100 protein-coding genes, 1 tRNA gene and 1 pseudogene are annotated in these 113030 nt (G+C 69.7%); 49 read left to right on the top strand and 53 right to left on the bottom strand.

Going from position 1 to position 113030, the window contains the following annotated elements; genetic code table 11:
• Both ACE3T5_RS02940 and ACE3T5_RS02935 read right to left on the bottom strand, forming a co-directional pair.
• Window positions 1–887: heterodisulfide reductase-related iron-sulfur binding cluster (locus ACE3T5_RS02940; protein ID WP_374664260.1), on the bottom strand; the 887-nt coding region annotated here is incomplete at its 3' end.
• Window positions 888–1023: 136 nt separating this feature from the next.
• On the bottom strand, window positions 1024–1446 hold the full coding sequence (locus ACE3T5_RS02935; protein ID WP_374664258.1) for a rubrerythrin family protein: 423 nt from the start codon (window positions 1444–1446) through the stop codon (window positions 1024–1026).
• Window positions 1447–1701: 255 nt separating this feature from the next.
• Between ACE3T5_RS02935 and ACE3T5_RS02930 the strand changes: the two genes are divergently transcribed.
• From ACE3T5_RS02930 to ACE3T5_RS02915, 4 genes are read left to right on the top strand one after another with little or no spacing between them, the layout of a single operon-like run.
• Complete coding sequence (locus tag ACE3T5_RS02930) at window positions 1702–2331, top strand: VOC family protein (RefSeq protein WP_374664256.1); 630 nt, start codon at window positions 1702–1704, stop codon at window positions 2329–2331.
• Between the two features lie 3 nt (window positions 2332–2334).
• The gene (locus tag ACE3T5_RS02925; RefSeq protein WP_374664254.1) at window positions 2335–4050 is read left to right on the top strand and encodes an FAD-dependent oxidoreductase; all 1716 of its coding nucleotides are present in this window, start codon (window positions 2335–2337) and stop codon (window positions 4048–4050) included.
• Window positions 4047–4241, top strand: coding sequence for a DUF2783 domain-containing protein (locus ACE3T5_RS02920; RefSeq protein WP_374664252.1), 195 nt, complete (start codon window positions 4047–4049; stop codon window positions 4239–4241). The genes ACE3T5_RS02925 and ACE3T5_RS02920 overlap by 4 nt, the downstream gene beginning before the upstream one ends.
• A 30-nt stretch (window positions 4242–4271) precedes the next feature.
• A complete protein-coding gene (locus ACE3T5_RS02915) occupies window positions 4272–7088 on the top strand; it encodes a valine--tRNA ligase (RefSeq protein ID WP_374664250.1) in 2817 nt (938 codons plus the stop codon).
• A gap of 40 nt (window positions 7089–7128) precedes the next feature.
• On the opposite strand, the gene ACE3T5_RS02910 is transcribed toward ACE3T5_RS02915, so the two are convergent.
• Window positions 7129–8109 (bottom strand): NAD(P)-dependent oxidoreductase, encoded by a 981-nt coding sequence (locus tag ACE3T5_RS02910; protein WP_374664247.1) that lies wholly within the window; start codon window positions 8107–8109, stop codon window positions 7129–7131.
• 112 nt (window positions 8110–8221) lie between these two features.
• Here ACE3T5_RS02910 and galU point away from each other — a divergent pair, with 112 nt between their 5' ends.
• Window positions 8222–9109 (top strand): UTP--glucose-1-phosphate uridylyltransferase GalU, encoded by an 888-nt coding sequence (galU, locus tag ACE3T5_RS02905; protein WP_374664245.1) that lies wholly within the window; start codon window positions 8222–8224, stop codon window positions 9107–9109.
• Window positions 9110–9127: 18 nt separating this feature from the next.
• On the opposite strand, the gene ACE3T5_RS02900 is transcribed toward galU, so the two are convergent.
• The 3 genes from ACE3T5_RS02900 to cysM are packed head-to-tail and all read right to left on the bottom strand — an operon-like array spanning window position 9128 to window position 10815.
• Window positions 9128–9355 carry a sulfurtransferase TusA family protein gene (locus ACE3T5_RS02900; protein ID WP_374664243.1) on the bottom strand — a complete coding sequence of 76 codons (228 nt, stop codon included), beginning with the start codon at window positions 9353–9355 and terminating at the stop codon, window positions 9128–9130.
• Between the two features lie 18 nt (window positions 9356–9373).
• Entirely contained in the window at window positions 9374–9904 is a 531-nt protein-coding gene (locus tag ACE3T5_RS02895) for an NUDIX domain-containing protein (RefSeq protein ID WP_374664241.1), read from the bottom strand.
• Window positions 9901–10815, bottom strand: coding sequence for a cysteine synthase CysM (gene cysM / locus ACE3T5_RS02890; protein ID WP_374664239.1), 915 nt, complete (start codon window positions 10813–10815; stop codon window positions 9901–9903). Before cysM ends, ACE3T5_RS02895 begins: the two co-directional genes overlap by 4 nt.
• A gap of 43 nt (window positions 10816–10858) precedes the next feature.
• Between cysM and ACE3T5_RS02885 the strand changes: the two genes are divergently transcribed.
• The 8 genes from ACE3T5_RS02885 (at window position 10859) to ACE3T5_RS02850 (ending at window position 19965) form a co-directional block, all read left to right on the top strand.
• A tRNA-Leu gene (locus ACE3T5_RS02885) sits at window positions 10859–10945 on the top strand.
• A gap of 113 nt (window positions 10946–11058) precedes the next feature.
• On the top strand, window positions 11059–11298 hold the full coding sequence (locus ACE3T5_RS02880) for a hypothetical protein (RefSeq protein ID WP_374664237.1): 240 nt from the start codon (window positions 11059–11061) through the stop codon (window positions 11296–11298).
• Between the two features lie 121 nt (window positions 11299–11419).
• On the top strand, window positions 11420–13633 hold the full coding sequence (locus ACE3T5_RS02875; RefSeq protein ID WP_374664235.1) for a YjbH domain-containing protein: 2214 nt from the start codon (window positions 11420–11422) through the stop codon (window positions 13631–13633).
• Between the two features lie 191 nt (window positions 13634–13824).
• A complete protein-coding gene (locus ACE3T5_RS02870) occupies window positions 13825–14907 on the top strand; it encodes a polysaccharide biosynthesis/export family protein (RefSeq protein WP_374664233.1) in 1083 nt (360 codons plus the stop codon).
• Window positions 14904–15350: a low molecular weight protein-tyrosine-phosphatase gene (locus ACE3T5_RS02865; RefSeq protein WP_374664231.1), complete on the top strand. Its 447-nt coding sequence runs from the start codon at window positions 14904–14906 to the stop codon at window positions 15348–15350. The genes ACE3T5_RS02870 and ACE3T5_RS02865 overlap by 4 nt, the downstream gene beginning before the upstream one ends.
• The gene (locus ACE3T5_RS02860; RefSeq protein WP_374664229.1) at window positions 15347–17617 is read left to right on the top strand and encodes a polysaccharide biosynthesis tyrosine autokinase; all 2271 of its coding nucleotides are present in this window, start codon (window positions 15347–15349) and stop codon (window positions 17615–17617) included. Before ACE3T5_RS02865 ends, ACE3T5_RS02860 begins: the two co-directional genes overlap by 4 nt.
• A gap of 153 nt (window positions 17618–17770) precedes the next feature.
• Window positions 17771–18862 (top strand): glycosyltransferase, encoded by a 1092-nt coding sequence (locus tag ACE3T5_RS02855; RefSeq protein ID WP_374664227.1) that lies wholly within the window; start codon window positions 17771–17773, stop codon window positions 18860–18862.
• A gap of 74 nt (window positions 18863–18936) precedes the next feature.
• Window positions 18937–19965, top strand: a complete 1029-nt coding sequence (locus tag ACE3T5_RS02850; RefSeq protein ID WP_374664225.1) for a S1C family serine protease — start codon at window positions 18937–18939, stop codon at window positions 19963–19965.
• Window positions 19966–19987: 22 nt separating this feature from the next.
• Here ACE3T5_RS02850 and ACE3T5_RS02845 read toward each other — a convergent pair whose 3' ends face one another.
• A complete protein-coding gene (locus tag ACE3T5_RS02845; protein ID WP_374664271.1) occupies window positions 19988–20926 on the bottom strand; it encodes an SDR family oxidoreductase in 939 nt (312 codons plus the stop codon).
• 37 nt (window positions 20927–20963) lie between these two features.
• On the opposite strand from ACE3T5_RS02845, the gene ACE3T5_RS02840 reads away from it, so the two are divergent.
• Both ACE3T5_RS02840 and ACE3T5_RS02835 read left to right on the top strand, forming a co-directional pair.
• A complete protein-coding gene (locus ACE3T5_RS02840; protein ID WP_374664223.1) occupies window positions 20964–22007 on the top strand; it encodes a CDP-6-deoxy-delta-3,4-glucoseen reductase in 1044 nt (347 codons plus the stop codon).
• Window positions 22008–22105: 98 nt separating this feature from the next.
• Window positions 22106–23077 (top strand): Bug family tripartite tricarboxylate transporter substrate binding protein, encoded by a 972-nt coding sequence (locus ACE3T5_RS02835; protein WP_374664221.1) that lies wholly within the window; start codon window positions 22106–22108, stop codon window positions 23075–23077.
• A gap of 193 nt (window positions 23078–23270) precedes the next feature.
• Here ACE3T5_RS02835 and ACE3T5_RS02830 read toward each other — a convergent pair whose 3' ends face one another.
• From ACE3T5_RS02830 to ACE3T5_RS02805, 6 genes are all read right to left on the bottom strand, one after another.
• A complete protein-coding gene (locus ACE3T5_RS02830; RefSeq protein WP_374664219.1) occupies window positions 23271–23810 on the bottom strand; it encodes a hypothetical protein in 540 nt (179 codons plus the stop codon).
• Window positions 23811–23998: 188 nt separating this feature from the next.
• Window positions 23999–24715 (bottom strand): ABC transporter ATP-binding protein, encoded by a 717-nt coding sequence (locus ACE3T5_RS02825; protein WP_374664216.1) that lies wholly within the window; start codon window positions 24713–24715, stop codon window positions 23999–24001.
• The gene (locus ACE3T5_RS02820) at window positions 24712–25533 is read right to left on the bottom strand and encodes an ABC transporter ATP-binding protein (RefSeq protein WP_374664214.1); all 822 of its coding nucleotides are present in this window, start codon (window positions 25531–25533) and stop codon (window positions 24712–24714) included. The genes ACE3T5_RS02825 and ACE3T5_RS02820 overlap by 4 nt, the downstream gene beginning before the upstream one ends.
• A gap of 16 nt (window positions 25534–25549) precedes the next feature.
• Window positions 25550–26638 (bottom strand): branched-chain amino acid ABC transporter permease, encoded by a 1089-nt coding sequence (locus ACE3T5_RS02815; RefSeq protein WP_374664269.1) that lies wholly within the window; start codon window positions 26636–26638, stop codon window positions 25550–25552.
• A gap of 19 nt (window positions 26639–26657) precedes the next feature.
• A complete protein-coding gene (locus ACE3T5_RS02810) occupies window positions 26658–27587 on the bottom strand; it encodes a branched-chain amino acid ABC transporter permease (RefSeq protein ID WP_374664212.1) in 930 nt (309 codons plus the stop codon).
• A 248-nt stretch (window positions 27588–27835) separates the two neighbouring features.
• The gene (locus ACE3T5_RS02805; RefSeq protein ID WP_374664210.1) at window positions 27836–29125 is read right to left on the bottom strand and encodes a replication-associated recombination protein A; all 1290 of its coding nucleotides are present in this window, start codon (window positions 29123–29125) and stop codon (window positions 27836–27838) included.
• 27 nt (window positions 29126–29152) lie between these two features.
• Between ACE3T5_RS02805 and ACE3T5_RS02800 the strand changes: the two genes are divergently transcribed.
• Complete coding sequence (locus tag ACE3T5_RS02800; protein ID WP_374664208.1) at window positions 29153–29524, top strand: hypothetical protein; 372 nt, start codon at window positions 29153–29155, stop codon at window positions 29522–29524.
• A gap of 22 nt (window positions 29525–29546) precedes the next feature.
• On the opposite strand, the gene lolA is transcribed toward ACE3T5_RS02800, so the two are convergent.
• From lolA to ACE3T5_RS02785, 3 genes are all read right to left on the bottom strand, one after another.
• A complete protein-coding gene (lolA, locus tag ACE3T5_RS02795) occupies window positions 29547–30200 on the bottom strand; it encodes an outer membrane lipoprotein chaperone LolA (RefSeq protein WP_374664206.1) in 654 nt (217 codons plus the stop codon).
• Window positions 30201–30279: 79 nt separating this feature from the next.
• Window positions 30280–32616 (bottom strand): DNA translocase FtsK, encoded by a 2337-nt coding sequence (locus ACE3T5_RS02790; protein ID WP_374664204.1) that lies wholly within the window; start codon window positions 32614–32616, stop codon window positions 30280–30282.
• Window positions 32617–32653: 37 nt separating this feature from the next.
• Entirely contained in the window at window positions 32654–33328 is a 675-nt protein-coding gene (locus tag ACE3T5_RS02785; protein ID WP_374664202.1) for a Crp/Fnr family transcriptional regulator, read from the bottom strand.
• A 157-nt stretch (window positions 33329–33485) separates the two neighbouring features.
• Here ACE3T5_RS02785 and trxB point away from each other — a divergent pair, with 157 nt between their 5' ends.
• From trxB to rpmG, 3 genes are all read left to right on the top strand, one after another.
• Entirely contained in the window at window positions 33486–34439 is a 954-nt protein-coding gene (gene trxB / locus ACE3T5_RS02780; RefSeq protein ID WP_374664200.1) for a thioredoxin-disulfide reductase, read from the top strand.
• A gap of 179 nt (window positions 34440–34618) precedes the next feature.
• Window positions 34619–34852: a 50S ribosomal protein L28 gene (gene rpmB, locus ACE3T5_RS02775; protein WP_043118471.1), complete on the top strand. Its 234-nt coding sequence runs from the start codon at window positions 34619–34621 to the stop codon at window positions 34850–34852.
• Between the two features lie 18 nt (window positions 34853–34870).
• Window positions 34871–35041, top strand: coding sequence for a 50S ribosomal protein L33 (gene rpmG, locus ACE3T5_RS02770; RefSeq protein ID WP_193778797.1), 171 nt, complete (start codon window positions 34871–34873; stop codon window positions 35039–35041).
• A gap of 94 nt (window positions 35042–35135) precedes the next feature.
• Here the strand turns inward: rpmG and ACE3T5_RS02765 are convergent, their stop codons facing one another.
• The 3 genes from ACE3T5_RS02765 to purN form a co-directional block, all read right to left on the bottom strand.
• Window positions 35136–36347 carry a fatty acid desaturase gene (locus ACE3T5_RS02765; protein WP_374664197.1) on the bottom strand — a complete coding sequence of 404 codons (1212 nt, stop codon included), beginning with the start codon at window positions 36345–36347 and terminating at the stop codon, window positions 35136–35138.
• A 137-nt stretch (window positions 36348–36484) separates the two neighbouring features.
• Window positions 36485–37756 (bottom strand): RsmB/NOP family class I SAM-dependent RNA methyltransferase, encoded by a 1272-nt coding sequence (locus ACE3T5_RS02760; protein WP_374664195.1) that lies wholly within the window; start codon window positions 37754–37756, stop codon window positions 36485–36487.
• Window positions 37756–38337 carry a phosphoribosylglycinamide formyltransferase gene (gene purN / locus ACE3T5_RS02755; RefSeq protein ID WP_374664193.1) on the bottom strand — a complete coding sequence of 194 codons (582 nt, stop codon included), beginning with the start codon at window positions 38335–38337 and terminating at the stop codon, window positions 37756–37758. Before purN ends, ACE3T5_RS02760 begins: the two co-directional genes overlap by 1 nt.
• Window positions 38338–38361: 24 nt before the next feature.
• Here purN and ACE3T5_RS02750 point away from each other — a divergent pair, with 24 nt between their 5' ends.
• The 4 genes from ACE3T5_RS02750 to ACE3T5_RS02735 all read left to right on the top strand — a co-directional run bounded on the left by ACE3T5_RS02750 (window position 38362) and on the right by ACE3T5_RS02735 (window position 42917).
• On the top strand, window positions 38362–39042 hold the full coding sequence (locus ACE3T5_RS02750; protein ID WP_374664191.1) for a YceH family protein: 681 nt from the start codon (window positions 38362–38364) through the stop codon (window positions 39040–39042).
• Window positions 39043–39068: 26 nt separating this feature from the next.
• The gene (locus tag ACE3T5_RS02745; protein ID WP_374664189.1) at window positions 39069–40247 is read left to right on the top strand and encodes an acyl-CoA dehydrogenase family protein; all 1179 of its coding nucleotides are present in this window, start codon (window positions 39069–39071) and stop codon (window positions 40245–40247) included.
• A 13-nt stretch (window positions 40248–40260) separates the two neighbouring features.
• A complete protein-coding gene (locus tag ACE3T5_RS02740) occupies window positions 40261–41376 on the top strand; it encodes an acyl-CoA dehydrogenase family protein (RefSeq protein WP_374664186.1) in 1116 nt (371 codons plus the stop codon).
• Window positions 41377–41543: 167 nt separating this feature from the next.
• Window positions 41544–42917: an alpha/beta fold hydrolase gene (locus tag ACE3T5_RS02735; RefSeq protein WP_374664184.1), complete on the top strand. Its 1374-nt coding sequence runs from the start codon at window positions 41544–41546 to the stop codon at window positions 42915–42917.
• A gap of 151 nt (window positions 42918–43068) precedes the next feature.
• Here ACE3T5_RS02735 and ACE3T5_RS02730 read toward each other — a convergent pair whose 3' ends face one another.
• Window positions 43069–43629 (bottom strand): HNH endonuclease, encoded by a 561-nt coding sequence (locus ACE3T5_RS02730; RefSeq protein ID WP_374664181.1) that lies wholly within the window; start codon window positions 43627–43629, stop codon window positions 43069–43071.
• Between the two features lie 162 nt (window positions 43630–43791).
• On the opposite strand from ACE3T5_RS02730, the gene ACE3T5_RS02725 reads away from it, so the two are divergent.
• From ACE3T5_RS02725 to lspA, 3 genes are all read left to right on the top strand, one after another.
• On the top strand, window positions 43792–44802 hold the full coding sequence (locus ACE3T5_RS02725; protein WP_374664179.1) for a bifunctional riboflavin kinase/FAD synthetase: 1011 nt from the start codon (window positions 43792–43794) through the stop codon (window positions 44800–44802).
• A 100-nt stretch (window positions 44803–44902) separates the two neighbouring features.
• Complete coding sequence (gene ileS / locus ACE3T5_RS02720) at window positions 44903–47743, top strand: isoleucine--tRNA ligase (protein ID WP_374664177.1); 2841 nt, start codon at window positions 44903–44905, stop codon at window positions 47741–47743.
• Window positions 47743–48231: a signal peptidase II gene (gene lspA / locus ACE3T5_RS02715; RefSeq protein WP_374664175.1), complete on the top strand. Its 489-nt coding sequence runs from the start codon at window positions 47743–47745 to the stop codon at window positions 48229–48231. The genes ileS and lspA overlap by 1 nt, the downstream gene beginning before the upstream one ends.
• On the opposite strand, the gene ACE3T5_RS02710 is transcribed toward lspA, so the two are convergent.
• Window positions 48170–49117, bottom strand: a complete 948-nt coding sequence (locus tag ACE3T5_RS02710; RefSeq protein WP_374664173.1) for a LysR substrate-binding domain-containing protein — start codon at window positions 49115–49117, stop codon at window positions 48170–48172. The genes lspA and ACE3T5_RS02710 overlap by 62 nt on opposite strands.
• Window positions 49118–49191: 74 nt before the next feature.
• Here ACE3T5_RS02710 and phnA point away from each other — a divergent pair, with 74 nt between their 5' ends.
• Genes phnA through ACE3T5_RS02695 form a run of 3 tightly spaced genes read left to right on the top strand, consistent with a single transcriptional unit; the run spans window position 49192 to window position 53118 of the window.
• Complete coding sequence (gene phnA, locus ACE3T5_RS02705) at window positions 49192–50418, top strand: phosphonoacetate hydrolase (protein WP_374664171.1); 1227 nt, start codon at window positions 49192–49194, stop codon at window positions 50416–50418.
• 17 nt (window positions 50419–50435) lie between these two features.
• Complete coding sequence (locus ACE3T5_RS02700; RefSeq protein WP_374664169.1) at window positions 50436–51434, top strand: Bug family tripartite tricarboxylate transporter substrate binding protein; 999 nt, start codon at window positions 50436–50438, stop codon at window positions 51432–51434.
• Window positions 51435–51441: 7 nt separating this feature from the next.
• Entirely contained in the window at window positions 51442–53118 is a 1677-nt protein-coding gene (locus ACE3T5_RS02695; RefSeq protein ID WP_374664167.1) for a Na/Pi cotransporter family protein, read from the top strand.
• An 18-nt stretch (window positions 53119–53136) separates the two neighbouring features.
• Here the strand turns inward: ACE3T5_RS02695 and ACE3T5_RS02690 are convergent, their stop codons facing one another.
• From ACE3T5_RS02690 to ACE3T5_RS02675, 4 genes are all read right to left on the bottom strand, one after another.
• Window positions 53137–53877 (bottom strand): NUDIX domain-containing protein, encoded by a 741-nt coding sequence (locus ACE3T5_RS02690; protein WP_374664165.1) that lies wholly within the window; start codon window positions 53875–53877, stop codon window positions 53137–53139.
• A gap of 100 nt (window positions 53878–53977) precedes the next feature.
• On the bottom strand, window positions 53978–54355 hold the full coding sequence (locus tag ACE3T5_RS02685; RefSeq protein WP_374664163.1) for a cupin domain-containing protein: 378 nt from the start codon (window positions 54353–54355) through the stop codon (window positions 53978–53980).
• Between the two features lie 44 nt (window positions 54356–54399).
• Window positions 54400–55062 (bottom strand): hypothetical protein, encoded by a 663-nt coding sequence (locus ACE3T5_RS02680; protein ID WP_374664161.1) that lies wholly within the window; start codon window positions 55060–55062, stop codon window positions 54400–54402.
• Between the two features lie 52 nt (window positions 55063–55114).
• Complete coding sequence (locus tag ACE3T5_RS02675; protein WP_374664159.1) at window positions 55115–56098, bottom strand: quinone oxidoreductase; 984 nt, start codon at window positions 56096–56098, stop codon at window positions 55115–55117.
• 94 nt (window positions 56099–56192) lie between these two features.
• On the opposite strand from ACE3T5_RS02675, the gene ACE3T5_RS02670 reads away from it, so the two are divergent.
• On the top strand, window positions 56193–57092 hold the full coding sequence (locus ACE3T5_RS02670; protein ID WP_374664157.1) for a DMT family transporter: 900 nt from the start codon (window positions 56193–56195) through the stop codon (window positions 57090–57092).
• Between the two features lie 93 nt (window positions 57093–57185).
• Here the strand turns inward: ACE3T5_RS02670 and ACE3T5_RS02665 are convergent, their stop codons facing one another.
• Window positions 57186–57983: an SDR family oxidoreductase gene (locus ACE3T5_RS02665; RefSeq protein ID WP_374664155.1), complete on the bottom strand. Its 798-nt coding sequence runs from the start codon at window positions 57981–57983 to the stop codon at window positions 57186–57188.
• Between the two features lie 34 nt (window positions 57984–58017).
• On the opposite strand from ACE3T5_RS02665, the gene ACE3T5_RS02660 reads away from it, so the two are divergent.
• Both ACE3T5_RS02660 and ACE3T5_RS02655 read left to right on the top strand, forming a co-directional pair.
• Entirely contained in the window at window positions 58018–58626 is a 609-nt protein-coding gene (locus ACE3T5_RS02660; RefSeq protein ID WP_374664153.1) for an SH3 domain-containing protein, read from the top strand.
• A gap of 20 nt (window positions 58627–58646) precedes the next feature.
• The gene (locus tag ACE3T5_RS02655; protein ID WP_374664151.1) at window positions 58647–59540 is read left to right on the top strand and encodes a M48 family metalloprotease; all 894 of its coding nucleotides are present in this window, start codon (window positions 58647–58649) and stop codon (window positions 59538–59540) included.
• Window positions 59541–59555: 15 nt separating this feature from the next.
• Here the strand turns inward: ACE3T5_RS02655 and ACE3T5_RS02650 are convergent, their stop codons facing one another.
• The 10 genes from ACE3T5_RS02650 to ACE3T5_RS02605 form a co-directional block, all read right to left on the bottom strand.
• Window positions 59556–60440, bottom strand: a complete 885-nt coding sequence (locus tag ACE3T5_RS02650; protein WP_374664267.1) for a DMT family transporter — start codon at window positions 60438–60440, stop codon at window positions 59556–59558.
• A gap of 37 nt (window positions 60441–60477) precedes the next feature.
• Window positions 60478–61761 carry a DUF3422 family protein gene (locus ACE3T5_RS02645; protein WP_374664148.1) on the bottom strand — a complete coding sequence of 428 codons (1284 nt, stop codon included), beginning with the start codon at window positions 61759–61761 and terminating at the stop codon, window positions 60478–60480.
• 208 nt (window positions 61762–61969) lie between these two features.
• Window positions 61970–63484: a tripartite tricarboxylate transporter permease gene (locus ACE3T5_RS02640; protein WP_374664146.1), complete on the bottom strand. Its 1515-nt coding sequence runs from the start codon at window positions 63482–63484 to the stop codon at window positions 61970–61972.
• A 16-nt stretch (window positions 63485–63500) separates the two neighbouring features.
• Complete coding sequence (locus tag ACE3T5_RS02635) at window positions 63501–64022, bottom strand: tripartite tricarboxylate transporter TctB family protein (RefSeq protein WP_374664144.1); 522 nt, start codon at window positions 64020–64022, stop codon at window positions 63501–63503.
• A 140-nt stretch (window positions 64023–64162) separates the two neighbouring features.
• On the bottom strand, window positions 64163–65950 hold the full coding sequence (locus ACE3T5_RS02630; RefSeq protein ID WP_374664142.1) for a GspE/PulE family protein: 1788 nt from the start codon (window positions 65948–65950) through the stop codon (window positions 64163–64165).
• Window positions 65951–66025: 75 nt separating this feature from the next.
• Complete coding sequence (locus ACE3T5_RS02625; protein ID WP_374664140.1) at window positions 66026–67213, bottom strand: CaiB/BaiF CoA transferase family protein; 1188 nt, start codon at window positions 67211–67213, stop codon at window positions 66026–66028.
• A gap of 45 nt (window positions 67214–67258) precedes the next feature.
• Window positions 67259–68416, bottom strand: a complete 1158-nt coding sequence (locus ACE3T5_RS02620) for an acyl-CoA dehydrogenase family protein (RefSeq protein ID WP_374664138.1) — start codon at window positions 68414–68416, stop codon at window positions 67259–67261.
• Window positions 68413–69411: a Bug family tripartite tricarboxylate transporter substrate binding protein gene (locus tag ACE3T5_RS02615; protein ID WP_374664136.1), complete on the bottom strand. Its 999-nt coding sequence runs from the start codon at window positions 69409–69411 to the stop codon at window positions 68413–68415. Before ACE3T5_RS02615 ends, ACE3T5_RS02620 begins: the two co-directional genes overlap by 4 nt.
• Before the next feature lie 207 nt (window positions 69412–69618).
• Entirely contained in the window at window positions 69619–70374 is a 756-nt protein-coding gene (locus ACE3T5_RS02610; RefSeq protein WP_374664134.1) for a spermidine synthase, read from the bottom strand.
• Between the two features lie 8 nt (window positions 70375–70382).
• Window positions 70383–71231: a TatD family hydrolase gene (locus ACE3T5_RS02605; protein ID WP_374664132.1), complete on the bottom strand. Its 849-nt coding sequence runs from the start codon at window positions 71229–71231 to the stop codon at window positions 70383–70385.
• Between the two features lie 107 nt (window positions 71232–71338).
• Here ACE3T5_RS02605 and ACE3T5_RS02600 point away from each other — a divergent pair, with 107 nt between their 5' ends.
• Genes ACE3T5_RS02600 through ACE3T5_RS02580 form a run of 5 tightly spaced genes read left to right on the top strand, consistent with a single transcriptional unit; the run spans window position 71339 to window position 77554 of the window.
• Window positions 71339–72355 carry a S1C family serine protease gene (locus ACE3T5_RS02600; RefSeq protein WP_374664130.1) on the top strand — a complete coding sequence of 339 codons (1017 nt, stop codon included), beginning with the start codon at window positions 71339–71341 and terminating at the stop codon, window positions 72353–72355.
• A 49-nt stretch (window positions 72356–72404) separates the two neighbouring features.
• Window positions 72405–73412 carry an AAA family ATPase gene (locus ACE3T5_RS02595; protein WP_374664128.1) on the top strand — a complete coding sequence of 336 codons (1008 nt, stop codon included), beginning with the start codon at window positions 72405–72407 and terminating at the stop codon, window positions 73410–73412.
• Window positions 73393–74439, top strand: a complete 1047-nt coding sequence (locus tag ACE3T5_RS02590) for a DUF58 domain-containing protein (protein ID WP_374664126.1) — start codon at window positions 73393–73395, stop codon at window positions 74437–74439. The genes ACE3T5_RS02595 and ACE3T5_RS02590 overlap by 20 nt, the downstream gene beginning before the upstream one ends.
• 11 nt (window positions 74440–74450) lie before the next feature.
• Window positions 74451–75491: a VWA domain-containing protein gene (locus ACE3T5_RS02585; RefSeq protein WP_374664123.1), complete on the top strand. Its 1041-nt coding sequence runs from the start codon at window positions 74451–74453 to the stop codon at window positions 75489–75491.
• On the top strand, window positions 75488–77554 hold the full coding sequence (locus ACE3T5_RS02580; RefSeq protein WP_374664121.1) for a tetratricopeptide repeat protein: 2067 nt from the start codon (window positions 75488–75490) through the stop codon (window positions 77552–77554). Before ACE3T5_RS02585 ends, ACE3T5_RS02580 begins: the two co-directional genes overlap by 4 nt.
• Window positions 77555–77572: 18 nt before the next feature.
• On the opposite strand, the gene ACE3T5_RS02575 is transcribed toward ACE3T5_RS02580, so the two are convergent.
• Window positions 77573–78700 (bottom strand): DUF6709 family protein, encoded by a 1128-nt coding sequence (locus tag ACE3T5_RS02575; protein WP_374664119.1) that lies wholly within the window; start codon window positions 78698–78700, stop codon window positions 77573–77575.
• A 222-nt stretch (window positions 78701–78922) separates the two neighbouring features.
• Here ACE3T5_RS02575 and ACE3T5_RS02570 point away from each other — a divergent pair, with 222 nt between their 5' ends.
• A complete protein-coding gene (locus ACE3T5_RS02570) occupies window positions 78923–82342 on the top strand; it encodes an SNF2-related protein (protein WP_374664117.1) in 3420 nt (1139 codons plus the stop codon).
• 114 nt (window positions 82343–82456) lie between these two features.
• Here the strand turns inward: ACE3T5_RS02570 and lolD are convergent, their stop codons facing one another.
• Window positions 82457–83137 (bottom strand): lipoprotein-releasing ABC transporter ATP-binding protein LolD, encoded by a 681-nt coding sequence (lolD, locus tag ACE3T5_RS02565; protein WP_374664115.1) that lies wholly within the window; start codon window positions 83135–83137, stop codon window positions 82457–82459.
• Window positions 83130–84383, bottom strand: coding sequence for a lipoprotein-releasing ABC transporter permease subunit (locus ACE3T5_RS02560; RefSeq protein ID WP_374664113.1), 1254 nt, complete (start codon window positions 84381–84383; stop codon window positions 83130–83132). The genes lolD and ACE3T5_RS02560 overlap by 8 nt, the downstream gene beginning before the upstream one ends.
• Window positions 84384–84490: 107 nt before the next feature.
• Between ACE3T5_RS02560 and ACE3T5_RS02555 the strand changes: the two genes are divergently transcribed.
• Both ACE3T5_RS02555 and recJ read left to right on the top strand, forming a co-directional pair.
• Complete coding sequence (locus ACE3T5_RS02555) at window positions 84491–85366, top strand: phosphoglycerate mutase (protein WP_374664111.1); 876 nt, start codon at window positions 84491–84493, stop codon at window positions 85364–85366.
• Window positions 85366–87075 carry a single-stranded-DNA-specific exonuclease RecJ gene (recJ, locus tag ACE3T5_RS02550; protein WP_374664109.1) on the top strand — a complete coding sequence of 570 codons (1710 nt, stop codon included), beginning with the start codon at window positions 85366–85368 and terminating at the stop codon, window positions 87073–87075. Before ACE3T5_RS02555 ends, recJ begins: the two co-directional genes overlap by 1 nt.
• Window positions 87076–87081: 6 nt before the next feature.
• On the opposite strand, the gene ACE3T5_RS02545 is transcribed toward recJ, so the two are convergent.
• Window positions 87082–87627, bottom strand: a complete 546-nt coding sequence (locus ACE3T5_RS02545; protein ID WP_374664107.1) for a DUF2799 domain-containing protein — start codon at window positions 87625–87627, stop codon at window positions 87082–87084.
• A gap of 125 nt (window positions 87628–87752) precedes the next feature.
• Between ACE3T5_RS02545 and ACE3T5_RS02540 the strand changes: the two genes are divergently transcribed.
• Window positions 87753–88667 (top strand): delta(1)-pyrroline-2-carboxylate reductase family protein, encoded by a 915-nt coding sequence (locus tag ACE3T5_RS02540; RefSeq protein WP_374664105.1) that lies wholly within the window; start codon window positions 87753–87755, stop codon window positions 88665–88667.
• 144 nt (window positions 88668–88811) lie between these two features.
• Here the strand turns inward: ACE3T5_RS02540 and ACE3T5_RS02535 are convergent, their stop codons facing one another.
• Window positions 88812–90296 (bottom strand): LAGLIDADG family homing endonuclease, encoded by a 1485-nt coding sequence (locus ACE3T5_RS02535; RefSeq protein WP_374664265.1) that lies wholly within the window; start codon window positions 90294–90296, stop codon window positions 88812–88814.
• Window positions 90285–90614: pseudogene (gene dcd, locus ACE3T5_RS02530) on the bottom strand (dCTP deaminase); the annotation flags it as partial. The gene ACE3T5_RS02535 and the pseudogene dcd, both read right to left, overlap by 12 nt.
• Window positions 90615–90716: 102 nt before the next feature.
• On the opposite strand from dcd, the gene ACE3T5_RS02525 reads away from it, so the two are divergent.
• Window positions 90717–91004: a hypothetical protein gene (locus ACE3T5_RS02525; protein ID WP_374664103.1), complete on the top strand. Its 288-nt coding sequence runs from the start codon at window positions 90717–90719 to the stop codon at window positions 91002–91004.
• A 94-nt stretch (window positions 91005–91098) separates the two neighbouring features.
• Here ACE3T5_RS02525 and guaD read toward each other — a convergent pair whose 3' ends face one another.
• A complete protein-coding gene (gene guaD / locus ACE3T5_RS02520) occupies window positions 91099–92388 on the bottom strand; it encodes a guanine deaminase (protein ID WP_374664101.1) in 1290 nt (429 codons plus the stop codon).
• Window positions 92389–92394: 6 nt separating this feature from the next.
• Window positions 92395–93477 carry a BMP family ABC transporter substrate-binding protein gene (locus ACE3T5_RS02515; protein WP_374664099.1) on the bottom strand — a complete coding sequence of 361 codons (1083 nt, stop codon included), beginning with the start codon at window positions 93475–93477 and terminating at the stop codon, window positions 92395–92397.
• Between the two features lie 145 nt (window positions 93478–93622).
• On the opposite strand from ACE3T5_RS02515, the gene ACE3T5_RS02510 reads away from it, so the two are divergent.
• Window positions 93623–94108, top strand: a complete 486-nt coding sequence (locus tag ACE3T5_RS02510; RefSeq protein ID WP_374664097.1) for a CreA family protein — start codon at window positions 93623–93625, stop codon at window positions 94106–94108.
• A 60-nt stretch (window positions 94109–94168) separates the two neighbouring features.
• Here ACE3T5_RS02510 and ACE3T5_RS02505 read toward each other — a convergent pair whose 3' ends face one another.
• The 8 genes from ACE3T5_RS02505 to ACE3T5_RS02470 all read right to left on the bottom strand — a co-directional run bounded on the left by ACE3T5_RS02505 (window position 94169) and on the right by ACE3T5_RS02470 (window position 102415).
• The gene (locus tag ACE3T5_RS02505) at window positions 94169–95209 is read right to left on the bottom strand and encodes an adenosine deaminase (protein ID WP_374664095.1); all 1041 of its coding nucleotides are present in this window, start codon (window positions 95207–95209) and stop codon (window positions 94169–94171) included.
• 20 nt (window positions 95210–95229) lie between these two features.
• On the bottom strand, window positions 95230–95838 hold the full coding sequence (locus tag ACE3T5_RS02500) for a PH domain-containing protein (protein ID WP_374664093.1): 609 nt from the start codon (window positions 95836–95838) through the stop codon (window positions 95230–95232).
• Window positions 95839–95919: 81 nt separating this feature from the next.
• Window positions 95920–96477, bottom strand: coding sequence for a hemerythrin domain-containing protein (locus tag ACE3T5_RS02495; RefSeq protein ID WP_374664091.1), 558 nt, complete (start codon window positions 96475–96477; stop codon window positions 95920–95922).
• A gap of 229 nt (window positions 96478–96706) precedes the next feature.
• The gene (locus ACE3T5_RS02490) at window positions 96707–97864 is read right to left on the bottom strand and encodes a BMP family ABC transporter substrate-binding protein (protein ID WP_374664089.1); all 1158 of its coding nucleotides are present in this window, start codon (window positions 97862–97864) and stop codon (window positions 96707–96709) included.
• A gap of 47 nt (window positions 97865–97911) precedes the next feature.
• Window positions 97912–98832 (bottom strand): ABC transporter permease, encoded by a 921-nt coding sequence (locus ACE3T5_RS02485; protein WP_374664087.1) that lies wholly within the window; start codon window positions 98830–98832, stop codon window positions 97912–97914.
• A 9-nt stretch (window positions 98833–98841) separates the two neighbouring features.
• Window positions 98842–99912: an ABC transporter permease gene (locus ACE3T5_RS02480; RefSeq protein ID WP_374664085.1), complete on the bottom strand. Its 1071-nt coding sequence runs from the start codon at window positions 99910–99912 to the stop codon at window positions 98842–98844.
• A complete protein-coding gene (locus ACE3T5_RS02475) occupies window positions 99899–101446 on the bottom strand; it encodes an ABC transporter ATP-binding protein (RefSeq protein ID WP_374664083.1) in 1548 nt (515 codons plus the stop codon). The genes ACE3T5_RS02480 and ACE3T5_RS02475 overlap by 14 nt, the downstream gene beginning before the upstream one ends.
• A gap of 36 nt (window positions 101447–101482) precedes the next feature.
• Complete coding sequence (locus tag ACE3T5_RS02470) at window positions 101483–102415, bottom strand: LysR family transcriptional regulator (protein WP_374664081.1); 933 nt, start codon at window positions 102413–102415, stop codon at window positions 101483–101485.
• Between the two features lie 107 nt (window positions 102416–102522).
• Here ACE3T5_RS02470 and xdhA point away from each other — a divergent pair, with 107 nt between their 5' ends.
• The 4 genes from xdhA (at window position 102523) to ACE3T5_RS02450 (ending at window position 108474) form a co-directional block, all read left to right on the top strand.
• Complete coding sequence (xdhA, locus tag ACE3T5_RS02465) at window positions 102523–103992, top strand: xanthine dehydrogenase small subunit (RefSeq protein ID WP_374664079.1); 1470 nt, start codon at window positions 102523–102525, stop codon at window positions 103990–103992.
• A complete protein-coding gene (xdhB, locus tag ACE3T5_RS02460; protein ID WP_374664077.1) occupies window positions 103989–106304 on the top strand; it encodes a xanthine dehydrogenase molybdopterin binding subunit in 2316 nt (771 codons plus the stop codon). Before xdhA ends, xdhB begins: the two co-directional genes overlap by 4 nt.
• A 117-nt stretch (window positions 106305–106421) precedes the next feature.
• Entirely contained in the window at window positions 106422–107819 is a 1398-nt protein-coding gene (locus ACE3T5_RS02455; RefSeq protein ID WP_374664075.1) for a DUF3999 family protein, read from the top strand.
• Between the two features lie 223 nt (window positions 107820–108042).
• Window positions 108043–108474 carry a helix-turn-helix domain-containing protein gene (locus ACE3T5_RS02450; RefSeq protein WP_374664262.1) on the top strand — a complete coding sequence of 144 codons (432 nt, stop codon included), beginning with the start codon at window positions 108043–108045 and terminating at the stop codon, window positions 108472–108474.
• 12 nt (window positions 108475–108486) lie between these two features.
• On the opposite strand, the gene ACE3T5_RS02445 is transcribed toward ACE3T5_RS02450, so the two are convergent.
• On the bottom strand, window positions 108487–109380 hold the full coding sequence (locus tag ACE3T5_RS02445; RefSeq protein WP_374664073.1) for a LysR family transcriptional regulator: 894 nt from the start codon (window positions 109378–109380) through the stop codon (window positions 108487–108489).
• A gap of 85 nt (window positions 109381–109465) precedes the next feature.
• Here ACE3T5_RS02445 and ACE3T5_RS02440 point away from each other — a divergent pair, with 85 nt between their 5' ends.
• Both ACE3T5_RS02440 and ACE3T5_RS02435 read left to right on the top strand, forming a co-directional pair.
• On the top strand, window positions 109466–111619 hold the full coding sequence (locus ACE3T5_RS02440; protein ID WP_374664071.1) for a thiamine pyrophosphate-dependent enzyme: 2154 nt from the start codon (window positions 109466–109468) through the stop codon (window positions 111617–111619).
• Window positions 111619–113030, top strand: a 1412-nt coding sequence (locus ACE3T5_RS02435) for an indolepyruvate oxidoreductase subunit beta family protein (protein WP_374664069.1), incomplete at its 3' end; no start/stop codon positions are given. The genes ACE3T5_RS02440 and ACE3T5_RS02435, both read left to right, overlap by 1 nt.

Here is a 113030-nt window from a genome sequence, read left to right as displayed (position 1 = left end):
TACATGAGCGGGATCTCCTGCTTGAACATCAGCGTGCAGCTGGGCACCGCCGAGAGGATGGCGAAGCCGTCCTGGGCGTACTTCGCGAGCACCGGGATGTTGGCCTGCTTGCTGGCGTCCACCGACTCCAGGTCGCCCAGCTCCAGCTTGGGCATGCCGCAGCACTTCTCCTTCTCGACCAGCACGTACGGGATGTCGTTGTGCTGCAGGATCTTCAGCAGATCCATGCCGATGCCGGGCTCGTTGTAGTTGACGTAGCAGGTGGAGAAGATGGCCACCTTGCCGGGCGTGCGCTGGCCGTCCTTCACCGGCAGCTCGGCCGACTTCGGCGCCTGGCTGCGGAACTTGCGCGTGGCCAGCGAGGGCAGCCAGGCATTGCGGTCCACGCCGAGCGCGCTTTCCATCAGCGCCCGCGCCGGCTTGGTGGCGTTGACCGCGTTGGCCACCTGCACCACGATCGGGATGCCGGCGAAGGAGCCATGCACGTCGGTGGAGGCGAGGAATTTCTCGCCCCCGGTGACCTCGCCCTTGCGGAACTTGATGGCCTTGGCGCGCAGCATGGTGTGCGGGAAATCCAGGTTCCACTCGTGCGGCGGCACGTAGGGGCACTTGGTCATGTAGCACAGGTCGCACAGGTAGCACTGGTCGACCACCTTCCAGTAGTCCTGATGCGCCACGCCATCCATCTCGCCCGTCTTGCCGTTGTCCACCAGGTCAAACAGCGTGGGGAACGAGCCGCACAGGCTGACGCAGCGGCGGCAGCCGTGACAGATGTCGAAGATGCGCTCCATCTCCTTGAAGGTCGCGGCCTCGTCGTAGAACTCGGGCGTCTTCCAGGCGATCGGGTGTCGGGTGGGGGCTTCGAGGCTGCCTTCTCTGGGGGGCATGTTCAGGGTCTCCGTGGACGTACTTCACGAGGCTGCCCCGCGCCGGCACGGCAGGCCGGACGGGGCGGCGGAGCACTCAGGGATGGGCGTCCGGTCACCCGGAACGCCCAACGCTCAACGCTCGGGGGGAGCGTGATCAGTCAGCCAGCTCGGCCAGGGCCTTGCTGTAGCGGTTGGCGTGGGAGCGCTCGGCCTTGGCCAGCGTCTCGAACCAGTCGGCGATCTCGTCGAAGCCCTCGTCGCGCGCCGTCTTGGCCATGCCCGGGTACATGTCGGTGTACTCGTGCGTCTCGCCGGCCACGGCGGCCTTCAGGTTGTCGCGGGTGCTGCCGATGGGCAGGCCGGTGGCGGGGTCGCCGCACTGCTCCAGCCATTCCAGGTGGCCGTGCGCATGGCCCGTCTCGCCTTCCGCGGTGGAGCGGAACAGCGCCGCCACGTCGTTCTGGCCTTCCACGTCGGCCTTGTTTGCGAAATACAGGTAGCGGCGGTTGGCCTGGGACTCGCCGGCAAAGGCGGCCTTCAGGTTCTCTTCCGTCTTGGAGCCTTTGAGAGCTGCCATGGAATTCTCCTTCGTGGTTGATGAAGCAAAGCGTTTGGCCTCGGCAAGCTGCCGAAGACGCCGCAAGGGTAGCCCCGATGGAGAGCCTCGTCTAATAGCCTCGATCAATGCGCAGCATGGAGAATGGCTATGACCAGCATCCCATTGATCATGATTGTCAATATCCTGGTGCAGCCTGTTTGGCCTGGATCAAGGATTACGTTATAGTGAATGCGTTACGCATTAGTAAACGATCCAACCGTTCACGACACGTCCATGGCCGCCGTCCTCCACGCTCCGGGCCCGCTGCCCGCGCCCGCCCCCATCCAGCAGCTGCACCACTACGCCTACCGGGCGCGCGACGCGGAAGAGACGCGCCACTTCTACGAGGACATCCTGGGGCTGCCGCTCTACCACATCATCCAGAGCGACTACGTGCCGAGCACGGGCGAGTACTGCCCCTACACGCACTTCTTCTTCCGCCTGCAGGACGGCTCGTTCATCGCCTTCTTCGACCTGGGCGATGACGAAGCCGCGCTGCCCTCGCCCAACACGCCGAAGTGGGTGAACCACATCTCGTTCCGGGTCGACTCCATCGCCGCGCTGGAGGCAATGAAGGCCCGGCTGGAGGCACATGGCATCGAGGTGCTGGGCATCACCGACCACCACATCTTCCACAGCATCTACTTCTTCGACCCGAACGGCATCCGGCTGGAGCTGACCGCGCAGCTGGCCGACGAGTTCCAGATGCTGCAAGAAAGCCGCACCGCGCATGCACGCCTGGCCGAGTGGACCGCGCGCAAGGAACAGTGGCGCCGCGAACGCGCCGCCGGCGCCGCCACCGCACCGCTGAAGCCGCAGCGCAATGACCGGCCGGAGTTCGTGAAGCCCGCGCAGGAAGGCTGAGCCATGACGCAGGCCTACGCGGACACGGCCCACACCAACGGCTACGAGTTCACCCAGGGCAGCGGCTACCAGTTGCCCGAGTACCCCTTCCAGCCGCCGCCCGAGCTCATCTCGGGCCAGCCGGGCCACTACCCGGTGGTGATCGTCGGCGCCGGCATCACCGGCCTCACCCTGGCCTGCGCGCTGGCGCAGTACGGCGTGGCGGCGGTGGTGCTGGACGAGGACAACACGGTGGGCGTGAAGGGCGCCTCCTCGCGCGGCATCTGCTACACGCAGAAGTCACTGGAGATCTTCCAGCGCCTGGGCATCTACGACCGCATCGCCGCCAAGGGCGTGCAGTGGAGCGTGGGGCGCACCTTTGCCGGCGCCGACGAGGTGTACGCGTTCGACCTGCGCCAGCAGAGCGCCTACAACCTCTCCAGCCAGCCGCCCTTCATCAACATCCAGCAGTTCTACATCGAGGGCTACCTCGTGGAGCGCATCCAGGCGCTGGGCCACGTGGACCTGCGCTGGCGCAGCCGCGTGACCGGCTTCCGCCAGGACGCAGATGGCGCAACGCTCGCCGTGACCACGCCCGCCGGCGACTACGAGCTGCGCGCCGACCACGTGATCGACGCCACCGGCTCGCACAGCCCCTTTCGCGCCTGGGTGGGCGCTTCCGTCACGGCGAAGAAGGGCGACGACCGCTGGTGCATCGCCGACGTGCGTTTCACGAAGCGACCGCCAGTGGAGCGGCACACCTGGATCGAGGCGCCGTTCAACGAGAACCGCGCCGTGTGGCAGCACCTGATGGGCGACGAGGTCTGGCGCATCGACTACCAGATGGCCCCCGATTCCGACCCCGCGCAAGTCAGCCGGGAGGACGTGGTGCGCGAGCGGCTCGCGCGGCAGTTCGGCGCCGACACGGAGGTGGAGATCGTCTGGGTCGGCCCCTACGCCTATCGCAGCGAGTGCATTGACCGCATGCGTCATGGGCGCGTGTTCTTCATGGGCGATTCCGCCAAGGTCGTCAGCCCCTTCGGCGCCCGTGGCGGCAACACCGGCATCGCCGACGCCGACAACCTGGCCTGGAAACTGGCGGCGGTGCTGGGCGGCCGGGCGCCGGCCTACCTGCTGGAGTCGTACCACGAGGAACGCCATGAGGCCGCACGCCAGAACGTGCTGGTGACCAATCGCACGGCGCGCTTCCTGCGGCCCGGCTCGCCAATGGAGAAGCGCTTCCGCGACGCCGCCATCAGTCTGGCACGCCAGCACCTGTTCGCGCGGCAGTTCGTCAACACCGGCCGCATGGCGGTGGCCAACAGCTACACCCAGTCGCGGGTGTGCGCCGGCACCGGTGGCCTGTCTGTGCAGAACGTGGCCCTCCGCTGGGCCGACGGCAGCACGGGCCAGGTGAACGACCTGCTGCGGTGGGCCGACGGCCGGCTGCTCGTGCTGTTGTTCGGCACTGCGTCGCACGCCGCCCTGCAGCGTCTGCGCGCGCTGTCCGCCTCCGGCGCGGTGCGCTGCGTGCAGGTGCTGGGCCCCGCGGATCCGGCCGGCGCCACCGAGCACGTGCGCGACCCGCAGGGCCACCTGCAGGGCGCCTGCCACGTGTTCGGCCACGCGTGGGCGCTGGTGCGACCGGACAGTTACGTCGCCGCGACGGGCGAAAGCGTCGATGGCGCACTGGTGCAGGCGATCAGCCAGGCCCTGGGCCTGCAGGAGGAACGCGCATGAAAACCACCCTGAACCTGCAGGATGCGGACGGCTTCTACGAACAGCTGCTCGATGCCCACCAAGGCCTGGACGCCGTGCAGTCGGAGCTGCTGAATGCGCGCCTGATCCTGCTGCTGGCCAATCAGGTCGGCGACGCGAAGGTGCTGCAGGCCTGCGTGCAGGCGGCGCGCGAGGGCGTCGCGCCGGCCTAGGCCTGGCGCCCCGCCCCTTAAAATTCGCGGGTGAGCACGAACCAACCCGGGCTGGACAGCCTTTCCAAGTCATTCGAACCCGCCGCCATCGAGGCGAAGTGGGGCCCGCAGTGGGAGCAGCGCGGCTACGCGCGCGCGGGGCATCGCGGCACCGGCGTACCGGTCGACGGCGCGCCCTCGTTCGCCATCCAGCTGCCGCCGCCCAACGTGACGGGCACGCTGCACATGGGCCATGCGTTCAACCAGACGATCATGGACAGCCTCACCCGCTACCACCGGATGCGCGGGTTCAACACGCTGTGGGTGCCGGGCACCGACCACGCCGGCATCGCCACCCAGATCGTGGTGGAGCGGCAGCTGCAGGAGCAGGGCACGAGCCGGCACGACCTGGGGCGCCCCGCCTTCGTGAAGAAGGTGTGGGAGTGGAAGGAGAAGTCGGGCAACACCATCACCACCCAGATGCGCCGCATGGGCGACAGCGTGGATTGGTCGCACGAGTACTTCACCATGGACGAGCGGCTCTCGACCATCGTGACCGAGACCTTCGTGCAGCTCTATCGACAGGGCCTCATCTACCGCGGCAAGCGGCTGGTGAACTGGGACCCCGAGCTGAAGACCGCGGTGAGCGACCTGGAGGTGGAAAGCGAGGAGGAGGACGGCTTCCTCTGGCACATCCGCTATCCGCTGGCCGACGGCAGCGGCCAACTGACCGTAGCGACCACCCGGCCCGAGACGATGCTGGGTGACGTCGCGGTGATGGTGCACCCGGAAGACGAGCGCTACCGCCACCTGGTGGGCAAGCGGGTCAAGCTGCCCCTGTGCGACCGCGAGATCCCGGTGATCGCCGACGAGTACGTGGACCGCGCCTTCGGCACGGGCGTGGTCAAGGTCACGCCGGCGCATGACGCCAATGACTACGCCGTGGGCCAGCGCCATGGCCTGCCCATGATCGGCGTGCTGAACCTCGATGCCACGATCAACGACCAGGCCCCGTCGGCCTACCGCGGTCTCGACCGCTTCGTGGCCCGCAAGAAGGTGGTCGCAGACCTTGAGTCCCTGGGCCTGCTGGAGGAGACGAAGAAGCACCGCCTGATGGTGCCGCGCTGCGCCCGCACCGGCCAGGTGGTGGAGCCCATGCTCACCGACCAGTGGTTCGTGGCCATGACGAAGGTGAGCGAGCAGGACGCCACCGGCAAGTCCATCGCACAGAAAGCCATCGACGCGGTGCAGTCGGGCGCGGTGCGCTTCGTGCCCGAGAACTGGGTCAACACCTACAACCAGTGGATGAACAACATCCAGGACTGGTGCATCTCGCGCCAGCTCTGGTGGGGCCACCAGATCCCGGCCTGGTACGACACCGAGGGCAACGTCTACGTGGCCGCCAGCGAGGCGGAGGCACAGGCCCAGGCGCCAGGCAAGACGCTCACGCGCGACCCCGACGTGCTGGACACCTGGTACTCCTCCGCGCTGGTGCCCTTCTCCACGCTCGGCTGGCCGGCGAAGACGAAGGACCTGGACCTGTACCTGCCCTCCACCGTGCTGGTGACCGGCTACGACATCATCTTCTTCTGGGTCGCCCGGATGATCATGATGACGACCCACTTCACCGGGCAGGTGCCCTTCCGCCATGTCTACATCCACGGCCTGGTGCGCGACGCGCAGGGCCACAAGATGAGCAAGTCCGAGGGCAACGTGCTGGACCCGGTGGACCTGATCGACGGCATCGAGCTCGCCCCGCTGCTGGAGAAGCGCACCACCGGCCTGCGCAAGCCCGAGACAGCGCCCCAGGTGCGCAAGAACACGCAGAAGGAGTTCCCCGAGGGCATCCCCGCCTACGGCGCCGACGCCCTGCGCTTCACCTTTGCCGCGCTCGCATCGCTCGGCCGCTCGATCAACTTCGACAGCAAGCGCTGCGAGGGCTACCGCAACTTCTGCAACAAGCTCTGGAACGCCTCGCGCTTCGTGCTGATGAACTGCGAGGGCCATGACCTGGCCGAGGAAGGCGCCACGCTCACGCCGGCCGACCGCTGGATCATCTCGCTGCTGCAGAAGGCCGAGGCCGATGTCGCCCGCGGCTTCGCCGACTACCGGCTGGACCACGTGGCCACCGCGATCTACCAGTTCGTGTGGGACGAATACTGCGACTGGTACGTGGAGATCGCCAAGGTGCAGATCCAGACCGGCGACGCCGCGCAGCAGCGTGGCACGCGCCGCACGCTGATCCGCGTGCTGGAGGCCATCCTGCGCCTGGCCCACCCGGTCATCCCCTTCATCACCGAGGAACTGTGGCAGAAGGTGGCGCCCGTGGCCGGCAAGACCGGCGAGACGATCAGCGTGGCGCCCTACCCCGAGTCCAACCCCGCCAACGTGAATGCGGAAGCCGAAGCCTGGATGGCGCGCCTCAAGGCGGTGGTGGACGCCTGCCGCAACCTGCGCGGCGAGATGAACGTGTCACCCGCGACGCGCCTGCCGGCCTACGTGGTGGGCGACGCGGCCTTCATCCGCTCCGCCGCGCCGGTGCTGCAGGCGCTCGCGCGGTTGAGCGAGGTGAAGGTGTTCGACGACGAGGCGGCCTGGGCCGCCGCCGCCAAGGCCGCGCCAGTGGCCGTGGCGGGTGATGCACGCCTGTGCCTCTACATGGAGATCGATGTCGCCGCGGAGCGTGCGCGCATCGGCAAGGAGGTGACCCGGGTTCAAGGCGAGCTGGCCAAGGCGCAGGGCAAGCTGGCCAACGAAGCCTTCGTCGCCAAGGCGCCGCCGGCCGTGATCGAGCAGGAGCGCAAGCGCATCGCGGACTTCACCGCCACGCTGGAGAAATTGCAGGCGCAGCTGGCGCGGCTGGGTTGAACCACCGTGCCCGGCCCCCGACGGACTGGGCGCATGCGCCTCACCGGATGATGAACGCCGGCTCGGCCTCCAGGTGCATCATGCCGCTGGCCGGCCGGTCCACCGTCGTGCCCTCCGGCGCGGACAAGGCCTCGTGCAGCCGGTGCGCCACATACCAGCTCGAACGCAGCCTCGCCTCACGTGTGTGGGAACCCAGGCGCGGTGTCAGATGCAGGTTGTCACACTCGTGCAGCGGGCTGCCGCGCGAGGCGAAGCCGGATTCCGCCCCATCCAGCAGGCAGGATTCGATGCGGCCGTCCTTCAGCGCACGGGCCAGGGCCTCCGGATCGAACAAGTCCGACCGGCTGGTGCCCACCCAGATCTGGCCCTTGCGGCAATGCGCCAGCACCTTGTCATTGACGAAGGCCTTGTAGCGCGACGCATACATCACCTGCACGGAGACCGCATCGGCCTGCGCCATCAGGTCCGCCAGGCCGACCGGCTGCACCTGCAACCGGGCCCAGATGGGCGCGGTATGGTGGACCGCGGGGTCGTAGCCGATCAGCCGGGCGCCCAGCGGCTGCAGGATGAGAGCCAGTGCATGCGCCGTGGGGCCGAGGCCCAGCAGGCCGATCACGCTGCCATTGAGTTCGCGCCCCAGGCGGATGTCGGCATGGCGCTCGCCGAGCAGCGAGGCCCCGATGCCGCGGCGGAACTGCATCAGCAAGGCCGTCAGCAGGTACTCGGCGTTCGAGCGCACATTGGCCGTGGTGGCCTGGATGACACGCACCCGGCGATCACGACAGGCCTCGAGATCGGTGTTGTCGGTGCCCACGTGCATGCGCGCCACCGCCTTGAGCAGCGGCGCGAAATCGAGCATCTCGCGCGTGACGGCCACCTTGCGCGGCAGCACCACGCCGTGCGCCTTGTACAGGGCCTTGCGCAGGGCACTGGGGTCGGCCGCGAGCTCGGGCCGGCACGCCACGGCATGCCGGCCTTCCAGCCAGGCCTGGGCCTCGGGCACCAGGCGTTCAAGCAGCAAAATGTCCAGGGGATGTCCTTGGAATGCGACAAACACAGGCTCGACTGAGGGATGTCAGCGAAGCCTCCGCCAGAATCGGGCAGACTCTACGCGAGCTGTTCGTTTCAGACCCATGAAAAAAGTCACAAAAGTTAACAAAGCCGTCTTTCCCGTGGCAGGCCTCGGCACGCGCTTCCTGCCGGCGACCAAGGCCCAGCCCAAGGAGATGCTGCCCATCGTCGACAAGCCGCTGATCCAGTACGCGGTGGAAGAGGCCTACGAGGCCGGCATCCGCCACATGGTGTTCGTCACGGGGCGCAGCAAGCGCGCCATCGAGGACCACTTCGACACCGCGTACGAACTGGAGTCCGAGCTGCAGGCCGCCGGCAAGATGGATCTGCTGGCGCTGGTGCGCTCCCTCGCGCCGGACGACATGGCGTTCTCCTACGTGCGCCAGCCGCGCTCGCTGGGCCTGGGACACGCCGTGCTGTGTGCGGCACCGATCGTGGGCGATGAACCGTTTGCCGTGCTGCTGGCCGACGACCTGATGCGCGGGCCCGCTGGCGGCAAGGGCATCCTGTCGCAGATGGTGGACGTGTTCCAGGAGACGCCGACGTCGCTGCTGGCCGTGCAGGAGGTGCCGCTCGCGCACGTGCGACGGTACGGCATCGTGGCCGGGGAGCCGGCAGGCGATCGGCTGGTGAAGGTGCAGCAGATGGTGGAGAAGCCCGCGCCGGAGCAAGCCCCTTCGCGGCTGGGCGTGTCTGGCCGCTACATCCTCACGCCGGCGGTCTTCGACTGCATCCGCAACCAGCCACGCGGCAGCGGCGGCGAGATCCAGCTCACCGATGGCATCGCCCAGCTGATCCCTTCGGAAGGCGTGCATGCCTACCTCTACGAGGGCAAGCGCTACGACTGCGGCAGCAAGCAGGGCTTCCTGGAGGCAACGGTGGAATACGCCTTGCACCACCCCGAGGTAGGCCAGACGTTCCGGGATTACCTGAAGGGCCTGCGCGACTGACCCGATGGCACGGCGCGGCTAGCGCCGGCGCAGCACGTGGATGAACTCGCCATTGGCCGAGTTCTGCTCCACCAGCTCGTTGCCGGTCTGCTTGGCGAAAGCCTGGAAGTCGCGCAGGGACCCCCCGTCCGTGGAGACCACTTTCAGCAACTGGCCGCTTTCCATGTCCGTCAGCGCCTTCTTGGCCTTGAGGATGGGCAAGGGGCAGTTCAGGCCTCGGGTGTCGATTTCCTTGTCGATCTGCATGCTGTCTCCTGCTCGCGGCTAGCTGCGCCGCGGCCACTCCACGAACTGCGGCTCATGCCCCTGGCTGCGCAACCAGTCCGCCAGAGCATAGCCGGTGCCAGCCGGCCAGCACCGCACCTCGTCGTAGCCATAGAGCCTGTAGTCCACCAGTTCCGCCGAGAGCCGCACCTCGCCGCGGCAGACGGCATGGTACGCAATGATCACCTGGTTCATGCGCTGGAAGTCGTAGACGCCGATCAGCTGAAGGGCGTCGGTCTCCAGGTTCGTCTCTTCCGCGATCTCGCGCCGGATGCCGTCCTGCGGCGTCTCGCCCGCCTCCATGAAGCCGGTGATGAGCGCGTACATCTTGCCCGGCCAGGCCGCATTGCGCGCCAGCAGGATCTTGTCCTGGTACTGGATCACCGCCGCCAGCACGGGCGTGGGGTTGTTCCAGTGCGTCCAGCTGCACGCGGCGCAGCGCAGGCGGCTCTTCTCGCCACCATCCTCCTGCTGCGCCAGCATTTGAAGCGGCGTGGCGCACTGCGGGCAGAAGCGGTACCCAACGGTCATGCCGGAAACACCCCGGTCGACAGGTAGCGGTCGCCGCGGTCGCAGACCACGAACACGATGGTGGCGTTCTCGGCCTGCGCAGCCACCTGCTGGGCCACCCAGCACGCGCCGGCCGCCGAGATGCCACCGAAGATGCCCTCTTCTCTGGCGAGCCGGCGGCACATCTCCTCGGCGTCGTCCTGGCTCACGTAGACCAGATCGTCGACCGTGCTCGGGTCATAGATGCGGGGGAGGTACTCCTGCGGCCACTTGCGGATGCCGGGGATCCGCGAGCCCTCGCTCGGCTGGGCGCCGATGATGCGGATGGCGGGGTTCTTCTCCTTCAGGTACCGCGACACACCGGTGATCGTGCCCGTGGTGCCCATCGCGCTCACGAAGTGCGTGATGCGGCCGCCCGTCTGCTCCCACAGTTCGGGGCCGGTGGTCTCGTAGTGGATGCGCGGGTTGTCGGCATTGGCGAACTGGTCCAGCACCCGGCCCTTGCCCTCGCGCTGCATGTTCTCGGCCAGGTCGCGCGCGTACTCCATCCCGCCACTCTTGGGGGTGAGCACCAGCTCCGCGCCGAAGGCCTTCATGGTCTGGGCGCGCTCGATCGACAGGTCCTCCGGCATGATCAGCACCATGCGGTAGCCCTTGATGGCGGCCGCCATCGCCAGCGCGATGCCGGTGTTGCCGGAGGTGGCCTCGATCAGCGTGTCGCCCGGCTTGATGTCCCCGCGCTCCTCGGCGCGCTTGATCATGGACAGCGCCGGCCTGTCCTTCACCGACCCGGCCGGGTTGTTGCCCTCCAGCTTGCCCAGCACCACCGTGCCACGGCGCGCATGGTCGGCCGCGCCAATGCGCTGCAGGGCGACCAAGGGTGTGCGGCCAATGGCATCTTCGATGGTCGGATAAGGCGGAAGCGGGCTCATGCGCCGCACTGTGCCATAATTTTTTGCTGCCCACATTCACGCCGCCGGAGTGGCGAAATCGGTAGACGCAGCAGACTCAAAATCTGCCGATGGCAACATCGTGCCGGTTCGATTCCGGCCTCCGGCACCAGCGCCTTTCCTATCCCTCAGGCGTTCACAACTTGACCCTCGTCAGGACGGGTCGACCCTTCTCGACCGTGCGCATTGCGCCTACAGTGCGGGCTGGCGAACAGGTGGGCGGGCTTGATCATGAAGATCTTCTGGCGACAGCCGTGCGGCGAATGCGGCTTCGATGGACTCGAGCGGATTCCGCGCGCGTTCTGGATGCGCGCGCTCCTGCCGCTGCGGCACTATCACTGCAACCGTTGCAGCAGCCGCGTGCTGGCGCCGAAGCAGGCTGTGGAGGAGCGCCAGTGGATGATGACCACCGCACGCAACTTCCGCGTCCCCGTCTCCCAGGACAGCGCCGAGGGCAAGAGCTGAGCGCGTCCTGCGCCGCGGGTGCAGGCACCATACAACACCTGCAGGGCCGGCCGCGGGGGTATACGGGGCCGGCCGAAGGGTCCCCAGGTAAGATGCGCGAATCTTTGTCCGCTCCATTCCCGTGCGTCGCGCCCTCCCCCTCTACGCCACGATCGTCCTGGCCACCCCGACTGCCTGGGCGCTCGACACCACGCTCACGCAGGCCGGCTTCACGGGGCTCGGTATCACGCCTTCCGCTCATCTGCTGCACTGGGGCACGATGGAGGCGACCTATGACAACCAGATGCCCGGCATCCGGTCCAACCCCGCCGGCCACAACTACGTGCTGGGCTTCGGCCTGCTGCCGAACATGGAGGTGGTGGGTCGCATCGCGACGGCCGAACTGAACACCAACTGCTTCACAGGCCCTTGCCGCGGTCCGCGTGACCTCTCGGTTTCTGTCAAAGCAGGCATCGGACTCGACACAGCGGGCCGCTTCCGCATCGCCGCCGGCGTGACCGACTTCGGTGGCGCTGCCACCAACTTCCGCAGCTACTACGGCGTCGCCACCTTCAACGAGGGCCCCTACGAGCTGAGCGCGGGCCTCGCGCGACGCGCCGCCGTGAGTTCGCCCCTCAGGCAATCGCCCCTTCACGGCCCCTTCCTCGCTGCCGCCTGGCAGCCCCTGCCTTGGGTCCGCGGGCATCTGGAGTACACGGACAGCAACGCCTGGGCCGGCGTGCGGCTGCTCGCGCCGGCGACCTGGCTGCCGGAGGGCTGGAAGGCCTACGTCGGCCTGAACCAGCGGCTGACCAGCAGCAACCTGACCGAGCGCAACTGGTTCACCGCGGGTGTCTCCATCCCGCTGTACAAGGTGCCACCGTTGCGGGGCAGCGCGGAGCGAGCCCCCGCACCGGGCCTGGCGGTGCAGCAGTTGCCCCTGCCGGCCTACGAGGCGCGTGTCCCCTCAGCGCAGGCGACCACGGGTGTACCGCCCGCCGCGGCGCCTGCGGCGCCGCCACCGGCCACCATGGCCCCTGCCCCTGCAGTCACGGCCGCCGCCCCCACCGACGCAGATCTGCAGCGGCTGGCCGATGCCTTGCGCGGCCGCGGCCTGGAGGACATCTGGGTCGGCCGCATGCCGGACGGCTCGGTCGTGGCCCGCGCCAACAACGCCACCTACAACTGGAACAGCCTCGATGCCCTGGGTGCTGCGCTCGGCGCGGTCGGCCGGACGCTCGGCAACGGCAAGACTGCCTACCGGTTCATCCTGACCCAGCGCCAGATCGGCCTGGTGGCCGTGACCGGCCAGACGGATTGCCTGCTGCAGTGGATCGAGAAGGACACGCCCACCTGTCCGGCGGGTGAACTGTCCACGCCGGGCACGGGCGCGCTCGACCCCTTCCAGGAAGGGGCGGCCTGGATCGTGCGCAACGCGCAGCCCAGCAACCGCACCTTGCGCGTGGGCCTGTCCCCGGTGCTTCGGACCAACGTCGCCACGGAAGTCGGCACCTTCGACTACTCGGCTGGCGTCAACCTCGGCTTCCGCCTGCCGCTCTGGGCCGGCGCCGACGCCGAATGGCGCGTCGACCAGGAGCTGACCCGCTCCGACAACTACCAGGCTGGCCAGGTCTTCGGCACCCGCCGCATCCGCAACGGCACCGAGCGGCTGACCTTCACCCAGACCCTGCGCCTGCCGGCCGAAGCCTGGTTCGCCCCCAACGACCCGATCCGCGCCCGCCGCCTGGGCCTGGGGGCGGTCTACGCGCAGGCCACGGTCGGGCGCATCGGCCACCACTTCGACGGCGCGCTGGGCAGTGTGCGCTGGGAACCAGGCGAGGGCCTGCACCGCCTGACCGGACAGGTGGGCTACTTCCGCAATGCCGACTTCGGCCTGGTCCCCGGCGAGCCGCGCACGGCCCGGCCGGTGCTGGCCCAGTACCGCTACAGTGTCGCCGCCACACGCACCTACCTGGAGGCGACCGCCGGGCAGTTCATGAACAATGATGTCGGCGCGCAGCTCGCCATGCGCCAGTGGTTCACCGATCTCTCGGTCGGTGTCTTCTACCGGCGCACCAAGTTCGACAACTCGGCGGCGCGCAGCTTCGTGGGACTGGAAGTGTCGGTTCCGATCGGCCCCCGCCGCGACATGGACCCCGGCCTGGTGCAGTTGACCGGCACGCCGAGATTCACCCACGGCATCAACACGGTGGTCGGCAACACCACGAACAACGTGGTCAGCGGCTATGGCGTCTTCCCGCCTGCCCCCTCGCTGGATGCGGTCTTCAACGCCGACCGTTCCGGGTTGCACTATTTCGAAGACAACATCCGCCGCATCCGGGACGCCGCTCGCTAGGGCCCGTATGCGGCAAGTTCGCACACTTCCGGCCTCTTCATGGTGGCCGCCGGCATGCGTTGGGCAAACACTAAGTTACAGTTTCGACTCCGTTCGCGCGAGATAAGGGGAATATGCACAAGGCCACTTCCAGCTGGTTGGCGACTACCGGTGCTTGCCTGTTCGTCCTGATGGCACAAGGCTGCGCCGTCGTGACGGCACCCGGATTCGACTTCACGGATCCCAAGCTGCGCACCAGCGTGACGCTGGGCCAGTACGTGCCCTCGGATGTGAACCAGCCGCCGCAGGGCGTGATCACGCCGATCACGCCGGCGCTGGTCAAGGCCCAGGCCGATGCCCGGCCGGAGGGCATTCCCCTGCCGGTCCAGCGGTTGTTCGCCGAACCCAAGCCCTACACGATCGGTCCGAGCGACATCATCAGCATCATCGTGTATGACCATCCGGAACTGCTGCCGACCGCGGGCCAGGTGATCGGCGGCACCACCGACCCCACCGGCATCAGCAGCGCGCCCGGCTTCATCGTCGACAGCGCCGGGCAGGTGTTCTTTCCGCATGCCGGCCGCGTGAAGGTCGCCGGCCTGACCGAGGCCGAGGCGGCCGAGCTGATCGCCCAGCGCATCGGCAAGGTCATCAAGAACCCGCAGGTGACGGTGCGGATCACGTCCTTCCGCAGCCGGCGCGCCTACGTGGAGGGCGAAGTCCGCAATCCGGGCACGCAGATCTTCACGGACGTGCCCATGACGCTGACCGAGGCCATCAATCGCGCCGGTGGCGTCACGCCCGCGGGCGACCGGTCCTTCGTCACCCTCTCCCGCAAGGACGTCACGACGGTCATCGACCTGTTGCGCCTGCAGGAACTGGGGGTGCACCCGAACCGCATCCTGCTGGAACCCGGCGACCTGGTCACGGTGCGCAACCGTGAGGAGCGCAAGGTGTTCGTGATGGGCGAGATCATGCGCCCGTCGGCCATGCCCATGCGCAATGGCCGGCTCACCCTCAACGAAGCCCTCGGCGAGGCCGGCGGCCCCAACCTCAATACGGCCAACACCAGCCAGATCTACGTGATCCGGCATGTCGGCGACGGCCTGCCGGCGATCTTCCACCTGAACGCCGGCAGCCCGAGCGCACTCGCCCTGGCGGAAGCCTTTCCGCTGCGGCCGCGCGACGTGGTCTACATCGACCCGGTTCCGCTGGTCCAGTGGAACCGGATCGTCAGCCTGATCCTGCCGAGCGCGCAGACGGTCAACATCGGGCGCCAGATCGTGAACCCATGAACAGCATCCTGGTCGTGTGCGAGGGCAACATCTGCCGCAGTCCCATGGGCCAGGGACTGCTGCAGCGTGCCCTGCCGCGCGCCAGGGTGGCATCGAGCGGGCTGGGCGCCCTCGTCGGCAGTCCGGCGGACGAGACCGCTGTCCGCCTGATGGCCGAACGGGGCATCGACATCTCCGGGCATCGCGCCCTGCAGGTCAGCCGCGACATGTGCCTGCGCGCCGATCTGGTGCTCACCATGGACAATGACCAGCGCCGGCGGCTGGAGGAAAGCTACCCGCAAGCCTGCGGGCGCATCTTCCGGGTCGGAGAATTCATCAAGCAGGACGTGCCGGATCCCTACCGGCAGTCCGAAAGTGTCTTCCGGATTTCGCTCGCCCTCCTCGAGGCAGGGGTGCGCGAATGGCTGAAGCGCATCGAACAACTCGCCCGGGCATCCGCATGAACGCACCCCATCCCCTGCACCAGCAGACTGCAACGGGGCCCTCTCCGGCCGTTGCGCCGCAACCGGTGGAAGACGACGAGATCAACCTGGTCGAGTACTGGGACATCCTCGTCGACAGCCGCTGGCTGATCGCCATCGTGACCGCGCTCGCGCTGGCGGTCGGCGGCGCCTATGCCCTGCTGGCGCGACCGATCTACAAGGCCAACCTGCTCATCCAGGTCGAGGACTCCGCCGGTGGCTCGGCCAAGAGCGTCCTGGGCGAGGCCGCCAGCCTCTTCGACGTCAAGACCGCCGCCACCGCGGAGATGGAGATCCTGCGATCCCGCATGGTGATCGGGCAGGCCGTGGACAGCAGCCTCATGTACATCGATGCCCGGCCGCGCTACGTGCCGATCATCGGTCGCTGGATGGCCAGCCGGACCGAGGCGCTGTCGGAGCCCGGCTTCCTGGGCGTGGACGGCTATGTCTCCGGCGCCGAGAAGATCGAGGTCACCGCCTTTGACGTGCCGGTCGATCTCGACGGATCGACATTCCGGCTGACGGCCGGCTCCGGTGGCAGCTACACCCTGACGCACCCGCTGCTCGATGCGCCGCTGCAGGGCCAGGCGGGCGTGCCCCTCAAGGCCTCCACGCCCAAGGGATCCCTCACCCTGGTCGTCTCCGAACTGGCTGGCCGGCCGGGCGCCCAGTTCAACGTGACCCGCCAGTCCCGGCTGGCGGCCATCCAGTCGCTGCAGAACCAGCTGCGCCTCGCCGAGAAGGGGCGCCAGTCGGGCGTCATCGAAGCCACCCTGGAAAGCGCGGATCCGCGCCGGCTCACGCTGGTGCTCAACGAGATCGGTCGCCAGTACGTGCGGCAGAACATCGAGCGCAAGGCGGCCGAAGCCCAGAAGACGCTGCAGTTCCTGGAGGTGCAGCTGCCCCAGTTCAAGAAGCAGCTCGACCAGGCCGAAGAGGCCTACAACAAGTACCGCAACCAGCAGGGCACGGTGGCCCTGGACGAAGAGGCCAAGCTGGTGCTGAACCGCTCGGTCGACATGCAGGGCCGCCTGCTGGAGGCTCAGCAGAAGCGCCGCGACCTGGTTTCGCGGTTCACGCCCGACCACCCGCTGGTGCGCACCCTCGATGACCAGATCAAGGCCTGGGAACGCGAGATCGCCAACCTGAACGAGCGCATCCGAGGCCTGCCCTCCGTGCAGCAGGACGCCGTGCGGCTCGAACGCGATGTCAAGGTCAACAACGAGCTGTACCAGAGCCTGCGCAACAGCGCCCTGCAACTGCAGCTGGTCCGCGAAGGCAAGATCGGCAATGTCCGCCTGATCGACGAAGCCGTTCTGCCCGAAGACCCCGTCAAGCCGCAGCGCTCGCTCGTCCTGGCCATTGCCATGGCGCTGGGCCTGCTGGGCGGCATCATGCTGGCCCTGGCGCGCAATGCGTTCTTCCGTGGCGTGCGCGACCCGCAGGAAATCGAGGCGCATACGGGCCTCAACGTGTACAGCACGGTGCCCTTGAGCCCGGGCCAGGATCTGCTGGCGCGCAAGGTGGAGGCTCGCGAACCGGGCATGCACGTGCTCGCGCACGCCATGCCGCAGGACCCCGCGGTGGAAAGCCTGCGCAGCCTGCGCACGGCGCTGCAGTTCGCGATGCTCGACGCGCCGAACAACCGTGTGCTGATCACCGGCGCCACGCCGGGCGTCGGCAAGAGCTTCATTTCCGCCAACTTTTCCGCGGTGCTCGCCAGCGCCGGCAAGCGCGTGCTGCTGATCGACGCCGATCTGCGCAAGGGCTACCTCAATCACTACTTCGGCCTGCCGCGCGCCAATGGCCTGACCGAGCTGATGACCGGCGCCATCAAGCCGGTGGATGCGGTGCACCAGCAGGTGCTGCCCAACCTCGACGTCCTGTCCACTGGCGTGCTGCCCCCCAACCCTTCCGAGATGATGATGAAGGGCTCCCTGGTCAAGCTGCTGGAATGGTTCTCGAACCACTACGACCTGGTGGTGATCGACACTGCTCCGGTGCTCGTGGCGGCTGACACGCTTTCTGTGGCGGCGCAAGCCGGGACGGTGCTGCTGGTGGCTCGCGCCGACGTCACCCAGATGGGCGAGCTGAACGAAAGTGCCAAGCGCCTTGCCCAGTCAGGCAAGACGGTGAGCGGCGTCCTCTTCAATGCCATGGATCTGTCGCGCCGGCACTATGGCAGCTATGGCTATCGGTACGGTGGCTACCGCTACCGGCAGTACAAGTACACGCCTCACGGTCAGTGAAATGACTTCAGTCGCGCAGTGCCGTGAATTTGTAGCGATTCCTCGAAGCGGACAGGGGCGACGCGTTGCGATTGGTCACGCATTGAAATAGATTGCTTCAAAAGGGGAGGCCACCGATCCGTTGTCGGTTGCGCCCGCGAAGGAAGCATCACCGTGTCGTCAGTCAATCTGCTCTGGGCCATCGCGGCCGCCGTGGGTGGCGCCTATGTCATGGGTGTCGCGCTGGTCCATGTGGCCCACCGCTGGGGCCACTTCATGATGGATCATCCCGGCACGGTGCAGAAGTTCCACGTGCAGCCGGTTCCCCGCGTGGGTGGCCTGGCCTTGCTGGTCGCATGCACCGCGGCCTGGTCGCTGGTACCGGAGGGCGACGCGCGGCGCATTCTGGGCACGGTACTGGTGGCAGGCCTGCTGGCATTGGGCATCGGCCTGGCGGAAGACCTCACCAAGCGCGTCGGCGTGCTGCCCCGCCTGCTGATCACCATCAGCAGCGGCATCGTCGCCAGCCTGTGGACCGGGCTCGCCCTCAACCGCACCGGCGTGCCGATGGCGGACACCCTGCTCGCGTTCTGGCCCCTGGCCGTGCTGTTCACGGGCTTTGCGGCAGGGGGCATCGCCAACGCGATCAACATCATCGACGGCTTCAACGGGCTGGCCAGCGGCACCGTGACCTGGTCATTGCTGGCCTTGAGCGCCATTGCCTTCCACGCCGGGGATCAGGCCTTGTCGATCGCGGCGTTGCTGGTGGCCGCCGCCATGGTGGGCTTCATGGTCGTGAATTTTCCCTGGGGACGCCTGTTCCTGGGGGATGGCGGCGCCTACTTCGCGGGCTTCGCGCTGGCCTGGCTCTGCGTGGAACTGCTGGCTCGCAACCCGCGGGTCTCGCCGTGGGCCGCCGTTCTGCTGTGTGCCTATCCGTCCATCGAGGTGCTCTACAGCATCCTTCGCCGGCGCCGGCAGCGCCTGTCGCCCGGTGCGCCGGATCGCGCCCACCTGCACAGCCTGGTGGCCACACGACTCGTGCAGCCGCGGCTGGCCCGTCTGCACCCCAGTCTCTGCAATTCGGCGGTGTCCATCGTGATGTGGGGCGGTGCCCTGCTGCCGCTCGTGCCGGCGGTTGCGTTCTACCGTCAGCCCTCCGTGCTGCTGCCTTGCCTGATCGGCTTCGTGCTCCTCTACCACTTTGCCTACCGGCGGCTGTGGCTGGCACCCGAGGCAGCTGAGCTGAAGACGCATCCGGCCTGAGGGCCATTGCGCCGGCGTCTTGCCGCGCTGCCGCGAATGGCGCATGCTTTTGCGCAGTGAAGGAGGTGCTGGCCATGCTGACGCGTCGCATCCTGCTGCGGATCGGAACGACTTTCACCCTTGCGCTGGCCGCCGCCGGCGGGCTGCAAGCGGCCCCGCAGACGCCCGCCTATCAGGCGATGATGGACGCCCTCACCCGCGCCCATGCGGCGGTCGTGGGGGTACAGGTCGTCGCGGCCGAGGGGGCCCGCTCGGCCGAGTCGCTGGGCCGTGAGCGCGCAGGCTCAGGCGTGGTGATCGGGCCCGACGGCTTGATCCTGACGATCGGCTACCTGCTGCTCGAAGCCGAGACGATCCAGATCGTCACCCAGGACGACAAGGCCCTGCCGGCCCGCGCAGTGGCTTATGACCTCGCCACCGGCTTCGGGCTGCTGCGCCCCCTGGTTCCCCTACGGGGCGTGGCACCCGTGCCCCTGGGGTCGGCCGTGCAGGCCCGCGCGGGCGACTCGGTCATGGTGTCCGTGGGTGGCGAGGAAGCCGACGTCACCATGGCCCGGCTCGTGAGCAAGCGCCCGTTCTCCGGCTACTGGGAGTACCACATCGAGTCGGCGCTGTTCACCAGCCCACCCGTACGCAACCACAGCGGGGCGCCGCTGTTCAATGAGCGCGGCGAACTCCTGGGCATCGGCAGCCTGTTCATCGGCGACGTCCTGGGCGACAGCCGCCGCGTGCCTGGCAACCTGTTCGTGCCGGTCGACCTGCTCAGGCCGATCCTGCCGGAACTGGAGCGCACCGGCTCTTCGGCCGCCAGCAGGCGCCCTTGGCTGGGCGTCACCTCCACCGAGCAGGGGGGCCGGGTGCAGATCGTCCGCGTGAACGCCGACAGTCCGGCCCAGTCGGCGGGACTGGCCACCGGCGACCTGGTGCTGGCCGTCGATGGCGAAAAGGTGAGCACGCTCGAGGCCTTCTACAAGCGCATCTGGGCGCACCCCAACCCCGACGACGAGATCCGCCTCACCGTGCTGCAGGGTGCGGAGGTCCGGCAGATCACGATCAAGGCCATGGACCGCATGAAGACGCTGCGCAGGCCCGCCGGCATCTGACCTGACGATCCGGGGCGGCTCCTCAACCCTGGTCGCTGCCGGCAAGTCCCGTCGCCACTGTCGGGTGGCGCAAGCGGACGCGCAACTCCTCCTTCAGCCGTCGGTTCAGGAGGCGCCTGGACTCGCTCATGAAGCTGAGCAACATCGGCGACAGGCGCTCCCGCGCCTCGTCGCGGCTGATGCGCGGCGGTCGCGGCAGGCCGTAGAGATCTGCGGCGAAATCGAAGTAGTCACCCATGCGCAGGTCGCTGTCGTCACTGGCATGCACCACACGCTGCGCACGCCCGCGCCAGCAGGCGGCGATCAGGGCGCGCGCCAGGTCGTCGGCATGGATGTGATTGGTGTACACGTCGTCGGGCTGCCGCAGGGCAGGCGTGCCGCGAAGCAGCCTTTCACGCGGTGTTCCAGCGGGCCGGTCGGGTGCATAGATGCCGGGGATGCGCAGGATCGTCGTGCGTGTACCAGACAGGCGACCGAAGGCGCGCACCTGCTGCTCCGCGTGCACGCGGCGCCGCGCCCGATCAGTCCCAGGTGCGGTACGCCGGGATTCGTCCACCCACTGGCTGCCGCAATCGCCGTAGACACCGGTGGTGGAGCCGTAGACGATCACGCGCGGGGCTGCGCGCAGCCGCAGCGCACGCAGCAGGGCCACGGTGCGGGGATCCGTGTGTGAAGCCGTCTCCTGGCCGGACGGCGGCGGCGCGAGATGAATCACGCGGCCGGCCAGCCCCGCCAGTCGTCGCAACGTGCCAGGGTCATCCAGGTCCCCGACGACGGGCGTCACACCCTGGGCGCGCAAGGCGGCGTTGCGGCCCGGGGAAGAAGTCAACGCCAGCACGCGCACGCTGTCCGGCAACTCGCGCACGACACGCATGCCGACATCGCCACAGCCGACGATCAGGACGCGCGCGCGCCGGAAGCGGGCCGGCAGCGCGCCGAGGGGGGTCTGGTTTGAGGGCACAATCCGGGCTCTTGCAATGTCGACAGGATAGCGAAGCATGAGCGCCGCCCCCTTCCAGATCACCGTGCAGCCCAGCGGCCGCCAGTTCCAGGTGGATGCGGGGGAGGCCATCCTGGCCGCCGCCATCCGCCAGGGCGTGGGCATGCCCTATGGCTGCAAGGACGGCGCCTGCGGCTCGTGCAAGTGCAAGAAGCTCGATGGCACGGTCATCCACGGGCCGCACCAGAGCAAGGCCTTGTCCGCCGACGAAGAAGCTGCCGGCTACGTGCTGGCCTGCTGCGCCGTGCCGCAGACGGATGTGACGCTGGAGTCACGCCAGGTCACCGACGAAAGCGCCTTCCCGATCAAGAAGATGCCCTCGCGCGTGACGGCGCTGCACAAGGCCTCGCACGACGTGATGATCATCACGCTGCAGTTGCCGGCCAACGACGTGTTCCGCTACCACGCCGGGCAGTACGTCGAGTTCATTCTGCGCGATGGCGCGCGACGCTCGTATTCCATGGCGAACGCGCCGCACAACGGCCCGCATGTGGAGCTGCACATCCGCCACATGCCGGGCGGCAAGTTCACGGATCACGTGTTCGGCGCCATGAAGGAGAAGGAGATCCTGCGCGTGGAGGGGCCCTACGGCAGCTTCTACCTGCGGGAGGAATCCGACAAACCCATGATCCTGCTGGCTTCGGGCACCGGCTTCGCGCCGATCAAGGCGCTCATCGAGCACCTGCAGTCCAAGGGCAACCAGCGGCCGGCCACGCTGTACTGGGGCGGCCGCCGCCCGGCAGACCTGTACATGGATGCCTGGGTGCGTGAGCGGCAGGCGGAGTTGCCGTGGCTGCGCTATGTGCCAGTGGTGTCCGATGCCCTGCCGGAGGATGCATGGGCGGTTCGCACGGGCTTCGTGCACAAGGCGGTGATGGCCGATTGGCCGGATCTGTCGGGCCACCAGGTCTATGCCTGCGGCGCACCGATCGTGGTGGATTCGGCGCGGGCGGAGTTTTCGGCGCAGTGCGGCCTGCCGGCCGATGAGTTCTACGCGGATTCGTTCACGACCGAGGCCGACAAGCACAGGGATCCGGCCTAGGTTGGTGGCTGGTCCTGCGTAGGCTGGGGTGGAGTGCAGCGCAACCCCAGCGTTCCCACCCATTCAAAACACCATGCCGGATTGGCCACAATGGGGCCATGAAACGCAGAACCCTCCTCTCAGCCGCCGCGGCGGCCCCCATCGCCTTGGCTGTGCCTGCCGTGCACGCCCAGGCTCGCCCCATCCGCCTGATCGTGCCCTACGCGCCCGGCGGGCCCATCGACGTGACGGCCCGGCTGCTGGCCGAGCGGGTGAAGGACACCCTGGGCACGGTGGTCATTGAAAACCGGCCGGGTGGCGGTGGCAACATTGGCGCCGACGCGGTGGCCAAGGCGGCGCCAGACGGCCTGACCATCGGCATCGCGGCGGTGGCCACGCATGCCATCAACCCCTGGCTGTTCTCGAAGATGCCGTACGACGCGGCGAAGGACTTCACGCCCATCACCCAGATGCTGCGCGTGCCCAACGTGCTGGTGATGAACGCCGACACCGCGGTTCGCCTGAAGATCAACTCCCTGGGGGACCTGATCGCGTACGCCAAGGCCAACCCGGCGAAGCTGAATTACGGCAGCGGCGGCAACGGCAGCGCGGGCCACCTGGCCGGTGAGATGTTCAAGCGCGATGCGGGCATCTTCGCCGTGCACATTCCCTACAACGGCGGCAACCCGGCGCAACTGGCGCTGCTGTCAGGGCAGGTGGACTTCAACTTCGACAACCTGGCCACGGCCGCGGCCAACATCCGCGCCGGCAAGCTCAAGGCACTGGCGGTGACCACCCTGCAACGCTCGCCCAACCTGCCTGAGGTGCCGCCGGTGGCCGACACGCTGAAGGGCTTCGCCATCGACACCTGGTGGGGCCTGGTGGGCCCGGCGGGCTTGCCACGCGAGGTGACGCAGAAGCTGAACCAGGCCTTCGTGGCGGGCCTTCAGACCCCTGAGGCCAAGACGCGCTTTGCCGCGCTGATGGCCGAACCCGTGGCGAACACGCCGGAGGAGTTCGGCGCGTTCATGCGGGCGGAACTGGCCAAGTATGAAAAGGTGGTGAAGGCGTCGGGCGCGAAGGTGGACTGAACGTCGTCTGGCTGGCGAAACGCTGGGGTTGCACCCCAGCCTACGAACAACCCATCAGCGGTTTCGCCGTCGTAGGCTGGCGGTGGAGCGTCAGCGAAACCCCAGCGTTCAGCGATGATCGCCTCGCAATAAAAAAGGCCCTGCCGGTTGGCAGGGCCTTTTCGTTGTTGGGGCACCTCAGGTGCCAGGGGCATCAACCCCCGCCGGTCACCTGCTGGATGGTGATGGTGCCCGCGTTCACCTGGAAGCCAGGTGGCAGCACGGCGGCAATGCTGGGCGGCAGGCTCAGGATGACGGCGCCATTGGGCTGCAGCGTGACCGGCACGGTGACCGGCTGCGAACTGGTGTTGCCCAGTTGCAGCGAAGCGTCAAACGCGTTGGTAGAGCCGTTGGCCGGCGCGCCCGAGGTGTCGATGTCCGTCTCGCAGGGGTTGACCGTGAGGGTCTTGCCCAGGGCCAGCGGGTGATCGGCCGGGAAGGTGGAGGCGCGGATGATGAAGATGCACGAGCCGAAGCTCATTTCACCGGAGGCCGTGTTGCCGGCCGAGGTGAGCGTGAAGGTCGGCGTGCCGATGGTGGCGCTGGCACCGGTGCCCACGACCGGGGTTTCGATCTTCAGCGTGGTGGTGCCGGTGGTGCCCAGCGCCGGCACCGCCGGGAAGTTGAGCGTGGCGCCAGAGATGGCCGCCACGGTCGTCTTGCTCGCGGGCACGGCCACGTCCGTTGCCGCCACGGCGACTGGAGCGTCGCCGCCCCCGCCACCGCAGGCCGCTACCACCACAGCCGCAGCCAGCGCTGCAGCCCAACCAAACTTCGCCATGTTCATGAGAAACCCCTCTTCGCAGTGTTACGTTCTCGCACAGTTTACCCGGCAATGCCAGCAGTGCAAGGCCGCCATGCGAACAAGCCGGGCTTTCCGTGTCATTCGCCCAGGTAGGCAGCCCGCACCTTCGGGTCCGTCAGCATCTGCTTCGCGTCCCCCGACATGGTGATCAGCCCGGAATCCATCACGTAGCCGCGGTCGGCGATTTCCAGCGCGCGGCTGGCGTTCTGCTCGACCAGCAGGATGGCGACACCCTGGCCATGCACATCCCGTACCACCTCGAAGATCTTGTCGACCATGATGGGCGAGAGGCCCATGGAGGGCTCGTCGAGCAGCAGCACCTTGGGCCGACTCATCAGGGCGCGGCCCATGGCCAGCATCTGCTGCTCCCCGCCCGACATGGTGCCGGCGAGCTGGTCTTTCCGCTCCTTCAGGCGCGGGAAGATGCCGAAGACCTTGTCGATGTCGGCCGCGATGTCCGCCTTGTCGTTGCGGATGTGGGCGCCCATCTGCAGGTTCTCGGTGATGGTCATGCGGGTGAAGACGCCCCGGCCCTCGGGCACCATGGCAAGGCCTTCCTTCACCAGATCCCAGGCGCCGCGGCCCCGGATGCTCTTGCCCAGGTACTCGATGTTGCCGTCGTTGATTGGCAACAGACCTGTGATGGCTTTCATGGTGGTGGTCTTGCCGGCGCCGTTGGAGCCGATCAGTGTGACCAGTTCACCCTGGCGCACCTCGAAATCCACACCCTTCACCGCCTGGATGCCGCCATAGGCGACCTTCAGGCCGTTCACCTTCAGAAGCGTTTCGCTCATTCTTCTTCCCCGCTGGCCACCGGTTCGGCGGCGGGCGCCGTCGTGGTCGGCTTGTGGCTGTGGCCCAGGTAGGCCTCGATCACCTTCTCGTTGCGCTGCACGTCCGCGGGCGTGCCTTCGGCGATCTGCTTGCCGTAGTCGAGAACCGTCACGCGGTCGCACAGGCCCATGACCAGCTTCACGTCGTGCTCGATCAGCAGGATGGTGCGGTTGTCGTTGCGGATGCGGTCGATCAGCTCGCGCAGCACCACCTTCTCGGTCGAGTTCATGCCAGCGGCCGGCTCGTCCAGGGCGATGAGCTGCGGGTCCGTGGCCAGGGCGCGGGCGATCTCCAGCCGGCGCTGATCGCCGTAGGAGAGCGTGCGGGCCTTGTACTCGGCAAACTTGCCGATGCCCACGTAATCCAGCAGTTCCTGCGCGCGCTTGGCGATGGCGGCCTCTTCGTCCTTGAACGACTGGGTGCGCAGGATGGCGCCCAGCAACCCCGACTGGGTGCGGATGTGCCGGCCGACCATCACGTTCTCCAGTGCGGTCATGTCCGCGAAGAGCCGGATGTTCTGGAAGGTGCGCGCAATGCCGGCCTTGGCGACCTCATGCACGGCGGTGGGCTTGTAGGGCTTGCCCGCCAGCTCGAAGGTGCCGCTGTCGGGCGTGTACAGGCCGGTGATCACGTTGAAGAACGTGGTCTTGCCGGCGCCGTTGGGGCCAATCAGCCCGTAGACCTGGCCCCGCTCGATGGTGAGGCCCACGTCCGACAGGGCCTGCAGCCCGCCGAAGCGCTTGGAGATGCCCGCGACGCGGAGAACGACTTCTGCCATGGTGTGCGCCCTCCCCTCAGCGGCCCGCCGGCTGCAGCGCCTTGCCGTGCTCCGGCGTCGGCCACAGGCCGCGCGGACGCAGCAGCATCACGATGATCATGGCCAGCGCGATCAGCAGCTGGCGCAGGATGGAGGCATCCAGCCGGCCGCCAGTGAGCGCCTGCAGGTCCATCAGGCCCGAGACCCAGCGCAGCACCTCGGGCAGGGCCGAGAGCAGCACCGCGCCGAGGATCACGCCCGGCAGGTGGCCGATGCCGCCCAGCACCACCATGGCGACGATCATCACCGACTCCATCAGGCTGAAGGATTCCGGCGAGACGAAGCCCTGGAAGGCCGCGAACATGGTGCCCGAGACGCCGCCGAAGGTGGCGCCCATGCCGAAGGCCAGCAGCTTCATGTTGCGGGTGTTGATGCCCATGGCCTTGGCCGCGATCTCGTCCTCACGAATGGCCATCCAGGCGCGGCCGATGCGCGAGACCTCCAGCCGGTGGCAGATGATCACGCTGATGACCACCAGCGCCAGGAAGAGGTAGTAGTAGAGCGTGACCGAGGCGAGCTCGTAGCCGAAGATCTCCAGCCGCTTGCCGAAGTTCAGCCCCAGGATGCTGATGGAATCGATCTGGCCCAGGCCCTTGGGGCCGTTGGTGATGTTCACCGGGTGGTCCAGGTTGTTCATGAACACGCGGATGATTTCACCGAAGCCCAGCGTGACGATGGCCAGGTAGTCCCCGCGCAGCTTGAGCGTGGGCGCTCCCAGCAGCACGCCCAGGATGCCCGCCAGCGCCGCCCCAAGTGGAATCACGAGCCAGATGGAGGTATGCAGCCCGTTCGGGAACATCTGCGCGAACCACTGGAACGATTCCGAGAGGTGCGGCGAGGCCATCAGGCCGTACATGTAGGCGCCGATGGCGAAGAAGGCGACGAAGCCCAGGTCCAGCAGGCCGGCGTAGCCCACCACGATGTTCAGGCCCAGGGCCAGCAGCACGTAGAGCAGCGCGAAATCGGCGATGCGCACCCAGAAGTTGCCGGCCGCCTGCAGCACCAGCGGCAGCACCAGCAGGCCGATGGCGGTGGCCACCCAGACCCAGGTCTTGTTCTGCTTGATCAGCATGATGCGTTCCCCCTTACGCGCGGTCCGCCACGCGCTCACCCAGCAGGCCCGAGGGCCGCAGCGTGAGCATGATGATCAGCACGATGAAGGCGAAGATGTCCACGTAGTGGCTGCCCAACACGCCCCCGGTGAGCACGCCCAGGTAGCCGGAGCCGATGGATTCGATCAGCCCCAGCAGAACGCCACCCACCACCGCACCGGCCAGGTTGCCGATGCCGCCGAACACCGCCGCGGTGAAGGCCTTCAGCCCGGGCAGGAAGCCCATGGTGTGCTGCACCGTGCCGTAGTTGGAGGCGTACATCACGCCGGCGATGGTGGCCAGCACCGCGCCGATGATGAAGGTGGCCGAGATCACCATGTCGGGCTTCACGCCCATCAGCGCGGCCACGCGCGGGTTCTCGGCCGTGGCGCGCATGGCGCGGCCCAGTTTCGTGTAGTTCACCAGGTACATCAGCACGGCCAGCGAGACGGCCGTCATGCCCAGGATCATGATCTGCGTGGCCGTGATCACCGCGCCACCCACCTGGATGGGCGCGGCCGGCAGCAGCGTGGGATAGGGCTTGTAGTTCGGCTTGAAGATGATCATCGCCAGCGTCTGCAGCAGGATCGACATGCCGATGGCGGTGATGAGCGGTGCCAGCTTGGGGCTGTTGCGCAGCGGCCGGTAGGCCACCTTCTCGATGGTGAAGTTCAGCGCGGCGGCCACGATGCACGAGATGACCAGCGCCACGATCAGCAGCAGCCACCCGGGCAGGCCGGGCATGGCGGCCTGCGCCTGCGTGATGATGAACCAGCTTGTCAGCGCCCCCACCATCAGCACCTCACCGTGGGCGAAGTTGATGAGGTTGATGATGCCGTACACCATGGTGTAGCCCAGGGCCACCAAGGCATACATGCTGCCGAGGACCAGACCGTTGATGATCTGCTGCAGCAGAATGTCCATAGAGATGCTCTCCGTTTCTTCGCCGGGCCAGGCCGGCTGGCACGACCCCTGGATCACGCCGGGGTCGTTCACTTTCTTGCAGACCGCGCCCTTGTGGGGCGTCTCTCCATCTAGCAAAAAACCCGCCAAGCGGATCCGTGGGCGGGTTGTGCGGCGGGATTGTAGCGGGGGCACCTGACGCGCCAGCCCCTCTGGCGGCGGGGGTTTTCCCTGGGCAACAGGGCCTGCGCAGGTGCTTTGCGGGTTGATTAGCGCGGCTGATCATTGCGCCGTCGAAGCTCGCGCAGCTTCTCGGCGATGCGGATCTCCAGGCCGCGCTCCACCGGGCGATACAGCGGCTCAGGCCGCAGGCCATCCGGGAAGTAGCTCTCGCCCGCCGCGAAGCCATCGGCCTCGTCGTGGGCATAGCGGTAGTCGCGGCCGTAGCCCAGATCCTTCATCAGGCGCGTGGGCGCATTGCGCAGGTGCAGGGGCACCGGCCGGGTGCCATCCTTCTTCACCAGCGCGCGCACCTCGTTGTAGGCCTTGTAGACCGCGTTCGACTTGGGCGCCATGGCCAGGAAGACCACCGCCTCGGCCAGCGCCAGCTCGCCCTCGGGCGAGCCCAGACGCTCATACACGTCGGCCGCATCCAGCGCGAGCCGAAGCGCGCGCGGATCGGCCAGGCCGATGTCTTCCGTCGCCATGCGGATCAGCCGGCGGGCGATGTAGCGCGGATCGGCCCCGCCATCGAGCATGCGCGCGAACCAGTAGAGCGAGGCATCGGGGTCGGAGCCGCGCACCGACTTGTGCAGCGCGCTGATGGTGTCGTAGAACTGCTCGCCGCCCTTGTCGTAGCGGCGCATGCGCTCGCCCAGCACCTTGAGCAGCCAGGCGTCGTCGATGGTCTCGCGCCGCTCGCTCGAGGCTGCCACGGCCAGGGTCTCCAGCGTGTTGAGCAGGCGGCGCGCGTCGCCATCCGCATAGGCCAGCAGCCTGTCCAGCGCCGCGGTCTCGATGGCGGGCACGGCGCCGATGGCCTGCGCGCGTTCCACGATGCGACGCAGGTCCTCCTCTGCCAGCGGCTGCAGCACGTACACCGCAGCGCGCGACAGCAGGGCCGAGTTGACCTCGAACGACGGGTTCTCCGTGGTGGCACCGACGAAGGTGAACAGGCCCGATTCGACGTGCGGCAGGAAGGCATCCTGCTGGCTCTTGTTGAAACGGTGCACCTCGTCGACGAAGACGATGGTGCGCCGGCCGTGGGCCTGCGCCACCAGGGCCTGTTCCACCGCCTCGCGGATGTCCTTCACGCCGCCCAGCACCGCGCTGATGGCGAGGAACTGCGCCTCGAAGGCGTCCGCCATCAGCCGCGCGATGGTGGTCTTGCCGGTGCCGGGCGGGCCCCACAGGATGCAGCTGTGCGGGCGCCCGGATTCAAAGGCGATGCGAAGCGGCATGCCCTCGCCCAGCAGGTGCGCCTGGCCGATCACCTCGCCCAGCGAGCGCGGGCGCAGGCGCTCCGCCAGGGGAGCATGGGAGGGGTCTTGCGGCGCCATGGCGTCAGTTTATAGTCCGACCCCACCATGGAAGCCGCGCTCTGGTCTGCCTTGTCCGCCCTGTGCGGGGCGCTGGTGGGCGGCGGCATCTCGTACCTGCTGAATCGCCAGCAGCATGCCCACCAGCTGCGCATGCTGCGTGAGCAGCACAAGGTGGAGTACATGGCGGAGGAAACGGCGCGCCACTTCCTCAGCCACAAGGGCTTCACCGACCGCAGCTTCGAGGCCCTGCGCAACCACCTGGGCGGCTTTGCCGACGACGAGTTGCGCAAGATCCTGGTGCGTGCGGGCGCCATCCGCGTCTATCGGGAGGACGGGTCCGAGTGGTGGCGCCTGCTCTCGCGCATGGACGAATTCATCGAGCGCAAGGCGCTGGACCAGATCGCGCGGGAGATTTGATCGGGCAACCCCAGCGATCCCCTCAGGGCTGCCGGATCACATCCGCCCCCTTTGGCGGCGTGAAGCGGAACGTGTCCGCGGCCAGTGCCGGATTCAGCTGGAAGCCGGTGAACGTCAGCACCGAGCGCTGGCCGAAGCTGTCCAGGATGTCCAGCGCCGCCAGCGCGTCACCGCGCAACCCCACCTTGATGCTGGCCACCTGCCCCTCACGGTTGCGGGGCGTCGCCTGCACCCACTGCAGACCCCCCTGGTCGGGCAGGGCCAGCAGCTCGAAATCCCGCCGGATGGCCTGCAGATCCGGCGCGGCGGCGATCAGCGCGGCCGGCGTGCTGGCCAGCACACCCGCCTGCTTGCGGGCGGTGACCTGGTTCAGGTCCACGTCGTGCAGCCACAGCGTCTGGCCATCCGCCACCAGCGTCTGCGCGAAGGGCTCGCGGTAGACGAAGCGGAAGCGGTCCGGCCGCTGGAACTCGAAGGTGCCGCTGGATCGCCGCGTGCGCGGCGCCTGGCCGTCGCGCCCCGGCGCCGTGACGACCTGGGTGAACTCGGCGCGCCCGCTGCGGGCACTGCGCACGAACTCTTCCAGGCTTTCCAGCGGGCCTGCATGGGCCGTGACGGCCGTGCCAGCGAGCAGGACGAGCGCCAGACGGCGGGTGCAGGGCAACAGGGAACGCATGGACGATTCGCTCGTGGCAGACGGAGGTTGGGTCGCTTTGCGGGCGGGAAGTTCAGGCGCGCCAGGGCTGCGCAGTCGCCTATTCGGATCGGCCCGGCACCAGGATCTCACGCTGGCCGCGCGCGTTCATCGGGCTCACCAGGCCCGCCTTCTCCATCGCCTCCAGCAGGTTCGCGGCCTTGTTGTAGCCGATGGACAGGTGGCGTTGCACGAGCGAGATGCTGGCCTTCTGGTTCTTCAGCACCACCTCCACCGCACGGTCGTACAGCGGATCGGCCTCGCCGCTGCCCTCACCGGCCGCGCCCGGCGCGCCGTCTTCGCCATCGACCGTGCCGCCTTCGAGCACGCCCTCGATGTAGTTCGGTTCGCCGCCCTGCTGCTTGAGATAGGCCACCACGCGATGGACCTCGTCGTCGCTCACGAACGCGCCGTGCACGCGCACCGGCAAGCCCGTGCCGCTGGCCATGTAGAGCATGTCACCCATGCCCAGCAGCGCCTCGGCACCCATCTGGTCGAGGATGGTCCGGCTGTCGATCTTGCTGGAGACCTGGAAGGCGATGCGCGTGGGGATGTTGGCCTTGATGAGACCCGTGATCACGTCCACGCTGGGCCGCTGTGTGGCCAGGATCAGGTGGATGCCGGCCGCGCGCGCCTTCTGCGCCAGGCGGGCGATCAGCTCCTCGATCTTCTTGCCGACCACCATCATCAGGTCGGCCAGCTCGTCGATCACCACCACGATGTAGGGCAGGCGCTCCAGCGGCTCGGGGCTTTCCGGCGTGAGCGAGAACGGGTTGTAGATGAACTCGCCGCGCGCCTTGGCTTCGTCGATCTTGGCGTTGTAGCCGGCCAGGTTGCGCACGCCGAGCTTGGACATCAGCTTGTAGCGGCGCTCCATCTCGGCCACGCACCAGGTCAGGCCGTTGGCGGCCTGCTTCATGTCGGTCACCACGGGCGCCAGCAGGTGCGGGATGCCCTCGTAGACCGACATCTCCAGCATCTTGGGGTCGATCATCAGCAAGCGCACGTCGCGCGCCTCGGCCTTGTACAGCAGGCTGAGGATCATGGCGTTGATGCCCACCGACTTGCCCGATCCGGTGGTGCCGGCCACCAGCACGTGCGGCATCTTCGCCAGGTCCGCCACGACGGGGTGACCCACGATGTCCTTGCCGAGGCCCATGGTCAGCATGGAGCGGGCCTCGTTGTAGGCAGCAGAACCCAGGATCTCCGACAGGCGGATCGACTGCCGCTTGGCGTTGGGCAGCTCCAGCGCCATGAAGTTCTTGCCCGGGATGGTCTCGATCACGCGGATCGACACGAGCGACAGCGAGCGCGCCAGATCCTTGGCGAGGTTGACGATCTGCGAGCCCTTCACGCCGGTGGCGGGCTCGATCTCGTAGCGCGTGATCACCGGCCCGGGCGCCGCCGCGACCACGCGTACCTCGACGCCGAAGTCCTTGAGCTTCTTCTCGATCAGCCGCGAGGTCATCTCCAGCGTTTCGGCGGGCACCGTCTCCTGGCGGCCGGAGGCGGCGTCCAGCAGGTCCACCTGCGGCAGCCGGCTGTCCGGCAGTTCGGAGAACAGCGGCTTCTGCCGCTCCTTGGCCACGCGCTCGCTGCGCGGCACGTCCACCACGACCGGCTCGATGTGCACCGGCTTGGCCTGGTGGTGCTCCTCGATCACCACGCGCTCGACCTGCACCACCTCCTCGCGCTCGCGCGCGGCCTGCTGGCCGTAGGCCAGGTCTTCGGCCATCTCGCGGCGCTCGCGGCGCTGCTCGAAGTAGCCGTCGATGGTGGCGCCGATGCGCTCGGCGACGGCGCTCCAGGAGAAGCGGAACACCAGCGCGGCCCCCGCCACCAGCAGGGCAACGAAGATCAGGCCGGAACCCGCAAAGCCGAGCCACTGCATGCCGGCTGGGCCCACCAGCCAGCCCAGGGCACCACCCGCGTGGTCGGGCAGGCGGCTTTCCAGCCGGTACAGGCGCGTCCATTCCAGGCCGGTGCTGGCCAGCAGCAGCAGGCCCAGGCCCAGCCAGAAACCGAGGCGTGCGCGCAGCACGCCGCCGGCAGCGGGCGCGGCATCCGCGGCGTCGGCGCCGCCGCGCAACCAGCGGGCGAGCGAGGCCACCCAGGCGCGCGCGCCGGCGGCCAGGCACCACCAGACCGAGAAGCCCAGCAGGAAGTAGCTGCCATCGGCCAGCCAGGCGCCGAGGCGTCCACCCCAGTTGCGGGTGGCACCGCCGGCGCCCGAGGTGGAGAAGGCCGCGTCCAGCGGCGAGTAGCTGAGCAGGGCCAGGGCCCAGAAGAGCAGGCCGCAGGCGGTGGCCACCAGCGCGGCCTCATGCGTGAAGCGGGCCAGCCCGGCGCGCGGCGGGGGCGGCGCGGTGTTCTGGAGCGTGTGCAGCGAATACGTCATCGGGCGCGATTGTCGCGCGGCCCGGCGCGCGCGGGCCTCAACCCAGCGTGGTCAGCCGTTCCTTGACGACCATGGAGCCGTCCTCGCGGGTCTCGATGAAGCCGCGGTCCTCCAGGTCTTTCATGACGCGGCTGACCATTTCGCGCGAGGCGCCGACCATTTTGGCAATGTCCTGACGAGAAATGCGCTCCCGGATGGTCATGACGCCCTCGCGGTCGGGCTGGGCGAACTCCAGCAGGGCGCGGGCCACGCGGCCATACACGTCCATCAGCGCCAGCGACTCGATCTTGCGGTCCGCGTGGCGCAGGCGTTGCACCAGGCCCTTCATGATGGCGTAGGCCATCGAGCTGTTCTCGGGCAGGCAGCGGGCGAACTCCGCCCGGCCCAGGGTGAGCATGTCGGTCTGCACCTCGGCGCGGCAGGTGGCCGAGTGGGGCTCGTTGTCGATGAGGCTCATCTCGCCGATGTAGTCACCCGGGTTGAGCGTGGCGAGAATGACCTCGCGGCCGCGCTTGTCGGAGGTGATCACGCGCACGCGGCCGGTGAGGATGATGAACAGCGTGTTCGACTTCTCGCCCTGCTCGACGATGACCTCGCCGCGCTTGAAACGCCGCTTGACGATCGCGTCGGCCACGGCCTCCGCCTGAACCGAGGTGAGCAGCGCGAAGAGCGGCACCCGCCGGATCAGTTCCAGGTTGGAAAGCATCGACATGTTTCAAGTCCCTTCTGCCGCGGGCGACCGCCATGGGTTCTTACAATCGCCCGGATTGATATCGGAAAGCACTTGCCGTGCCTGCCAGGGTTGATACTCGGCGACCCGGCCCGAAATGTACACCGACCTGTATGGTTTCCCATACAGGACATGCACCATGACCACCCAGCACGCCCAAGTCCTGATCCTCGGCTCCGGCCCCGCCGGCTACACCGCCGCCGTCTATGCCGCCCGCGCCAACCTCAACCCGGTGCTCATCACCGGCATCGCCCAGGGCGGCCAGCTCATGACCACGACCGAGGTCGACAACTGGCCGGCCGATGTGCACGGCGTGCAGGGGCCCGAGCTGATGCAGCGCTTCCAGGAGCACGCCGAGCGCTTCAAGACGCAGATCGTCTTCGACCACGTCCATACGGTCGATTTCTCGCGCCGCCCGTTCACGCTCAAGGGCGACAGCGGCGAGTACACCTGCGACGCGCTGATCATCGCCACCGGCGCCTCGGCCCGCTACCTGGGCCTGCCCTCGGAGACCGCGTTCATGGGCAAGGGCGTGAGCGCCTGCGCCACCTGTGATGGCTTCTTCTACCGTGGCCAGACCACCTGCGTCATCGGCGGCGGCAACACCGCGGTGGAGGAGGCGCTGTACCTCTCGAACATCGCTTCCAAGGTCTATCTCGTGCATCGGCGTGACAAGTTCCGCGCCGAGCCGATCCTGATCGACAAGGTCATGGCCAAGGTGGCCGAAGGCAAGATCGAGCTCAAGCTGTTCCAGACGCTCGATGAAGTGCTGGGCGACGCCACCGGCGTCACCGGCGTGCGGCTGAAGAACGTGAACACCGGCGCCACGGAAGATCTCGCCCTGCAGGGCTGCTTCATCGCCATCGGCCACTCGCCCAACACCGAGATCTTCAAGGGCCAGCTGGAGATGAAGGACGGCTACATCGTCACGCGCTCGGGCCTGAACGGCTTTGCCACCATGACCAGCGTGCCGGGCGTCTTCGCCGCCGGTGACGTGCAGGATCACATCTACCGCCAGGCCATCACCAGTGCGGGCACGGGCTGCATGGCCGCGCTGGACGCCCAGCGCTTCCTGGAGCAGCAGGCGGGCTGAAACGCCCCGCCCTGCGCTCATGGCGGGGATCTGGCTATAATCGCGGGCTTGGCCTGAAGGGCGCACCGGGCAACGGGGGCGCGAAGAACGGCCTTCATGGGTTACCGCCACCCTTTCTGGCGAGGTGAGGCGCCCACCGCCACAGGTGGCCGCCGTGACGAAGAAATCGGAGAGTGCTGATGGCACGCGTCTGCGAAGTGACGGGCAAGGGCCCGATGGTGGGGAACAATGTCTCCCACGCCAACAACAAGACCAAGCGCCGGTTCATGCCGAACCTGCAATACCGCCGTTTCTGGGTCGAGAGCGAGAACCGCTGGGTGCGCCTGCGCGTTTCCAGCGCCGCGCTGCGCCTGATCGACAAGAATGGCATCGACGCCGTGCTCGCAGACATGCGCGCCCGCGGCCAGGCTTAATCCCGAAGGAGAACGACCATGGCAAGCAAAGGCGGCCGCGAGAAGATCAAGCTGGAGTCCACCGCGGGCACCGGCCACTTCTACACCACGAGCAAGAACAAGAAGACGATGCCCGAGAAGATGTCGATCATGAAGTTCGACCCCAAGGCTCGCAAGCACGTCGAGTACAAGGAAATGAAGCTGAAGTGATTCGGCTCGTTGACTGAAAAAAGCCCCGCATCGCGGGGCTTTTTTTTGTGCTCGTCATCCCCGCGTATGCGGGAATGACGGGGCGCGCTTCCGCTCAATGCACGGCGCGCAAGCGCAGCGAGAACTGGCGCAGGGCTTCCACGCCACTCTCTTCGGCCCGGCGGCACCAGGCCTGCAGGTCGGCAGCGAGTTGCTCGCGCGACTGGTTCGTGTTCAGCCACATCTGGCGCAGTTCCTCGCGCATGGTGACCATCTTGTCCAGCGCGGGGTAGGCAGCACGGGCCTGGGCCAGTTGCGGCAGGGCCGAGGCGGGCACCTTGTCCTCGTCGCGGGGCAGCCAGCGCTTGGCGGACTTCAGCAGCGAGAAATCCTGGCCCTTGGCCTTGAGGGCCTCGATCTCGGTCTTGCAGGCGGCGCGCATCTCACGCGCATAGCCGGCCATGACCTCGTAGCGGTTGGCGATCAGCGCCTCCAGCGTCTTCTCGTCGGCGACCGGCTTCACCTCGCCCAGGCGCAGCCGCGGCGGCACCTTCTTGACGGTGGCCCAGCCGATCTTGCGCATCAGGCTGATGTAGACCCAGCCGATGTCGAACTCGTACTTCTTGACCGAGAAGCGCGCCGCGGTCGGGTACGTGTGGTGGTTGTTGTGCAGTTCCTCACCGCCGATGAGGATGCCCCAGGGCGAGATGTTCGTGCTGGCGTCGGGCGCCTCGAAGTTGCGGTAGCCCCAGTAGTGGCCGATGCCGTTGATGATGCCGGCCGCGGTGACCGGGATCCAGATCATCTGCACCGCCCACACGGCCGCGCCGGCCGCGCCGAACAGCGCCAGGTTGATGATCATCATGAGCGAGACGCCGATCACGCTGTGCGCCGTGTAGACGTTGCGCTCCATCCAGTCATCGGGCGTGCCGTGGCCGTACTTGACCAGGGTCTCCTGGTTCTTGGCCTCCGCGCGATACAGCTCCGAGCCCTGCCAGAACACCGTCTCGATGCCGCGCGTCTGCGGGCTGTGCGGGTCTTCGGGCGTTTCGCACTTGGCGTGGTGCTTGCGGTGGATGGCCACCCACTCCTTGGTGACCATGCCGGTGCTCAGCCAGAGCCAGAAACGGAAGAAGTGCGAGGGAATCGCGTGCAGATCCAGCGCGCGGTGGGCCTGCGCCCGGTGCAGGAAGATGGTGACGCTGGCGATGGTGATGTGCGTGGTGACCAGCGTGTACAGCACGATCTGCCACCAGGTCAGATCCAGCAGGCCGTGCGCGAGCCAGTCGATCGCCGCGTTCAGGAAGGCCCAGTCGGGTAACAACATGGAGGGGGGGTTCTTTCGAAGAGGGGTCTTGCAGGGTCGACTGCTGCCGGAGGGGCGCAGTCGTGGACCCGATTTTACGGGTGGGGCGGATTGGCGGCACTGTTCTTTTATCCAATGCGCGCCACGGTTGAGCTGTGTCAGCCGCCCGGCTTTTCCCAGGCGGCGGCAAAGAACCCGTCCGTCCCATGAAGATGGGGCCACAAGCGCAGATGCAAACCCCCGGCGCTGCAGAGCGATGCGGCCTGCGCCACTCGCGCCTGCTCCAGCAGGCCCTGCACGGGCAGGGGCTTGAGGCCCGGATGAGCGGCGCTGAAGGCCTCGGCCACCTGCTCGTTCTCGTCCGGCAGGATGCTGCAGGTGGCGTAGATCAGGCGCCCGCCCGGCTTGAGCAGGCGCGCGGCACTGGCCAGGATGGCCTGCTGACGCACCTGCAGCTCCGCCACGTCCGCGGGCTTCTGCCGCCACTTCAGGTCGGGGTTGCGGCGCAGCGTGCCCAGGCCCGAACACGGCGCATCCACCAGCACCCGGTCCACCTTGCCGGCCAGGCGCTTGACGCGGTCGTCGCGCTCATGCGCGATGGCCACCGGATGCACGTTCGAGAGCTTGCTGCGGGCCAGTCGCGGCTTGAGCTGGTCCAGGCGATGCGCCGACACATCCAGCGCGTACAGCCGGCCGGTGCTGCGCATCGCGGCACCCAGGGCCAGGGTCTTGCCGCCGGCGCCGGCGCAGAAGTCCACCACCATCTGGCCGCGCCGCGCGTCGGTGATCAGGGCCAGCAGCTGCGAGCCTTCGTCCTGCACCTCGATCGCGCCACGGGCGAAGGCGTCCAGCCGCGTGAGCGCGGGCTTGTCCTGGACCCGCAGGCCCCAGGGTGAATAGGGCGTCAGCTCGCTCGGGATGCCGGCGAGCGACAGCTCCTTGCGCACGTCCTCGCGCTTGTCCGTCAAGGCATTCACCCGCAGATCCAGCGGGGCGCCCTGCAGCAGGCTGCCCGCCAGCGCCCAGAAACCCTCTTCGCCCAGCTGCGCCTTCAGCGGCGGCACCACCCAGTCGGGCAGGTTGTGCCGGTGACGCTCGGACAGCTCGGCCTCGGGCACCTGCTGGCAGGCATCGAGCCAGGTCTTCTCCGCCGGCGACAGCGCGCTGCGCAGGAAGTCGCCATCGCCCGAGAAGCCCAGGATGGCCAGCCGCCGCTCGCGCGGGCCGCTGCCCGAGCCGGCGAAGTGCTCGAAGCGCAGCTTGTAGCGCAGCACGGCGTACACCGTCTCGGCGAGCGTGGCGCGCTCGCGCTGGCCCAGTTCACGGTGTTCACGGAAGTGGCGCGACACCACCGCGTCAGCCGGGTGTTCCAGCTTCAGGACCTGGCCCACGAGCACGGCGCAGGCGTCCAGCAAGGCCTTGGGATGCATCAGAGCGTGGGCAGCAGTTGCGCGATGGCGCGCGGGTAGATGAGATGCTCCTGCGTCAGCACGCGGGCAGCGAGTGTGTCGGCCGTGTCGTCCGGCAGGATCGGCACCGCCGCCTGCGCGAGGATGGGGCCGTGGTCCAGTTCCGCGGTGACCTGGTGCACCGTGGCACCGCCGAAGCGGCAGCCGGCCTCGATGGCACGCTGGTGCGTGTGCAGGCCCGGAAAGGCCGGCAGCAGGGAGGGATGGATGTTGAGCAGCCGCCCGGCGTAGCGCTGCACGAAGGCTGGCGTGAGGATGCGCATGAAGCCCGCCAGCACCACCAGGGCCGGCTGCCGGGCGTCGATGGCGGTCGCCAGGGCTTCGTCGAAGGCCTCGCGGCTGGCGAAGGCCTTGTGGTCCACCACGTCGGTGGCAATGCCCTGCTCCCGAGCGAAGCGCAGCCCGCCGGCTTCCGGCCGGTTGCTCATGACGGCGGCGATCTGCGCCCCGTGCACGCGCCGCCAATCCTCGCGCTGCGCGGCGCGCACAATGGCAGCCATGTTCGACCCACCGCCCGAGATCAGGATCACGATGTTCTTCATCTGGGGCGCGATTATCCCTGCCACATGAACCCGCTCCCCCTATCCGCCGCGGAGGCCCGCGTGCTGGGCACGCTGATGGAGAAGGCACGCACCGTGCCCGACACCTACCCGATGTCGCTCAACGCCCTGGTGGGCGGCTGCAACCAGAAGTCCAGCCGCGACCCGCTGACCAACCTGTCCGAGGCCGAGGTGCAGCAGGCGCTGGACGATCTGAAGCGCCGCTCGCTGGTGTTCGAGTCCTCCGGCACCCGCGTCACGCGCTGGGAGCACAACTTCCAGCGCGGCATCGGCGTGCCCGAGCAGTCGGCCGTACTGCTGGGCCTGCTGATGCTGCGCGGGCCGCAGACGGCGGGCGAGCTGCGCATCCACGCCGAGCGCTGGTACCGCTTTGCCGACATCTCCTCGGTGGAGGCCTTCCTGGACGAACTGCAGTCGCGCGCCGAGGAAAAGGGCGGCCCCCTGGTGGCGATGCTGCCGCGTACTTCGGGCGCGCGCGAGCCGCGCTGGGCGCACCTGCTGTGCGGCCCGGTGGCCGCCGCCGAGCCCGAGACGGTGGCGGCCACCTTCACCGCGCCACGTGACCTGCAGGCCCGCGTGGCGGCGCTGGAGGCCGAGGTCGCCCAGCTTCGTTCCACTGTGCAAAACATCGTCGCTGAGCTGGGTTTGTCGCCACCCGGACACGGCGAATCGAACGACCGTGCTTAAACTCGGCCCGCATCGGAGACACCCCCATGGACCTGGCATTCACCCCTGAAGAACAGCAGTTCCGGCAAGAGATCCGCGCCTGGGTGCGCGAGAACCTGCCGGCCGACCTGGCGCACAAGGTGCACAACGCCCTGCACCTCACGCGCGACGACATGCAGCGCTGGGCACGCATCCTCGGCCGCAAGGGCTGGCTCGGCTACGGCTGGCCGGCGCAGTTCGGCGGCCCCGGCTGGACCGCGGTGCAGAAGCACCTGTTCGAGGAAGAGTGCGCCCTGGCCGGCGCGCCGCGCATCGTGCCCTTCGGGCCGGTGATGGTGGCCCCGGTCATCATGGCGTTCGGCTCGCCCGAGCAGCAGAAGCGCTTCCTGCCCGGCATCGCCAGTGGCGAAGTCTGGTGGAGCCAGGGCTACAGCGAGCCGGGCTCCGGCTCGGACCTCGCTTCGCTGAAGACCCGCGCCGAGCGCAAGGGCGACAAGTACATCGTGAACGGCCAGAAGACCTGGACCACGCTGGGCCAGTACGGCGAGTGGATCTTCTGCCTGGTGCGCACCAGCACCGAGGGCAAGCCGCAGACCGGCATCTCGTTCCTGCTGATCGACATGAAGTCGCCCGGCATCACCGTGCGGCCCATCATCATGCTGGACGGCGGCCATGAGGTGAACGAGGTGTTCTTCGACAACGTCGAGGTGCCGGCCGAGAACCTGATCGGCGAGGAGAACAAGGGCTGGACGTACGCCAAGCACCTGCTCTCGCACGAGCGCACGAACATCGCCGACGTGAACCGCGCCAAGCGCGAACTGGAGCGCCTGAAGCGCATCGCCAAGGCCGAGGGCGTGTACGAGGACACCCGCTTCCGCGACGAGATCGCGAAGCTGGAGGTCGACATCGTGGCGCTGGAGATGCTGGTGCTGCGCGTGCTGTCGGCCGAGAAGTCCGGCAAGAACCCGCTGGACATCGCCGGCCTGCTGAAGATCAAGGGCAGCGAGATCCAGCAGCGCTACAGCGAGCTGATGATGCTGGCCGCCGGCCCCTTCGCCGTGCCGTTCATCCGCGAGGCGATGGAGGCCGGCTGGCAAGGCGACTACGTGGGCGCGGCCCATTGCGCGCCGCTGGCCGCCACCTACTTCAACATGCGCAAGACGACGATCTACGGCGGCTCCAACGAGGTGCAGCGCAACATCGTCTCCCAGGTCGTGCTGGGCTGAACAGGAGCAAGACATGGATTTCGATTTCTCCGACGACCAGGAACAGCTGCGCGACGCCGTGCGCAAGTGGGTGGACCGCAGCTACGGCTTCGAGCGCCGGCGCGCCATCGTCAAGGCGGGCGGCTTCGACCGCGGCGCCTATGGTGAGCTGGCCGAGCTGGGCCTGGCCGGCCTGTACGTGAACGAGGACCACGGCGGCATGGGCATGGGCCCGGTGGAAGCCATGGTGGTGATGGAAGAACTGGGCCGCGGCATCGTGCTGGAGCCGATGGGCCAGACGCTGGTGAGCTCGGGCACGCTGGGCGCCTATGCGCCCCAGGCCCTGAAGGAGGCCTGGCTGCCGCGCATCGCGGGCGGCGAGGCGCTGGTCGTGCTGGCCCACCAGGAGCGCAAGGCGCGCCACCGCCTCGACGTGTGCGAGGCCACCGCCACCCAGACGGGCGGCGGCTGGACGCTCACCGGCGCCAAGAGCGTGGTGCCGGCGGGCGATCAGGCGGATGCCTTCCTGGTGCCGGGCCGCGTGGGCGGCAAGACGGCGCTGTTCCTGCTGGAGCGCGGCGCCCAGGGCGTGCAGACGCGCGGCTACGTCACGCAGGACGGCTCGCGTGCGGCGGAGCTGAGCTTCCAGGGCGCGGCGGCGGATCTCGTCACGCTCGACGGCCAGATCGCGCTCGAGCATGCCGTGGACATCGGCATCGCGGCGCTGTGCGCTGAGGCCGTGGGCGTGATGGACAAGACCATGGCCCTGACCGCCGAGTACATGAACACGCGCAAGCAGTTTGGCGTGGTGCTGTCCACCTTCCAGGCCCTGCGGCATCGCATCGCCGACATGAAGATGCAGCTGGAACTGGCGCGCTCGATGAGCTACTACGCCTCGCTCAAGCTGAACGCCCCCACGGAAGAGCGCCGCCGCGCGCTGGCCCGCGCGAAGTACCAGATGGGCGTGTCCATGCGCTTCATCGGCCAGAACTCGGTGCAGCTGCACGGCGGCATCGGCGTGACCGACGAATACATCGGCAGCCACTACTTCAAGAAGCTTACCCAGCTGGAGCTGACTTACGGGGATACCCTGCACCATCTGGGCGAGGTGTCGGAAAGAATGCAGGACACGGCTGGCGTGTTCGCGTAGTCACTGTCAAATCGCTGCGCGTTTCGCCAGTGGCTGGCTGATCGGATGAAGAAGGCCGGAGTGAATCCGGCCTTCTTCATGATGAGGCCGCCCTGCACGTTGTTCCGTTCGGCCTGGTGCCCCTGCGGGGGTCGACCAGCCCACCTGTTGTCCCCGGAGATTCGCCCATGCTGTCCCGCCGATCCGTCCTTGCCTTGTCCGCCGTCTCGCTCGCGAGCTGCGCCACCGGCCCCTCCATGAACGAGTACCCGCCCATCGTCTTCGTTCATGGCAACGGCGACAACGCCTCGATCTGGCAGACCACGATCTGGCGCTTTGAATCCAACGGCTGGCCACGCGACCGCCTGCACGCGATCAACCTGCCCTACCCGCTGGCGCGGGATGACGACACCAAGGCCCAACCGGGCCGCACGTCCACCGCCGAGCACATGGCCTTCCTGAAGGCGGAGGTGGAGAAGGTGCTGGCCGCCACCGGCGCGCAGAAGGTGGTGCTGATGGGCAACTCGCGCGGTGGCAATGCCATCCGCAACTACATCCGCAACGGCGGCGGCGACCGCACGGTGAGTCACGCCATCCTCGGCGGGGTGCCCAATCACGGCATCTGGGCCGTGCCGCTGCCACCGCTGTCGGACAACAGCGAGTTCGCCGGCCACGGCGCTTTCCTGCGCGGCCTCAACCAGCCGGTGAACGCGGCGGGTGACGAGGTGGCCGGCCCGGTGAAGTGGCAGACGGTGCGCTCCGACGGCAACGACAAGTACGCCCAGCCCGACGGCCTGTGGATCGGCCAGCGCGGCAAGGACACCGGCGTCACGGTCGCCAGCCCGGAACTCAAGGGCGCGATGAACGTGGTGCTGCCGCGCCTGGACCACCGCGAGACATCGTTCTCGCCGGCGGCGTTCGGTGCCGCCTTCCGCTTCATCACCGGCCGCGACCCGGCCACGCGTGACGTGGTCCCGCACGGCCGGCCGGTGCTGTCGGGCCGCGTCACCGGCCTCGGCCTGTCGTCCACCGATCCGGCCAGCGGCAGCTACGCGAACAACCTGCCGCTGCCCGGGGCGAAGCTGGAGATCTTCGCCATCGACGCGAACACGGGCGAGCGGCAAGGCGGCCCGGCGCACAGCCAGACCATCGGCGCGGATGGCCAGTGGGGCCCCTTCGCGGCCGCGCCGGACACCCGCTACGAGTTCGTGCTCAGCGCGCCCGGCTATGCCACCACGCACATCTACCGCAGCCCGTTCCCGCGCTCCAGCAGCGTGGTGAACATGCGGCCAGAGCGCGTACCGGCGGCTGACCGCAACGCACCCTCGCTCGCCATCATGAACCGGCCCCGCGGCTACTTCGACCCGCTGCGCGACCGCATGGCCTTCGACGGCCTGAGCCCGCCACCCGGCGCGGTGAATGGCGCTGGCGTTTCGGCCTCACGCATCAAGCCGACGGGTCTGCCCCGCGTGCTGGTGGCGGAGTTCAATGGCGAGAAGGTCGTGGGCCGCAGCTGGCCGCTGGCGGACGGCCATGTGACGGTGCTGGAGCTGACGTACTGAGAGGACTGGAACGCTGGGGTTGCGCTATCGCTCCACCCCAGCCTACGAGAAACACAGGCCCTGCATTCGTGGCAACCACCCCACGAGCGTCACAACCCGGTATCCGTAGGCTGGCGGTGACCGCAGGGAACCCCAGCTTCACCCGCCGCCATCACGCGTCATGCAGGCGCGAATGCCGTGGTAGATGCGCCATCAGGAACTCCATCTGATCCGCCAGGATGCGGCGGTTGCGCAGGATGAAGTCTTCCCACAGGCTGGGCACGTAGGGGGCGTAGAGCAGGCTCATGCCCGCCTGCTCGGGCGTGCGGTTGGCCTTGCGGTGGTTGCAGGCGCGGCAGGCGGTGACCACGTTCATCCAGTGGTCCTTGCCATTCTGGGCGAACGGGATCACGTGCTCCCGCGTGAGTTCTTCCTCATGGAAGTGCCCGCCGCAATAGGCGCACACGTTGCGGTCCCGCGCGAACAGCTTGCCGTTGGTGAGGCCGGGCTTGAGGTCGAAGGGGTTGATGTTCGGCACGCCCTTGGTGCCGATGATGCTGTTGACGGTGATGATGGACTGCTGCCCCGTCATGGCGTTGTGGCCGCCCCGGAACACGGCGACCTCGGCGCCGGCCTCCCAGCGCACCTGGTCGGCCGCGTAGTGCAGCACGGCCTGCTCCAGCGAGATCCAGGACTGCGGCAGGCCCTGGGCGGACAACTTCAACACCTTCAAAACGCGCCTCCTTCAACACAAGGGACACAGCATGCAGGGGTGGGGCGGCGCGCGGCCGCCCTGTCTTGCACAATATACCTTGTTTTGGAGACCCGGCCGTGACAGGCCGAGCGTCGTGCTCGCCTTGCCAGGCGCTCACGCGCTGCTATCAAAAAGATATCAATGCAGATCCTCCGCGGCTTTCATCACCCCGGCCTGGCGCGGGCCTGCGCGCTGACGATCGGCAATTTCGACGGCGTGCATCGCGGCCACCAGGCCATGCTGGCCCTGCTGAACAACGAGGCACGGCACCGCGGTGTGCCGAGCTGCGTGATGACCTTCGAGCCGCATCCGCGCGACTACTTCGCCGCCCTGCACCGCAAGCCCGAGCTGGCGCCGGCGCGCATCGCCACCCTGCGCGACAAGCTGACCGAGCTGGCGCGCTGCGGGGTGGACCAGTGCGTGGTGCTGAAGTTCGACCAGCGCTTCTCCAGCCAGGACCCCGAGGCCTTCATCGGCGACGTGCTGGTGCGCGGCCTGGGCGCACGCTACGTGCTGGTGGGCGACGACTTCCGCTTCGGCGCCAAGCGTGCCGGCGACTACGCCATGCTCGATTCCGCCGGCGCCCGCCAGGGCTTCGACGTGGCGCGCATGAACAGCTACGAGGTGCACGGCCTGCGCGTCTCCAGCTCCGCGGTGCGCGAGGCCCTGGCGCGCGGCGACATGGCGGGCGCCGCCGCCCTGCTGGGGCGGCCCTACAGCATCAGCGGGCACGTGGTGCATGGCCGCAAGCTGGGCCGCGACCTGGGCTTCAAGACCCTCAACCTGCGCTTCGCCCACTGGAAGCCGGCCGCCAGCGGCATCTTCGCGGTGCGTGTGCATGGCCTGGGGGATGCGCCGCTGGAGGGCGTGGCCAACCTCGGCGTGCGACCGTCCCTGGACCCGGCGGACGTGAACGGCGGCCGGGTGCTGCTGGAGACGCATTGCCTGGACTGGCCCGCCGCTCTGGGGCCGGAAGGGGCCTACGGTAAAATCATCCGCGTGGAACTGCTGCACAAACTGCACGACGAGCTGCGCTACGACGGTCTCGATGCCCTGAAGGCGGGCATCGCGCGCGACTGCGAGCACGCGCGCGCGTTCTTCGCTTCCACCCACGCGGAAACCCGGCGCCAGACCACGCGCGACCGAATTTAGCGGTCTGTCCCTGCCGCGGCCCCGCTGGCCGCGGCCCCATCGTCCCCCTTTCTTCGTGGACGCCGGGCGTGCCCGGCCCGACAGACCCAAAGGCTTTGCCATGAGCGACAAGACCGACTACCGCGCCACCCTGAACCTGCCCGACACGCCGTTCCCGATGCGCGGCGACCTGCCCAAGCGCGAACCGGGCTGGGTGCAGGCCTGGGAGGACCAGGGCCTCTACAAGCGCCTGCGCGATGCGCGGCGCGGCCGCCCCAAGTTCATCCTGCACGACGGCCCACCCTATGCCAACGGGCAGATCCACATGGGCCACGCCGTCAACAAGATCCTGAAGGACATGATCGTCAAGGCGCGCCAGCTCAAGGGCTTGGACGCGCAGTACATCCCGGGCTGGGACTGCCATGGCCTGCCGATCGAGAACGCCATCGAGAAGAAGCACGGCCGCAACCTGCCGCGCGACGAGATGCAGGCCAAGAGCCGCGCCTACGCCACCGAGCAGATCGCGCTACAGATGGCCGACTTCAAGCGCCTGGGCGTGCTGGGCGACTGGGAGCACCCCTATCGCACGATGGACTTCAGCAACGAGGCCGACGAGATCCGCGCGTTCAAGCGCGTCATCGAGCGCGGCTTCGTCTATCGCGGCCTGAAGCCGGTGTACTGGTGCTTCGACTGCGGCTCGTCGCTGGCCGAGTTCGAGATCGAGTACGCCGACAAGAAGAGCCAGACGCTGGATGTGGGCTTTCTGGCGAACGATCCCGCACAGGTCAGCGCCGCGTTCGGTGTGCCCCATGACGGGCGCGACCTGTTCGCCGTGATCTGGACCACCACCGCCTGGACCATCCCCGCCAACCAGGCGCTGAACCTCAACCCCGAACTCGTCTACGCCCTGGTGGACACGCCACGTGGCCGGCTGATCGTGGCCGAGACACTGGTGGAGAAGGTGCTGGCCCGGTACCAGCTCGAAGGGTCCATCGTCGCCACCACGGCCGGCAAGGCGCTGGGCGGCCTGGAATTCCGCCATCCGCTGTACGACGTGGACCCGGGCTATCGCCGGCTGGCCCCGGTGTACCTGGCGGACTACGCCACGGCCGACGACGGCACCGGCATCGTCCACTCCTCGCCCGCCTACGGTCTGGAAGACTTCAACTCGTGCGTCTCGCACGGCATGAAGTACGACGACATCCTGAACCCGGTGCAGGGCAACGGGGCCTACGCAGCCGACTTCCCGCTCTTCGGCGGCCAGAACATCTGGAAGGCGGTGCCGGTCATCATCGACGCGCTGCGCGTGGCCGGCCGCCTGTTCGCCACCGAAGGCATCACCCACAGCTATCCGCACTGCTGGCGCCACAAGTCGCCGGTGATCTACCGCGCCGCGGCCCAGTGGTTCGTGCGCATGGACGAAGGCGAGGGCGTCTTCACCAAGGACAAGGCGCCCGCCACGCTGCGCCAGATGGCGCTGGCCGCGATCGAGGACACGAGCTTCTACCCCGAGAACGGCAAGGTGCGCCTGCGCGACATGATCGCCGGCCGGCCCGACTGGTGCATCAGCCGCCAGCGCAGCTGGGGCGTGCCGCTGCCCTTCTTCCTGCACAAGGACACGGGCGACCTGCACCCGAAGACGATGGAGATCCTCGACCTCGCCGCCGACATGGTGCAGGCCGGCGGCATCGAGGCCTGGAGCAAGGCGGGCACCGAGGAGATCCTTGCGCGCGTGGGCGCCGCCGCCGATGCGCCGCACTACACCAAGAGCCAGGACATCCTGGAGGTGTGGTTCGACTCCGGCACCACGCACACGACGGTGCTCAAGGGCTCGCACCCGGGCAGCGGCCACGACACCGGCCCCGAGGCCGACCTGTACCTGGAAGGCCATGACCAGCACCGCGGCTGGTTCCACAGCTCGCTGCTCACCGCCGCGGCCATGTACGGCCGCGCGCCCTATCGCGGCCTGCTCACCCACGGCTTCACCGTGGACAGCCAGGGCCGCAAGATGAGCAAGTCCCTCGGCAACGGCATTGAGCCGCAGGAGGTGAACAAGAAGCTGGGCGCCGAGATCGTGCGCCTGTGGGTCGCCGCCAGCGACTACTCCGGCGATATCGCCGGCGACGACAAGATCCTCGCGCGCGTGGTGGATGCCTATCGCCGCATCCGCAACACGCTGCGCTTCCTGCTGGCGAACGTGAGCGACTTCGACCCCGCGAAGGACGCCGTCTCGCAAGCGGAGATGCTGGCGATCGATCGCTATGCGCTTTCACGTGCAGCGGCGTTCCAGGCCGAGGTGCTGGCCCACTACGAGGTCTACGAGTTCCACCCGGTCGTGGCCAAGCTGCAGGTGTACTGCTCGGAGGACCTGGGTGCCTTCTACCTCGACATCCTGAAGGACCGCCTGTACACCACCGCGCCGAAGTCGCTGGCCCGCCGCAGCGCGCAGACGGCCCTGTGGCACATCACGCACGCCATGCTGCGCTGGATGGCGCCGTTCCTGAGCTTCACGGCCGAAGAGGCCTGGAAGGTGTTCGGCAACTCCGAGTCCATCTTCCTGGAGGAGTACGCGGAGATCGGTGGCCCCGATACCGAACTGCTCGCGCGGTGGGACCGCATCCGCGCGATCCGTGATCTCGCCAACAAGGAGATCGAGGCGCTGCGGGCGGCTGGCCAGGTGGGCTCTTCCCTGCAGGCGAACCTGGTGATCACCGCCGGCGCGGATGACCACGCGCTGCTGGCCAGCCTGGGCGAGGACCTGAAGTTCATCTTCATCGCCTCGGTGGTGAGCCTGCAGCCGGGTGATACGCTGAGCATCCAGGCGCGCCCCAGCGCCGACACGAAGTGCGAGCGCTGCTGGCACTGGCGCGCCGACGTCGGCATGGACGAGGCCCATCCCACGCTGTGCGGCCGTTGCGTGAGCAACCTGTACGGCGCGGGTGAAGCGCGGGTGCACGCCTGATGGCCCGCGGCTCGTCGGCCAGCATGCTGCCCTGGCTGGGGCTGGCGCTCATCATCCTGCTGGCCGACCAGTTCACGAAGGTGCTGATCCTCGGCTACTACAAGCTGGGCGACTCCACCTACGTCACCTCGTTCTTCAACATCGTGCGGGCGCACAACACCGGCGCGGCCTTCTCGTTCCTGGCCGGGGCCTCCGGGTGGCAGCGCTGGTTCTTCACCGGCATCGGCCTCGTCGCCACGCTGTTCATCCTGTGGATGCTGCGCTCGCACGCGCAACAGAAGCTGTTTGCCTTCGCGCTCGCATGCATCCTGGGCGGCGCGGTGGGCAACGTGGTGGACCGCCTGCTGCACGGCTACGTGGTGGACTTCCTGCAGTTCCACTGGGGCGGCTGGTACTTCCCCGCCTTCAACGTGGCCGACAGCGCCATCACCGTCGGCGCGATCGGGCTGATCCTGGACGAGATCCTGCGGGTGCGGCGGGCGCGCTGACGCCGCCGGCCGCCTCGGCCACCAGCCAGTCCAGGAACAGCCGCAGGTGCCGCGGCTTGTCGGCGTCCAGCGGCACCAGCGCGTGATACGTCTCACCGTCCAGCCGCACATCCGGAAAGGGCGCCACGATGCGCCCGAGCTGCCACTCGGACGACAGCGTGGGAAACGGTCCGATGCCGTAGCCCATGCCGTCGATCACCGCCTGCAGCGTGACGAAGTAGTGGTCGAAGCGCAGCTCCTGCACCGGCCGCAGATCGGGGCAGCCGGCGCGCTGCAGCCAGGCCTCCCATTCGCCGGGGCGCGTCTCGGTGGACAGCATGATCGCGCGTGACAGGCTGGCCGGCCGCGCGAGGGGCGCCGCCTGCCACAGCGCCGGGCTCACGATCACGGTGCCCGTCTCGCGGTAGAGCGGCAGCGACTCGAACTGGCCCTGGCCCGCCACGCTGCGGCGGATAGCGACGTCGAAGCTGCCGCGGAAGGCCGGCTCGTTGCTGAACGCGGTGGACACCCGCACCTCCACACCCGGCGCGGCCTGGCGGAAAGCGCCCAGGCGCGGAATCAGCCAGCGCATGGCCATGGTGGCGGGCGCATTCACGCGGATCACCTTCTCCGTGGCCCGCTTGCCGTAGCGCCGCGCGGCGTCGCCGATGTGGTCGAAGGCCTGGCTGATCTCGCGGGCGAAGGCCCGTGCGTGCACGGTGGCCACCATGCGCTGGCCATCGCGGCGGAACAGCGGCTGGCCCAGCGCGGCCTCCAGCAGGTGGATCTGCCGGCTGACCGCGCCGTGGGTGAGGTTCAGCTCGCGCGCGGCCTCGGTGTAGCTGCCCGCCCGCGCCGCCACTTCGAAGACCCGCAGGGCATGCAAGGGGGGCAGCTGGTGCGGCATGTGTGAGTTTCAGTCACGTTTCAGCCACATTTTATCGATAGTGTCCGGGAATGGCTCACACTAAGCTGCGCTTCATGAAACCGATCCAAGTCAACGGGCGCAGCTACCAGGCGCCAGCCCAGCCCACCGTCATCGTGTGCATCGACGGCTGCGAGCAGGAGTACGTCAACCTCGCGGTGCAGGCCGGTGCGGCGCCCTTCTTCGCCTCGCTGCTGGCGCGCGGCACCGTGCTGACCGCTGACTGCGTCATGCCGTCGTTCACCAATCCGAACAACCTGTCCATCGTCACCGGCGCGCCGCCCAGCGTGCATGGCATCTGCGGCAACTACTTCCTCGACACCGAGCGGGGCGAGGAGGTGCTGATGAACGATGCGCGCTACCTGCGCGCGCCCACGGTGCTGGCGGCGCTGGCCGACACGGGCGCGAAGGTGGCCGTGGTCACCGCCAAGGACAAGCTGCGCGCCTTGCTGGGGCACGGGCTGCGCGGCATCTGCTTCTCCGCCGAGCACGCCGACCAGGCCAGCCTGCAAACGCACGGCATTGCCGACGTGCTGGCGCGTGTGGGGTTGCCCAAGCCCTCGGTCTACAGCGCCGACCTGTCCGAGTTCGTGTTCGCCGCTGGCGTGATGCTGATGCGCACCGAGCGGCCTGACCTGATGTACCTCTCCACCACCGACTACGTGCAGCACAAGCACGCGCCGGGCACGCCGCAGGCCAATGCGTTCTACGCCCTGATGGACCGCTACCTCGGCGAGCTGGACGCGTTGGGCGCGGTGATCGGCATCACCGCCGACCACGGCATGAACGCCAAGACCGACGCCATGGGCCGGCCGCAGGTGAGCTTCCTGCAGGACCTGCTGGACGACCGCCTGGGCGATGGCCGCACGCGGGTGCTGCTGCCCATCACCGACCCGTACGTGGTGCACCACGGCGCGCTCGGCTCGTATGCCACGGTCTACGTGCGGCCGGGCACGCCGGTGCATGCCGTGGCCGAGGTGCTGCGCGGCCTGCCCCACGTGGAGCGCGTGCTGGACCGCGAGACGGCCGCGGCCCGGTTCGAGCTGCCGCCGGACCGCATCGGCGATCTCGTCGTGCTCGCCCACCGCCTGGCCGTGCTGGGCACCTCCGCGCGGCGGCACGATCTGTCGGGCCTGACCGTTCCGCTGCGATCGCACGGCGGCCTGTCCGAGCAGGCGGTGCCGCTGCTGTTCAACCGCCCGCTGGCGGACGTGCCCACCCGGCGGCTGCGCAACTTCGACGTGCTGTCGCTGGCGCTGAATCACCTTTCCCCACGAACCTGAAACCAGAAGGAGACACCATGTTGCATCGGCTGATGAATGCCTGGGCCAGCCCGCTGGGCCGGAGCCTGATCGCAGGCCTGTGCCTGGCCGCCGCCGGCGGCGGCGCGCACGCGCAGGCCTACCCGAACAAGCCCGTGAAGATCGTCGTGGGCTTCGCCGCCGGCGGATCCACCGACAAGCTGGCCCGCGTGCTGTCGCAGCGGCTCGGCGAGGTACTGGGCCAGTCGGTGGTGGTGGAGAACCGCCCGGGCGCGGCCGGCAACCTGGCCGCCGAGCTGGTGGCCGGCGCCCAGCCCGATGGCTACACACTGTTCATGGCCACGCTCAGCAGCCAGGCGATCAACCCGCACCTGTACCCGAAGCTGAAGTTCGACCCGGTGCGCAGCTTCGAGCCGGTGGCCCTGGTCGCGAAGTACCCGCTGCTGCTGGTGGTGCCACCGCAGCTGGGCGTGAACTCGGTGCCCGAGCTCGTGGCCTACGCCAAGGCGAACCCTGGCAAGACGTTCTTCGCCTCCTCGGGCAGCGGCTCGCCCGCGCACCTGGCCGGCGAGATGTTCCGCCTGGCGACCGGCACGGCCATCCAGCACGTGCCCTACAAGGGCGGCGGCCCCGCCATGCTGGCCCTGATGGCCAACGAGTCGCAGTTCGGCTTCGAGACCATTCCCAGCGCCATCGGCCATGCGCGCAGCGGCAAGCTCAAGGGCCTGGCCGTCACCTCCGAGAAGCGCTCGGTCGCGGCGCCGGACCTGCCCACCATGGTGGAGGCGGGCCTGAAGAACTTCGCGGTCACCTCCTGGGCCGGGCTGCTGGTGCCCGCCGGCACACCACGCGACATCGTGGCGAAGCTGAACCAGGCCACGCTGGCGGCGATCCAGGCCCCCGCGGTCAACACCGCGCTCACCGGCGACGGCGCCGAGCCTGGCGGCGGCAGCCCCGCGGACTTCGCGAAGTTCATGGCCGACGAGCACAAGGCCTGGGGCGAGGTGGTGCGCTCCGCGAACGTCAAGGTAGACTAAGGGGACAGTGAAACATCTGCTGAACCTGCTGGCGGCCGTGTCGCTGCTGGTCTGGGGCACCTACCTCGTCCGCACAGGCATCCTTCGCGTCTTCGGCGCCAACCTGCGCAACGTGCTGGCCAAGAACATCGGCACCCGGCCAGCGGCGGCGCTGGCCGGCGTGGGTGTCACTGCGCTGGTGCAGTCCAGCACGGCCACCGGACTGATCGTCTCCTCCTTCGCCGGTCAGGGCCTGGTCACGCTCTCGCTCGCCCTGGCCGTGATGCTGGGGGCGGATGTGGGCACCAGCCTGATGGCCGTGGTGTTCTCGTTCGACCTGTCCTGGCTGTCGCCGCTGCTGATCTTCACCGGCGTGGTGCTGTTCATCTCGCGCCAGGCCACGCCGGTCGGCCGCTTCGGCCGCGTGCTGATCGGCCTCGGGCTGATGCTGCTGGCGCTGCGGCTGGTGGGCGAATCCACCGCCATCATCGTGCAGGCACCGGCCGTCAAGGCGCTGCTGGCCTCGCTGGCCAGCGACGTGCTGCTGGAGATCACCGTAGGCGCCGCGCTGACGGTGGTGGCGTACTCCAGCCTGGCCATCGTCCTGCTCACTGCCACCCTCGCCAGCTCCGGCGCCATCCCGATGGACGTGGCCCTGGGCCTGACCCTGGGTGCCAACCTGGGCAGCGGCGTCCTGGCCGTGCTCGCCACCGCCAAGTCACCCGTGGTCGTGCGGCAGGTGCCGATCGGCAACCTGGTGTTCAAGGTGGTCGGCGTGCTGGCTGCGGCGCCGCTGGTGGGCCTGTGGCTGCGCCACGTGCGCCCGCTGCTCGGCGATCCGGCCGCTGCGGTGGTGATGTTCCACCTGGGCTTCAACGTGGCGGTGGCACTGATCTTCATCGGCCTCACGCCCATGGTGGCGCGGCTGGTGGAGGGCTGGCTGCCCAAGCAGGACCAGGCCCTGGTGGCCGGCCGCCCGCACCACCTGGACCCCTCGGCGCTGGCCACGCCCTCGCTCGCCATCTCCTGCGCCGCGCGCGAGGCGCTGCACCAGGCGGACGTGGTGGAGACGATGCTGGTGGGCATGCTCAAGGTCATCAAGGACAACGACCTGCGCCTGGCCGGGGAGCTGCGCAAGCTCGACGACACGGTGGACCAGCTCTACTCCGCCATCAAGTACTACCTGACCAAGATCTCGCGCGAGGCCCTGGGCGAGGAGGAGTCGCGCCGCTGGACCGACATCATCAGCTTCACCATCAACATGGAGCAGATCGGCGACATCATCGAGCGGGTGCTGATCGACATCGAGGACAAGAAGATCAACAAGGGCCGCAACTTCTCCGACGCCGGCATGGCGGAGATCTGCGAGCTGCACGCGCGCCTGATCGACAACCTGCGCCTGGGCATGAGCGTGTTCCTCAACGGCTCCATCCGCGACGCGCAGCGCCTGCTGGAGGAGAAGGCGCGCTTCCGCGACCTGGAGCGCACCTATGCCGGCACGCACATCATCCGCCTGACCGACAACACGGTGCAGAGCATCGAGACGAGCTCGCTGCACCTGGACCTGATCAGCGACCTGAAGCGCATCAACTCGCACATCTGCTCGATCGCCTATCCCATCCTCGATTCCGCCGGCGCGCTGGCGCCCAGCCGCCTCAAGACGCCGATCGTGCAGGAGACCTCGGGCGACGCGGCGCTGCGCTGACGGTACGGGACCGTGGCATCACGGGCAAGCCGCAGCGAGGATCAGCCCCGCATCGAGCGTGAACGCACCCGCGTGCAGCAGCCGCGCGACCTCTTCCCCCGCCATGCACCGGAACTGCGCCACCTCGCCATCCTGATTCACCGGCCCCACGCCATCGGGCACGACCGCCGTGTACCAGTGCAGGCGCTCCACCACGTGGCCATGCGCGAGTTCGTTCGCCGGGCGCTCGGTGGTGATGCAGCCGCCGTAGGTCAGCTCCTGCAGGTCCGCCAGCACCAGTCCCGCCTCTTCCCAGGTCTCGCGCGCGAGTGCCGTCTCCAGCGGTTCACCCGCGGGCACCATGCCACCCACCAGCGTGTCCCACAGGCCGGGGTCAGTCGGCTTGTCGAAGGCCCGCTGCTGCACCCAGAAGCGGCCGTCTGGATGCCAGCCCGCCAGATGCACGGCCTCGGTCGCGATGCCCAGCAGGCGCACCGCGCCGCGCTCCACGGTGCCGAGCAGCATGCCCTGCTCGTCATGCACGGCCAGCTGCTCGTTCCGCCAGGCCTTCATGAGACCGGCGTCGCGCAGCGCCACGGCCACCGGCGCCAGCGCCTGGCTCAGATCGTCGGCGTCCGCGACGACGAGGGCCGCTGACTCCACGCGCCACAGCCCGCGCAAGGCCGAATGATCGCCCAGCGCCACGGCCACCGAGCCGACGCGCTGGCCCCGCCAGAGCAGCGGCAGGCGCGGCTCCGCGGGCGGCTGATGGCCTTGCATCTGCAGATGCTTGCGCCAGTCGTCATCCGCCGGGCTCCGGGGGAGCGAGCGCCGCGAAACCCTTGGCGATGCCAGCGTCACGACAGACCCCCACACCCCTTCAGGAAGGCTGCCATGGCCCCTCGACGAACACGGCTTCATCGGCCCCAGGCCAGGGCGGCATGGTGACCCCCACCGCCCGGAACGGCTCCGGGCCGAGCGAGCGGAACTGGAAACGGGTGCCAACCGGAATCGACAGGCTGGTGCCGGCGCCGAGACGCGTCACCTCCTCGTGCTGTGCATCGCTGCGCCACATCTCGGCCACGCCGCCAATGACGAACCACAACTCCTCGACGCTGCGATGCACGATGGCGGCGCTGGTGCGGCCCGCGGCCAGCTCGAAGTGCGCCATGCTGCCGCGCCCGCCGCCCGCCAGGACACGCACATCGGAGCCATCCGGCGCCGTGACCGTGGGGTCCGCCGGCAAGGGGATCGTCACGAAGGAGGGTGTCGGCGCCACAGGGTTCATGCCCGTTCGGGCCCTCAGCGCCCCACGGGCCGGATCGTCTCCAGCCCCAGCCGCTGGTCGCGCGGATCAGCATACGGCCCGCTCAGCACGCCGTCGCTGCCGATCGTGTAGACGCTCACGCCGCAGCGGTTGCCGCCGTAGGCCACGCCCAGCGACTGCCCCTGGCGGACGGCTACGCCGGTCTGCGTGCCGTCGCTGTCCTTGTAGGTCACGCGGAACACCTGGCCACGCGTCTCCAGGGTCGTGATGCCATCGTAGGCCTGGCCATCGGGTGTGCGCCCGACCGATGCATAGGTGCCGTCCACCTGCCCCGGTGCGCCGGCCTGCTTGCGCAGCGCCTCGGTGCCGAGCGCCGCATGGCCCAGGTCGGCCCAGGGGCCTTCCATCGAGCCGTCGGACTTGATCTCGAGCGCGCTCACGGTGCACTTGTCGTTCGGGCCCCAGGCGGTGAAGAGCTGGTTGCCGCGCTGGATGCCCATGCCGCGCATGGTGCGGTTGTCGGTGTAGGTGAGGCGGAACACCGGCCCCGCCGCCACGATGCGCAGCTGCCCCGTGTAGGCCTTGCCGTCGAAATCACGCCCCTCCACCTGGTAGTTGCCCGGCAGGGTCTGGGCCTGGGCCTGCAGGGCCGCCATCAACAAGCCGATGGCGCCCACCTGGGCAAGGATGCGATGCATGAACGGTCTCCTGTGGATGAGCTGAAGACCGCATCATGCGGCGGCGTTCGCCTCAGGGCAACAGGATGGTGGAGCCGGTCGTGCGGCGCGCCTCCAGCGCGATGTGCGCCTGCTGCACGTCCGCCAAGGAATACCGCTGGTCGATGCGGATCTGCACCTGGCCACTCGCCACCACCGCGAACAGGTCGTCCGCCATGGCCTGCGTGGCCTCGCGCGTGGCGATGTGGGTGAAGAGCGTCTGCCGCGTCACGTAGATGGAACCCTTGGGACCGAGGATGCCCGGTGCGAACGGCGGCACCGGCCCCGAGGCATTGCCGAAGCTGGCCATCAGGCCGAAGGGCTGCAGGCAGTCAAGCGACTTGTCCCAGGTGTCCTTGCCCACGGAGTCGTAGACCACCTTCACGCCCTTGCCGCCGGTGATCTCCTTCACGCGGGCGGCGAAGTCTTCCTTGTTGTAGTTGATCACGTGGGCGGCGCCCAGCGACTTGGCGAGTGCGCACTTCTCGTCGCTGCCCGCCGTGCCGATCAGCTGCAGCCCCAGCGCCTTCGCCCACTGGCAGGCGATCAGGCCCACGCCGCCGGCGGCCGCGTGGAACAGCACGTGGTCGCCCGCCTGCAGCCCCCCCTGCGGCAGCGTGCGCTTGAGCAGGTACTGCGCGGTCAGGCCCTTGAGCATCATGGCCGCGCCCGTCTCGAAGCTGATGGCGTCCGGCAGCCGGCACACGCACTTGGCCGGCATCACGCGCACCTCGCCATAGGAGCCGGGCGGCTGGCTGGCATAGGCCGCGCGATCGCCGGGCTTGAGATGCGTGACGCCTTCCCCCACCGCCTCGACGATGCCCGCGCCCTCCATGCCGATGGCCGCCGGCATGGCCAGCGGATACAGGCCGGTGCGGTGGTACACGTCGATGAAGTTCAGGCCGATGGCGTGATGGCGGATGCGCACTTCGCCCGGGCCGGGCTGGCCGACCTCGACGTCGACGACTTCCAGCACCTCGGGACCGCCATGCTGGCGGATACGGACAGCTTTGCTCATGGGGTGTCTCCTGCTCGAAGGTTGGCATGCTGCCACGATTTCGTCAGGCGCGTCTCAGTCCGGGATTCGCTGCGCCGGCTACAGTGCACCCGGCATGACCCAGCGCCTCACGCCCGCCACTGCCGCCCTGCTGACGCTGCCGCCCCTGCTGTGGGCGGGCAACGCCGTGGTCGGCCGCCTCGTGAGCGGGCTGGTGCCGCCCATCACGCTGAACTTCCTGCGCTGGGCGCTCGCCTTCGCGCTGCTGCTGCCGCTGGCCGCCTGGGTCCTGCGGGGTGGCAGCCCGCTGTGGCCGCGCATGCGTCGCTATGCGCTGCTGGGTCTGCTGGGGGTGGGCTGCTACAACGCGCTGCAGTACCTGGCGCTGAAGACCTCCACCCCGATCAACGTGACGCTGGTCGCCTCCAGCATGCCGGCCTTCATGCTGGGGCTGGGCGCGCTGGCCTTCGGGCAGCGCATCACCCGGCGGCAGGTGGCAGGTGCCGCGCTCTCGATCGCGGGCGTGCTCACGGTGCTGTGCCGGGGCGAGCTGGCGCAACTGGCACAGGTGCGGTTCGTGCCCGGCGACCTGTACATCCTGCTGGCCACCGCCGCCTGGGCCTGGTACAGCTGGCTGCTGGCGCGGCCGGACGATCCGCCCGAGATCCGCTCGGACTGGGCCGCCTTCCTGATGGCCCAGCTCGTGCCCGGTCTGGCGTGGTCGGCCCTGTTCGCGGGCATGGAGTGGGGCCTTGCGCCGCAATCCATCACCTGGGGCTGGCCCCTCGCGGCGGCGCTGCTCTATGTCGCCGTGGGGCCCGCGATCCTGGCCTACCGATGCTGGGGCCTCGGCGTGCAGCGGGCCGGGCCCAACGTGGCCGGCTTCTTCTCGAATCTCACGCCGCTGTTCGCCGCGGTGCTGTCGGCCGCCTTCCTGGGCGAGGCGCCCCACCTGTACCACGGCGTGGCCTTCGCGCTGATCGTGGGCGGCATCGTGGTGTCGTCGCAGCGCTGACGACCTGTCATTCCCGCGCAGGCGGGAATCCAGGAGCAGGTGGCCAGCCGAAACCTCCTGGGCCTCCGCCTGCGCGGGGGCGACGGGGCGCGGTCAGTACGTCCCCGGGTACGCCCCGCCGTCGATCAGCACGTTCTGCCCGGTGATGTAGCTGGCCTGCCGGCTGCAAAGGAAGGCGCAGGTCGAGCCGAACTCCCCCGGCTCGCCGAAACGCTGCGCGGGGATGGCCTTGCGGCGCGCCTCGGCAATGGCCTCGATGGGCTTGCCGGTCTTCTTCGAGGCGCCCTCCATCGTGCCGCGCAGGCGATCGGTGTCGAAGGCACCGGGCAGCAGGTTGTTCACCGTCACGTTGGCTGCCGCCAGCTTGGGGTTGCGCGCCACGCCCGCGATGAAGCCCGTGAGGCCGCTGCGCGCGCCATTGGAGAGGCCCAGGATGTCGATCGGCGCCTTCACCGCGCTGGAGGTGATGTTCACGATGCGGCCGAATCCTCGCGCGACCATGCCATCCACCGTGGCCTTGATCAGCTCGATGGGCGTGAGCATGTTGGCGTCCACCGCCTTGATCCATGTCTCACGGCCCCAGTCGCGGAAGTCACCGGGCGGCGGACCACCGGCGTTCGTGATGACGATGTCGTAGTCGGCGCGCTGGGCGAACACGCGCGCCCGGCCCTCGACGCTGGTGATGTCAGCGGCCACCGTCAGCACCTGCGTGCCGGCCGGTAAGGCGGCATCGGCCCGCAGCGCAGCGGCCGCGGCCTCCAGGGCCTCGGCGCCACGCGCCACCATCACCACGTGCGCACCCTCGCGCGCCAGGGCCACGGCGCAGCCCAGTCCCAGCCCCTTGCTCGCGCCGCAGACGAGCGCCCATTTGCCCGCGATACCCAAGTCCATACAATGCCTGATGCGGTTTGACGAAGATCCAACCATGATACGCATTGCCACACGCGGGCTGCGCCAGGGGGGCTGGCGCGCGGTCCTGCTGCTGGGCCTGGCGGCCGCACTGCCGGCTGCCGCCCAGGACGGCGCCGCGACCAAGCGCGACACCGAGCTGCGCGAGGCCCCCGGCGAGGCCGCCGCGCGCATCAAGCCGCTGCCGGCCCAGACCGTGGTCACCCGACTGCCGGATCGCAGCGGCCCCTGGGTGCAGGTGCGCCTGGCCGATGGCGCCACCGGCTGGCTGCACATGTTCGATCTCGGCCCCACCACCGGCGGGGCCAGCACCGCGGCACCGACTGAATCGTCCGGCTCCGGCCTGCTGCGTGGCATGACCAACCTGCTCGGGCGCGGCACGGGCGCATCGAACACCACGTCGACTTCGGCCTCCGGCATCCGCGGGCTGGACAAGGCGGACATCCAGCGTGCCCAACCCAACCTGGCCGCCGTGACCGAGGTGGAAGGCCAGCGGCTGAACGAGGCGCAGGCGCGCGAGTTCGCGGCCCGCGCGAACCTGCAGCCGGTGCAGGTCGAGCCGCTGCCCGCGCCGCTGCGCCCCACGACCACTCCACAGGGCGATCCGTCGCAGCCCCAGCAATGAAGCGCCCCACTCGCCTCCCTGTGACCCGCGCCGTCCTCTGCGGCGCGCTGCTGGCCGCTGCCCCCACGCTCTTCGCGCAGGACCCAGGCCGCGCGCTGGGCGGCCTGCTGCGCGGCCTGGGCGGCAACCTGCAGATCGGCAACCTCGCGCCCGCGGGCAACCAGGGCGCGCAGCCGACGGACCTGCTGAAGATGCTGTCGGAGTCGATGGAAAGCATCGACGAGCCGAAGGAGATCGAGATCGGCCGTCAGCTCGCCGCCGTGTTGCTGGGCAGCAAGCCGCTGTCACGTGACATGGCGCTGCAGCGCTACGTGAACCAGCTCGGGCGCTGGATCAGCCTGCAGTCGAGCCGGCCCCACCTGCCCTGGACCTTCGGCGTCATCAACGACCCCGGCTTCAATGCCTTCGCCGCGCCGGGCGGCTACGTCTTCGTGACCAAGGGCCTGATCGACCGCGTGGACGAGTCCGAGCTGGCCGGCATCCTGGCGCACGAGATCACCCACGTGGAGGCGAAGCATCACCTCAAGGCACTGCGCAGCAAGGCGCGCGCGGGGCTGTTCGCCGCGCTGGTGGGCTCGCAGGTGCGCGGCTCGGCGGCGGCGCAGGCGATCTCGGCGCAGATGCTGGCCCTGGGCAAGGATCTGTATGGCAGCGGCCTGGATCAGGCGGACGAGTTCGAGTCCGACCGTCAAGGCGTGGCCCTGGCCGCCCGCGCCGGTTTCGACCCCTATGGCCTGCCGGCCGTGCTGCAGCAGCTGCGCACCGCCACACCGGAGAACCCGCTGTTCAGCCTGACGCTCAGCACGCACCCGCCCGCGCAGCAGCGGCTGGATCAGCTGGAGCAGGCCATGGGCCAGCGTCTCGACAGCCTGGCCGGCAAGCCCGTCGTGCGCATCGCCGACCGCCTGCGCTGAGGCCGGGCGCCGCCCTCACCCTGGCCTGCGCGCCGCCGCGCGCGTGAACAGGAACACGCCAGCCACCACGAGGCCGGTACCCACCGCCGTCCAGGCCGTGAACGGCTCGTCGAGCCAGGCCACGCCCATGAAGATGGTCGACAGCGGCCCGACCATGCCCACCTGGGCGGTCAGGGCCGCGCCCACGCGCTCGATGGCCATCATCACCAGCAGCACCGGCACCACGGTCGCGAGCGTGGCATTGAGGATCGACAGCCCGATCACCTGCGGCGCCACCACCAGCACGCTGGACGCCGGGTGCAGCACCAGATACTGCGCGATGCAGCACAGGCAGGCCACGCTGGTGGCCCAGCCCACCAGCCGCAGCGATCCCATGCGGCGCACCCAGCGCGCGCTGGCGACGAGGTAGATGGCATAGGTGATGCAGCTCACGAACACCAGCAGGGCGCCCAGCGGGACATGCCGGCCCTCCAGGCGGGCCTCCAGGCCGAACACGAGTGCCACCCCGGCATAGCTGACCACCATGCCGGCCGTCTGCCCGGCCCCCGGCCGGTGGCCGTGCAGCAGCCAGCCGAGCAGCATCACCAGCGTGGGCGTGATGTAGATGATCAGCCGCTCCAGCGAGGCGGTGATGTACTGCAGCCCGGCGAAGTCGAGCGTGCTGGAGAGGTAGTAGCCGATGAAGCCCAGTCCGCACACCGCCAGCCACTCGTCACGCGCGAGCGGCGGCTTGCCGCGCCCGGCCCACCACGCCATGGCCAGGAAGAACGGCAGCGCGAACAGCATGCGCAGCATGATCAGCGTGTAGGGGTCCACGCCGTGCCGGTAGGCCAGCTTGACGATGATGGCCTTGATGCTGAAGGTGAGCGTGCCCGCCAGCGCCAGCAGCACGCCGGGCATCACCGCCCGCGTGGCGGCCTGCGGGCCCGGCGTCACCTCAGTGGTCCAGCAGGCGGGCGTGCAGGCGGCGCAGCAGCAACCAGACCGTGCCGGCCACCACCGGGATCGCGCCGGCCGCCGTGGCCTCCGCGCTGAACGGCCAGCCCAGGGCCTGCGCCCCCTTGGCGAGGTAGCTCACCAGGCCGACGATGTAGTAGGTGATGGCCGCCACCGACAGGCCCTCCACCGTGGCCTGCAGCTTGAGCTGCAGGTCCTGCCGCCGGTTCATCGCGCCCAGCAGGGCCTGGCTGCTCTGCTGCTGCTCGATCTCCACCCGCGTGCGCAGCAGGTTGCTGATGCGCGAGACCCGCTGCGACAGCGCGTCCTGCCGGCGCACGGACCATTCGCAGGTGGCGCGCGCCGGCGACAGGCGACGGTGGATGAACTCACCGAGCGTCTGCAGCCCCCCCAGGCGGGATTCGCCGATGTCGGCCAGGCGCCGGTCCACCAGCTCGAAGTAGGCGGCGCTCGCCGAGAAGCGCGAGTGCGTCGCGGCGTAGTGGCTTTCCACCTGGCCGGCCAGGCGCGTGAGGCGGTCCAGCAGCTGCGGCTCCTCGTCACGGCCGGCCACGCGGATCGACTCGGCCAGCGCGGCCAGCTCGCGCTCGGCGTGGGCCAGCACGCTGCCGGCTTCGCGCGCGGCGGGCAGGCCCAGCAGCGCCGCCATGCGGTAGGTATCCACCTCCAGCAGCTGCTGCACCAGCCGGCCCAGCCGGCGCGGCGTGACGCTGTCGGCCAGCAGCACCATGCGCGCGAAGCCGTCCGCGTGCAGGGTGAAATCGGTGTACACCTCGCCCAGGCCGTCGGCCACGGTGGAGCCGACCAGGGTTTCCTCGCGCAGCACGTGGCGCACGAGCGATCCCTCCTGGTGCGCGCGGGTGGACAGCACCCACAGGTGCAGGCCGCACAGCATCTGCCCGGGCAGCTCGGCCAGCCACGCCTGCGGCACGGCGGCACTGGCCGTGGCGGGCTCGCGGTCATCGAACTGGCTGGCGTCGAACGGGCGCGAGAAGGTCCAGGAGACGAACTCGGTATGCATCTCCCAGCGCACGCGCCAGCCCCCCAGCTCCGCCCTCAGGTGCGTGGTCTGCGCGTCCGGCGAGGCCTGGTGGTGGTCCTTCAGCAACGCCGCCAGGTGCGCCCGGCTGGCGTCCCGCCCCTGCGCATCGGCCAGCATGACCACGTGGGTGATGGCCAGCGGCACGCCCATCGCCTCCGGCGGGCGGGCATGGATCTCGTTGTGCAGCGCCACCCGCTGCGGGTGGGCCTGGGGCATGGGCATGGTGAATGTCCGGAGCCAAAGAGGAGGATTCTGACGCATGCGGAGGCGGGCCCGCGCCACGCGACGGGCCTTCACTCCCCGCAGGGGCACCAGGCCGCGCGGAGCAACGCGCAGCGCGACCTCCCCATGCAAAAGGCCGGATTCACTCCGGCCTTTTGCATCACTTCAGACCACCCGCAAAACGCGCAGCGTTTTGCGGGTGAACGCCTCAATCCTCTTCCTGGAACGCCTGCTCCCGCTTGCTCTTCACCGCCGGCAGCAGCACGATGATGAGCAGCAGCAGCGCCAGGCCCAGCAGCGTGGCCGACAGCGGGCGCGTGACCAGCACGCTCCAGTCGCCGCGCGACAGCAGCAGGGCGCGCCGCAGGTTCTCCTCCATCATCGGGCCCAGGATCAGGCCCAGCAGCAGCGGGGCCGGCTCGCAGCCGAGCTTGATGAACACGTAGCCGATGAAGCCGAAGATGGCCACCATCCAGATGTCCCAGGTGTTGTTGTTCGTGGAGTACACGCCGATGGCGCAGAACAGCACGATGGCCGGGAACAGCCAGCGGTAGGGAATGGTCAGCAGCTTGATCCAGATGCCGATCAGCGGCAGGTTCAGGATGATCAGCATGGCGTTGCCGATCCACATGGAGGCGATCAGGCCCCAGAACAGGCCGGGGTTGCTGGTCATCACCTGCGGGCCCGGCTGGATGTTGTGGATGGTCATGGCACCGACCATCAGCGCCATCACGGCGTTGGGCGGAATGCCCAGCGTGAGCAACGGGATGAAGGAGGTCTGCGAACCGGCGTTGTTCGCCGATTCCGGTGCCGCCACGCCACGGATGTTGCCCTTGCCGAAGGGCACCTCGCCCGGCTGCAGCTTGGTCTTCTTCTCAATGGTGTAGGCCGCGAAGGCCGACAGCAGCGCGCCGCCGCCCGGCAGGATGCCCAGCGCCGAGCCCAGCGCCGTGCCGCGCAGGACCGCAGGCGCCATGCGCTTGAAGTCTTCCTTCGTGGGCATGAGGCCATGCACTTCGGCGGTGAAGACCTGTCGCTCGCTCTCGTGCTTGCCCAGGTTGCTGATGATCTCGCCGTAGCCGAACACGCCCATGGCGATGACGATGAAGCCGATGCCATCCGTCAGCTCGGGGATGTCGAAGGAATAGCGCGCCACGCCGGAGTTGACGTCCGTGCCGACCAGGCCCAGCAGCAGGCCCAGCAGGATCATCCCGATGGCCTTGATCAGGGAGCCGGAGGCCAGCACCACGGCGCCGATCAGGCCCAGGATCATGAGCGAGAAGTACTCGGCCGGGCCGAACTTGAAGGCGACCTCGGTCAGCGGCTTGGCGAAGGCCGCCAGGATCAGCGTGCCCACGGTGCCGGCGAAGAAGGAGCCCAGGCCGGCCGCCGCCAGCGCGGGGCCCGCACGGCCCTGGCGCGCCATCTGGTAGCCGTCGATCACGGTCACGACCGAGGCCGATTCACCCGGCAGGTTCACCAGGATGGCGGTGGTGGAGCCGCCGTACTGCGAGCCGTAGTAGATGCCGGCCAGCATGATCAGCGCGGCCACCGGCGGCAGCGCGTAGGTGGCCGGCAGCAGCATCGCGATGGTGGCCACCGGGCCGATGCCGGGCAGCACGCCGATCAGCGTGCCGAGCACGACGCCGATGAAGCAGTAAAGCAGGTTCTGCAGCGTGAACGCCACGCCGAAACCGAGCTGGAGGTTGTTCAGCAGTTCCATTTGGGTCGCTCGTTCTTCAACGGGTCAGGAAGGAGGGCCACACCGGGAACTGCAGCTTCAGCCCCCAGATGAACGCCACGTAGCTCAGCACCGCCAGGATGGTCGCGAGGATGGCGACTTCCTTCGTGTTGAACTCCTCGCCGGCCTTGGCTGCCACGAAGGTGAGCGCGTAGATGCCGACGATGAGGCCCATGGAAGGCAGGCCGATGTTGATGGCGATCTGGGTGCCGGGGATCGCGATGCGCGGAATGCCGCCGATGCAGATGCCGAAGATCACGTTGGCACCGATGATGAAGCCCAGGGGCTTCCAGGCGAAGGCGCCGATCTTGCCGCCATCCTCGGTCTCGACGACCAGAGACTGGAACATCACCGCCACACCGACGATGGACAGCAGGATGCCGACCATGAGCGGGAAGTAGCCGGGGCCCATGCGGGCCCCGTCGCCGATGGTGTAGCTCGTCGCGCCCCAGGCAAACCCGCCGCCCACGATCATGAACATGAGCCCGGCGAAGAAATCCTTCTGGCTCTTGATTTTCATTGGTTGTCTCCTCAAAGGGATTTCCGGACGGGCAATTCTTGCGGGGAAACCCCCCCGCTCCCGTTGGGGATTCCACCTACGGTGCGACCCGGGCGCAGGGCACGCCCCGTGACACGTAGGTGACACGATGCCGGCGTCGGCTACTCCAGCGGCGGCGTGGCCGAGAGCACCTCGTCCATCGTGGTCAGCCCTTCGGCCACGCGCAGCGCGCCGGCCAGGCGCAGGGGCCGCATGCCATCGGCCACCGCCTGCGCGCGCAGGCGGGCCATGGCGGGATCCTGCATCACGCGCTCCTTGAAGCCCTCGGTCACGGTGAGCAGTTCATACAGCCCCATGCGGCCGAGGAAGCCGGTCATGCGGCAATCCACGCAGCCCACCGGCCGATAGGGCTTCCAGTCGCCCTGGATCTTCCAGGGGTGGACGGCGGCCTCCAGTGCATCGCGCGCGGCGGCCTCATCGGGCAGGCGGCACTGCCGGCACAGCGTGCGCACCAGGCGCTGCGCGAGCACGCCGATGACGGTGGCGCTGATCAGGTAGGAGGGCACGCCCAGGTCCATCAGGCGGGTCACCGCGGAGGGCGCGTCATTCGTGTGCAGGGTGGAGAACACCAGGTGCCCGGTCAGCGCGGCCTGCACCGCCATCTCCGCCGTGGCGAGATCCCGGATCTCGCCGATCATGATGATGTCCGGGTCCTGGCGCATCAGCGCGCGCAGGCCCTCGGCGAAGCCGAAGTCGATCTGCGTCTGCACCTGCGTCTGGTTGAAGGAGGGCTCGATCATCTCGATCGGGTCCTCCACCGTGCTCACGTTCACCTCCTCGGTGGCGAGGCGCTTGAGCGTGGAATACAACGTGGTCGTCTTGCCCGAGCCGGTGGGGCCGGTCACGAGCACGATGCCGTGCGGCCGGCGCACCAATGCCTCCCAGCGCTGCGCGTCGTGCGGCGAGAAGCCCAGCGCGTCCAGATCCTTCACCGCGGTGTCGGGGTCGAAGATGCGCATCACCATCTTCTCGCCGAAGGCCGTGGGCAGCGTGGACAGGCGCATCTCCACCTCGTCGCCGCGCGGGTTGCGCGTCTTGATGCGGCCGTCCTGCGGGCGACGCTTTTCCACCACGTCCATGCGGCCCAGCAGCTTGATGCGCGCCGTCATCGCATTCAGCACGGTGATGGGCATCTGGTAGACCGGATGCAGCACGCCGTCGATGCGGAAGCGGATCACGCCCTGCTCGCGCCGCGGCTCCAGGTGGATGTCGCTCGCGCGCTGGTCGAAGGCGTATTGCCACAGCCAGTCCACCACCTGCACCACGCCCTGGTCATTGGCATCCAGCTGCTTGTTGCTGCGCCCCAGCTCCACCAGCTGCTCGAAGCTGCGCGCGGTGTTGCCGCCGGACTTCTGCGCCGCGCGCACCGACTTGGCCAGCGCGAAGAATTCCGCCGTGTAACGGTGGATGTCCTGCGGATTGGCGATCACCCGGCGCACGCCGCGCCGCGCCTGGCGCTCGACCTCGTCGATCCAGTCGGTGATGAAGGGCTCCGCTGTCGCGACCACCACCTCGCTGGCGCTGGCCTGCACCGGCAGCACCTTGTGGCTCTCGGCATAGGCGGCGCTCATGGTCTCGGCCACCTTGGCCACGTCCACCTTCAGCGGGTCGATGCGCAGGTAGTCCAGCCCGCAGCGGCCGGCCAGGTACTGGGTGAGCGTCTCGATGTCGAGCGACTTGCCGTCGGAGGCGCGCCCCATGGCCACCGCGGCCAGCCGCACCAGCGGATGCTGCGCGCTCTCGGCCTGCGAGCAGCGCGCGATGGTGCGGCGGGCCTCATCCACCGAGATGACCCCATCCTCGCTGAGCCAGTCGACCAGCGTCCGCCAATGCAGCGGGCCGTTGGGCGCTGGGTGGCGAAGCGGCGGGTTCTTGGCGGCAGCAGTCATGCGGCAATGGTAGCGCCGGGGCCCGTGCACCCGGTACCGCCGCCCCCCGCGCGCGGGGCACCGGCTTGCCGCGACTCAGCCCACCGCGCCGCTGGCGAACAGCGAATCGGCTTCCGTGCCCACCCGCCCCAGCTCCGCCAGGATCGCGCGCGAGTGCTCGCCCAGGTGCGGCGCCCGTTGCCCGGCGAGGGCTGCTTCATCCTCCCCCGCGAAGCGCGCCGCGGCCCGGGGCGCGCGGATGCGGCCCACGTCGGGATACGGCGTGTCCACCAGGCTGCCGTTGTGGCGCACCTGCGCGTCACCGGCCAGCGCCGGCTTGGTGTTGACGTGGCCCACCGGCACGCCCTCGGCCGCGAGCCGCGTGACGAAGGGCGCCAGTTCCTGCTGCGCGGCGATCGGGTCCAGCTCGGCCCGCAGCGCATCGGCGTTGTCGCGGCGGGTCAGCAGGTTGGCGAAGCGCGGATCGGCGATCAGCTCCGGCCGGCCGAACACGCGGCACATGGCGGCGAACTCGTCGTCCTGCGGGGTGATGAGGGCGAACCAGCCATCGCGGCAGCGCCACAGGCGCTGGCGGGCGCCGAACTCCATGGTGGGCGCGGGCGGGTCGTCCAGGAACGCATGGTTGTACAGCGCCTCGGGCCACAGGAAGGCCAGGGCAGCATCCAGCATCGACAGCTCGATGCGCCGTCCGGTGGCGGTGGTCTGCCGCTCCAGCAGCGCGGCGGTGATCGCCTGGGCCGCCGTGAGCGCGGTGATCTTGTCGCACATCAGGGTCTGCAGCAGGCGCGGCTCCTGTGTCTGCGGATCGGGGTGCGCGTCGGCGAAGCCCGCCACGGCCTGGATCACCGGGTCGTACACGCGCCAGTTCGCGCAGGGCCCGGTCTGGCCGAAGCCGCTGATGGACACATAGATCAGCCGAGGGCTCAAGGCCTGCGCGGCCTCCCAGCCGAAGCCCAGCCGCTGCATCGCGCCGGGGCGGAAGTTCTCCACCAGCACGTCGGCGGACCGCACCAGGTCACGCAGCACCTCGCGCGCGGGGCCCTGCTTGAGATCGAGCACGATGGAGCGCTTGCCGCGGTTGATGGCATGGAACAGGCCGGTCAGGTCGCCCTTGATGAGGCCGATGCGGCGCGTCAGGTCGCCGCCGCGCGACTCCACCTTGATCACGTCCGCGCCCTGGTCGGCCAGGATGCCGGCGGCCATGGGGCCGGAGACGACGGCGGAGAGGTCGACGATGCGCACGCCGGAGAGGGGGCCTTGCATGGGTGTCCTTTTCGAAGGCGAGGGTCGTTGCCGCCGCGGCCCGTGCTACAGGCCGCGCGCGATGATCTCGCGCATGATCTCGTTGCTGCCGCCGTAGATGCGCGCCACGCGCGCATCGACCCACGCGCTGCCGATGCCGCCGTCGGCCATGAAGCCCTGGCCGCCGTGCAGCTGCAGGCATTCGTCGAGCAGCCGGTTCTGCATCTCCGAGCCGACCAGCTTGGCCATGGCCGCGCGCTCGGCATCCAGCTCGCCGCGCAGGTGGCGCGCCAGGCAGTCATCCACGAACGCACGCAGCATCACCGCCTGGGCCTTGGCCTCCGCCAGGCGGAAGCGCGTGTTCTGGTAGTCCAGCACCCGCTGGCCGAAGGCCTTGCGCTCGCGCGTCCACGCGATGGTGCGCGCCAGGAATGCCTCCACGCTGGCGGCGGCACGCACCGCGATCACCAGCCGCTCCTGCGCGAGCTGGTGCATCAGGTAGCCGAAGCCCTGCCCTTCCTCGCCCAGCCGGTGAGCGATGGGCACGCGCACCTCGTCGAAGAACAGTTCCGCCGTGTCCTGCGCCCGCAGGCCGATCTTGCGCAGGGCCGGGCCGCGGCGGAAGCCGGCTATGCCGTTCTCCACCACCAGCAGCGAGAGGCCGCGGGCGCCAGCGGCCGGGTCGGTCTTGGCGACCACGATCACCAGGCCGGCATTCAAGCCGTTGGAGATGTAGGTCTTCTGGCCGGAGAGCACGTAGGCATCGCCATCGCGTCGGGCCGTCGTGCGGATCGCCTTCAGGTCGCTGCCGGCGTCGGGCTCGGTCATGGCGATGGCGCCGATGCAGGTACCCGCGGCCATGGCAGGCAGCCAGCGCCCGTGCTGCGCGGGCGTGCCGTAGGCATGCAGGTAGGGCGCCACCACTTCCGAGTGCAGGCTGAAGCCGACGCCGGTGGCGTTCACGCGCGCCAGCTCCTCGATGATCACCGCGGCATGGCCGAAATCGCCGCCCGCGCCCCAGGGCTCGGGCAGCGTCGTGCACAGCAGGCCGGCTGCGCCGGCGGCGCGCCACAGGCTCGCGGGCACGCGGCCCTCGTCTTCCCAGCGGGTGTGATGCGGCGCGATCTCGCGGTCCACGAACCGGCGCACCTGGGTGCGGAAGGCCTCATGGTCTTCGCGCAGCACCGGGCGCGCACTCGTGCCAGCGGCGACGCGTGCCGTCACTGCTCGACCCGGATCTTCGCCGCCTTGATGGTGCGGTCCATGGTGTCGGCCAGCACCTTCATCTGCGCGCCCAGTTCCTCCGCCGTGCTGCCCACCGGCTCCTGGCCGAGGTCGCGCAGGCGCTGGCTGAGATCGGGCGAGCGGATCGCGACGCCAATGCCCTCGGACAGCTTCGCCACGATCTCCTTCGGCGTGCCCGCCGGTGCCAGCACGAGGAAGAAGCCGACCGGCTCGAACCCCTTCAGGCCCAGTTCGGTGAAGGTGGGCACGCCGTGGAGCGAGGCATTGCGTTGCAGGCCGGTGATGGCCAGCGTGCGGACCTTGCCGGCCTGCTGCATCGGCGCGAGCGAGGCGGTGTCCAGCCACGCCGCGCTGATCTGGCCGCCCAGCAGGTCCTGCGTGAGCGGCGCGGCGCCCTTGTAGGCGGCATGCGCCAGGTCCACCTTGGCCGCCAGGTTGAGCGACTCGCCGAAGATGTGCGCCGTGGTGCCCTGGCCGAACGAGCCGTAGCTCAGCTTGCCCGGGTTCCGGCGTGCATGGGCGATGAACTCCTCCAGCGTGGCCGCCGGGAAGTTCGCCGGCACCGCCAGACCGATGGCCGAGCGTGACAGCATGGAGATGGGCGCGAACTCGGTGTCGATGTCGAACGGCAGCTTGCTGTACAGCGACTTGGCGTAGATCGCGTTGGAGATCGTCAGCACGATGGTGTAGCCATCCGGCGTCGACTTGCCGCCCTGCGACAGGCCCAGCCAGCCCGCGGCGCCAGGCCGGTTGTCCACGATCACCGGCTGACCCCAGGCATCGGTCAGCTTCTGCCCGATGGCGCGGGCCATCACGTCGGTGGTGCCGCCCGGCGTGTAGGGCACGATGATGCGGATGGGCCGGCTGGGAAACGCCTGGGACCAGGCGGCGCCCGTGGCCGCAAGGCCCGTGGCAGCGATCAGGGCGAGCCCGGCCCAGCGGGCCAGGACGCGGCGGCGGAAGCCTTGCAGCATGGGGTGTCTCCGTTCGGGCCGCCGGCCTGCGCGGCCCCCAAGGGCCTGCGCCTGCGCCCCGCCGGCGAGTCCCTTGTCAGGTTGCGGTGCGTGGCCGGCATCGTCGGCCGCACCGCCCGCCCCCGGCAATGGCAGTTCGGATCAAGGCCGTTGACGGAAACGATCAGGCCGCGGCCCGGCGCTTCGGCGGTCAGGCTGGCAGCGGCCTCAGCCCTTCACGCGCCCGAACACCCGCAGCCACTTGCGCGCCGGCAGGCCCCAGCGCGCCTCGATCGCCTCCGCGCGTGCCAGCAGCTCCGCACGCGCGGGCTGCTGCGGCTCGCGCAGCGCCAGCACGATGGTGTTGCCCTCGCGCGTGGGCTTGAAGGCCCACACCGCATCGGCACCGACGGCGGCCTGGATGCGCGACAGGCTGCGCTCGTAGCTGGAGGCGCGGCCGAACAGGTTGACGGTCATGCAGCCGTCCTCCGTCAGCAGCGCGCGGCAGTCGCGGTAGAAGGCCTCGCTGTCCAGCACCGGCGCTGCCGCCTCCTGGTCATACAGGTCCACCTGCAGCGCGTCCACCTGGCCGCGCCAGTGCGCGTGGGCCACCACCTCGGCGGCGTCACCCAGGATCACCGACAGCCGCGTGTCGTCCGCCGGCAGCTTGAACCAGAGCCGGCAGGCGGCCACCACCTGGGGGTTGATCTCGATGGCGGTGGTCTTCATGCCCAGCCGCTTGCGGCAGAACTTGGTGAGCGCCGCCGCGCCCAGGCCGAGCTGCATGGCGTGCCGCTTGCGCACGGAATCCGGCGGTACGAACAGCAGCCAGGCCATCATGCGCTGCACGTACTCCAGGTCGATGTCGAACGGCGCATCCAGGCGCATGGAGCCCTGGATCCATTCGCTTTCCAGGTGCAGGTAGCGGATGTCGCCGTAGTCGGAGAAGTGCGCCTCGGGCAGCGCGGTCGGTCGGGCTTTCACGCCGGGGATTATGGGCGGGCGGCCGGCGCGCCCTGTTGCGCCAGCAAGGCGCCCAGCCGCGGCAGCGCCGCGCAGGCATTGCGCGTGGTCGCCTCGGCCAGCGCCTCCACCGGCAGCCCGCGCAGGCCCGCCAGCACGGCGCCGATGCGCGGCAGCTCCGCCGGCTCGTTGCGGCCCTGCGGCGCGCCCGCCGCGCGCGCCTGCGCGTCGCGGTACAGCCACTGCGGCGGGATGTCGGGCGCGTCGGTCTCCAGCACCAGCGCGTCCAGCGGCAGCGCCTGCGCCAGCCGGCGCAGCTGCAGCGCCCGCTCGAAGGTCAGCGCACCGCCGAAGCCGAGACGGAAGCCGAGGTCGACGAAGGCCTTCGCCTGCTGCAGGCTGCCGTTGAAGGCATGGGCGATGCCGCCCACCGGCCGGCGGCGCAGCTGCCGCAGCAGCGCATCGGCGGAGCGGCGCACGTGCAGGATCACCGGCAGCCCGTGCCGCTGCGCCAGCGCGAGCTGCTCGGCATAGAAGCGCTCCTGCCGGGGGCCGTCGAGGCCGGGCACGAAATAGTCCAGGCCGATCTCGCCCACGGCCACCAGGCGCGGGTCGTCGGGGCCCGCAGCCAGGGCCGCGTCGAGCGTGGCCAGGTCCTCATCCGTGGCCATGCCTGTGAAGAGCGGGTGGATGCCCAGCGCGTAGCTGTCGCCGCCTTGCCACGCCTGCTCCCGCACTGCCGGAAAGTGCGCCGCGGCCACCGCCGGCAGCACGCAATGCACCACGCCGGCGCGTGCCGCGCGCTCGCGCACGGCGGCCGCGTCGGCAGCGAACTCGGGCGCGTCCAGGTGGCAATGCGTGTCGACCCAAGCCGTCATCCGGCGATGATGCCCGAGTGGCGCGCAGGGTGGTGCAAGGCCGCGCAAACCGTGCTACCGTGCACCCACGATTGTTCTTCTGCCGGCTGTTCAGCGAAGGATCACGGATGCGCAGGCCCGCCCTCTACAGCACCAGCCGCCCGGCGCGGGCAGGCACGCCAGCGGGCGCGCCTGCCGGGTCGGATCCGGCGAACACCGAGACCCCTTCCGTTGCAGCAGCCGCGGCGGCCGGCGCCGCGCCCAGCCGCTGGTCCCGCTGGCGGCCGGACCCATCCCGCCCGGTGTGGCTGTGGGCCGCCATCCTCCTGCTGGCCGCCGCGCTGGTGGCCACCCTGGTCAGCCGCCCGCAGCAGCGGCGCCTGACACAGGACGACATCACCGCCGCCGTGCTGAAGACGCTGTCGACCGAGACGCTGCCTTCGGAGTACAGCCGCGCCTACGATCGCATCCGCCCCTCCGTCGTGCGCGTGGTCAGCTACGTGAAGCGCAGCCGGCTCAAGGGCGATGACGCCAAGGCCGCCGCGCATGGCGCCAGGCCCAAGCCCCTGGGCCCGGCCGGCGGCGAAGGCGCCGAGGGCGACGAGGTGGAAAGCGGCGTGGGCACCGGCGTGGTCATCATCGACAAGGGTGTGATCCTCACCAACCTGCATGTCGTGGCCGGCTCCGACCGCATCAAGGTCACCTTCCACGACGGCCTGGAGGCCACCGCCACCATCACCGGCGTGCAGGCCGAAAACGACCTGGCCGTGCTGCAGGCCGCCAAGATCCCGGACGACATGATCGCCGCCACCATGCGCTCCACGGCGGATCTGGCGCCAGGCGACAAGGTGCTGGCAGTCGGCTTCCCGTTCGGCATCGGGCCCTCGGCCTCCGGCGGCATCGTCTCCGGCCTGGGCCGCGCCTTCAAGTCGCCCGAGGGCAAGCAGGAGATGAAGAACCTGATCCAGTTCGACGCGGCGGCCAACCCCGGCAATTCCGGCGGACCGCTGGTCACCATGGACGGCGAGGTGGTGGGCATCGTCACCGCCATCCTCAACCCCACGCCCGCACGCACCTTCCTCGGCATCGGCTTTGCCGTGCCGATCGAGAACGCGGCCTCGGCCGCCGGGCTGCCGCCGTTCTGAGCGGCGCGCCCGCGCTTGCTTTCCCTTCCTTCACACCGACACCGCACCGATGGACAACACCAGCCGCACCGATGCCGCCACCGCGCAGTTGATGGAACAGATCCTCTACGAGGTCAAGCGCGTGGTGGTCGGTCAAGACCGCTTCCTCGAACGCGTGATGGTGGCCATGCTGGCCCAGGGCCACCTGCTGGTGGAAGGCGTGCCGGGCCTCGCCAAGACGCTCACCGTGAAGACGCTCGCCAACACCATGCGCGGGCAGTTCAAGCGCATCCAGTTCACGCCCGACCTGGTGCCGGCCGACCTGGTGGGCACGCGCATCTACAACCAGAAGACGGGCGACTTCTCCACCGCGCTCGGACCGGTGTTCGCCAACCTGCTGCTGGCCGACGAGATCAACCGCGCGCCGGCCAAGGTGCAGAGCGCCCTGCTGGAGGTGATGCAGGAACGCCAGGTCACCATCGCCGGCGAGACGCACAAGGTGCCGAACCCCTTCCTGGTGATGGCCACGCAGAACCCCATCGAGACCGAAGGCACCTACCCCCTGCCCGAGGCGCAGGTGGACCGCTTCATGATGAAGGTGCTGGTGGACTACCCGACCGACGAGGAGGAATTCGTCATCGTGCAGCGCGTCACCGGACCGTCCGTCGACGTGACGCCGGTGGCCACCACCGAGCAGCTCGCCGCGCTGCAGAAGGAGTGCCGGCAGGTTTACGTGGACCCGTCCATCGTGCAGTACGCGGTGAAGCTCGTCTCCGCCACGCGCACGCCCGATCGCCACGGCCTGAAGGAGCTCACGCGCTTCATCACCTACGGCGCCAGTCCGCGCGCCACCATCAACCTGACCGAGGGCGCGCGGGCGCTGGCCATGCTGCGCGGACGCAGCTACGTGCTGCCCGAGGACATGGTGGACCTGGTGCCCGACGTGCTGCGCCATCGCGTGGTGCTCTCTTACGAGGCGCTGTCCGAGGGCATGACAGCCGACGGGATCGTCGGCAAGATCATGGCCAAGATCCCCGCACCGGCCAAGCCGCTGGAACATGAGAAGCTGGTGGCGTAAGAAGGCCGCCCCTGCGGGCGAGGAGGCTGCGGCTGCGGCACCTGCGGCTGCGGCCTCCCCCGCCACGGGCGGGACGGGCGCCGCCGCCGAATCCGTGCTGCGCCGCCTGGAATGGAAGGTCATCCGCCGGCTCGACGGTGTGCTGCAGGGCGACTACCGCACGCTGCTGCGCGGCACCGGCCTGGACCTGGCGGACCTGCGCGAGTACCAGGTGCATGACGACGTACGCCACATCGACTGGAACGTCACCGCGCGCATGCAGCAGCCGCACGTGCGCGTGTTCACCGAAGACCGCGAGATGGCGGCCTGGTTCCTGCTGGACCTGAGCCCCTCGGTGGACTTCGGCTCGGGCGAGCTGCGCAAGCGCAACGTCTCCGCCGAGTTCGTGACCGTGCTGGCGCGCGTGCTCACCCGCCACGGCAACCGCGTGGGCGCCATGCTGTATGGCTCGGGCGTGGACACGGTCATCCCCACCCGCACCGGCCGGCGCCATGTGCTGCACCTGCTGCACAGCATGCTGGAGCGCCCGGCCACGCCGGAAGGCGGCGGCACGCGCCTGCAGGAGCTGCTGGGCTCGGCCGCCAACCTGATCAAGCGGCGCTCCACGATCTTCGTGGTGTCGGACTTCATCAGCGAGCCCGGCTGGGAGCGTCCGCTCGCCCAGCTGGCCCAGCGGCATGAGGTGGTGGCCGTGCGCGTGCTCGACCCGCTGGAGCTGGACCTGCCCGATCTTGGCCTGCTCACCCTGCGCGACGCCGAGACCGGCGAGCAGGTAGTGGTGGACACCCACGATGCCGGCTTCCGCAAGCGCTTCGCGCGCATCGCCGCCCAGCGCGAGGCCGAGCTGCGCGAAGCCCTCACCCGCGCCGGCGTGGACGCGCTGGAGCTGTCCACCGACGCCGACCTGGCGGACGCCGTGGTGCGCTTCGTCGACATGCGCAAGCGCCGCGCCCAGCTGGGCGCGGGCGGCCTGCCGGCCCACCTGCGCGGCAGCGGCGCGCCCGCCACGCAACGCCACGCCGCCTAAGGAGAACCGCCATGCACTTCCTCTGGCCCGAGTTCCTGTGGTTGCTCCTCGCCCTGCCGCTGCTGGTGGGGGTCTATGTGCTGCTGCTGCGCCGCAAGCGCAAGCTGGCGGTGCGCTACGCCTCGCTCACCATGGTGAAGGAGGCCATGGGCGCGGGGCAGCAGATGCGCCGCCACGTGCCGCCCCTGCTGTTCCTGCTGGCCATGGCCGCGCTGCTGGTGGCCGCCGCGCGGCCGGTGGCGGTGGTCACGCTGCCGTCGAACCAGCAGACCATCATCCTGGCGATGGATGTCTCCGGCAGCATGCGCGCCACCGACGTGCAGCCGAACCGCCTGGTGGCCGCGCAGAACGCGGCCAAGGCCTTCATCCAGGAACTGCCGCGCCATGTGAAGGTGGGCATCGTGGCCTTCGCCGGCTCGGCGCAGGTGGCGCAGCTGCCCACGGTGAACCGCGAGGACCTGGTCACCGCCATCGACCGCTTCCAGCTGCAGCGCGCCACCGCCACCGGCAACGCCATCGTCATCTCGCTGGCCACGCTGTTCCCGGATGCCGGCATCGACCTGCAGTCGCTGCAGGGCGGGCGGGACCGCCAGCGCGGCTTCGCCATCGACCAGGAGAAGAAGGAAAAGAAGGAGTTCACGCCGGTGGCGCCCGGCTCGTTCAACTCCGCCGCCATCATCATGCTCACCGACGGCCAGCGCACCACGGGCGTCGACCCGCTGGAAGCCGCCAAGATGGCGGCCGACCGCGGCGTGCGCGTGTACACGGTGGGCATCGGCACGGTGGATGGTGAGACGATCGGTTTCGAGGGCTGGTCCATGCGCGTGCGCCTCGACGAGGAGACGCTCAAGCAGGTGGCCGGCAAGACGCAGGCCGAGTACTTCTACGCCGGCACCGCGCAGGACCTGAAGAAGGTCTACGAGACGCTGAGCTCACGGCTCACGGTGGAGAAGAAGGAGACCGAGGTCGCCGCCCTGTTCGCACTGGCGGCGGCTGCCCTGTCCCTGCTGTCGGCCGGCCTGTCGCTGCTCTGGTTCAACCGCATCCTGTGACGGCGCCGGCCGTTGCGCCAACGCCCGGGCCATCGATCACCGAGCTGTTCGCGGCCGGGCGCCACGCCGAGCTGGAGCAGGTCGCGCGCCGCCTGATTGCAAGGGCGCCCGAAGCGGCCGGCGGCTGGACGGTGCTGGGTGCAGCGCTCGCAGGTCAGGGCCGCCATGAAGAGGCCCTGGCCGCCAAGCAGCAGGCGCTGCGGCTCGCGCCAGACGCCCAGGCCTACAGCAACTTTGCCACCACCCTGCTGGCCTTGCAGCGCCATGAGGAAGCGGCGCGGCACGCGGCGCAGGCGGTGACGCTGGATGCCTCGCTCGCCACCGCCCATGGCAACCTGGGCTTCGCGCTGGAGGCACTCGGCCGCCCCGCCGAGGCGATCCGCTGCTGGACACGAGCCCTGGCCCTGGACGCCCATCTGCATCGCGTGCGGCTGCGCCTCGCCCAGCGGCTGCAGGCGCAGCGGGAACTGGCCCGCGCCGAGACGCTGCTGGCCGAAGGCGTGCGCCTGCGTGAGGACGACGCCGCCGCGTGGCAGGCCTTCGCCTCGGTGCTGCGCGAGCGGCAGCGCATGGTGCCGGCCGCGGCCGCGTTCCGTCGGGCGCTGGCGCTGCAGCCGGACAACGTGGCCGCGTGGAACGACCACGGCAACACCCTGCACGACCTGGGCCGCCTGGTGGAGGCCCAGTCGGCCTTCGAACGGGCCATCGCCCTCGATGGCAGCGTGGGCGCCATTCACAGCAACCGGGGCAACGTGCTGCGCGAGCAGGGCCTGCTGGACGAGGCCCTGGCCTGCTTCCGCCGCGCGATGACCCTCAGCCCGGGCTTCCTGGGCGCGCACGACAACCTGCTGCTGGCGCTGAACTACGCCGACGCACCGACACCCGCCGAGCGCCTGGCCGAGGCGCGGCGCTATGGCGCCACCGTCACCCGGCTGGCCCGGCCCCTGCCCCCCGCGCCCGCGCGCCAGGCGGGGCCGCTGCGCCTGGGCCTGGTGAGCGGTGACCTGCGCAATCATCCGGTGGGCTACTTCCTGGAGAGCCTGCTCACGGCGCTGGACCCGGCGCGCGTGCAGGTGTGGGCCTATGCCCACCAGGCCGAGGCCGACGACCTCACGGCCCGCCTGCGCCAACGCGTGCACTGGTGCCGCATCGACACCCTGTCCGATGCCGAAGCGGCCGCGCGCATCCGCGCGGACCGCATCGACGTGCTGATGGATCTCTCCGGCCACACGGCACGCAACCGCCTGCCGCTCTTCGGCTGGCGGGCGGCACCGGTGCAGGCCACCTGGCTCGGCTACTTCGCCACCACCGGCGTGGCGGAGATCGACTACCTGCTGGCTGACGAGGCCACGGTGCCCACCGGGGCCAGCGAGCAGTTCTCGGAGACGGTGTGGCGCCTGCCGCGCACCCGGCTGTGCTTCACGCCGCCCGTGGATGCACCCGACGTGGCGCCCCTGCCGGCCGCGAAGCGTGGGTCCATCACCTTCGGCAGCTTCCAGGCCCTGGCGAAGGTGAGTGATGCCGTGCTGGCCCTCTGGGGCCGCGTGCTGGCCGCCGTGCCCGGCGCCCGCCTGCGCCTGCAGAGCCCGCAGCTCGGTGACGAGCCCACGCGCGAGGCGCTGCGCCGTCGCATGCGCGCGCAGGGCCTGCCGCCCGAGCGGGTGGATCTGCACGGCCGCAGTTCACGCTCGGCCTACCTGCAGGCCCACGCCGAGGTGGATCTGCTGCTGGACACCTTCCCCTTCCCCGGCGGCACCACCACCTGCGAGGCGCTCTGGATGGGCGTGCCCACGCTCACCCTGCGCGGTGACCGGCTCATCGCGCGGCAGGGCAGCGGCCTGCTGCGGACCGCCGGGCTGGACGACTGGATCGCGGATGACGCGGCGGGCTACGTGGCTCAGGCCGTGCGGCGCGCGACCGACCTGGACGCGCTGGCCGCGCTGCGCGCCTCGCTGCGGGGCCGCGTGGCGGCTTCGGCACTATGTGATGCGCGCCAGTTCGCGGCGGACTTCAGCGACGCGCTGGAAGCCATGTGCCGCACGCCGCCGCCCGTGGGGCGATAGGCCCCCGCTGGGGACGCGTCAGATCGGCTGCGGCTGCGTCGGCTCGAAGCCGGTAGCCACAGGCACGGGCGTCGGCGCCGCAGCGGCGGGTGCGGGCGACGGCACGGGCGCGGGCGCCTGGCTCTGCTGCCACTGCTGGCGCGCCTTGGCCACCTCCGCGGCGAAGCGTCCGCGCTGCCGGTCGTAGAAGGTCTCGGCGTCCTTGCTCCAGCCGACCATGATCCAGGGCTGGCCCGCGACAACCTGCTCGAGCGCACCGAGCATGACTGCCTCCTTGCAGTCGATGCGCACCGTGCGGTCGCGCCAGCGCAGCACCAGTGCCTGTGTCTGGCCAGCCGGGATCACGTAGTACAGCTTCTTCTTCGTGACCTCGCCGTAGGCCCACAGCAGCTCGTCGAGCCTGTGCAATTCCAGCCCGAGCAGGCTGGACCGCACCAGGAAGCGGCGGCCCAGCCCCCAGCCGGCCAGATTGAGCGCGCCCAGACGATCCTCCGCCACGGCGGCATCGAGCGCGCGCAGATCGCCCCAGGCTGACGCACGCCTCAGGGCCGGATGCGTGTGCGGCGCCGCCAGCCAGCGGCGCGAGGTGAGCACCAGCCACGCCGCTACCGCCAGCGTGGCGATCACGCCCAGCAGGATCCAGTGGCCGCTGGCGCGGTAGTCGGTCGCCTCGAGTTGCATGGGCATGAACATGGGCCGCATCGCAGCCCCGGCGCCATCCTTGAACAGCGCCTCGGCCAGCTTGCCCTCCAGCGGCCGCAGCTCGCCCGTGAGCAGCGTGCCGGGGGACCCTTCCGCGGCGTGCTTCACCACCAGGATGCGGCTGCCCAGCAGGGCGGCGTGGTAGCTGGCCGTGACACTGCGCCCGCGCTCCACGCCGCGCTTGGTGCGCACCGTGATTTCCGTGACGCCGGTGTCCTCCACCGCCACCGCCTCGACCCGGATCCACCGGCGGTCCAGCGCGTCCAGCGAGCCGGCCCGCTCGAGTTCGCCGGCGGACAGGTAGGCCGGCCCCTGGAAGTACTCCTTCAGGTAGGCGCGGTTGCCGATGAGGACGGCCAGCGCCCCCAGCACCAGCAATGCCGCCAGGATGATGCGATTGCGTGCCGTGCGGCGGACCTGCGCCAGCAACCAGTTCGCCGACATGGGGCGTCCTTTCAGGAGATGTGATGGGTAAGCACTTAAAGTTTACATCGGATGGATTAAGAAAAAGAGGTGATGAATGTCACACGGGTGAAGTGTGCCGTCCGCCCAGGCGCCTCGCTCACCTCTGGGCGGGGCCTGCGGAATCGCACCACGGGGCACCGCTATCATCCCTCGCACGCGATTCCGCGACGGCTGGGGCCTCGGCCACCCCGCATCCACCCCATGAGCGCCCCTACCTTCCTGCTGTCCCCCCAGTCCCTGGCCCGCCACGTGCCCGCCGCCACCTATCAGCGGGGCCTGGAGGTGTACCGCAACCAGCAGGTGCTGGACTATCAGCTGGCGGCGGCCAGCCGGTCCGAGTGGCGCATCACGGGCGAGGTCCAGGGCACCGATCCGGCCCCGTACGCCGCGACCGTGCTGCTGGAGACCGATGCCAGCGGCGAGGTGACCCTCTTCGAGGGGGACTGCAGCTGCCCCGTGGGCCGCAACTGCAAGCATGCCGTGGCGCTGGCGATCAAGGCCGCCTACAAGTCGCGGCGGGCACCGGCCCAGGATGCCTCGCTGCCCCCGGCGCCACCGCCCGCGGCCACCAGCAGCCCGTCGCGTCATGATCAGGCGGTCTCGCAATGGCTGAACCAGTTCAGCCTGCTGCCGCCCGACGAGGCGCCGCAGCCGGAAGGCAAGGCGGATCAGGTGGTCTTCCTGCTGGTGCCGCCGCCAACTGCCGCCACCCGGTCACCCGCCCGCCCGGCGGACCGAAGGCCGCCGCCGCAACTGACCTGGGGCCTGGCGCACCCGCTCAAGCGCGCGGGCGGCTGGACCAAGCCGCGCAGGTCTTACTGGTACGGCGCCAGCCCCACGCCCACCGCCACCGCGGAAGACCTGGAATGCATCCAGCTGATCGTGGCCCTGGGCAAGACCCGGCTCTATGCCCCCAATGACAACAGCGGGCCAGTCTCCGGGCAGGCCGGTCTGCTGGCGCTGCGCATGGCGGCCCGCAGCGGCCGGCTGTTCCTGGCGGACCTCCGCTACGCCATCGAGGCCGGCCCGCTGGCGTGGAGCGAGGACCAGCCCATCCAGTGGCACTGGCAGGACGTCACGCAGCAGGGCGATGCCGAGCCGGTGTGGTCGCTGACGGCACGGCTCGCCGACGATCAGGCCGAGATCTTCCCCGGCCCGCCGGCGCTGTACCTGGACCGGGGCCGCCTGAAGATCGGCCTGGCTGTGGACGAAGGAGTGCCTGAGACCCACCTGAGCCTGCTGCTGGCCGCACCGCCGATGCCGCAGTCCGCCTTCGAGAAGCAGGCGACGCTGATGTCGCATCTGGCCGGCATCCCGCCACCGCCCACCGTGAAGGGCACGCTGACCGTGCGCGGCGTCCAGCCGCGGCCGGTGCTGCGCATCGCGCCCGTGCCCGCCGCCGAGCGTGCGCGGCTGGGGCTGTTGCAGGCGGCGCTGCGCTTCGACTACGGCACGGTGCGCGGCTGGTGGCCGCACTACCAGCCGCACGTGGTGGAGCATGTGGACACCCAGCGGGTGCTGCTGCAGCGGCACCTGGCCACCGAGATCGCCGCCGGCCAGCGCCTGCGGGACCTGGGCCTGGCGGCCGACACGCTGGGCCGCTACCACCTGCCCCCCACAGATGTGCTGGGCGCGCCGATGCGGGCGCAGGCCTGGCTCGACTGGCTGGAGCAGGACTTCGCGCCGCTGCGCGCGGCGGGCTTCGAGGTGGAGCTGTCGCCCGCCATGGCAGGCTTCGTGCAGCAGGCGCAGTCGGTCGATGTCCGGCTCACCGACCCGGCCGGTGCGGCGAGCGATGCGACGGCGCAGGACGAAGCCGGCGGCTGGTTCGACCTGTCGCTGGGCATCGAGATCGAGGGCGTGCGGCAGAACGTGCTGCCGTGGCTGCCCGAACTGCTGGCGCAGGTGCGGGCCACCCCGAGCGGCGTGCAGTGGCCCGAATGGCTGTGGCGCGCGCGGCCCGACGGCGGCTACGTGCGCATCCCCACCGCGCCGCTGCGGCCCTGGCTGCAGGCCCTGCTGGATCTGGTGGCCGACCGGCGCGACCTGACCGGCGAGACGCTGCGCCTGTCGCGGCTGGAGGCCCTGCGCGTGGGCAGCGCGCTGGGGGATGGCGTGGACTGGCAGGGGGCGCAGCGCCTGCGCGATCTCGTCCGGCGGCTGCAGGGCAGCGAGCAGCTGCCGGCGGCCCCCGTGCCGCGCGGCCTGCAGGCGCAGCTGCGGCCCTATCAGCAGCACGGCCTGGACTGGCTGCAGTTCCTGCGCGCGCACGGGCTGGCCGGCATCCTGGCTGACGACATGGGCCTGGGCAAGACGCTGCAGACCCTGGCCCATGTGCTGGCCGAGCAGGAGGCCGGACGGCTGGATCGCCCGGCGCTGGTGGTCGCACCGGTCAGCCTGCTGGGCACCTGGCAACGCGAGGCCGCGCGCTTCACACCGTCACTCACCACGCTGGTGTGGCATGGCGGCGCACGCCATGGGCTGGCGGAGCGCATCCGCGAGAGCCACCTGGTGATCACGTCCTACGCGCTGCTGCATCGGGACCGCGCCCTGTGGACGCAGCAGCCCTGGCATGTGGTGGTGCTGGACGAGGCGCAGAACATCAAGAACGCCAGCACCCAGGCGGCCCAGGCAGCCGGCGAGTTGCAGGCGCGCCAACGCCTGTGTCTTTCGGGCACGCCGCTGGAGAACCACCTCGGCGAGCTGTGGAGCCAGTTCCACTTTCTCATGCCGGGCTTCCTGGGCAGCCAGGCGCGCTTTCGCGAGCTGTTCCGCACGCCCATCGAGAAGGGCGGCGATACCGAGCGCCTCGCGCAGCTGCGGCGGCGCATCACGCCCTTCCTGCTGCGGCGGACCAAGGGCGCCGTGGCGGCGGAGCTGCCCCCGCTGGTGGAGACGGTGTCACCCGTCACGCTGGAAGGGGCGCAGGCCGACCTGTACGAGACCATCCGCCTCGCCACCGAACGCGCCGTGCGCGAGGCGCTGGCGGACAAGGGCCTGGCGCGGTCGCAGCTGCAGATCCTCGACGCGCTGCTGAAGCTGCGCCAGGTCTGCTGCGATCCGCGGTTGCTGCCCTCGGAGAAGACGCGCGGCAAGACTGCCCCCTCGGCCAAGCTGGACTTGCTGATGGAGTTGCTGCCCGAGATGCTGGCCGAGGGCCGCCGCGTGCTGCTGTTCTCGCAGTTCACCTCGATGCTGACGCTGATCGAGGAGGCGCTGGCCGGCCGGGACCTGGCCTGGACGAAGCTGACCGGCCAGACGAAGGACCGCGACGCGGCCATCGCGCGCTTCACCGAAGGCCAGGTGCCCCTGATGCTGATCAGCCTCAAGGCCGGCGGCGTGGGGCTGAACCTGCCGCAGGCCGACACGGTGATCCACTACGACCCGTGGTGGAACCCGGCGGTGGAGCAACAGGCCACGGCCCGCGCGCACCGCATCGGGCAGACCAGCAGCGTGAACGTCTACAAGCTCGTCGCCGCCGGCACCATCGAGGAACGCATCCTCGCGCTGCAGGCGCGCAAGTCGGAACTGGCCGACGCGCTGTACCGCGGCGCCGCCGCCCGCGCCGCGCCGTTGTTCACGGAGGATGATGTGGCGGAGCTGCTGCAGCCCTTGGGGTGAAGGGGGGGCGGTCGGTCCGCCACCGGAAGCGCTGGGGTTGCACCCCAGCCTACCGATACCGTGCTACGGCTGTTTGCGTAGGCTGGCGGTGGAGCGACAGCGAAACCCCAGCGATCAGCCCCCCGCCAACACCCCCTGCACCAGCCGCACCTGCCGGTCGCAGCGCGCGGCCAGCGCCTCGTCGTGCGTCACCATCACGAAGGCCGTGCCGGCCTCGCGGGCGAGCTGCAGCATGAGCTGGAAGACGACGTCCGCCGTGCCGCGATCGAGGTTGCCCGTGGGCTCGTCGGCCAGCACGCAGGCCGGCCGCGTGACGAGCGCACGCGCAATCGCCACGCGCTGGCGTTCACCGCCTGAGAGTTCCGCCGGGCGATGCTGCAGGCGATCCCGCAGGCCTACCGCGGCCAGCATCGCCGCCGCGGTCTGCTCGATCTCCGCGGCGGGCAGGCGGCGGATGCGCAGCGGCATGCCCACGTTGTCCAGCGCGCTGAACTCCGGCAGCAGGTGATGGAACTGGTAGACGAAGCCCAGGTGCGCATTGCGCAGCCGGCCCTGCGCGGCGGCGTCGAGCCGCGAGAGCACCTGGCCCTTCAGGTGCACGGTGCCCGCAGTCGGCGCGTCCAGCCCGCCCAGCACGTGCAGCAGCGTGCTCTTGCCAGAGCCGGAGGCCCCCACGATGGCCAGCGTCTCGCCGGCGTGCACGTCGAGGTCGATGCCGCGCAGCACCTCCACGTCGAGCCCGCCTTCGGTGAAGCGCCGCGCCACGCCGCGCGCGCTGAGCACGGCCTCACTCATAGCGCAGCGCCTCCGCCGGATTGACGCGGCTGGCGCGCCAGCTCGGGTACAGCGTGGCCACGAAGGCCAGCACCAGCGAGATCACGGCCACCGGCACGATGTCCGCCGGCTGCGGATCGCTGGGCATGCGGCTGATCAGGTAGATGTCGCGCGGCAGGAAGCTCGCGCCCAGCGCGCGCTCCAGCGTGGGCACGATCACGTCGATGTTCAGCGCCACGCCCAGGCCCAGCAGCAGGCCCGCGAGCGTGCCGATCACCCCCACCGCCGCGCCCTGCACGACGAAGATGCCCATGATGCTGCCCGGGCTGGCGCCCAGCGTGCGCAGGATGGCGATGTCGGCGCGCTTGTCGGTCACGGTCATCACCAGCGTGCTCACCAGGTTGAACGCCGCCACGGCGACGATCAGCGTGAGGATGATGAACATCATCCGCTTCTCCAGCTGCACGGCGGCGAACCAGGTGCGGTTCTGGCGCGTCCAGTCGCGCACCACCAGCGGGCCGGTGAGTCGCTCTTCCAGCTCCGCGCCCACGCGGCGCGCCTGATGCAGGTCCTTCAGCTTCAGGCGCACGCCGGTCGGGCCCTCCAGCCGGAACATGCGCTGCGCGTCCGCCACATGCAGCAGCGCCAGGCCGCTGTCGTACTCGTAGTGGCCCGAGTCGAAGGTGCCCACCACCGTCATCTGCTTCAGGCGCGGCACCACGCCGGCCGGCGTGACCTGCCCGCCCGGCATGATGAGCGTGACCGGGTCGTCCACGCGTACGCCCAGGTTGCGCGCCAGCTCGGCGCCCAGCACGATGCCGAAGCGGCCGGGCTGCAGCTCGCGCAACACCGACTGCGAGGCCGCCGCCAGATCGGTCACCTGCGGCTCCTGCGCGGGGTCGATGCCGCGCACGATGGCGCCACGCATGTCTTCACCGCGCGCCAGCAGCGACTGCGCCGCCACGAAGGGCGCCGCGCCCACCACCTGCGGGTGCGCGCGCACTTCGGCCAGCGTGCGCGCCGGGTCCGGCAGCGGCCCGCCGCCGGGGCCGTACACCTCGATATGCGAGACGACGCTGAGCATGCGGTCCCGCACCTCCTTCTGGAAGCCGTTCATGACCGACAGCACGATGATGAGCGCGGCCACGCCCAGCGCAATGCCGAGCATCGACACGCCGGAGATGAACGAGATGAAGCCGTTGCGTCGGCTGGCGCGGCCCGCGCGCGTGTAGCGCCAGCCCAGGGCCAGCTCGTAAGGAAGCGCCATGGGCGGCGATTGTGGCATCCCCGACAATACCCGGCGTGCCTGCTGAAGTTCACCTGATCGTTCCGTTTGCCGCGTGGCCTGCCGAGCCGGGCGCCCCGCTCCCCCCCATGCCCCAGGCCCCGCGACTGACCGCGCTGCTCGCGCGCCTGGGCGCCCCGCAGGATGAGCCGGGCGACGTGCGCTCGCTGTCGATGCCGCATGAGCGCGCCTGGGCCAGTGCCCTGGGCCTGGCCGCGGCGGATGGCACGGTGCCACTCGCCGCCTGGGAGGCCCTTCAGCGCGGCCTGCCGGGGCACGAAGCTGGCTGGGCCTGGATCACCCTCACCCACTGGCGCATGGGCACCGACCACGCCCGCATGGCGCTGCCGCAGGAGCTGCCGCTGGACGAAGCCGAGTCGCGCGCGCTGCTGGCCGCGATGACGCCGTACTTCCAGGAAGACGGCCTGGCGCTGCACTACGTGGCACCGCAGCGCTGGCTGGCCCAGGGCCCGCTGTTCCGCGACCTCGCCACCGCTTCGCTGGACCGCGCGGCCGGCCGTGTGCTGACCACCTGGATGCCGGAGGGCGATGCCGCCCGCCCCTTGCGCCGCCTGCAGCAGGAGATGCAGATGCTGCTGTACACCCTGCCGCTGAACGAGGCGCGTCAGCAGCGCGGCCAGTTGCCCGTCAACTCGTTCTGGGCCAGCGGCACCGGCACGCTGCCGGCGGACGCCGGTGCGAAGACCTCACCGCGGATGGTGGACACGTTGCGTGAGCCCGCACTGGCAGGCGACGCGCAGGCGTGGGCCGCCGCGTGGCCCGCTGTCGAGCGCGACACGCTGCCCGCGCTGGAGCAGGCGCTGGCCGAAGGCGCCGCCGTGCGCGTGACGCTCTGCGGCGAGCGCGGCGCGCGCACCTGGGATTCGCGCCAGGCCGGCGGCCTGCGCCGCCTGCGCGCGCTGTTCGGCGCGCCGCCACTCGCGAAGCTGGTGGAGGGCCTGTGATGCGCATCATCCCCCGCGATGTGCCGCCGCGCGCTGCCTGGGCACTGGAACAGGCTGGCATCCACCCGCTGCTGGCCCGCCTGTACGCCGCGCGCGGCATCGCGAGCCGCGAGGAGCTGGACACCGGTCTGGGCCGCATGCTGCCGCCCGCCAGCCTCAAGGGCGCACCCGAGGCCGCGCGGCTGCTCGCCGACGCCATCGCGGCGCAGCGCCGCATCTGCATCGTGGCCGACTACGACTGTGACGGCGCCACCGCGTGCGCCGTGGGCGTGCGGGGCCTGCGCCTGCTGGGCGCGCGCGAGGTCAGCTACCTGGTGCCTGATCGCGTGGCGGATGGCTACGGCCTCACCCCACCCATCGCCGAGCGGGTGCGCGCGCAGGGCGCCGACCTGTTGGTGACCGTGGACAACGGCATCGCTAGCGTGGCCGGCGTGGCCCGCGCGCGCGAACTGGGCCTGGCGGTGCTGGTGACCGACCACCACCTGCCCGGCGCCGAGCTGCCGCGCGACGCGCTGATCGTGAACCCCAACCAGCCGGGCTGCGGCTTCGAGAGCAAGGCCATCGCCGGCGTGGGCGTGATGTTCTACGTGCTGCTGGCGCTGCGGGCCGAGCTGCGGGCGCGCGGCGTCTTCGACGAGCAGACGCAGCCGCGTCTGGACGCCCTGCTGCCGCTGGTGGCGCTGGGCACCGTGGCCGATGTGGTGAAGCTCGACGCCAACAACCGCCGTCTGGTGGCGCAGGGCCTGAAGCGCGTGCGCGCCGGCGCCATGCCGCCGGGCCTGGCCGCGCTGTTCACCGCCGCCGGGCGCGATGCGCGCGTGGCGACGACCTTCGACTTCGGCTTCGCGCTCGGCCCGCGCATCAACGCCGCCGGCCGCCTGGCCGACATGACGCTGGGCATCGAGTGCCTGCTCACGGATGACGCGGCGCGGGCGGCGGAACTGGCCCGCACGCTGGACGGCATCAACCGCGAGCGGCGCGAGATCGAAGGTGACATGCGGGAGCAGGCGCTGCAGCTCGTCGACGCGATGTTCGAGGAAGGCGAAGACCCGCCGCCCGCCATCACCGTCTTCGACCCCGACTTTCACGAGGGGGTGGTCGGCATCGTCGCCTCCCGCATCAAGGACCGCCTGCATCGCCCCACCTTCGTGTTCGCGGCCAGCCAGGCGCCGGGGCGCGAGCATGAGCTGAAGGGCTCCGGCCGATCCATCCCGGGCTTCCATCTGCGTGACGCACTGGACCTGGTGGCCAAGCGCCACCCCGGCGTGCTGCTGCGCTTCGGCGGGCATGCCATGGCGGCCGGCTGCACCATCGGCGAGGAGCACCTCGATGTCTTCGAGGAGGCGCTGGCGCAGGTGGCACAGGAATGGCTGGACGCCGACACGCTGCAGCGCCGCCTGCACACCGACGGCCCGCTCGCGCCCGAGTACCGCCGCGCCGACCTGGTGGCCACGCTGCACCAGGAGGTGTGGGGACAGGGCTTTGCGCCGCCGGTCTTCAGCGAGGAGGTGGAGGTGCTGTCACAGCGCCTGGTGGCCGAGAAGCACCTGGCGCTGAAACTCAAGCATCAGGGCCAGCCGGTGGACGCCATGTGGTTCAGCCACACCGAGCCGCTGCCGCGCCGCGTGAAGATGGCCTTCCGCCTGGATGCGGATGAGTGGCAGGGGGTGCGGCGGGTGCGGTTCCTGGTGGAGGGCGTGGAGGGGTAGCGGCCCTTACCGCAGCCGGTCCAGGTTCCATTCCGCCGTGCGCACGCGCTCGCGGGCACGAGACAGCTCCCAATCCAGATCACGGATCTGCCGGCGGAGCTTCTGGCGCTCGTCATCGTTCTTGGCCTTCGACAGCTCGTTCTCCAGCCCGCGCTGGCGACTCACCAGGTTGTTGAGCGCGGTGCGCGACTGGTTCACCTCCCAGCCCAGCGCATGGCGGTGGCGGAACTCGCTGTCGATGCCGGGCGAGCAGACACCGTGGTACGGCTTGCCCTCCAGACCGTAGCGGGCCGCCCGGTCGAGCCGGCAGTACTCGCCCAGCCCCTGATTGCGACCCTCGAAGTACTGTTGCGTATTGACGCTGATCTTGTGCTCGGCGCAGGCCTGCACGCGGTTGTCGAGCATCCCGAGCGGCTCGCCCTTCTGCCCGTCGCGCAGGCCGATGAAGCGCCAGTCCGCCTGGCGGCATTCGTCGGCGTTCATGGTGGCGCAGCCGGCCAGCAGCAGCGGTGCGGCCAGCATGGGGAGGAGGAGGAGACGTCGGATCGGCATGGGGCGGATTATTCCGGCAAACGGGCTGCGATTCACAGGCCGGGGCCTGCCTGGCGCCGGGTCCGTGCAGGCCATCACGCCGGCGTGCCGTGACGCGACGCGCCCTCCGCCACAATCGACCTTCCATGCCCACCCCCGCCCTGCTCGATGCCGCGGCCACCGCCGCCCTGCTGCCCTACGACCGCCTGGCCGACGCCATCGAGGCGCTGCTGGCCGACGCATCGGTGCAGGTCCCCGCACGCCTGGTCCAGCCGCTGCCCGGCGGCGGCAGCCTGTTCGTGATGCCGGCGCTGGATGCCTGCGTGGCGATCACCAAGCTCATCACCTACACGCCGGCGAACGTCGGCGGCCCGCGCCCCACGATCCAGGGCGACGTGGTGGTGTTCGACGTCGCCAACGGCGAGCGCCGCCTGGTGCTGGATGGCCCCACCGTGACGGCGCGACGCACGGCGGCCGTGTCCCTGGTGGCGGCTCGGCATCTGGCGCCTGCGGGCGTTCAAGGGCCGTTGTTGATCGTCGGCGCGGGGGCACAGGGCCGCTCGCACCTGGAGGCCTTTGCACACGGCCTGGGCGTGCGCGATGTGCGCGTGGCGTCTCGCAGTGCCGCGAGCGTGGAAGCGCTGGTGGCCCATGCCCGCCACCTCGGGCTGCGGGCCGAGGCCGTGCGCGATGCCGACGCCGCGATGGCCGAATGCCCGCTGGTCGTGACCTGCACGCCCGCTGCGGGCGTGGTGCTGCGCGCCACGCCCCGGCCCGATCAGTTCATCGCCGCCGTGGGGGCCTTCACGCCGAAGATGGTGGAGCTGTCGCCGGATCTCTGCCGGCACATCGCCAACCATGGCCGCGTGATCGTGGACACGCGCGACGCGGAGCATGAGGCAGGGGATCTGCTGCAGGCGGGTCTTGAAGTGGTTGGGTTTGCCGACCTGCGGCAGGTGCTGCGTGATGGCGGTGCCACGCGCCGCGGGCCGGTGCTCTTCAAGAGCTGCGGCTGGGCGGGATGGGACTTGGCTGCGGCGCGGTGTGCGATGCGGGGGTGAGGGCAGGCGCACAGTGGGAACGCTGGGGTTGCGCTGACGCTCCACCCCAGCCTACGAGAGAACAGCACCCATGCCCTCGAGGCGAACCCTCCGAAAGCGCCCGCCCTCGTAGGCTGGTGGTGACCGAAGGGAACCCCAGCGATCTCAAGCCTTGGGCAGAGTCACCCCCCGCTGCCCCTGGTACTTGCCCCCGCGATCCTTGTAGCTCGTCTCGCAGACTTCGTCGCTCTCGAAGAACAGCACCTGCGCGCAGCCCTCGCCGGCATAGATGCGCGCCGGCAGCGGCGTGGTGTTGCTGAACTCCAGCGTGACGTAGCCCTCCCACTCGGGCTCGAAGGGCGTTACGTTCACGATGATGCCGCACCTGGCATACGTCGAATTGTGCACAATCAAATCGTTCGCCATAAAGTTGTGTACGCCAGGAACCGTGATGTCGTAGACCTCTTCCTCGCCCGCGGGCTCGATCGACTCCACCACATCCCAGACCGGCCCGTCCACCAGCGGCGCCAGGTCGGCATCGCCGGTCATGTGTGCGAGCTGCGCCGCCGTGGCGAACGGCAGGGATTGAGAGGGCTGCGTCCTGCGCACGCCCAGGCTGGACAGGCTCACCTGGTGCCGCGCCGCCGCCACGTTCAACAGCCCCCATGCCTCCGCGGGCAGGGTGTCGTAGTTGCTGCGTACACGACCGGTGCGCACGGCCATGGCGGGCAGCACCTCCTGCTGCAGGCGCAGTTGCTTGACGGACCGCGGACTGAAGCCGATCTGCTCGGCGAACCGGCCGATCTGCTCGCGATCCGTGATCTGGATCCAGTGCGTCGTGGTGCCGTACGCCGTCTGCTTCTGCCGCATCTGTGCGAACACGCCGAAGCGCAGCAGCAGGTGATGGACATCCTCGATGAGGCGCCGCGACATCGAGTAGTACTCCAGGAAGAAGGCGCCGCCAGAGTGATAGATGCCGCCATCCCCCGAGAACAGGGCCTGCAGGAAGAGGCGCGTGCTTTCCTTGTCGGCGCGGAACACCGCTTGCGGGACGAACTTGCCCGCAGCCTTCACGGCCAGGCCATGCGATTCCAGCCAGGCGGTGAAGCGGTTGCGCTCAGGCACGCCACCACGCCCCTTGTGATTGACGAGCCGCCAGCCCAGCTGACCGTTGAAGCTGACCTCACCCAGGCCACTCGCGCGCACGCAGTCCTGCAGCAGATCCGCAAGCACCGGGTCCCCCGTGGTGAAGGTCGGACTGTGACCCGGCGTGTGGCACTGGCCCTCGGCGATCATCAGGCCCAGCAGCGTCGCCTCCCAGGCGGGTAGCGGCGTCTTGCCGAACACCGGAATCTCCCGCGCCACCGCGATGCGGTCGCCCGGCTTCAGATCCTCCAACGCTGTCCAGCCCCGCAACTGCCGGAAAGGGTGGTTCGCCGTGGCCTTGATGCGCATGCCAGCCCGCGTCTTCAGCTCGAACACCGGCTTGCGTCCCTGCGGCAGGAACGCCGAGACCCGCGCGGGCCGCAGCGCCCAGTTGTCCAGGGCCAGCGTGCGGCTGCCCCAGCCGAACTCGGTGATGGACTTGTACTCACCCGTCTCGGCATCGACCAGACGCGTGTCGGCCGTGACGCATTTGCCTAAACACACCGTGAGCACATTCCGCGGAATCCGGAAATACTCCACCGTGCGCGCCAGCGCGAAGCTGTTGGGCGGGATGATGCAGCTGTCGCCCTCGAAATCCACGAAGCTCTTCTCGTCGAAGTGCTTCGGGTCCACCACCGTGCTGTGGATGTTGGTGAAGACCTTGAACTCCGGTGCGCAGCGGATGTCGTAGCCGTAGCTGGAGGTGCCGTAGCTGATGACCTTGCGGCCATCGACTTCGCGCACCTGCTTCGGCTCGAAAGGGTCGATCAGCCCATGCTGCTCGGCCATCCGGCGGATCCACTTGTCGCTCTTGATCGTCATGACGGTGTCGCACTCCTCGGGCCTATTCTAGGGTCCAGCCTCCAGGTGCCACGACACAGGCACGCCACATGCATGAGAGGGCTGGCAAGGAGGTCAGACGTCATGAAACAGACGCTTCGCTGGTGCGCCGCCGCGGTGGTGCTCCCCTTCGCTGTGCCGGCCCTGGCACAGACCGGCACCACGGTGGTGGCCCAGGCCCCGGATCCGTGCCGCGCCGAGGTCTCGCGCTTCGAGCAGGCCATCGGCTTCGTGCGGCAGAGCCAGGGCAACCAGGCCGCCGCCGATCTCAAGGAACGCCTGCTGCCCGCCAAGCTGGAAAGCGAGATCCTGATGCGCGAGGGCTACTGCGGGCTGGTGAAGTACCTGCGCGAGAAGAAGCTGGCCCGCTGAGCGCTCGCACCGTCATTCCCGCGCAGGCGGGAATCCAGAAAGTTCGTGGAGCGCTGACATCTCCTGGGTCCCCCCCTTCGCGGGGACGATGGGGCTACGTCGCTGCGCGGCCGTCCACCCACACCTGTTCGGTGGCGCGGTCGTCGCCCAGCACGATCAGCGCGAACAGCAGTTCCTCCAGGCTGCGCGCCTGCGAGACGCGGCGGCCCAGCAGCGGCGTGGCCTGCAGGTCGATCACCACGCAGTCGGCCTCGCAGCCGGGTTGCAGGTTGCCCACCACGCCCTCCAGGCCCAGGGCACGCGCAGCGCCGGCCGTGTGCAGCCACCACAGCCGCGAGGGCGTGAGCGACACGCCGGGCTTGGTGTGCCCCTCGCGCCCCGCGTAGTACGCCGCCAGCATGGTGTGGAAGGGATTGAAGCTGGTGCCGCCACCCACGTCGCTCGCCAGCCCGTGCTGGAAGCCGACGCGCTGCGCGCCCTCGAAATCGAAGAAGCCGCTGCCCAGGAACAGGTTGCTCGTGGGGCTCACGGCCGCGGCCGCGCCGGTGTCGCGCATCAGCGCGCGATCTTCATCATCGAAGTGGATGCAGTGCGCGTAGATGGCGCGCTCGCGCAGCAGGCCGAAGCCCCGGTAGACGTCGAGGTAGCTGCGGGCCTGCGGGAACAGCTCGCGCGCCCAGCGCACCTCGTCGCGGTTCTCGGCCACGTGCGACTGGATCCACACGTCCTGGTACTTCGCGGCCAGCTCGCCCGCGCCGCGAAGCTGCGCCTCGCTGCAGCTGGGCGCGAAGCGCGGCGTGATCGCGTAGCCCAGGCGGCCGGTGCCGTGCCAGCGGTTGATCAGCGCCTCGGTGTCGATCAGCGACTGGACGGTGTCGTCGCGCACGCCATCGGGCGAGTGCCGGTCCTGCAGCACCTTGCCGCCAATCATGCGCAGGCGCCGCCGCTGCGCCGCGCCCATGAACGCATCCACGGATTGCGGATGCGAGGTGCAGAACGTGAGCGCGGTGGTCACGCCGTTGCGCAGCAGCTCGTCCAGGAACACGGCCGCGATCTCGCTGGCGTAGGCGGGATCGTCGAAGCGCGACTCGTGCGGGAAGGTGTAGTTCTCCAGCCAGGGCAGCAGCCCCTCGGCCGGGGAGCCGATCACATCGGTCTGCGGATAGTGGATGTGCAGGTCGATGAAGCCCGGCGCGATCAGCCGGCCTGGCAGGTGCCGCACCGCGAGGCCGGCCACGCGGTCGGCCAGCTGCGACCAGGCGCCGACGGCGCGCACCACCTGCCGGCCATCGGCGTCGGGCCCGAACACGACGAGGCCGTCGCGTTCGTACAGCGGCGTGCCGTCATCGGCGAATCGGAGCAGGGCGGCGCGCAGGGCTTGCATGGGGCGTCATTGTGCGGCCTTCCCCTGCACGCCCGATACGAGAAACTTCATGCCCAGTATCTGCTCGTCGCTCATCGCCTGGCCCGCGGGCACCACCAGGCGGCCTTCGTTGTCGGTGATCGGCCCCACGAAGGGGCGCAACCGGCCGGCCGCGATGTCCTGCTGGCGCGCCAGCACCTCGTCACGCACCGCCTTGGGCACCTTGGGCCCGAAATGGTCCACGCGCACCATGCCCTCCTTGACGCCGCCCCACACCTGGCCGCTCTTCCAGCTGCCATCGAGCACGGCACGGGCGCGCTGGGTGTAGTAGTCGCCCCACAGGTGCAGCACCGCCAACGCCTGCGCGTCGGGCGCGGTGCGGCGCATGTCGGAGTGATAGGCGATGGCGAGGCGCCCGCGCTCCTGCGCGGCGGCCATCACCGCGGTGGAGGCGGTGTGGAACGCGATCACATCCACCTCCTGGTTGAAGAGCGCCATGGCCGCCTCGCGCTCCTTCGGCGGATCGAACCAGGCGTTGAGCCACACCACCTTGACCACGGCGTTCGGGTTCACCGATCGCAGGCCGAGCGCGAAGGCGTTGAGGCCCTGCAGCACCTCGGGGATCGGGAAGCCGGCCACATAGCCCGTCACGTTCGACTTCGTCAGGCGACCCGCCGCGATGCCGGCCAGGTAGCGGCCCTCGTAGTAGCGCGCGTTGGCGGTGGCCACGTTGGGCGCGGTCTTGTAGCCGGTGATGGATTCGAACTTCACGCCCGGGAAGTCCTTCGCCACCTTCAGCGTCGGCTCCATGTAGCCGAAGCTGGGCGTGAAGATGAGCTGGTGGCCGCTGGACGCCAGTTCGCGGATCACGCGTTCGGCGTCGGCGCCCTCGGGCACGTTGTCCACCGCGGTGGTGCGCACGCGGTCGCCCAGCGCCTGCTGCACGGCCAGGCGGCCGTCCTCGTGCTGGCGCACCCAGCCGGCCTCGGTGACCGGCGCGACGTGGACGAAGCCGATCTTCAGCGGCGGGGCCACCTGTGCGTGGATGTCGGGGGATGAAAGCAGCAAACCGCAGGCGGCCGCGAACGCGGCAGCGAGGTTTTTGTACATGGTGTTCCTCTACATGGCCCCGCGGATCGGATGCATCAGGCCTGCAGGGGCGTCGGCCTGGAGGCGGGATTGTAGAGGGCCCGCCTCGCGGGCCGCGCCAGGGCGCTACAGTGGCGGCACCCCGCCACGCCCGAAAGCCATGACCATGCGCCCTGCCCTCGCCCTTGCCTCCGCCCTGCTCGTGCTCACCGCGTGCGGCAATGCCGGCAGCGAGCAGGTGGGCGCGGTGGACACCGTGTTCCAGTGGATCGGGCCGGACCACAAGATCGTGGTGGAGGCCTACGACGACCCCAAGGTCGCCGGCGTCACCTGCTACGTGTCACGCGCCAAGACGGGCGGCGTGAAGGGCGCGCTGGGCCTGGCCGAGGACAAGTCGGAGGCGTCCATCGCCTGCCGCCAGACCGGGGCCATCAGCTTCCCCGGCGGCAAGCCGCTGGAGCAGCAGGAGGAGGTGCTCAACGAGCGCATCTCGCTGGTGTTCAAGAAGCTGCGCGTGGTGCGCATGGTGGACACGAAGCGCAACACGCTGGTCTACCTCACCTACTCCGACCGCGTGATCGAAGGCTCGCCGCAAAACAGCGTGACGGCGGTCGCGCTGCCGCCGGGGACGCTGATTCCGGTCAAGAAGTAGCGGGGGAGCGGGTTCCGGCTGTTCGTAGGCTGGGGTGGAGCGCAGCGCAACCCCAGCACTTCACCCCGCCGCCGCGAACACCTCATCCACCCGCGCCAGGTACCGCCGCTTCTCCTCCACCGAGGCGAAGCTGCCCTCGAAGCTGTTGCGGGCCAGCTGGTACGCATGCGGCGCGCCCAGCCCGGTGGCGGCGAAGGTCTGCAGGAAGTTGGCGTTCATGTAGCCACCGAAGTAGGCCGGGTCATCCGAGTTGACCGTGGCGACAAGACCCGCATCGAGCAACTGACCGAGGTTGTGGTCGGCCAGCCGCGGGAACACGCACAGCTTCAGGTTCGACAGCGGGCACACCGTCAGCGGGATGCGGTCGCGCGCCAGCCGCTGCATCAGAGCGGCATCCTTCACCGACTGAACGCCGTGGTCGATGCGCTCCACGCGCAGCAGGTCCAGCGCCTCCCACACGTAGGCAGGCGGCCCCTCCTCGCCCGCATGGGCGACGAGGTGGAAGCCCAGCTCGCGGCAGCGGGCGAACACGCGCTCGAACTTCGAGGGCGGGTGCCCCACCTCGCTGGAGTCCAGGCCCACGCCGATGAAGCGGTCGCGCCAGGGCAGCGCGGCCTCCAGCGTCTCGAAGGCCTCGGCCTCGCTCAGGTGGCGCAGGAAGCACAGGATCAGCTCGGCGTCCACGCCCAGCTGCGCCTTCGCGGCCTGGCAGGCGCGATGCAGGCCGGTGATGACCGTCTCCATAGCCACGCCGCGCGCGGTGTGCGTCTGCGGGTCGAAGAAGATCTCGGCGCGCAGCACGTGGTCGGCCGCGGCGCGCTCGAGATAGGCCCAGGCCATGTCGAAGAAGTCCTGCTCGTGCAGCAGCACGCTGGCGCCGGCGTAGTAGATGTCCAGGAAGCTCTGCAGGTTGGTGAAGGCATAGGCCTGACGCAGGGCCTCCACGCTGGCGTAGGGCAGCGCGACGCCATTGCGCTGCGCGAGGCGGAAGATCAGCTCCGGCTCCAGCGAGCCTTCGATGTGGATGTGCAGTTCGGCCTTGGGCATCGCGGCCAGCAGGGCCGGCAGCCGGTCGGCGGCGATGGGCGGAAGGGCGGACATGGCGCTCATCGGTGCGGTCATCAAGCCTGGATGTAGCGCCCGAAGGTGTCGCTGAAGTCGCGCTTGGTGTAGCTCACCAGCATGGCCGCATTCAGGCTCTTCAGCAGCTCGGTGAACTGCGCGGTGACCGCCTCGCCGCTGGCCGCGGTGCCGATCTTGTACATGGAGGCCGTGGCGTCCAGCGCCCGCAGCGCGTTGGCCCGGCAGACCTCGTCGGTGGCCTGGCGCTTGCCGATGCTGATGAGGGCCTTGTAGATGTCCTTCACCTGCTCCAGGAAGTTCTTGCGCACGTCGATGCTGAAGCGCGTGCCGCCGATGGTGAACTTCAGCTCCACATCCATGTCGATCGTGCCGGCGGTCTCGATCGTCACGTCGTGGATGGTCTCGGTGGCGTACTCGTAGCGTCGGATGGTGCGCTTGGAGGACACGGCCGATTCGCCGTCCACATGGATCAGCGCCAGGTTGGTGAAGCAGTATTCGTCCTTCTTCGACTTGATGAGGAAGAAGATCTTCTCGTTGTCCTCATGGAACAGGTAGTCGTCGGCGTCGACGCTGCCGTAGTCCTTGGGCTGGATGATGACGCCGATGTCGCTGAGGCCCAGGGCCTCGGATGCGATCTTCTTGAACATGGTGGGCCTCCTTGGAATGGGAGGCGCCAGCGTAGCAGCAACCGGCCCGCCTGCCGAGCCCGGCCGGCCGGCGGCGCGCCCTCAGGGCAGCACGCCCGCCTCCAGCGCGATGCGTCGGCGCAGCGCACGGAAGCGCTCCTGCGGGTCGGGGCCCAGCATCGGGTCGCTGGCCGAGGGCACCACGTCGCGCGCGGCCTGCCAGTCCTCGTCGCCCAGCAGCTTGCGCGCCAGCGGCATGATGTCCTCTTCCTCGCGCTCGATGTGGTTGCCGTAGTAGACGAGGTAGCTGGCCGCGGCGACCTCGATCTCCGCGCGCGAGACCATGGCGTCGGAGGCCGCCTCCTGCAGCAGGCGCCGCAGGCTTTCGCCCGTGTGGGCAATGATGCGGTGCTCCTGCCGCAGGCGCGCCAGCGGCAGCTCCCGATCCGGGCAGTAGCGCGCCAGCCGGCGGAACACGGCGTCCTCGCGCGGGTGATGCACGTGATCCGAGTAGTCGCGCAGGTAGTCGATGATGTCGAGCATCAGCGCGTAGTTGGGCGTCTCGCCCAGCGCCAGCTGGTCCACCTCGTGCCGCAACAGCTCCAGCAGGCGATGGAAGTACATGTGCTCTTCATGCCATTTGCCGACGGGGTCTTTCATGGAGGGCTCCTATGCTGGAACGAAGGATCCGTCCAGGCCGCACAGGCTGCATTGACGCCCGTCAAGCCCCCGCCACGCCAGCCGCCCACGACGGTCCCCCTTCCCCGCAGGGGCCCCAGGCCGCACGGAGCAACGCGCAGAGCGGCCCCCCCATGCAAAAGGCCGGATTCACTCCGGCCTTTTGCATCATTTCAGGCCACGCACGAAACGCGCAGCGTTTTGGGCGTGACTACTTCTTTTCGCCGGGCACCTTGCCCTCGACACCCTTCACGTAGAAGTTGATGCCGCCCAGGAACTTGTCGTCGGCGACGGCGTCCTTGGCCAGCACCTGCTTGCCGGTGTTGTCGGTGATGGGACCCTTCCAGATCGAGAAGCTGCCGTCCTTCAGGCCGGCCTTGATCTCGTCGATCTTCTTCTTGGTGTCGTCCGGCACGTCGGCGGCCACGGACACCATGTCGATGGCGCCTTCCTTCACGCCCCACCAGGTGCCGCTGTTGCCCGTCCACTTGCCTTCCAGCGCGTCGCGCGTGGCCTTGATGTAGTACGGCCCCCAGTTGATGATGGCCGAACCCAGGTGCGCCTTGGGGCCGTAGGCCGTCATGTCGCTGTCCCAGCCGAAGGCGCGCTTGCCCATCTTCTCGGCCGTCTGCAGCACGGCGGAGGAGTCGGTGTTCTGCATCAGCACGTCAGCCCCGCCGTTGATCAGCGCGGTGGCGGCCTCGGTTTCCTTTGGCGGATTGAACCAGTCACCCACCCAGACCACCTTGGTCTTGATCTTCGGGTTGACCGACTGCGCGCCCAGGGTGAAGCTGTTGATGTTGCGGATCACCTCGGGGATCGGGATCGAGCCCACCACGCCCAGCGTGTTGGTCTTGGTCATCTTGCCGGCGATCACGCCGGCCATGTACGCGCCTTCGTAGGTGCGGCTGTCATAGGTGCGCAGGTTGTCGGCCTGCTTGTAGCCGGTGGCGTGCTCGAACTTCACGTCCTTGCTGTCGGCGGCCACCTTGAGCATCGGCTCCATGTAGCCGAAGGTCGTGCCGAAGATCAGCTTGTTGCCCTGGGCCACCATGTCGCGGATCACGCGCTCGGCGTCCGCGCTCTCGGGCACCTTCTCGACGAAGCTGGTGACCACCTTGTCGCCGAACTCCTTCTCGATCGCCTTGCGGCCGTTGTCGTGCGCGAAGGTCCAGCCGCCGTCGCCCACCGGGCCGACATACGCGAACGCGATCTTCAGCGGCGCGGGCTTCGGGGCCGGCGCGGGCGCCTGGGCCGCCGGGGCGGGCGGAGGCGGCGGCGGCTCGGACTTGCCGCAGGCGGCCAGGCCGGCCACCGCGGCGGTCAGCGCGGCAGCCTGCAGCAGGGAACGTTTCTTCAGGTCGGTCATGGCCTATTCCTTGTGGGAGGGGGAGGACGGTTGAGGTGAAACCGGAATTATGAGCCGGGATGAAAGGGCTTGCCCAGGGAAGCCGGCATGTTGATGCGGATCCAGGCCGGGTTGCGCGAGATCAGGGCCAGCACCACGATGGTGGCCAGGTAGGGCAGCATGTTCAGGAACTCGCTGGGCACCTCCACCCCCTGGCCCTGCAGGTGGAACTGCAGCATGGTCACGCCGCCGAACAGGTAGGCGCCCAGCAGCACGCGGACCGGCCGCCAGGTGGCGAAGGTGGTCAGGGCCAGCGCGATCCAGCCCTTGCCGGCCACCATGCCCTCCACCCACAGCGGGGTGTAGACGACGGCGATGTACGCCCCGGACAGCCCGCACAGCGCGCCGCCGGCCACCACCGCCGCCAGCCGGATGCGCCGCACCGAGTAGCCCAGCGCATGCGCCGACTCCGGCGACTCACCCACCGAGCGCAGCACCAGCCCGGCGCGCGAGCGGTACAGGAACCAGATCAGCCCGATGGTGAGCGCGATGGCGAGGTACACCAGCGGATGCTGGCGGAACAGCGCCGGGCCGATGAAGGGGATGTCGCCCAGCAGCGGGATGGCGAAGCTGGGCCGCTCGGGCAACTTCTCCTGCACGTAGCGGATGCCGGCGAAGGCCGAGAAGCCGGCGCCGAACAGGCTGAGCGCCAGGCCGGTGGCGTACTGGTTGGCGTTGAGCCAGATCACCAGCAGGCCGAAGGCCGCCGCCAGCAGCCCGCCAGCGGCCATGCCGGCGGCGAAGCCCACCCAGTCGTTGCCGCTGTGCACCACGGCGGCAAAGCCGGCGATGGCCGAGCACAGCATGATGCCCTCGGCCCCCAGGTTCACGATGCCGGCCTTCTCGTTGATCAGCAGGCCGAGCGCCGCCAGCGCCAGCACGGTGCCGGCATTGAGCGTGGAGGCGAGCAGGAGCGCGTAGCTTTCCATGGCTTTCCGTCATCCGCGCGCGGACGCGATCTGGAACCTGATGCGATAGGCGATCAGCGTGTCGCAGGCCAGCAGCGTGAACAGCAGCAGCCCCTGGAACACGCCGGTCAGCGACTTGGGCAGGCCCAGGCGCGACTGCGCCAGTTCACCGCCGATGTAGAACATGCTCATGAGGATGGCCGAGAAGATCATGCCCACCGGGTGCAGCCGCCCGACGAAGGCCACGATGATGGCGGCGAAGCCGTAGCCCGCCGGCACATAGGGCGTGAGCTGGCCGATGGGGCCGGCCACCTCCAGCGCGCCGGCCAGGCCCGCCGCCCCGCCCGACACCAGCAGCGCGATCCAGAGGGCCTTGCGCGACGAGAAGCCGGCATAGCGCGCCGCGGCCGGCGCCAGGCCGCCCACCTGCTGCGCGAAGCCGGCCCGCGTGCGGAACAGGAAGATCCACAGCGCGGCGGCGGCGGCCAGGGCGATCACGAGGCCGATGCTCACGCGCGAGCCCTGCATGAGGCGCGGGATCTGCGTCACCGCCTCGAAGGTCTTGGTCTGCGGGAAGTTGTAGCCGGCGGGGTCCTTCCAGGGGCCGAACACCAGCCAGGTGAGCACCTGCGTGGCCACGTACACCAGCATCAGGCTGACCAGGATCTCGTTGGCGTTGAAGCGATCGCGCAGCACGGCCGTCAATCCAGCCCAGGCCATGCCGCCCAGCACCCCGGCCAGCAGGATGGCCAGCACGATCCAGCGGCTGGTGTCCTTGCCCGCCAGCAGCGCCACGCCACCCGCCAGCACCGCGCCGATGATGAACTGCCCCTCGGCGCCGATGTTCCACACGTTGGAGCGGAAGCACACCGCCAGCCCGAGCGCGATCAGCAGCAGCGGCGTGGCCTTCACCATCAGCTCGCCGAGGCGGTAGGGCGACGACAGCGGCTCCCAGAAGAAGACCGCCAGGCCCTTGACGGGGTCCTTGCCCAGCGCGGCGAAGAGGATGACGCCCAGCACCACGGTGATCACCAGCGCCAGCAGCGGCGAGGCGATGCTCCAGAAAGGGGAGGCCTGCGGCCGCGGCTCAAGCTTCAGCATGCGCGGCTCCTTCGGTGGCGGTGGCGGCCGGCGTGGCGTCGGACCAGAGGCCGCTCATCCACTCGCCGATCCGGGACACGGTGGCCTCGGCACGCGGCACCGAGGGCGACAGCCGCCCCTTGGCAATCACGTGCAGCCGGTCGCTGATCTCGAACAGTTCCTCCAGCTCCTCGGAGAGCACCAGCACGGCGCAGCCGGCATCACGCAGCGCGAGGATCTCGCCGCGGATCTGCGCGGCCGCGCCGACATCCACGCCCCAGGTCGGCTGCGACACGATCAGCAGCTTGGGCCTGGCGTCGATCTCGCGCCCGACGATGAACTTCTGCAGGTTGCCTCCCGAGAGCGACCGCGCCGGTGCATCCGGGCCGCCGGCCTTGACGTTGAAGCGCTGGATGATGTCCGCGGCCTGCCGGCGCAGGGCCCCCATGTCGATCCAGCCGCTCGCGCGCACGCTGTCGGTGCGGGTGAGCAGCAGGTTGTGCGCCAGGCCCAGCGGCGGCACCGCGCCACGGCCCAGCCGCTCTTCCGGCACGAAGTGCAGGCCCAGATGGCGGCGATGCGCCGGGCCGAAGCGGCCCACCGGCTGGCCCGCGACCTCGATCGCCCCGGGCGCCGACCGTGTGTCTTCACCCGAGAGCGCGTACAGCAGCTCGCGCTGGCCATTGCCCGAGACACCGGCGATGCCCACCACCTCCCCCGCGCGCACCTCGAATCCGATGCCTTCGAGATCCACGCCGAACTGGTCTTCGCGCGGCAGCGACAGGCCGCGCACCCGCAGCACCGCCTCACCGGGCTGGCGCTCGCGATGCTCCAGCGCGGGCGGCTCGGCGCCGATCATCAATCGCGACAGCGAGGCATTGGTCTCCTGGCGCGGGTCGCACACGCCGGTGACCCGGCCCGCGCGCATCACCGTGCAGGCCGTGCACAGCTCGCGGATCTCGTGCAGCTTGTGGCTGATGTACAGGATGCTGCAGCCCTCGGCGGCCAGCTTCTTCAGCACCACGAACAGCTTCTCCACCGCCTGCGGTGTGAGCACCGAGGTGGGCTCGTCCAGGATCAGCAGGCGCGGGCTGGTGAGCAGCGCGCGGATGATCTCCACCCGCTGCATCTCGCCCACCGAGAGGGTGTGCACCGGCCGGGTGGGGTCGATGTCCAGCCCGTACTCCTGCGCCTTGGCGGTGATGCTGTGCGTCACCTCCTGCAGGGTGAGGCGGCGGTCCAGGCCCAGCCACACGTTCTCGGCCACGGTGAGGGTGTCGAACAGGCTGAAGTGCTGGAACACCATGCTGATGCCCAGCGCGCGCGCCTCCTGCGGGTTGCGGATGTGCACCGGCCGGCCGTCGAAGAGCACGCTGCCCTCGTCCGGCTTGACCGAGCCGTAGATGATCTTCATCAGCGTGGACTTGCCGGCGCCGTTCTCGCCCAGCACCGCATGGGTCTCGCCGGGCAGCACGGTGAGCGACACCGAGTCATTGGCCACCACGGCGGGGTAGCGCTTGGTGATGTGCGCGAGCTGCAGGCGGGCAACGGTCACGGGGGCGGGTCTCCTGGGTTTCGCGCGGTGGGGGCCTCAGCCGTGCTGCAGGCCGGCGGCCACCGCCTTGATGCGCTCGCGCAGCCAGCGGCCCGCCGCGGAGGTGTGGGCGCGCTCATGCCAGAGCTGGTAGTAGGCCATGGAGGGAAAGTCGATCGGACAAGGCAGCACCTGCAGCGGCAGGCGTTCGGTGAACCGTTCGCAGAACTGCCGGCCGGTGGTCAGCACCAGCAAGCTCGATGCCACCATGCGCGGGATCAGGCCGAAGTGCGCGCAGCGGGCCGTGATGTTGCGCGCCAGGCCCTGCGCCTCCAGGTATTCGTCGATCACGCCGCGCGCGCCGGGGTGCATGGGCGTGGGCGCGATGTGGTCGGCGGCCAGCCAGCTCTCGGCCGTCCAGCCGCGCCGCACGGCCGGGTGATCACGCGCCACCAGGCACACGATCTCGTCGCTGAACAGCTGGCCACGGTGCAGGTCGGGCGGCGGCTGCAGCCAGTTGCCGATCACCACATCCACCTCGCCCTGGGCGAGCCGGGCCGAGTAGTCCGACGCGGCGGAGAGGGGGTGGATCTCGATGGCGCAGCGCGGCGCCTGCGTCTTCACTTGCGCCACCAGCCGGGGCAGGAACTCGGGATCGAGATAGTCCGAAGCGGCGAGGCGGAAGGTGGTGGTGGCCGTGCGCGGGTCGAAGCCGCGCGAATCGGAGAACAGCATCTCGGCGGCACGCAAGATGCTAGCGCTGGGTTCGATCATGCGCAGACCGGCATCCGTGGGCACCATGCCGGCGCCCGAACGCACCAGAAGGGGATCCCCCGCCAGCTCCCGCAGGCGCTTCAGCGACGCCGAGACCGCCGGCTGGTACATGCCCAGCCGGAGGGCGGCCCTGGAGACGCTGCGCTCGGTCAACACGGTATGCAAGACCCTGATCAAGTGAAGGTCTATCTTGTCGAAAAGCGCGTGGTCTCTCATACCTCTGCCTGCATCCTGCCCATATGGCACCGCATATGCGCGGCGCGCAGGTCCCGGCCTACGCTTGTCGTGCCACCTGATTTGTTGACTGACCGATACTGAACTGCATGGCGTCGAAAACCATCCGCTTTGTCCGGCGCGGCGAGCTCGTGAGCGTGGGCAATGTACCACCCGATCGCACGCTGCTGGAAGTGCTGCGCGAGGACCTGGGCTGCACCGGCACCAAGGAGGGCTGCGGCGAGGGTGACTGCGGTGCCTGCACCGTGGTCGTCGCCGAGCCGCACCAGGGCGCGCTGGCCTACAAGGCCATCAACAGCTGCATCCGGCTCGCCCATTCGGTGGACGGGCTGGCGCTGTGGACCGTGGAAGACCTGGCCGCGGCCGACGGCACGCTGCACCCCGCCCAGGAGGCCATGGTGCAATGCCACGGCTCGCAGTGCGGCTTCTGCACCCCCGGCTTCGTGATGAGCCTGTTCGGCCTCTACCAGAACCGCGTGTGCGCCGGCCAGCCCGTCACCCGCGAGCAGGCGCAGGTGGATCTGTCCGGCAACCTGTGCCGCTGCACCGGCTACCGGCCCATCCTGGACGCGGCCGTGCGCATGGCGGAACTGCCGCCGGTGCGGGTGGATGAGGCGCAGGTGCTGGCGCAGCTCGAAGCGCTGGCCGCCTCCACCGCCACGTCCCCCGCCGCCGACGGTGACTATGTCGCGCCCACGCGGCTGGCCGACCTGCTGGCGCTGCGCGCCGCGCACCCCGACGCCCAGGTGGTGGCCGGCTGCACCGATGTCGGCCTGTGGGTGACCAAGCAGCACCGCCACTTCCCGCGCGTGCTGGACGTGACCCGCGTGCAGGAGCTGCGGCGCGTGGAGACCTACCCGCACCACATCGCCATCGGCGCGGCCGTGCCGCTGACCGAAGCCTTTGAAGCCCTGGTGGCCGAGCGGCCGCAGCTCGCCGCCTTCGCGCATCGCTTCGCGGGCTTGCCGGTGCGCAACTCGGGCACGCTGGGCGGCAACGTGGCCAATGGCTCGCCCATCGGCGACTCCATGCCGCTGCTCATCGCGCTCGGTGCGAACCTCGTGCTCCTGAGCACCCGTGGTCACCGCGAGCTGCCCCTGGAAGCCTTCTACACCGGCTACCGGCGCAACGTGCTCGCCGCCGACGAGGTGGTGGCCTGGATCAAGGTGCCGCGGCCCGTGGCCGGCGAATGCCTGCGCGCCTACAAGATCTCCAAGCGCTGGGACGACGACATCTCCGCCGTCTGCCTGGCGGTGAACCTCACGCTGCAGGATGGCGTGGTGCGCGGCGTGCGCATCGGCGCCGGCGGCGTGGCCGCCACCCCGGCCCGTGCCACCGAGGCGGAGGCCACGCTTCGCGGCCAGCCCTGGACCGAGGCCGCGGCCATCGCCGCCGGCGAGGCGCTTCGTACGCAGTTCCAGCCGATCAGCGACATGCGCGCTTCCGCCGACTATCGGCGAGAGGTGCTGGGCAACCTGATGCGGCGCTTCTGGCTGGAGAGCCAGGGCACGCCGGGGGTCCACCTGGAGAGCTTCCGCCTGGAGGCCGTGAGCCCATGAACGCGCCTGACTCCTTCATCCATACGGCCCTGTCCCCGGCTGTTGGCCAGTCGCAGCCGCACGAGAGCGCGCGCGCCCAGGTGGCGGGCGCGGCCCTGTACGTGGACGACATCCCGGAGGTGAAGGGCACCCTGCACGCGGCGCCCATCCTCTCCAACGTGGCGCACGGCCGCCTGCTCGGCATCGACGCCTCCGAGGCGCTGGCGATGCCGGGCGTGCGCGCGGTGCTGACGACCAGCGACATCCCGGGTGACCCCATGCTGGCCACCTTCACCCACGACGAGCCGATCTTCGCCCGTGACACGGTGCAGCACGTGGGGCAGGTGGCGGGCCTGGTGGTGGCCGACACGGTGATGCAGGCGCGACATGCGGCCCGGCGCGTGAAGCTGCGCATCGATCCGCTGCCGGCCGTGCTGGACGTGCGCGAGGCCGTCGCCGCGAAAAGCTGGGTGCTGCCGCCGGTGACGGTGAAGCGCGGCGACGCGGCCGCCGCCCTGGCACGCGCGGCGCATCGCCTGCAGGGCAGCCTGGAGGTCGGCGGCCAGGAGCACTTCTACCTGGAAGGCCAGGTGGCCTACGCGCTGCCGCTGGAGCAGAACCAGTGGTGGGTGCATGCCAGCACGCAGCACCCGGGCGAGATCCAGCACTGGGTGGCGCACGCGCTGGGCGTGGCCTCGAACGCGGTCACCGTGGAGTGCCGGCGCATGGGCGGCGGCTTCGGCGGCAAGGAGACGCAGGCGGGTCATGTGGCGGTATGGGCCGCGCTCGCGGCGCAGCGCACCGGGCGGCCGGTGAAGCTGCGGCTGGACCGAGACGACGACTTCATGATCACCGGCAAGCGCCATCCCTTCGCGTATGACTGGGATGTCGGCTTCGATGCCACCGGCCGCATCACCGGCCTCAAGCTCATGCTCGCGGCCAACTGCGGCTTCAGCGCCGACCTGAGCGGCCCGGTGGCCGACCGCGCCGTCTTCCACGCCGACAACGCTTACTTCCTCGAAGACGTGGAGATCGTCTCGTACCGGTGCCGCACCAACGTGCAGAGCCACACCGCCTTCCGCGGCTTTGGCGGGCCGCAGGGCATGATCGTCACCGAGGCGATCCTGGGCGACATCGCGCGGCACCTGGGCCTGGATGCGCTCACCGTTCGGCAGCGCAACTTCTACGGCACCACCGAACGCAACGTCACCCACTACGGCATGACGGTGGAGGACAACATCGTCGCGCCGCTGGTCGAGCGGCTCGCGGCGGACGCGCGCTATGCCGAACGCCGCGCCGAGATCGCGCGCTGGAACGCCACGCAACCGGTGCTGCGGCGTGGCATCGCGATCACGCCGGTGAAGTTCGGCATCTCCTTCACCGCCACCTTCTTCAACCAGGCCGGCGCGCTGGTGAACGTGTACACCGACGGCAGCGTGCAGGTGAACCACGGCGGCACCGAGATGGGTCAGGGCCTGCACACCAAGGTGTGCCAGATCGTCGCCGATGAACTGGGCCTGCCCTTCGAGCGTGTGCGCATCACGGCCAGCCACACCGGCAAGGTGCCCAACGCCAGCGCCACCGCGGCCTCCAGCGGGACGGACCTCAACGGCCGTGCCGCGCAGTTCGCGGCGCGCGAGGTGCGCGCCCGTCTCGCCGCCTACGTGGCCGCGCAGCAGGGCTGCCAGCCGGAGGACATCGTGTTCCAGGGCGGCCGGGTGCGCGGGCCGGGCGGCACGCTGACCTGGGAGCAGGTGGTGGACGACGCCTACCACGCGCGCGTGCAGCTCTGGAGCGACGGCTTCTACGCCACGCCCAAGATCCACTACGACAAGCACACGCTGTCGGGTCGGCCGTTCTACTACTTCGCCTATGGCGCCGCCTGCACCGAGGTCGCCATCGACACGCTGACGGGCGAGAGCCGCGTGCTGTGCGTGGACATCCTGCATGACGCGGGCCGCTCCATCAACCCGGCCATCGACATCGGCCAGATCGAGGGCGGCTTCATCCAGGGCATGGGCTGGCTCACCACCGAGCAGCTGGTCTGGACGGGCAAGGGGCACCTCGCCACGCACGCGCCCAGCACCTACAAGATCCCCGCCACCGGCGACCTGCCGGCGCACTTGCATGTCGCACTGTGGCCCGAGGCCAACCGCGAGGACAACGTGGCCGGCAGCAAGGCGGTGGGCGAGCCGCCCTTCATGCTGGCGCTGTCGGTGTTCGAGGCCATGCGCGACGCCGTGGCCGCCGCGCGCGGCGGCGGCCCGGTGCGCCTGGACGCGCCCGCCACCGCCGAGCACGTGCTGAAGGCGCTGCAGGCCCCCGCGACCTAAGCCGCCGTCCCCCTGGGCGGGCCGGCCGCTCGCGCGCGCGAGCGCCGTGTGGCGCGCTCCTATACTGCGATCGTCAACGCGCTGCGAAACGATCAATCCGACAGAGGAGGAGCCGGCATGGTGACAGGGCGCCCCCTGCGGCGCATGCTGCTGGGTCTGCTGGGCCTGCCGCTGCTGGCGGCGGCGAACGATCTGGCGCCGGCCGACTTCCTGTGGCGCGCCACACTGGAGGTGCCTTCACGCGCCAGCCTGGTCCGCGTGCAGGTGCCCGGCGAGGCCCTGATGCGCCTGCAGACCACCGCCGGCCATGATCTGCGCGTGTTCGACGGTCAGGGCCAGCGGGTGCCGTTCGCCTTCAGCGCGCCCACACCGCCGACCGTGCCCGAGCGGCAGGCCACGCCGCTCGTGGCCGCCCTGGCCCAGGTGCCGCTGTCGGGCGGACGCCCGCCACGGGGTGCCGTCCTGGCCCGGCTGACCCTGGATGGCGTCACGCACAGCGTGGGGCTGCGCCCGGCCGAAGGGGCCGATGCGGCCGCTCCCACCCGATCCGGCGGCCCGCCGATGGCCGTGTTCGACACGCGCGAGTTCGGCGCCCCCTGGGCCGGCTTCATCGTGGAGGGCCGCATGCCGGCCAACGCCGCGGTGGCGCTGCGGGCCTGGGTCAGCGACGATCTCGTGGCGTGGCAACCGGTGCCAGTGGCCGGCCGCCTCTACCGCTTCGACGGCGAGGACGCGCCGGTCAACGACACGCTGGAGTTCCCGCGGCCGCTCGATCTGCAGGGCCGCTACCTGCGCCTCGACTGGCCCGACCAGCCCGGGGTGCGCATCGAAGCCGTCACCGGCCTGATCGGCGCGGGCACTGCGCCGCTGCGCGGGCCGGTGGGCACCCTGCCCGATCCGCTGGTGCGCGGGCCGGTGGCCGCCGAATGGCATCTGGGCTTCGCCACCCCCATCGCCGAGCTCCTGCTGCAGGCCGAGCGGCCGGACACCCTGGCCCCGGTGCGTGTGCTGGGCCGCAACCGGGCGAGCGAGCCGTGGCGACCGCTGGCGCATGGCCTGGTCTACCGGCAAGGACCGGCGGGGCGTGAAGCCCTGAACGGGCCGATCACCCTGCCGCGTGTGTCGATGCGGCTGCTGCGCGTGGAGGCCACCCACGGCAGCCGGCTCGACAAGCTGGGCCTGCGCGCGCGCGTGCGCTTCGACCCGCTGGAGGTGGTGTTCGTCGCCGCCGGCATGCCGCCTTACCAGCTGGCAGTGGGGCGGGCCTACACGCCACCGGCGGCCATGCCCATCTCCATGCTGGCGGCCACCGCGCCGACGGGCATCGACGCGCTGCCGCAGGCCGGGATCACGCAGACCAACACCGCGCCACCGCCGCCACCGCCTCTCTGGCAACGCTGGCTGCCCACCGGCGTGGACAGCCGCGCAGCCGGCCTGTGGCTGGTGCTGGGCACCGCTGCGCTGTCGATCATCGCCCTGACCTGGTCGCTACGCCGACGCGCGACAGGCGGCTGAGACGCCCTTCGACATGCCCGCGCAGGCGGGAATCCAGGAGAACGCCGCGCGCCCAAGTGGCCCCAGCTTGCCCCATAGCCCGTTGGTTCGCATTTCCTCCGTGCATCCGCGTTGAATGCTTCCATCGCCGCCTTAACTGCACTCAGGGTCTACCCGGATACGCCTGTTCGCCCGGGGCATGCTGCATGAAAGTATCAACCCCCAGAAGAGCTATGATGGCCCGATGCCAAACATCGCTGTCGTGTTGAAGGGCGAGATCGCCCGCCTCGCCCGCAAGGAAACCCGCGCCGAAGTGGCGGAACTCCGCAAGGCATCCAGCCAGTACCGCTCGCACATCGCCGCGCTGCGCCGCCGCATCGAAGCGATGGAACGCCAGTTGAAACGCTTGTCGAAAACGAGCGGCCGCGCCAAGCCGGCTGCCGAACCGGCCGGTGAAGAGGGGCCGCAGCGCCGCTTCAGCGCCAAGCGCTTCGGTGCCCACCGCGCCAAGCTGGGCCTGTCGGCGGCCGACTATGGCAAGCTGATCGGCGTGACCGGCCAGACCGTCTACAAGTGGGAAAGCGGCAAGGCCCGCCCGCGCAGCGGCCAGCTTGAAGCCATTGCCGCCGTGCGCGGCATGGGCAAGCGGGAAGCGGCGGCGAAACTGGCGGAGTAGGTCCTCGGCGCTTTACTCCCGAAACAACGCCTCCACCACTCCCCGCAGCCACCGGTTGCCCGGATCCGCCGCAAACCGGCGGCTCCAGTGCAGTGCCACGGCGAAATCACGCTGCGGGAACGGCGGCTCCACGATGGCGTAGCCGCCCTCGAAGTTGCGGGCGATGTTGCGCGGCATGATCGCCGCGAGGTCCGTGGCGCGCACGATCGCGGGCAGCACCATGAAGTGCTCGGTGACCAGGCGCAGGCGGTCTTCCAGCTGGCACTCGCGGATGATGCGCAGCGTGTCGGCATGCGAGCGCACGCCCACGAACTCCAGCGCGGACAGGGCCGCCAGCAGGGCCGCGCCGGTACGCCGCCGCCGGGTGAACGGATGGCCTTCGCGCAGCAGCACCACGTAGCGGTCCCGCAGCAGCAGCGTGCGCTCAGTGTCCTTCACCTCGGGCAGAAATCCGAACGCGAAGTCGATGCGGCCCGCGTCCAGCGCTTCGGTGGTCTGGTCGCGCGGCACCGGCCGCGTCTCCAGCCGCACGCCCGGCGCGCGCTCGCGCAGCGCCACCATCAACTCGGGCAGGAAGCGGCCCTCGCCGATGTCGCTCATGTGGATGTGGAAGCTGCGGCGCGAGCGCGCGGGGTCGAACGCAGCGGATTCACCCAGCGCCTGCTCCAGCGTGGCCAGCGCCTGGCGCACCGGGTCCGCCAGGCGCTGCGCGCGCGGCGTGGGCCGCACGCCACCGGCGGCGCGCATGAACAACGGGTCGTTCAGCAGCGTACGCAGCCGCGTCAGGCCCTGGCTGGCCGCCGGCTGCGTGAGGCCCAGCAGTTCGGCGGCGCGGCTCACGTTGCCGGCGCGATGCACGGCATCGAACAGCCGCAGCAGGTTCAGGTCGATGTCCTTGATATGCATTCGGCTGATTCCGCTTAGTCGGTTCATTGTATTGATGGATGAAGCCGTGCCAGCGAAACTCGCGGGCTGATCCGGAGAACCCGACTTGGAAGTCTCATTCCATCAAGAAATCGCCTCGCTGCGCCTGGGTGCGGGCGACGCCTTTCACGGCGAGGGCATCCTCGCCATCACCAAGGCGCTGCTGCAGTCGGGCGTGGCCTACGTCGGTGGCTACCAGGGCGCGCCCGTGTCGCACCTGCTCGACGTGATGGTGCAGGCCCGTCCCTACCTCGACGAGTTGGGCGTGCACGTGGAGGCCTGCGCGAACGAGGCCTCGGCCGCGGCCATGCTGGGCGCCTCCATCCACTACCCTCTGCGCGGCGCGGTCACGTGGAAGTCCATCGTCGGCACCAACGTGGCGGCGGATGCGCTCTCCAACCTCGCCTCGCCGGGCGTGACCGGCGGCGCGCTGATCGTGGTGGGCGAGGACTACGGCGAGGGCGCCTCGGTGATCCAGGAGCGCACCCATGCCTACGCGCTGAAGTCGGGCCTGTGCCTGCTGGATCCGCGGCCGGACCTGCCGGCGATGGTGCGGATGGTGGAGGAAGGCTTCGCGCTCTCCGAGGCGTCGAACATGCCTTGCATCCTGGAGCTGCGCATCCGCGCCTGCCATGTGCGCGGCAGCTTCGAGGCGCGCGACAACCGGGCACCGGCCGTCTCCACCCGCCAGTTGCTGGAGAACCCGGCGGCGTTCGACTACATGCGGCTCGCGCACCCGCCCGTGACCTTCCGCCACGAGAAGCTCAAGAGCGAGCAGCGCATCCCGGCCGCGCGCCGCTTCATCGTGGAGCGGGGCCTGAACGAGCAGTTCGACGGCTCGCATAGCGACGTCGGGATCATCGTTCAGGGCGGTCTCTACAACGCGCTGCTGCGCGCGCTGCAGCAGGTGGGCCTGGCCGATGCATTCGGCGTCTCCGCGATTCCGCTGCTGGTGTTGAACGTCACCTTCCCGCTGGTGCCCGAGCAGGTGGCGGACTTCTGCCTCGGCAAGCGTGCCGTGCTGGTGGTGGAGGAGGGCCAGCCCGACTACATCGAGCAGGAGATCGCCACGCTGCTGCGCCGGCGGGACATCCAGACCCGCCTGCACGGCAAGGACCTGCTGCCCATGGGCGGCGAGTACACGGTGGAGGTGCTGGCGCAGGGCCTGGTGCCCTTCGTCACCGAGCACCTGCCCGCGCATGACGCCGCACCCGCACGCGACTGGCTGGCCGGCAACGCCGCGCGCCGGCAGGCGGCGGCGCAGGCGCTGCAATCACCGCTGCCCGCGCGGCCGCCGGGCTTCTGCATCGGTTGCCCCGAGCGGCCGGTGTTCAGCGCGCTCAAGCTGGCGCAGCAGCAGATCGGCCCGGTGCACATCGCCGCGGACATCGGCTGCCACGCCTTCGGCACCTTCGAGCCCTTCTCCATGGGCCACTCGATCCTGGGCTACGGCATGTCGCTCGCCTCGCGCGCGGGGGTGTCGCCGATGATGCAGCGGCGCACGCTGGCCATCATGGGCGACGGCGGGTTCTGGCACAACGGCCTGCTCACCGGCGTGCAGAGCGCGTTGTTCAATGGTGATGACGCGGTGCTGCTGATCTTCAAGAACGGCTACTCATCGGCCACCGGCACGCAGGAGCTGATCTCCACCCCCGCCGGCGCCGACAAGCGCGCCGCCGCCGACCGCCAGCGCAGCCTGACCCACACCAACACCACGATCGAATCGACGCTGCAGGGCCTGGGCGTGCAGTGGCTGCGCACGGTGCACACCTATGAAGTGGCCACGATGCGCGCCACGCTGATCGAGGCGTTCACCAGCGACTTCAACGGGCTGAAGGTGATCGTGGCCGAGGGGGAGTGCCAGCTCGAACGCCAGCGCCGCATCAAGCCCTGGATCGCGTCGCTGCTGAAGCAGGGCGAGCGCGTGGTGCGCGTGAAGTACGGCGTGGATGAAGACGTGTGCAACGGCGACCACGCCTGCATCCGCCTTTCGGGCTGCCCCACGCTCACGCTCAAGGACAACCCCGATCCGCTGAAGGTGGACCCGGTGGCCACCGTCATCGACGGCTGCGTGGGCTGCGGCCTGTGCGGCGAGAACGCGCATGCGGCCACGCTGTGCCCGAGCTTCTACCGCGCGGAGGTGGTGACCCATCCGCGCTGGCACGAGCGATTGCTCGATTCCCTGCGCGGCGTGTTCGTGCGCGCGTTGAGGGCTGCGTGATGACGGCCAACACCCCCATCACCCTCCTCGTCTGCGCCCTCGGTGGCGAGGGCGGCGGCGTGCTCACCGGCTGGCTGGTGGAGGCCGCGCGGCGCGCCGGGTATCCGGTGCAGGCCACCTCCATTCCCGGTGTCGCGCAGCGCACCGGCGCCACCACCTACTACATCGAGGTCTTCCCGCAGCCGCTGGCCGCGCTGGGCAGCCGTCGCCCGGTGTTCAGCCTGAGCCCGGTGCCGGGCGCGCTGGACGCCCTGGTGTCCTCGGAGCTGCTGGAGACCGCGCGCCAGATCACCAATGGCCTGCCCTCGCCGGAGCGCACGCGCATTCTCACCTCGTCCGCGCGCACCTTCACGACGCAGGAACGCATGCAGCTCGGTGACGGTCGCGTGGAAGAGGCGGAGCTGCTGCAGCTCCTGTGCCGCTTCAGCCGCGAGCACCAGGTGTTCGACATGCAGGCGGTGGCGCGCGAGACGGGCACCGTGGTCAGCGCGGTGATGCTGGGCGCCATCGGCGGCAGCGGCCTGCTGCCCATCGCCCGCGAACACTTCGAGGCCGCGGTGCGTGCCGAGGGCAAGGGCGCGGAAGCCAGCCTGCGCGGCTTCGCCCGTGCGTGGGACATCGTCGCTGCGCAACGCCAGCAGGCCGCGTTCGTGCAGCAGGTGCTGCAACCTGCTGCGACGGGCAACGCCGATGGCAACGCGCCCGCGCTTCCGGCCAGCCTGCAGAACCTGATCCAAGCCCTGCCCCCCGCCGCGCAAGCCGTGGCCACGCTGGGCGCCGACCGGCTGCTGGACTACCAGGACGCCGCCTACGCCCAGCTCTACCTGCAGCGCCTGCAACAGGTGGCCACGGCGGAGCGCGATGCCGATCCCGCCGGCACGCAGGCCCACGCCGCCACGACGGAGACGGCGCGCTGGCTGGCGCTGTGGATGGCCTACGACGACATCGTGCGCGTGGCCCACCTCAAGAGCCGCGCCGATCGCTGGCAGCGCGTGCGCGAGGAAGTGAAGGCCGGCGACGACGACCTGGTGAAGCTCTACGACCACTTCAAGCCCGGCGCGCCGGAGTTCGCGGCCCTGCTGCCCGCTGCGCTGGCGCAGCGCGTGCTGGCCTGGGATGCGGCGCGGGTGGCACGCGGACAGGCGCCGTGGGCACTGCCGCTGAAGATCGGCACGCATGGCGTGGGCGGGCTGCTGGCGCTGCGCGTGCTGGCCGCCATGAAACCCCTGCGGATGCGCGGCAGCCGGCACGCGGCCGAGCAGGCGCTGATCAGCCGCTGGCTCACGGGCATCGAGCAGGGCCTGCGCCGCGCCGCGCCACTGGGCCTGGAAGTCGCGCGCTGCGGCCGGCTCATCAAGGGCTACGGCGCCACCAATGAGCGCGGCAAGGAGAACCTGCTGCACGTGCTGGA

The organism is Ramlibacter sp. (assembly GCF_041916345.1).
Classification (GTDB): domain Bacteria; phylum Pseudomonadota; class Gammaproteobacteria; order Burkholderiales; family Burkholderiaceae_C; genus Ramlibacter.
This window is presented reverse-complemented; position numbering and strand designations above follow the sequence as displayed.

Excerpts from the sequence above, each read along its gene's own strand:
- ACE3T5_RS02505 (WP_374664095.1), bottom strand. The coding sequence starts at position 95,209 with ATGTCCGCCCTTCCGCCCATCGCCGCCGACCGGCTGCCGGCCCTGCTG.
- ACE3T5_RS02650 (WP_374664267.1), bottom strand. The coding sequence starts at position 60,440 with ATGCCCGGCGTGCTGCTGGCGCTGGCGGGCACGCTCACCTTCAGCATC.
- ACE3T5_RS02605 (WP_374664132.1), bottom strand. The coding sequence starts at position 71,231 with ATGACGGCTTGGGTCGACACGCATTGCCACCTGGACGCGCCCGAGTTC.
- lspA (WP_374664175.1), top strand. The coding sequence starts at position 47,743 with ATGGCCCGCGGCTCGTCGGCCAGCATGCTGCCCTGGCTGGGGCTGGCG.
- ACE3T5_RS02935 (WP_374664258.1), bottom strand. The coding sequence starts at position 1,446 with ATGGCAGCTCTCAAAGGCTCCAAGACGGAAGAGAACCTGAAGGCCGCC.
- ACE3T5_RS02675 (WP_374664159.1), bottom strand. The coding sequence starts at position 56,098 with ATGAGCAAAGCTGTCCGTATCCGCCAGCATGGCGGTCCCGAGGTGCTG.
- ACE3T5_RS02860 (WP_374664229.1), top strand. The coding sequence starts at position 15,347 with ATGAACGCACCCCATCCCCTGCACCAGCAGACTGCAACGGGGCCCTCT.
- ACE3T5_RS02895 (WP_374664241.1), bottom strand. The coding sequence starts at position 9,904 with ATGACCGTTGGGTACCGCTTCTGCCCGCAGTGCGCCACGCCGCTTCAA.
- ACE3T5_RS02495 (WP_374664091.1), bottom strand. The coding sequence starts at position 96,477 with ATGAAAGACCCCGTCGGCAAATGGCATGAAGAGCACATGTACTTCCAT.
- ACE3T5_RS02900 (WP_374664243.1), bottom strand. The coding sequence starts at position 9,355 with ATGCAGATCGACAAGGAAATCGACACCCGAGGCCTGAACTGCCCCTTG.
- ACE3T5_RS02480 (WP_374664085.1), bottom strand. The coding sequence starts at position 99,912 with ATGCTGAAGCTTGAGCCGCGGCCGCAGGCCTCCCCTTTCTGGAGCATC.
- guaD (WP_374664101.1), bottom strand. The coding sequence starts at position 92,388 with ATGCAAGCCCTGCGCGCCGCCCTGCTCCGATTCGCCGATGACGGCACG.
- ACE3T5_RS02510 (WP_374664097.1), top strand. The coding sequence starts at position 93,623 with ATGCGCCCTGCCCTCGCCCTTGCCTCCGCCCTGCTCGTGCTCACCGCG.
- ACE3T5_RS02615 (WP_374664136.1), bottom strand. The coding sequence starts at position 69,411 with ATGCTGCAAGGCTTCCGCCGCCGCGTCCTGGCCCGCTGGGCCGGGCTC.
- ACE3T5_RS02740 (WP_374664186.1), top strand. The coding sequence starts at position 40,261 with ATGGATTTCGATTTCTCCGACGACCAGGAACAGCTGCGCGACGCCGTG.
- ACE3T5_RS02725 (WP_374664179.1), top strand. The coding sequence starts at position 43,792 with ATGCAGATCCTCCGCGGCTTTCATCACCCCGGCCTGGCGCGGGCCTGC.
- purN (WP_374664193.1), bottom strand. The coding sequence starts at position 38,337 with ATGAAGAACATCGTGATCCTGATCTCGGGCGGTGGGTCGAACATGGCT.
- ACE3T5_RS02790 (WP_374664204.1), bottom strand. The coding sequence starts at position 32,616 with ATGACGTATTCGCTGCACACGCTCCAGAACACCGCGCCGCCCCCGCCG.
- ACE3T5_RS02455 (WP_374664075.1), top strand. The coding sequence starts at position 106,422 with ATGGTGACAGGGCGCCCCCTGCGGCGCATGCTGCTGGGTCTGCTGGGC.
- phnA (WP_374664171.1), top strand. The coding sequence starts at position 49,192 with ATGAAACCGATCCAAGTCAACGGGCGCAGCTACCAGGCGCCAGCCCAG.
- ACE3T5_RS02515 (WP_374664099.1), bottom strand. The coding sequence starts at position 93,477 with ATGTACAAAAACCTCGCTGCCGCGTTCGCGGCCGCCTGCGGTTTGCTG.
- ACE3T5_RS02765 (WP_374664197.1), bottom strand. The coding sequence starts at position 36,347 with ATGTTGTTACCCGACTGGGCCTTCCTGAACGCGGCGATCGACTGGCTC.
- ACE3T5_RS02785 (WP_374664202.1), bottom strand. The coding sequence starts at position 33,328 with ATGTCGATGCTTTCCAACCTGGAACTGATCCGGCGGGTGCCGCTCTTC.
- ACE3T5_RS02800 (WP_374664208.1), top strand. The coding sequence starts at position 29,153 with ATGGAAGCCGCGCTCTGGTCTGCCTTGTCCGCCCTGTGCGGGGCGCTG.
- ACE3T5_RS02825 (WP_374664216.1), bottom strand. The coding sequence starts at position 24,715 with ATGAGCGAAACGCTTCTGAAGGTGAACGGCCTGAAGGTCGCCTATGGC.
- ACE3T5_RS02630 (WP_374664142.1), bottom strand. The coding sequence starts at position 65,950 with ATGACTGCTGCCGCCAAGAACCCGCCGCTTCGCCACCCAGCGCCCAAC.
- ACE3T5_RS02570 (WP_374664117.1), top strand. The coding sequence starts at position 78,923 with ATGAGCGCCCCTACCTTCCTGCTGTCCCCCCAGTCCCTGGCCCGCCAC.
- ACE3T5_RS02555 (WP_374664111.1), top strand. The coding sequence starts at position 84,491 with ATGCCCCAGGCCCCGCGACTGACCGCGCTGCTCGCGCGCCTGGGCGCC.
- galU (WP_374664245.1), top strand. The coding sequence starts at position 8,222 with ATGAAAAAAGTCACAAAAGTTAACAAAGCCGTCTTTCCCGTGGCAGGC.
- ACE3T5_RS02635 (WP_374664144.1), bottom strand. The coding sequence starts at position 64,022 with ATGAAAATCAAGAGCCAGAAGGATTTCTTCGCCGGGCTCATGTTCATG.
- lolA (WP_374664206.1), bottom strand. The coding sequence starts at position 30,200 with ATGCGTTCCCTGTTGCCCTGCACCCGCCGTCTGGCGCTCGTCCTGCTC.
- ACE3T5_RS02805 (WP_374664210.1), bottom strand. The coding sequence starts at position 29,125 with ATGGCGCCGCAAGACCCCTCCCATGCTCCCCTGGCGGAGCGCCTGCGC.
- ACE3T5_RS02450 (WP_374664262.1), top strand. The coding sequence starts at position 108,043 with ATGCCAAACATCGCTGTCGTGTTGAAGGGCGAGATCGCCCGCCTCGCC.
- ACE3T5_RS02470 (WP_374664081.1), bottom strand. The coding sequence starts at position 102,415 with ATGAGAGACCACGCGCTTTTCGACAAGATAGACCTTCACTTGATCAGG.
- rpmG (WP_193778797.1), top strand. The coding sequence starts at position 34,871 with ATGGCAAGCAAAGGCGGCCGCGAGAAGATCAAGCTGGAGTCCACCGCG.
- ACE3T5_RS02560 (WP_374664113.1), bottom strand. The coding sequence starts at position 84,383 with ATGGCGCTTCCTTACGAGCTGGCCCTGGGCTGGCGCTACACGCGCGCG.
- ACE3T5_RS02840 (WP_374664223.1), top strand. The coding sequence starts at position 20,964 with ATGAGCGCCGCCCCCTTCCAGATCACCGTGCAGCCCAGCGGCCGCCAG.
- recJ (WP_374664109.1), top strand. The coding sequence starts at position 85,366 with ATGCGCATCATCCCCCGCGATGTGCCGCCGCGCGCTGCCTGGGCACTG.
- lolD (WP_374664115.1), bottom strand. The coding sequence starts at position 83,137 with ATGAGTGAGGCCGTGCTCAGCGCGCGCGGCGTGGCGCGGCGCTTCACC.
- ACE3T5_RS02645 (WP_374664148.1), bottom strand. The coding sequence starts at position 61,761 with ATGCCCATGCCCCAGGCCCACCCGCAGCGGGTGGCGCTGCACAACGAG.
- ACE3T5_RS02700 (WP_374664169.1), top strand. The coding sequence starts at position 50,436 with ATGTTGCATCGGCTGATGAATGCCTGGGCCAGCCCGCTGGGCCGGAGC.
- ACE3T5_RS02750 (WP_374664191.1), top strand. The coding sequence starts at position 38,362 with ATGAACCCGCTCCCCCTATCCGCCGCGGAGGCCCGCGTGCTGGGCACG.
- ACE3T5_RS02595 (WP_374664128.1), top strand. The coding sequence starts at position 72,405 with ATGGACAACACCAGCCGCACCGATGCCGCCACCGCGCAGTTGATGGAA.
- ACE3T5_RS02585 (WP_374664123.1), top strand. The coding sequence starts at position 74,451 with ATGCACTTCCTCTGGCCCGAGTTCCTGTGGTTGCTCCTCGCCCTGCCG.
- ACE3T5_RS02690 (WP_374664165.1), bottom strand. The coding sequence starts at position 53,877 with ATGCAAGGCCATCAGCCGCCCGCGGAGCCGCGCCTGCCGCTGCTCTGG.
- trxB (WP_374664200.1), top strand. The coding sequence starts at position 33,486 with ATGACCACCCAGCACGCCCAAGTCCTGATCCTCGGCTCCGGCCCCGCC.
- ACE3T5_RS02485 (WP_374664087.1), bottom strand. The coding sequence starts at position 98,832 with ATGGAAAGCTACGCGCTCCTGCTCGCCTCCACGCTCAATGCCGGCACC.
- rpmB (WP_043118471.1), top strand. The coding sequence starts at position 34,619 with ATGGCACGCGTCTGCGAAGTGACGGGCAAGGGCCCGATGGTGGGGAAC.
- ACE3T5_RS02850 (WP_374664225.1), top strand. The coding sequence starts at position 18,937 with ATGCTGACGCGTCGCATCCTGCTGCGGATCGGAACGACTTTCACCCTT.
- ACE3T5_RS02490 (WP_374664089.1), bottom strand. The coding sequence starts at position 97,864 with ATGACCGACCTGAAGAAACGTTCCCTGCTGCAGGCTGCCGCGCTGACC.
- ACE3T5_RS02600 (WP_374664130.1), top strand. The coding sequence starts at position 71,339 with ATGCGCAGGCCCGCCCTCTACAGCACCAGCCGCCCGGCGCGGGCAGGC.
- ACE3T5_RS02930 (WP_374664256.1), top strand. The coding sequence starts at position 1,702 with ATGGCCGCCGTCCTCCACGCTCCGGGCCCGCTGCCCGCGCCCGCCCCC.
- ACE3T5_RS02575 (WP_374664119.1), bottom strand. The coding sequence starts at position 78,700 with ATGTCGGCGAACTGGTTGCTGGCGCAGGTCCGCCGCACGGCACGCAAT.
- ACE3T5_RS02640 (WP_374664146.1), bottom strand. The coding sequence starts at position 63,484 with ATGGAACTGCTGAACAACCTCCAGCTCGGTTTCGGCGTGGCGTTCACG.
- ACE3T5_RS02590 (WP_374664126.1), top strand. The coding sequence starts at position 73,393 with ATGAGAAGCTGGTGGCGTAAGAAGGCCGCCCCTGCGGGCGAGGAGGCT.
- ileS (WP_374664177.1), top strand. The coding sequence starts at position 44,903 with ATGAGCGACAAGACCGACTACCGCGCCACCCTGAACCTGCCCGACACG.
- cysM (WP_374664239.1), bottom strand. The coding sequence starts at position 10,815 with ATGAGCCCGCTTCCGCCTTATCCGACCATCGAAGATGCCATTGGCCGC.
- ACE3T5_RS02760 (WP_374664195.1), bottom strand. The coding sequence starts at position 37,756 with ATGCATCCCAAGGCCTTGCTGGACGCCTGCGCCGTGCTCGTGGGCCAG.
- ACE3T5_RS02665 (WP_374664155.1), bottom strand. The coding sequence starts at position 57,983 with ATGGACTTGGGTATCGCGGGCAAATGGGCGCTCGTCTGCGGCGCGAGC.
- ACE3T5_RS02445 (WP_374664073.1), bottom strand. The coding sequence starts at position 109,380 with ATGCATATCAAGGACATCGACCTGAACCTGCTGCGGCTGTTCGATGCC.
- ACE3T5_RS02735 (WP_374664184.1), top strand. The coding sequence starts at position 41,544 with ATGCTGTCCCGCCGATCCGTCCTTGCCTTGTCCGCCGTCTCGCTCGCG.
- xdhA (WP_374664079.1), top strand. The coding sequence starts at position 102,523 with ATGGCGTCGAAAACCATCCGCTTTGTCCGGCGCGGCGAGCTCGTGAGC.
- ACE3T5_RS02920 (WP_374664252.1), top strand. The coding sequence starts at position 4,047 with ATGAAAACCACCCTGAACCTGCAGGATGCGGACGGCTTCTACGAACAG.
- ACE3T5_RS02625 (WP_374664140.1), bottom strand. The coding sequence starts at position 67,213 with ATGCAAGGCCCCCTCTCCGGCGTGCGCATCGTCGACCTCTCCGCCGTC.
- ACE3T5_RS02745 (WP_374664189.1), top strand. The coding sequence starts at position 39,069 with ATGGACCTGGCATTCACCCCTGAAGAACAGCAGTTCCGGCAAGAGATC.
- ACE3T5_RS02540 (WP_374664105.1), top strand. The coding sequence starts at position 87,753 with ATGCCCACCCCCGCCCTGCTCGATGCCGCGGCCACCGCCGCCCTGCTG.
- ACE3T5_RS02525 (WP_374664103.1), top strand. The coding sequence starts at position 90,717 with ATGAAACAGACGCTTCGCTGGTGCGCCGCCGCGGTGGTGCTCCCCTTC.
- ACE3T5_RS02835 (WP_374664221.1), top strand. The coding sequence starts at position 22,106 with ATGAAACGCAGAACCCTCCTCTCAGCCGCCGCGGCGGCCCCCATCGCC.
- xdhB (WP_374664077.1), top strand. The coding sequence starts at position 103,989 with ATGAACGCGCCTGACTCCTTCATCCATACGGCCCTGTCCCCGGCTGTT.
- ACE3T5_RS02545 (WP_374664107.1), bottom strand. The coding sequence starts at position 87,627 with ATGCCGATCCGACGTCTCCTCCTCCTCCCCATGCTGGCCGCACCGCTG.
- ACE3T5_RS02670 (WP_374664157.1), top strand. The coding sequence starts at position 56,193 with ATGACCCAGCGCCTCACGCCCGCCACTGCCGCCCTGCTGACGCTGCCG.
- ACE3T5_RS02710 (WP_374664173.1), bottom strand. The coding sequence starts at position 49,117 with ATGCCGCACCAGCTGCCCCCCTTGCATGCCCTGCGGGTCTTCGAAGTG.
- ACE3T5_RS02680 (WP_374664161.1), bottom strand. The coding sequence starts at position 55,062 with ATGCATCGCATCCTTGCCCAGGTGGGCGCCATCGGCTTGTTGATGGCG.
- ACE3T5_RS02500 (WP_374664093.1), bottom strand. The coding sequence starts at position 95,838 with ATGTTCAAGAAGATCGCATCCGAGGCCCTGGGCCTCAGCGACATCGGC.
- ACE3T5_RS02660 (WP_374664153.1), top strand. The coding sequence starts at position 58,018 with ATGATACGCATTGCCACACGCGGGCTGCGCCAGGGGGGCTGGCGCGCG.
- ACE3T5_RS02820 (WP_374664214.1), bottom strand. The coding sequence starts at position 25,533 with ATGGCAGAAGTCGTTCTCCGCGTCGCGGGCATCTCCAAGCGCTTCGGC.
- ACE3T5_RS02925 (WP_374664254.1), top strand. The coding sequence starts at position 2,335 with ATGACGCAGGCCTACGCGGACACGGCCCACACCAACGGCTACGAGTTC.
- ACE3T5_RS02810 (WP_374664212.1), bottom strand. The coding sequence starts at position 27,587 with ATGGACATTCTGCTGCAGCAGATCATCAACGGTCTGGTCCTCGGCAGC.
- ACE3T5_RS02865 (WP_374664231.1), top strand. The coding sequence starts at position 14,904 with ATGAACAGCATCCTGGTCGTGTGCGAGGGCAACATCTGCCGCAGTCCC.